The following is a 115,343-nucleotide window of genomic DNA, read 5'->3' as shown; positions in this document are numbered from 1 at the left end:
CGTTGTAGCAATCTGTAATAAAATTAGTTGCTTCTTCTAACAGTTTTTTTGTTGTAATCATAGCGTCCCCTTCTATTCCTGTATAACATTCTCTATTATACATAACATCTTCTACTCGTGCCTAGAAAACACAATGAAAAAGAACACCAAAAAAACGGTGTCCTCTCCCTTATTTCGCAAAAAACATCAAATATATAACCCCAATAATAAAGAACGTTCCGCAACAAGCTAACAATACTTTTGCAAGTTTGTCCATAAACATAGCCGTTTCCCCTTTGCTTGGTTTCCTACTTCAGTTCTACAACTGTAACACCAAGGCCGCCTTCACCCATATCACCATAACGGAAGCTTTTCACACCGCGGTGTTTTTTCAAGTAATCTTGTACACCTTGACGCAATGCTCCAGTTCCTTTTCCGTGAATAATCGAAACGCGTGGATAGCTCGCAAGCTGTGCATCATCTAAATATTTTTCCACACGTGCTAGCGCATCTTCAAAACGTTCGCCGCGAAGATCCAGTTCTAACGAAACGTGATAGTCTCTTCCTTTTACTGCTGTCACTGCTTTTTTCTCAACAGGATTTGGTGTATTAATATATTCCATATCGGACTCTTTCACTTTCATCTTCAAAATTCCGATTTGAACGTTCCATTCGTTGTCACTTACTTTTTTCAGAAGCTGACCTTTTTGACCGAACGTTAATACTTTTACTTCATCGCCTGGTCTTAACACTTGTTTTGGTGCTGTGTTTTTCACTTTTGTTTGTTGTTTTTTCACAAGCTCCGGCGCTGCTCCTGCTAAACGACTTTTCGCTTCAATTAGCTCATGATCTTTAATATCAGCAAGCTTTGCTTTTCGCAATTGACGAAGTTCACGAATAATTCCTTCCGCTTCTTTCTTCGCAGATTCGACTTTTTCTTCGCCTTCTTTTTGTGCTTTTAGTAATCTTTCATCGCGCTCTTCGTTAAATTCAATAATTTGACGCTGCAGTTCTTTATGAAGTTTTTCAGATTGCTTACGAAGCTCTTCTGCTTCATTCCATTCACGCTCAGCGTTCTTTCGGCTTTCTTCAAGCTTAGCGATCATATTTTCTACTTTATTTGATTCCGTACTAATATGACCACGAGCACGATCAATTACACGGTCAGATAACCCAAGACGTTTTGAAATTTCAAAAGCGTTGCTTCGTCCTGGTACACCGATTAACAATTTATACGTTGGGCTTAATGTGTTTACATCAAACTCAACACTTGCATTAATGACTTGGTCACGATTATAGCCGTATGCTTTTAGCTCAGGATAATGCGTCGTTGCAACAACACGTGCGCCGCGATTATACACTTCATCTAAAATTGAAATGGCAAGTGCTGCCCCTTCTTGCGGATCTGTCCCTGCTCCTAATTCATCAAACAATACTAAGCTTTCAAAATCAGCTTGTTCTAAAATATCAACAATGTTTACCATGTGAGATGAGAATGTACTTAAACTTTGCTCAATGGATTGCTCATCACCGATATCGGCAAACACATTTTTAAACACACAAATTTCGGACTCATCTAAAACAGGAATGTGCAGACCAGATTGCGCCATTAAAATACAAATCCCTACCGTTTTTAATGTAACGGTTTTACCGCCTGTATTCGGCCCAGTAATAACGATTGTTGTAAAGTCTTTTCCAAGCACAATATCGTTCGGCACAACAACTTTCGGATCAATAAGCGGATGACGTGCCAAGCGTAAGTTCATATAACGCTCATTGTTCAAAATTGGTTTTGTTGCTTTTAATCGTTTTGCATAGAAAGCTTTTGCGAAAATGAAATCAAGCTCTGCCACAACATCAACGTTCTCTAAAATGATATCAGCCTCAGCTGCTACTTCTTCTGTTAACATCATTAAAATACGTTCTACTTCTTGTTTTTCTTTCACGCGCGCTTCTTGAAGTGCGTTATTCAGTTCTACAATAACTTGCGGTTCAATAAATAACGTTTGACCAGAAGCAGACTGATCATGAACGATACCACCATATACACCGCGGTATTCTTGTTTAACTGGAATTACATAGCGGTCGTTACGAATCGTTACAATTGCATCTGACAACATCTTCTGTGCATTAGAAGAACGCGTCATATTTTCCAGCTTTTCACGAATGCGACTTTCCGCTGTGCGAATTTGCTGGCGAATGCCACGTAGTTTTTCACTCGCGCTATCAACTACTTCTCCGCCGTCGCTAATACAATTTGTAATTTTCTTTTCTAAATCATATAAAGATATAATGCGAGCTACATACGTATCTAAAATTGGTAGTTCCACACCATTTTCAATCATATCTTCAATAAATCGTTTCATCTGGCGGCTGCCATACATCGTACTTGCAATATCTAAAAGTTCATGCGGGCTTAGCATGCTACCAATTTTCGCACGCTTTACATTGGGACGAACATCAAAAATCCCACCGAGCGGCACATGTCCTTTTAAACGGATGACTTTCGCAGCCTCATCTGTTGTTTCCTGCATTTCTACCACTTCTTCGTAATCTGTGCTTGGCACAAGCCCTTTTACTTTATCTCGTCCAAGTGAAGAAGCAACGTGTTCAAGTAATTGTTCTTTTACTTTTTCATATTCTAATACACGCAACGTTCGTTCTAACATAGTTGCACGTCCCCCTTGTGTTACTTATTACGCTTAATATAATTTAATAAACGTTCAATATCCCACGTGTTGATAACTGTATCTTTTTGAATCCAACCTTTGCGCGCAGCTGCAGTGCCAATCTCCATATCCTCTAACATTTCAAGCGTATGAGCATCTGTATTAATGGCGATTTTCACACCCGCATCTTGCGCTTGCTTTAACAGCTTCGCACTTAAGTCTAAACGATTTGGATTTGCATTTAACTCAAGTACAGTATTTGTTTCTTTCGCAAGCTCGATTAATAAATCTGTATCGACATCATAGCCTTCGCGGCGACCAATTAAGCGGCCTGTTGGATGCGCAATCATTGTCACATGATGATTCTCAATTGCGGTGCGAAGACGTTTCATAATCGTTTCGCGATCTTGTGAGAAACTAGAATGAATGGCACCGATGACATAATCAAGCTCTGCTAATATGTCATCATCAAAATCAAGCGTCGCATCTGGTAAAATGTCCATTTCAATACCACGCAAAATGGTTATATCTGGATACTTGTCATTCATACGTTCAATTTCTTTTCCTTGTTCACGAAGGCGCTCTTTCGTTAACCCATTCGCTACTTTTAAGTACTGAGAATGATCAGTAATCGCCATATATTTATAACCGCGAGCACGACATGCTTGTACCATTTCTTCAATAGAAAAAGCACCATCACTCCACGTTGTATGCATATGTAAATCACCTTGAATATGAGAGAACTGAATTAAATTCGGATACTGCTCAATTAGATCGATCTCTTTTCCATCTTCACGCACCTCTGGCGGGATGAATGGCAGTCCAAAGTGTGCAAAAAACGCTTCTTCTGTTTCGAATGTCTGCACTTCTCCCGTTTCTAAGTTTTCAACGCCGTATTCACTAATTTTCTCGCCCTTATCTTTTGCAATTTGGCGCATTCTTACATTATGATCTTTTGAGCCGGTGAAGTGATGCAAAGTAGTAATAAATTCTTCCGGCTTCACAAGACGGAAATCAATAGAAATATCGTACTCATACTGAAGGCGCACGGAAACCTTTGTATCTCCGCTTGCGATAACTTCAATCATATTATCAAACTGTAGTAAATGCTCACGCACCTTTTCTGGTTCTGTTGTTGCAATAATAAAATCCAAATCTTTCACTGTTTCACGAACGCGGCGCAAACTACCCGCACGAGAATAACGAATAATTTCTGGTACATTCGACAATTTCCGCTCTATTTCCCCGGCAATAGGAATCACCATTGCTACCGGAAGTCGTTCTGGACGAGAACCAACTTGAGCGATTGCTTCTAATATTTTCTCTTCCGTTTTCTTACCGAATCCAGCAAGTGCTTGAACTTGATTTTCCTCGCAAGCCTTCTTTAATGTTTCTATATCTACAACGCCAAGTTCTTTATATAACTTTGCGACTTTTTTACCACCCAGACCTGGTAATTTTAAAAGCGGTAATAAGCTGCTCGGTACTTCTTTTTCAAGCTCTGTAAGCACTTCTGATGTTCCAACTTCAATATATTCTGCAATAACGGCTGCAGTTCCTTTTCCGATTCCTTGTATTTTCATAAAATCTTCAATTTCTGAAAGGCTGCGATCATCATTTTCTAACGCTGCTGCCGCTTTACGAAATGCTGATATTTTAAAAGGATTTTCACCTTTTAGTTCCATGAAAAGTGCAATCGTCTCAAGTAGCTTAATCACTTGTTTTTTATTTACTTTCATTCTTCTCCCGCCTTCCCATCATAGAAAAAAACTTCTCTTTCTAAAGAAGAGAAGTTATACCTTGCTGCCTGTTTGCCATAATTCCTTAACTTTTTCAGAAAGAATCGGTGTATCATTTACAATTACTTTGCTTATTGTTGATGTATTAAGCGACGTTTGTACTTGCTCAACTGGAAGTACCGTACCGATCACAATTAATACAAACAATATAATATACACTTCTAAAAAACCTAAAATCGCTCCGCCTAATGCGTTAACCTGTCTTACAACAGGGATTTCTGTAAACATGTTTAAAAGATGTCCAAGCAATGTTAGTGCGATTTTTGTAATAATAAATAATGCGATAAACGCAATGGCTTGGTAGAAAACTGTTTCCATACTATTTGCATTGAGCCAATTCGGCACATTTACTTCTTGCTTAAATGGGTATGGAATAATTTTTTGCAATGCAGGTGCTAAATCTTTGCAATACCAATATGCTACAAGATAGGCAATAATAAAGCTTACTAACTTTACAATCTGCAATACCAGTCCTCTTCTTAAACCAAGAAGACATCCCATAACAAGCAATAAAATAATTATAATATCAACCATGTTATTCCAGTCCTTTTTGTCTCATTCTTTCTTTCAATTTTTCATTTTCTTCTTTTAATTTTATATAATCATGTACGACATTGACTGCTGTCAACACCGCCAATCGGTTTGTGTCAAGCGAAGGATTCTTAGCATTCAGTTCGCGCATTTTATCATCCACAATCGCTGCGACAATGCGTATATGACTTGTACTTTCATCGCCAACAACTGAATATTGTTGACCGTAAATTTCTACATTAATTCGACTTCGATTTCCATTTTGTTGTGACAACTTACTGTCCTCCAATCCCGTACAGAATCCTAAAGATTATCATACCATGAAAAAACATCATATGGAAACAGAAACAACTATTCGATATGATAAAAATATAAATAATGAAAAAGGAGTAACCATTTTGTCAAATTCTATTGTCATTCAAGTAAGTTCTGCAGTTATAATGGACATGAAAACACATTACGCACAAGTAGTGCAGCCAAAAGTTCCTCAAGGCGGTGTCTTCATGGCAAAGGTTCCATCTTGCACAATTACAGCCTATAAATCAGGAAAAGTTATGTTTCAAGGTGGACGTGCGACAGAAGAAGCGAGTCAGTGGCAAGCAAATGCCGCGCCCCCGAAAACTTCTGAAAAGAAAAATGTAAATGACCATTCTTATGCACCGCCAGCTTCCATCAGTGCAATGTCTATTCTCGGTTCAGATGAAGTTGGAACAGGAGACTATTTTGGACCGATGACAGTTGTTGCCGTATACGTCGATGCGACGCAAATTCCATTATTAAAAGAACTAGGCGTCAAGGACTCAAAAAACTTAAACGATACACAAATTTGCGAAATTGCAAAACAACTACTGGCGGTTGTCCCTTACAGCTCTCTTGTTCTGCATAACGAAAAATATAACGAAATGTTTGACAAAGGCTACAATCAAGGACAACTAAAAGCAATGCTTCATAATAAAGCCATTACAAACTTATTGGCTAAGATAGCACCAACGAAACCAGAAGGCATCTTAATTGATCAGTTCACACAGCCGGCTACATATTATAAATATTTAGCCAAACAAAAAAATGTTCAACGCGAAAATGTCTATTTCGCTACAAAAGGCGAAAGCGTACATATCGCCGTTGCAGCAGCTTCCATTCTAGCCCGTTATTCATTCGTAAAACAATTTGATGAACTAAGCAAAAAAGCGGGCATGTCACTTCCGAAAGGTGCCGGGAAACAAGTCGATATTGCGGCGGCAAAATTGATTCAAAGGCTTGGGAAAGAAAGATTACCTGAGTTTGTGAAATTACATTTTGCAAACACGGAAAAAGCGTTTCGATTGTTGAAGAAATAGTTATTTTTCAGTATGGACAGGATACGTATAGACTAAACAAGGAGCTGACCCAAAAGGCACCTATGTGCCTTTTGAAGTCAATCCTTTTTTCCATTTCCACCGAAATATCAACCGTTATTTGCAATATATTGACGCTTCGACAGAATATAAAGACATTCCGATAATATTCAACATACGAGTATTCGAGCCACTGAACTGGACCATACCAAAAAGTGAAAGGAGCTGACTAAAAAGTGGACTTTTTAGTGTCAGCTCCTTTGCTTTTACTACTCTATTTTAAACGTCTCTGCAACTTTTTTTGAGGCTTCTTTTAAATCATAAAATTCAACACGTTCTTTCTCTGGAGTATCCTTATGTCCAATTACAATTTCTCCGTCATCTTCTACCCAAACAAAATATTTCCCAATTGAGCCATCACCATAATCAATAGACATATTGTAATGAATAGCGGATTTAGCTGCTTCATCTAGTGATAATGTTTTAGGCTCATCGCCATTTTCCTCCAACCCAACCTGCTCCAGGGCAGATACAAGCTGTTTCATATCTTTTGCTTTTTTCAATACTTTCGTACCTTTTGTTTTCGTAGATGTTAGCTGAATTTCTTTTATCTCTTTTCCTTGAAACGTAACAACCTCTGCCTCTTGTGATGTTGTTGGAACTACTTTTTCTTGTTTCTCTTTTTCCTTTCCACATGCACTTAAACTGATTAGCATGATCGCTAAGAAACATACCATTCTTTTTTTCACAAATTCAGCTCCTTTCTCTTCCACATAATGTTTCTCCTTATCCCGCATCTCTCCCTGCTCAAAAGAAAAATAAAAAGGTATATCAAACAGCTTAATTGCTGTTGATATACCTTTTTTCCAATCTTAAAACTCCGCAGAGCCTGGTGTTCTTGGGAATGGAATTACGTCACGAATATTCCCCATACCAGTAATGTACATTAAGAAGCGTTCGAAACCTAGACCAAATCCAGCATGTTTTGTACCGCCGTATTTTCTAAGTTCTAAGTACCACCAGTAGTCTTCTTCGTTCATGCCTAGTTCTTTAATTCTATCTACTAAAACATCCATTCTTTCTTCACGTTGACTTCCGCCGATTAATTCGCCGATGCCAGGAACAAGTAAGTCTGTTGCGGCTACTGTTTTGCCATCATCATTTAAGCGCATATAGAATGCTTTAATATCTTTTGGATAGTCTGTTACGAATACAGGACGTTTGAATACTTCTTCTGATAAGTATCTTTCGTGCTCTGTTTGTAAATCAATTCCCCATTCTACTGGGTATTTGAATTCTGCACCTGATTTTTGAAGCACTTCAATTGCTTCTGTGTATGTGATGCGTCCAAAGTCAGAGTTAATTACGTTATTCATGCGCTCTAGAACTGTTTTATCAACAAAGCTGTTGAAGAATTCCATTTCTTCTGGTGCATGCTCTAATACGTATTTCATTGCATACTTCAGCATATCTTCTGTAAGATCCATTACATCTTCTAATTCAGCGAATGCAATCTCAGGTTCAACCATCCAAAACTCAGCAGCGTGGCGAGTTGTGTTTGAGTTTTCAGCGCGGAACGTTGGACCAAATGTGTATACATCGCGGAACGCTAATGCATATGCTTCAGCATTCAATTGTCCACTTACTGTTAAGTTTGTTTCTTTGCCGAAGAAGTCTTTTGAATCGTCTACATTTCCATCTTCACCTTTTGGCACGTTGTTCATATCATGCGTTGTTACACGGAACATTTCACCTGCACCTTCAGTATCACTACCTGTAATAATTGGTGTATGAACATGTACAAAGCCGCGCTCTTGGAAGAATTTATGAAGCGCATAAGCTGCAATTGAACGCACACGGAACGTTGCCGAGAATGCATTCGTTCTTGGACGTAAATGAGCGATTGTACGTAAGTACTCAAACGTGTGACGTTTCTTTTGTAATGGGTAATCAGAATCTGATAATCCCTCGATTTCGATTTTGTCCGCTTTAATTTCAAACGGCTGCTTTGCAGTTGGCGTTGCAATTAGTGTTCCCTCTACTTTAATAGATGAGCTTAATGGAAGCTTCGTAATTTCAGTAAAGTTATCTAATTCTGTATCGAAAACGATTTGAACGCTTTTAAAGAAACTACCATCGTTTAATTCGATAAAACCAAATACTTTTGAATCACGTAAGTTACGGATCCAACCTGATACTTGTACTTTTTGGTCTATATACTTATCAGTTTCTCTATACAGACTTTTTACTAATGTGTTTTCCATATTGAAATTCTCCTTTACATATATTTAAATACAAAAAAACCTTCCATCCATAAAGGGACGAAAGGTTAAACTTCGCGGTACCACCCAATTTGTCATAAAGACCAGCTCTAACTCGTATGTATGATACATACTTTCCGGTTTGTAACAGGCCGGATACCCGTCTAAGTCTACTCTTGAATACACAATTCAATTTCGGTTAGCAACTCCAAGGTGTTCTTCACATATACCGCCTCATCAGGCTCGCACCATCCCTGATTCGCTTTGGATTATAGTATATACTACTTTTCCTTATCATCGTCTTTCTTTTTGTTAAACTAAAATTAATGTACTACATTCCTTTGAAAGATGCAAGTTGTCGTTCTATATAAATACAAATTGAAAAACCTTCATAAAACCACTCTTTTTTTGATGGGCGAGAGCATCTGGCCATGCATAGAAGCGGTCAGGGCTTTTTTCTGCCACATGCAAGGGTTAAAACAAAGAAAAAATAAAGTGCAGATGATTTTGATTGCACTTTATTTTCTAACTAACTCTACTTCTCCAAACTTCTTCATTTGGATCTTCAATGTATTCGCTTTATCATAAGAAGTAATCGGGAAATTAACATGTACAGTCGTTTTATCATTTTCAACATCCATACTATACCCTTTTGATTTATATTCTTTTCCTGTTTCATCTATAACCTTCATATCCATAAAAGTATTTTCATCTTCTACTACTTCATTAACTGAAAATGTTAGGTTGAGAGATGTTGGATTTACCTTTGCAGATACAATATGGATGTTAGATGTTGTTTCTGCTGATCTATACTCAACCGTTGAAGTTGCTTCTTCTTTCGTTTTGTCGCTAATCGGTAAATTCCATATACCATCAATTTCTTTCCGTTCATCATTCTCATAAAAAACCTTAACGCTCTCTATTTCTAACACAGCATCTTTTAATTTGGGAATCAAGCCCTGATTTGACTCCCATATCGCTTCGTATAAAACTTTTCCAGTTTTCCTATCTATATATGGATTATTATCTTCTCCTCCGGATACATATAGTTTGTTACCTTTCAAAGGCTTTGTGTCTGGAATAGACTCCATAATATATTCGCCATCACCATTTTTTAATCGATAGTCAAAAGACACTTCTTTTACCTGTTTCTTGAATATGCTTGTATCCCCAAATACTAATTGAAAGCTAAACCCTAGTTTATTCGCGTCAGCAAAATAACTGTCAAGTATCACTGTGATCCCTTTATCAGTAGCCGTACTATTGCTTTTTTGTGTAAATCCTTCATCAACCGCTCGCTCAATTCCTTTATCATTAAAATGAAATAATTTGTTTATGTTAGCTCGCACATGCTCATTTGTAAAAACACCACCAGCTATCACAAAACAACAAGCCGCTACTGCAAATTTTCTCCACATCACATTTCTTTTCTTTTTCTTTGCCTTCATACGTATTACATCATAGGAATGATCTAAAGACTTTCTAACAATACTAGGTATTTCTTTTTCCTCATGTAACACATGCTGAAATTCTTTTTCAAAGTTACTTTTCATTTACACTCACTCCTTCACCACTGTAATAATGATTACGTAATATTGACTTGGCTCTGGAAAGTCTCGATTTAATCGTTCCTTCCGGTTCTTTTAAAAACACACTCATTTCTTTTATACTAAGCCCAACGATGTAATATAAAACGATCGCCATTTTATAGTCTTTATTCAAACTATTTAGTGCATCTTCCAGTTCTATTTTCAGAAATTCATTTTCATTTTGTTTTTGTTCAATGTGCCCATCTACTAACGTAATTTTTTGCTTTTTGTTTAATATACCGTTACATGTATTGATCAATATTTTACAAATCCATGTATTAAAGTACTCTTCGTTTTTAAGTGTATGTATTTTCTCGTAAGCCACTGTGATTGCTTCTTGCATCGCATCGGCCACATCCTCATCTTTCTGCAACAGTTTACTTGCGACTTTGTACAGCACATCTTCATAGCGCTGCACAAGAGAAACAAATGCTTCTCCATCTCCCTTTTTTGCCTTTTTCACTAAGGCTTCTAACTTCCCCATTTCAGAACCCCCTTGCTAACTAATTTCAATATACGCTTGTTTTCATGTTCTTTACATTCTATTAGATACAAAAAACCAGTATTTGGTTGCATTCATTTTTGCTTTTTATAAAAAAAGAAGCCTATCACTCTTATCGTGAGTGACAAGCCTCTCTCTTACGTAAAATTTCATCGTCGCTAATACACCTATGACACTAGCTCATTTTTTATAATTCATGTTGAAAAACAAGCATCTACAATTTAGAAAACATATCCTACACTATACATCAATAGAAAAGTGAGGAAGCATGATAAGAATCCAAGGCTTTGATATTATCCATTTTAAGTAGACAGTCCAAAGAAAGAGCCATACTGTTTACTTAGGAGGGATTTGTTATGAAGAAAACTTACAAAACCTATAGTGAAGAATTTAAATGGGAAGTTGTTCAACTCTACTTAAAGGGAAGTGGAACTCTAAGAAGCATTGCCGCACAATATGAGATATGGCAACCAAAAGCGAAATATGAGGCCATATGCAAATAGATTCCAATTAAACAGGGTATTAAGAGAATATTGAGTCTTAATACCCTTTGCGTTAATTAGCCACTTGATAAATTCAAATGTTTAAATAGTGTTAAAATTAAGTCATTTTATTTTATTCTTATTTACCATTCGTTTACGTTACAACTTTAGGCACACTACATATTAAATTCTTCGTACTTTTTTGAATTTATAATTGCTATTCTAGAAATTTCATTCATTTTTCCTAAGTGGCTTGTGAAATAATTTCTTGTTCATCAAGTAAGAACTTCAAGCTTGATAAAGAGATTGTTTGGAAATTCTCTTTCGACATACGCTTTCGATAATGCGTAGGTGTTTCTCCAATCACTTTTTTAAATATGCGGCTAAAGACTACTAAACTACGAAAGCCCACCTGATAAGAAATGTTTTCTACCGATTCATTTGTCATTGAAAGTAAATACGTTGCGTGATTAATGCGCACCCTTAAAATCCAGTCCTTCATGCTCATCCCAAAATGATTGTGAAAGACCCGCGAAAGATGGCTTCGATTGACTGCAAGATGATCTGCCACATTACGTACTGTAATCTCCTCTACATAGTGCTCTCCAATATATGTCATCGCTTCAATTGCGAGTCGTGAAAACTTTTGTTTTACTCCTGGTGAGAATTCGCCACCATCTGTAAGTAATAATCTTAAAAACCGATAGGTCAACTCATTCAACTTTAATTCATCTTCTAGTGTACGGTTGGAGCAATTCATACACTCCAAGATAATATCCAAATATTGTTGAATATTAGTTGAAGTAACAGAGTAGTTATCTTCTTTAAAAATCGAATAATGAATAATTTCGTCTGCTACCTTCCCACCAAATGACAGCCACGCATACAACCATGGTTCTTCTGCATCCGAACGATAAAAGGTCGACTCTCCTGGGCGAATGAGAAAAATATTTCCTTTCTTTAATGAATATTTTTTATCTTTTACATGGTACGTTCCTTTTCCATCCAACACGACATGAATAATGTAGCTGTTACGTACAGCTGGTCCAAAAGCATGAAAAGGCAGTGTTTTTGAAAAACCACAAAAATCAAAATAAAGTTCGCTTGAGAAGTAATGCTGTTCTTTTTTAATAAAGATTGCTTGTTCCATGGACTTCTCCCCTCTTCGTGATGACTATAACCTAATCTGCCTTTTGAAGGAAGAAATGCAACAAAAGGTTAAATCAAGGTCACAAAGTGATATAAAACAGAAAACGCTTTCTTGTTAAACTATACTTGAAAAAGAAAAACATAGGAAGGAGATTAATATAGTTCGTTAGTTTTTTATGTTTAATTTTGTAAGCGCTCTTTTATCATTATTAAAATTAAGTGGTAGGAAAAATTACAAAAGAGGAGAATGGAAATGAATGAAAAATTAAAACAACGTGTTTCCTATGCCTTAGGTGCATTTGGTCATGACATATTTTATGCAACTTTGAGCACCTATTTTATGGTCTTTGTTACGAGTGCGATGTTCACTGGGGCTGATAAAGCAACGACTGCAAAAATGATTGGAATTGTTACGAGTTTAGTCGTAGTAATTCGATTGGTAGAAATTATTTTTGATCCGATTATTGGAGGAGTAATTGACAACACAAAAACGAGATTCGGGAAGTTTAAGCCTTGGTTAGTCATTGGTGGTGTAGTTAGTTCTATTTTTCTTGCATTCATATTTACCAATTTCTTTGGTCTGGCAATTCATAATACTACACTGTTCATCATTTTGTTTGCAATTGTTTATATCTTGCTAGATAGTTTTTATTCATTTAAGGATATTGCTTTTTGGTCGATGATTCCAGCGTTAAGCACTGACACTAAGGAACGAGAAAAATTGGCAACATTTGCACGACTTGGTTCATCACTTGGTGCAAATGGGACTACACTAGCAGTTGTACCAATCGTTACCTTCTTTACTTTCTTGATGACTGGTGAACATTCTCAAGGTGCCTCTGGTTGGTTTTGGTTTGGCTTGATTGCTGCTGTTCTTTCTGGTGGAACAGCGATTATTACAGCACTTGGCACAAAAGAAAATGATAGCGTCATTCGTCAGCAACAAGAAAAAGTAGCCTTTAAAGATGTTTTCAAAGCTATTGCTAAAAACGATCAGTTGATGTGGCTAGCACTTTCATATATTGCATATGCGATTGCCAATGTTGCAACTACTGCTGTGTTATTCTTCTTCTTCAAATATATTCTAGGAAATTCAGGTGAGTTCTGGATTGTGGGATTAATTGCAGCTGTATTAGGCTTAATTGCCGTTCCACTTTTCCCAACGCTCACGAAATTAATTTCAAGACGTTTTGTCTATATTGGCGGTATTGTGATGATGCTTCTGGCATATGTATGTTTCATCTTAGCTGGAACAAGTTTACCAATGGTTATTGTGGGATTAGTGCTCTACTACTTCCCTCAGCAGCTGATTTTCCTTTCAGCTTTGATGACGATTACCGACTCAGTTGAATATGGACAATGGAAAAATGGTGTCCGAAACGAAGCTGTAACTTTATCAATTCGTCCATTACTCGATAAACTTGCTGGAGCTTTATCAAACGGAATCGTTGGATTTGTAGCTGTTGCTGCTGGAATGACTGGCAATGCTACAGCAGCAGACATTACTGCACAGGGTGTTTCAACGTTTCACCTTTATGCGTTCTACCTTCCAGCAGCACTCATGATTTTCTCTGCCATCATTTTCGCATGGAAGATCACATTAACAGAGAAAAAACATGCACAAATCGTCAAAGAACTAGAAGCAAAGCTTAATCATGGCGAAAAAGCAACTAAAAAGTTCAATTCTAGTGATTCACTTGCTAAATGAAGAATAGAGGATATCTAAAATGAACATTACAACAAAAGATTTCGGTGCAGGTTATACGATTATCACTATTACCAATCTGAACGGCCTGCAATTGACTGTTTCAGATTTCGGTGCTCGCATTACGAGTTTAAAGGTACCAACAACGAATGGTCTACGTGAGCTCGTACTTGGTTTTGATACGGCAAAGGAATATTTTGAAAAAGATTTATATATTGGTGCCTCAATTGGAAGAGTAGCTGGACGAATTCAAAATGGAACTTTTCAAATTGATGAGGAAATCTATAAAGTACAAATTGATGAGACAACCGGACACACTTTACATGGCGGTACCCCAGGATTTGAAGGAAAAAAGTGGAAATATCAAGTTGTCGATAATAATGATGAGGCCTCAGTGATATTTCACACGGTGAGTCCAGATGGTGAAAATGGTTTTCCAGGGAATCTTGATGTCGAGATACGTTACACGTTAACTAACACGAATGTTTGGAAAGTAGAAACTAGGGCGACAAGTGACAAAGACACCTTGTTTAATCCAACAAATCACGTGTACTTCAATTTAACTGGTGATGTAACGCAACCTGTAAATGAACACACATTATGGGTGGATAGTAATAGATTCGCACCACTTGATCGGAAAAGTATTCCAATTGGTGAAAAGTGGCCTGTAGAAGGAACTGCGTTTGATTTTCGAAAACCAGTTAAACTCAAAGAAACCTTCACTAGTACTTTTGATCAAAAAGAATTAGTGGATGGAATTGATCACCCATTTTTCTTGAACCGACCTGAACTATCACATAGTTCAGTGAAACTCATTAGCCCGGATGAGGTGGTTACAATTGAAGTAGCCACAAAAGAACCAAGTGTCGTCATCTTTACAGCAAATTTTGGTGAGAATACGCCCCTCATGCATGGCAAGCAACTTGCACACCATGGCGGAATTACCTTTGAAACACAGGTTTCCCCGGGTGCTGAACAGCATTCTGATTTTGGAGATATAATTCTTAGGGCGGATTCAACTTATCAAACAACGACAGAATTTCATGTTATTGCTCCATCACGATAAATTGGGATTGAGTTAAGCTAGATTGAATTATTTTCCATAAATAACTATGAAAAAAGGCGAAAACTCCCGTATCGTAATTGTTGTCGAGACAAACCACGAGAGGAGTTTTCGCTTTCTACTCTAAGTTTATCAAAATGATTTTGAATTAATTCGTTCTTCCACGGCGAAATGAAGCCGTGAAATGATGCATCGTGGTCGTGCCTTGTCAGATGTGGAACGGGAATACAACATTCCTTATACTACGTTAGAAACATGGATAGAAAAAATTAAATACTGCTATCAGAATGTATTTAAAATAAATACAAAAGAGAGGTTTATACTTATGGAAAAGAAACGTGAACTAGCTCTAAAATTTGCTGAGGTATTTGGACCTCAAGAAACAACTCAATATTTTTCTCCAGGACGTATTAACTTAATCGGGGAACATACAGACTACAATGGTGGCTATGTATTCCCCGCTTCTATTACTTATGGAACTTACGGAGTAGCTAGACGTCGTGAGGATGATAAAGTATTGGTTTACTCAACGAACTTTGAAGAACTTGGCGTGATTGGCTTCACGTTGAATGAACTAGATTACGATAAAAATGCGAATTGGGCAAATTATGTAAAAGGAGTTATCTTAACACTGAAAGAAGCAGGTCATAAAATAAACTGTGGTTTTGAGTTATTAGTTGAGGGAACGATTCCGAATGGAGCGGGACTTTCAAGTAGTGCTTCACTTGAATTACTTATAGGCGTAGTATTAGAAGACTTGTTCAACTTAGACGTAACGCGACTTGAATTAGTGAAAATGGGTAAAAAAGTTGAAAATGAATTCATTGGTGTAAATTCTGGTATCATGGATCAATTTGCCATTGGATTTGGTGAGAAAGACAAAGCGATTCTCCTTGATACCAATACGTTAGAGTATGAAATGGTTCCAGTGGTTTTGGACGACTATGCTATTGTAATTATGAATACGAATAAACGTCGTGAACTAGCAGATTCAAAATATAATGAGCGCCGTGCTGAATGTGAAGAAGCACTCGCACGTCTCCAAACGAAGTTAGAGATTCATGCACTTGGAGAACTAAGCGAAACAGAATTTGATGCAAATCAAAATCTTATTGGAAATGAAATCCTAATTAAACGCGCGAAGCATGCAGTTTACGAAAATGAACGCACAAAAAGGGCCAAAGCAGCTCTTACTGCAGGTGATTTAGAAGAATTCGGAAAGCTATTGAATGCTTCTCATACATCTTTAAGAGATGATTATGAAGTAACCGGGCTTGAATTAGATACATTGGTGGCCACTGCGCAAAAACAAGAGGGTGTGCTTGGAGCTCGTATGACTGGAGCAGGATTTGGGGGATGCGCCATCGCATTAGTAAAAGAAAATGAAACCCACACTTTTAAAAACAATGTTTATGATGAATATCTCAAAGTTGTGGGATATGCACCTGTCTTTTATGTGGCACACATTGGTAGTGGAACTACAGTGATTGGATGATAAATGAGGTGGAAACGATGAACACATGTCAAGCAATTTATGATTTTACTACACTTGCAATTGAAAATGGAGCCATTGAGGAAAATGACCGAATTTATATGCACAATCAGCTATTACGTTTGATAGGCGAATTGGAAATGGGAGAGATTACCAGTGTAGTCGAAACGGACCCACATGTGTTGTTAGATACGCTTATGGATAAAGCGACGGAAAATCTTATTATCTCTAAAAACCAAGCCAATCGTGATATGTTCGAAGCGCTTTTAATGAATGTGATTACACCACTTCCATCCAAGGTCAATGCGAATTTTCAGGAGGCATATCGCAAAAGTCCTGAACAAGCAACGGATTATTTCTTTGAACTAAGTAAACGCAATGATTATATAAAGACCCGTGCGATTGCAAAAAATCTTCATTATTTAGCAGAATCAAAATATGGTGAACTTGAGATTACTATTAATTTGTCCAAACCAGAGAAAGATCCAAAAGAGATCTTAGCGGCTAGAAATGCACCGAAGGGCAATTATCCAAAATGTTTACTTTGTATTGAAAATGAAGGGTATTTCGGCCATTTGAACCATCCAGGTAGAAGCAATCACCGAATCATTAACATCGAGCTAGATGGAGAGGAATGGGGTTTTCAATATTCACCATATGCATACTTTAATGAACACTCCATCGTATTATCTAAGAAGCATCGACCAATGAAAATTTCTCGTGAGGCATTCTCTCGTTTATTTAGTTTTGTAGAAATCATGCCACATTATTTCATTGGTTCAAATGCGGATTTACCTATTGTAGGAGGATCTATCTTAAGTCATGATCACTATCAATCCGGAAGCCATAACTTTCCAATGGCAAAGGCTAAAGTTCTTAAAACATTTGAACTACCTGACTACCCAAATATTTCTTGCGGTATTGTCAACTGGCCAATGAGTGTGATTCGCCTCTCTTCTTTAAACAAAGAAGAGCTAATTAATGCCAGCACCTACATCCATGAAAGTTGGAAGAACTATTCAGATGAATTCTTACAAATTCGTGCAGAGTCAAAAGATGGCACAAAACATCATACGATTACACCAATTGTACGGCGCCATGAAGAAAAGTATGAAATTGATCTTGTACTGCGTGATAATAATGTGAGTGAAGAATACCCTGATGGAATTTTTCACCCACATCCAGATGTACAGCATATTAAGAAAGAAAATATCGGGCTTATTGAAGTCATGGGCCTTGCGATTCTCCCCCCACGTTTGATTGAGGAGCTTCATAAAGTTGAGCTGTACTTGTTAGATAAAGAAGCCAATGTTCCTGAAATCCATCAAAGATGGGCAGATGAATTAAAAGCCCAGGGCGGCTATACGGAAGAGACCATCCAAAGCTTTCTTCAAACTGAAGTTGCAAAAAAATTTGAACGCGTCTTAGAAGATGCTGGTGTCTATAAGATGAATAAAGATGGTAGAGCAGGGTTTGATCTCTTTATCAAAGAATTACAAAGCACAAATCGAGAGGTGATGACGAAATGACAGTTTTAGTTTTAGGCGGTGCAGGCTATATCGGTTCACATGCCGTCAATCAATTAATCACAAATGGCTATGATGTAGCGGTAATCGATAATCTATTGACCGGGCATATCGAGTCGTTGCATGAAAAAGCGCGTTTTTACAAGGGAGATATACGTGATAAGAAATTCATGTATGAAGTCTTCTCTCAAGAAAAGAATATTGAAGGTGTGATGCATTTTGCAGCATTTTCACTTGTTGGTGAATCAATGGAAGAGCCATTGAAATATTTCAATAACAACGTTTACGGTGCGCAGATTACCTTAGAAGTCATGAGAGAATTCGGCGTGAAATACATTGTCTTTTCTTCAACTGCTGCAACGTTCGGAATTCCAGAAGAGATACCAATTAAGGAAACAACTCCGACAAAGCCAATCAACCCATATGGTCAAAGTAAGTTGATGATGGAACAAATGATGAAATGGCAAAGTGAGGCAAGCGACATGAATTATGTGGCGCTTCGTTACTTTAATGTTGCAGGTGCAAAAGAAGATGGCTCAATTGGAGAAGCCCATAATCATGAAACACATTTAATTCCGATTATTTTACAGGTAGCACTTGGTCAGCGTAATGAGCTCATGATTTATGGGGACGATTATAACACGCCGGATGGAACGAACATCCGCGACTATATCCATGTAGTAGATTTAATCGATGCACATATCAAAGCGCTAGAATATTTAAAAGCTGGCGGAAAATCGGACGTATTTAATCTTGGTTCAGCAGAAGGCTTTTCAAATAAAGAAATACTTAAAGCTTCTCGTGAGGTCACAGGACATCTAATTCCAGCAAAAATCGGCCCGCGTCGCCCAGGTGATCCAGATGTGTTAATTGCATCAAGTGTGAAAGCCAAGGAAATTCTTGGTTGGGAACCAAAATATACTTCTATTAAGGATATTATCGCTACAGCATGGAAATGGCATCAAAGTCATCCAGAAGGGTATTAAAACATTCGAAAAAGAACTGTACTAGAGGAGGTGAAATTTCTAGTGCAGTTTTATTTCCAACCATAATAATTAGTAGTGAAGTTTGTAGAAATTGTAGGGATATGATATCTTAGTTAAATTGCTTTGGTAGCGTCAATAATTTTGTGTGGTAACTTAATTTTACATGAAAAGATGGCTGTTTTTATGTCTTCAATGAACCTTACAGAAGAACTACAATTATTAGAACAGGAATTAAAAAGCAAATATACAAACTTGTATTCTATATCTAATCAAAATACTCCAGATGCTTTCAGCATCTGGAGTATTTTGATTAACTTGATGGCTATGTGCCACAAGGCTGCTTTTTTATTATTTACGCAACTCCGCACCAAATTTCTCTTCTACCGCTGCTAATACACGGCTATGTGCTTCTGTTACTTCTTCATCTGTTAATGTACGTTCTGGATTGAAGTAGTTCATAGAGAATGCAAGTGATTTCTTGCCTTCTTCCATTTTTTCGCCTTCGTATAAGTCGAATAATGTTACTTCTTTTAGAAGTTCTCCGCCTGCTTCGCTAATCGCTTGCTTCATTTCACCAGCTTTTACTTCCTTGGCTACTACAACTGCCATATCACGTGTCATAGATGGGAAACGCGGAATTGCTGAGTAGTAAGTATCTTCTGTATCAGCAGCAAATACTTTTACTAGAGATAATTCGAATACGAATGTATCTTTTACATCTAATTGTTTTTGCGCTTCTGGGTGTAATTGACCGATGAATCCAATTACTTCTCCGTCTAGTAAGATATCGGCTGTACGTCCTGGGTGCATGCCTTCACGTTTTGCAGGAGCATATGTGATGCTGCTTGCAACGCCAAGTACATCGAATAATCCTTCTAATATACCTTTTACAACGAAGAAGTCTACAACTTTCTTCTCACCTTGCCATGCATGGTGAAGAGCAAGACCTGTCATAACGCCAGCAAGATGTTGTTCTTCTTTTGGAAGCTCACCTTTTGCTGTTGGCAAAAAGATAGAACCTACTTCATATAATGCAACACTGTCGTTTTTACGAGCGTTGTTATATGAAACTGCTTCTAGCAATTGTGGTATTAAGCTTAAACGAAGCTGGCTGCGTTCCTCGCTCATTGGAAGTGCAAGATTTACAGGAGCCTTTTCGTTCGGCTCAACCATATATTGTTTCGCTTTATCAGCGCTTGTTAATGAATACGTAATTGCTTCATATAAACCAGCACCTTCTAGGTAGCGACGTACTTTACGACGTTTTGCTTGCGCTACTGTTAATTTACCACGCGTCATTGTTCCAGTTGGTAATGTAACTGGGATATGATCGTATCCGTATAGACGACCTACCTCTTCAACTAAGTCTTCTGCAATTGTAATGTCAGGTCGACGTGCTGGTACGTTTACATGGAATGTTCCTTCTACTTCTGTGAATGGGAACTTCAAGTTTGTAAAAATTGTACCCATTTCACTTGCAGAGATTTCTGTACCTAATACACGATTTACCTTTTCAGTTGTAACTGATACTGTACGTTCTTGTACTTGTAAGTTATCAACTTCTACTACACCTTCAAGCGCTTCGCCACCAGCGTATTTTGCCATTAATGCAGCTGCATGTTGAATTGCTTCGAATGTACGTGTTGGATCGATTCCTTTTTCGAAACGTGCACTTGATTCACTGCGAAGACCTAAGTCTTTTGATGCGCGGCGCACCGTTTGACCTTCGAAGTATGCAGACTCGATTAGAACGTTTACTGTATCGTTATCAACTTCAGATTCAGCTCCGCCCATTACACCAGCAACAGCTAATGCTTTTGTGCCGTTTGTAATCGCAAGGTGATGCGCTTGTAATGTACGTTCTTGATCATCTAATGTTTGAATCTTTTCGCCTTCTTTTGCAAGACGAACAACGATTTCTTTTGAACCTAATTTATCGTAGTCAAACGCATGTAATGGTTGACCGTATTCAATTAAAATGTAGTTTGTAATATCAACTACGTTGCTAATCGGGCGAATGCCAGCTGCCATAAGACGCGTTTGCATCCAGATTGGTGATGGACCAACCTTTACGTTTTTCACCATTTTTGCAATATATAATGGGTTTTGTTCTGTTGCTTCTACACTTACAGAAATATAATCAGATGTTTTTTCTGCCACTTCTTGTAAGTGTGCTGCTGGAAGTTTCACTTCACGGCCGTAAATTGCCGCTACTTCATACGCAACACCTAACATGTTCAAGCAGTCAGCACGGTTCGGTGTTAAACCTAATTCAAGTACTTCATCATGTAAATTTAAGATTTCAAGTGCATCTGCACCAACTTCCACGTCACTTGGGAAAATAAAAATACCTTCTGCATAGTCTTTCGCAACTAATTTGCCGTCAACGCCAAGCTCCTGTAAAGAACAAACCATACCGTGAGAAGCTTCACCACGTAGCTTTGCTTTTTTAATTTTGAAGTTACCAGGAAGAACAGCACCAACTTTTGCAACTGGTACTTTTAAACCTTTTGCAATATTAGAAGCACCGCAAATGATTTGTACTGGCTCTTCTTCACCGATGTCGATTAGACATTTGCTTAATTTATCAGCTTCTGGATGTTTTTCACATTCTAATACGTGACCAACTACAACACCTTTTACACCTTTATTTAATACTTCAATGCCTTCTACTTCAATACCACTTTTCGTGATTTTATCTGCTAATTCTTGTGCCGTTACATCTTGAATATCTATATACTCTTGTAACCAACGATATGATACGAACATATTTATCCTCTCCTTCCCTTACGCTCGTTTGAATTGTTGTAAGAAACGTACATCATTTGTATAGAAATGACGAATGTCATCAACGCCATATTTTAACATCGCGATACGCTCTGCACCCATACCGAATGCGAAACCTTGATATTCTTTTGAATCATAGCCTGCCATTTCAAGTACGTTCGGATGAACCATACCAGCACCTAAAATTTCAATCCAGCCAGTCCCTTTACATGTGCCGCAACCATTTCCGTGACACATCATACAAGAAATATCCATCTCAACAGATGGTTCTGTGAATGGGAAGAAACTTGGACGAAGACGGATTTCACGATCTTCACCAAACATCTTTTTCACAAATACTTGCAGTGTACCTTTTAAGTCACTCATACGAATGTTTTTATCAATTACAAGACCTTCAATTTGCATGAACTGATGTGAATGCGTTGCATCGTCATCATCACGGCGATACACTTTACCAGGGCAAATAATTTTAATCGGGCCTTTTTCTTTATTATTTTCCATTGTTCTTGCTTGCACAGAAGATGTATGTGTACGTAGTAATGTTTCTTCTGTAATGTAGAAAGTGTCTTGCATATCACGCGCTGGGTGATCTTTCGGTAAGTTTAATGCTTCGAAGTTATAGTAGTCTTTCTCTACTTCTGTTCCTTCTGCAACTTCATATCCCATACCGATAAACACATCTTCAATCTGTTCAACAACCGCTGTTAACGGATGGTGACAACCTGTTTCTACAGGGCGACCTGGTAATGTAACATCAATAGTTTCAGATGCTAACTTCGCTTCAATTACTGCTTTTTCTAAGTGGTTAATTTTGTCTTCTAGGCGCGTTTGAATTGCCGCGCGTACTTCATTTACTAACGCTCCCATACGTGGACGCTCTTCTGGAGATAATTTCCCCATGCCGCGTAATACTTCTGTAATTGGGCCTTTTTTTCCTAAATACGCAACGCGTACATCGTTTAAGCCTTTTAGCTCTTTCGCTTCTTCAATCAGCTCTAAAGCTTCTTGCTTTAGCTCTTTTAAACGTGCTTCCATTTGGAACCCTCCTAATGTTAAAAATAAAAAAACCTCGCTCCCTAAAAAGGGACGAGGTAAATTCGCGGTACCACCCTAAATTGACAGAACGAGCCTGCCCACTTAATTCGTTATAACGGCTTGTTAGACCGGAACGCCTTTACATTTACATGGTCCTGGCGTCAACTCCAGAGGTGAATTCACTTCCGTCTACCATAAGAATGCTTTCAGTCCATGACATTCTCTCCCTAAATGGCGATTTTGCAAGCTACTCTTCTCTATCATCGTTTTTTAAACTATTTCACTTTTATTGGATGTTCAAAACGTCCGGTAAAGATAGCTCTCGTATTTCTTCGTTACGTCGCCACTCCGTGTCCTCGTGGCTTCCGTGCCTCGAACTACTCGGCTCTCTTTATCCTCTTTTTTGAACACGTACTTCCACCTATTATAAGAAGTTTTTTAGCGATTCGCAACCGGAGTTTGTAAATAATACGTTAAAATGCCTGCTGCAACCGCAACATTTAATGATTCTGCTCCTCCGTAAATCGGAATGTATAAATTTTGATTACATTTCGCAAGAAGCTCTTGGCGAACGCCATTTCCTTCGTTACCTACAATTAATGCAAAACTTCCCGTCGGTGCTACTTCACCGTATGGAACCCCGTTTTCAAGAGCTGTTCCGTATACAGAAACGTTCTTTTCTGTTAACTTGTCTACCCATTCTTCTAAGTTTCCTTTTACAATCGGTAAATGGAATACAGACCCTTGTGTAGAACGTAATACTTTACTGTTATATACATCGACGCATCCTTCTCCAAGAACAACCGCATCAAGTCCAGCTGCATCTGCTGTACGAATGATTGTTCCTAAGTTACCTGGGTCCTGCAGGCCGTCTAATAGTAGAAACTTTCCATCTGTAAGAGCGATTTCTTTCTCATGTTTCTCACAAACCGCAAATACACCTTGCGTCGTTTCTGTTTCACGTAACAATTTTACAACCGCTTCAGACACAATATACATTTCCACATCAGCAACCACCCAATCTTTCGGAAGGTCTGTCTGCTCTGAGACGATCAGTTCTGTTGCAACTCCTGCTTTTAAAGCTTCCTCTACTAAATGGAATCCTTCTACAAAAAATAACCCTTTTTTATCGCGCTCTTTTTTCGTTTGCAGCTTCTTCCACTGCTTCACACGCGGATTTTGTACTGAATCAATGTTTTTCATTCTATGCATTCCCTCTCTTCTTGTCTTCTCATTATAGCCTATTTTTCATACATATTTACATAAAAAAGAACAAAAACTAACCTCAGTTTCCATTCCTAAAAAGAGGTGAACATGATGAACTTTAATTTACGCGGTGCTGTATTGGCAAACGTATCAGGAAACACGCAAGACCAATTACAAGAAACAATTGTTGATGCAATTCAAAGCGGAGAAGAAAAAATGCTTCCAGGCCTTGGCGTTTTATTTGAAGTCATTTGGAAAAATGCTGATGAAAATGAAAAACATGAGATGTTAGCAACGCTAGAGCAAGGATTAAAGAAATAAGCAAAAGAAAGTCACCTTAGCATAAGAAAGCTAGGGTGACTTTTCTGTTATAAAAAAGACATCAAACTTCCTCTTCTCTTAAATATTTCTACTTTACTAACCCAAGATGATGAAGTAAAATGTTCAAAATATACTTATGTCTATCTATTCGTTTCCATCATACACATCAATGAATAAAAGGAGTGAATGTTTTATGCGCCGTGTCACACTTGAACAAATTTTCAAACATCCTATTACACAAAAATATATAAACCGTTCTGGAATGGTTCACGCAATTGCTGTTGCTTACCATGCGTTTCACTTAGCAAAAAAATATCACGTTTCAGTCGATGCAGCAACAAAAGCTGGTTTTCTTCATGATGTAGGACATTACACATGGTATCGTAATGGGGAATGGGACTATGAATTGTATAAAAAGAATGATATACACGCTATTAAAGGAGCAGAAAGAGCTCATAAATTATTAATCCGATTAGGAGAACACCCAAAACAAGCAAAGGAAATTTCCGTTGCCATTCTCTTACACACTGATTCTTTTCTACTAGAACAAACACTTGAGAGAACACCTCTCCAAAATATTATTAAATGGGCAGACGAAGCAGATGAAGAACCGAGCGGGGCACATCACTACCGAACAATCTCTTATGAAAAAGCACTGCAAGCAATCAAGCGATTAGATCAGATGGTAGATCGTGAATTACAAATCCAACAATCGACATCCTGTGCTCATCTTTCTCCCAATGAAAGAACAGAGCAAATTTGTTGATCCATAACAGGAAAAAAATCACCTTAGTAAATGCTAAGGTGATTTTTACTTTGATTAGAAAATTTCTAACTATTATGTAATATAAAGTTATGGTACATTTTATCCAAATATGTATAATTTTATATATAAACAATAGAGAGGATTCGATATATGCAACATTCTGTACAACTTACATATGATCAAAACCATTCTTTATCATGGGGAAAATTTGTTGGTTCTGTTTTATTTGCTTTTTTTGGGGCACAGATCATAAGCGGTTTATTTATAGGTCTTCCGTTTATGATTTACACTGCAGGCCTTTCCGACAAAAAAACAATCGCCCTATACAGCTCACTTGGAAATACTGGAGGTACTTTATTACAACTGCTCATTTTATTATTGTTTATTTTTAAATACGAACCTATAAAGAAACTATTATTACCTGTTTTAAATTTTCAAGCACTCCAAAAAGTTCGTACATATATATACTTATTTCTTTTCTTCGGACTTAGTATTGCTATTCATATATTTATAATTTCTAAGCTATTTCCTCATGCAACGCAAGAACAAGATTTAGCTTTAAACTTAGAAAATTTAAACCAATATAAAATTCTATTAATTTTAGGAAGTGCGATTTTCGTCCCCATTTTTGAAGAGCTTATTTTCCGCGGAATCATTCTTCAATTTTTCCAGCAACGTTTTCCATTTTGGATAGCAGCAATTGGCTCAAGCTTCATCTTCGGAATCGCCCATATATACTCTCTAGGTGTTATGGTTGGTGCTTTTATGATGGGAATGTTTATGGCCGTATTATGTAAAAAAACGAATTCTATTATTCCAGCTATGTTATTTCATATGATGAATAATACGCTTGCGTTTTTATCTTAAAAACTGAATAAACCAGTTATCACCATCAAAAAGGAGCATAATTTTGCAAACACGCCATTATGGTTGTATAATGGCGTTTCAATTTTTATTTTATTATTATCTCAAACGTTTCCTCATCTAAAGGAGCTTTTGGAACAGTCTATTTCACTTTCATATGTTGAATTATTCAGTAGAATGTACATGGACTCTACTGATTATTAATAGCATCCACGGTGATACATCACTACTATTTTCTTTTATTAATCATCATCTCTAGCATAATCTTATCCATATTCGATGAACCTTCATTTCCTAATCGGCAAAAATTCTCAATTGTTTTATCAACATCTGCTTCGATAAATCCATCTGTAGCAGAGATACACATTCCTTGTGAGGCTAACAGTGCAGATTGTACAGCTGCGCTTGAACAAGTTGCTACTTTCATCGCACATCCTGCCTTTGCTCCGTCACAAATCATCCCTGTTACATTTCCAAGTGTATTTTGGATTGCATACTTTATCTTTTCAATATCTCCACCTAATAAATACGTAATAGCAGCCGATGCACTTGCACCAGCAACTGTTACACCGCAAAGTGCAGACAAACGTCCAAACTGACTTTTAATGTAAATCGCTAATAAATGACTTAACGTAACAGCACGAATTAGCTCTTCTTCCGAAGCATTTAATTTCTCACCTGCAGCTACTACAGGCATCGTTACGGCAATCCCTTGATTACCACTTCCTGAATTAGCCATTACTGGCATTGTCGAACCGGCCATACGTGCATCTGAACCAGCAGCTGCTAATGCCATCGCATGAGTTGTTAAATCATCTGATAGAATTCCTTTCAATACATTTGCCTTTAATGTTTTTCCAACTTGTAAGCCATATTCATTCGACAAACCATCTAGTGCCACATTACGATTCAGTTCAATACTCTTTTTTACAAGTGCCAATTCCTTTACATCTACAGTCGTAACAAATTCATATATTTCTGGAATCGTTAGTTCATCACGTTCTTCTTCAGAAGTGGCAAAGTGTGTATTTCCACATCCATTCTTATAAACAAGCTCCCCATTCACTTCTACTAATGCGATAAATGTGTGATTATCATGAATAATAACCCTTGCATATCCCTCGTCTGTCGTAAATTTCACTTCAATGTATAGCTTTTTAGACGTATCTGCTAATTCTACAGACACTTTCCCCGCTTCTACTAAAGAGATTGCTTGTTCTTCATCTTCTTCTGAGATTCCGGCTAACACTTCTAAATCTTTTTTGCTGTCTCCCGCTAACACCCCTAAAGCAGCAACAAAGTCAATTCCAGTAGCCTTCATTCCTGGTATACCAACCGCCATTGCATTTTTAATGACATTTGTACTTGCAAGTACTTCAATTGACTGTATGTCACCCTTCATATAATCTCTTGCAGTAGCTGCGGCTAACGCAATCGACACTGGTTCTGTACACCCTAAAGCAACGACTAATTCTTTCTCTAACACACGTAACATACTATTCTTGTTCACAAATTGTCCCCCTGTCTTTCAACTACCCATCATGTGAAATGATGAACAAGTTTTCGCAAAAAATTAATTGTTTTCATCTACCTTCGAAAGAAATGTGACGAGCGGATAGTATTGTTGTAATAATATTTCATTCTTCATTACTCCTATACCGCCTGTATTACATTGCGATGATAATTTATTATCGTAATTTAATAGTATTACAATATGTAAGCGATTACAAAGAATTTTTGAACCCCTTTAACATTTTTTTCTATCCCTAGATATTTGCAGTGCAAGCAAACCTTCAAGGAATGGGGGTTTTGTTCTTCGTGTTAGTGGGCGGAATATGCGCATTCAACTATGGCAGAAAAAGAAAGTAAACAGTATCATTCATTTAAAACCGTTCACATAAAAAAAGCAGAGATCATCTCTCTGCTTTTCTGTTTGCCTTATTTCCTGGTTGTAGGAAAAATGATAAGACTAATGCAATGGCCGTTAAGATTGTTGCAATCCAAAATGCATCATTAATGCCGTTAATGACGGATAACTTGGAAACTTGCCCAAATAGCATTTGTGAACTTAATGCATTTCCTGCCTGAGCTGATCCTGTCATGGCAGCAACGCTTTGTCCCATTTGCGATAGTTTGTTTACGATAATCGGATTTGTTGTTGTAATTGCATTTGCGTAATCTGCCATATGATTTGTCATTTGCTGCGTCATAATTGTGATTAAAAGCGCAGTTCCAATGGAGCCCGCAACTTGTCTTGATGTATTTTGCGTTGCTGTTCCATGAGAAATAAGTTTCATTGGCAGAGCATTCATCCCGGCCGTCATGATTGGCATCATAATAAAGGACATCCCAAACGAACGAATAATATAGTCTCTCATAATTTCACTATAAGGTGTGTCTAATGTTAAATGTGTAAATTGATATGTTGCATATGTTGTAAGGATTAATCCAAAAATAGCAAGTGGTCGAATGCCGTATCTATCAAATAATTTCCCGGCAAATGGCCCCATCATTCCCATGATTAAAGATCCTGGCAGAAGGAGTAATCCTGAATCAATCGGTGTAAATCCACGAATGTTTTGTAAATATACAGGAAGCAATATCATCCCGCCATACAATGCCATCGTAACAATTGCATTGATTAAAAGCGTCGAGGTAAATGCAGAATAGCTGAATACACGAAGGTCTAACATTTTGTTGTCAACCGTTAACTGTCTCCAGATGAATAGACTTAGTCCGATGATACCAATTACGATCGCAATGATAACCTCCATACTACTCCAGCCATTATTCCCTGCCTCACTAAAGCCATATAGTAAGCTTCCAAGTCCGATACTAGAAGCAATCACACCAAAAATATCTAGTGTCGCCTTAGCTACAGGCTGTTTGAGCGTAAAATATTTTAGTGCTAATACGATAATAAGTAAACCAATGATAAACATCGCATAGAACATAACATTCCATGTGTAGTTTTGAATAACCCAGCCTGTAAGTGTTGGCCCAATAGCAGGTCCTAAAATCATCGCAATACCAAGCAGTCCCATCGCAGCCCCGCGTTTATGAGGCGGGAAGATTGTCATGAAAATATTCATTCCGACCGGCATTAAAATACCAGCACCAACCGCTTGAACAACACGTCCTGTCATCATCATCGTAAAGCTTCCAGATACCGCACAAATCATTGAACCTGCTGTAAAGAACAGCATAGCCGCTAGAAATAAGCTTCGGTACGTAAACCGCGAGACTAAAAATGCACTAATTGGCACTAATACCCCGTTCACCAGCATAAATCCTGTTGTAAGCCACTGTGCTGTAGATGTTGATACATTAAATTCATTCATTAATGCTGGCAAAGCAACGTTAATTAACGTTTGATTTAAAATCGAAACGAACATTCCAAAAATAAGAACAGCTAAGACAACTTTTACGTTAAATTCAGGAAGCACCGTTTGAGAACGAGACGTTTTCGGTTTCGTATCTTCCGCTTTTTGTTCTTGTTTTGGTTGTTCCTGTTTTGGTTGTTCTTGTTTTTCAATTGTTTCTTCTTCCTTAACTTCTGGTATTTCTTGTTTTCTTACTGCCTCTTTTTTATTATCTGAAACCCCTTGTGCTCGAACTGGTTCTTCTATCCCTTTTCCTTTTTTTCTAAAAACACGATTTACAATAATGAACACGACAATACATAAAAGAGCGTATCCTACAATAAAGATCGAGGACATATTTCATTCCCCCTTACTTATGAATCCGAACTGTGACATTCATGCCTGGGACAATATTTAATGATTTACTATGATCTAATGAAATCTTAACAGGAATAACTTGTGTTACTTTCGTATAGTTCGCTGTTGCGTTGCTAGATGGTAGCATAGAGAATGCATTTGCTGTTGTTAAACCAATTTGTTCTACTTTTCCTGTTAACGTTGTATCAGGATATGCATCAACATATACATCCACGTCTTGCCCTTTTTGAATCTCATCTACGTCTGTTTCTTTAATATTTGCCGTTACCCATAGATCACTCATATTATAGGCATATGCAAGCGGTGTTCCTGGCGCAATATAAGAATCTCGCGTTGCATTTGATTGAACAAGCGTTGCATTTGCTGGAACTGTAATATCTACTTCTTGTGCAGTACCCCCAGCGTTATTCATTACAGAACCTACTTTATCACCAGCATTATAATTTTTTCCTACTTCCGCTTTCCAATCTGTTAATTTCCCTGCAACTGGAGATGCAATAGGTACTACTTTCCCATCAATTTTTGCATTGTCCGTTTTCAAATAATTTGTTGATTGATTGTAATAATAATAGCCGGCAAATCCACCGCCAACTAACACAATCAATGTAACAATATTGATGATAATCATTCTCCGAAATTGACTCATTGTTTCCCTCTCCTTATTTTCAATATCAATTTATTTTCTAATAAGTCCTGCTCTCTTTTTAATTAACAAGGTTGACCATTCATATTATTAAGGACTAATTAAAAAAAGAGCCTTTTTCTGCGCGCAAAACCCTCTCCTTATTTTGTGCTAAGAAAAAGAATATCGTTTATAATTATAAATAATTCATTTCGAGCGACAACCGACAATTTATTTTGAAATGTTGTTTTTCCAACATTTCACTGTATATATGTTGAAAAAGTATAAAAAACCAAGCAAGGAGAACAAAAATGTCTATTAAAAATTCAAATGATCCACGCGTAAAACGAACGAGACAATTAATACAAAATGCTTTTGTCGCTTTAGTTGACGAAAAAGGATTTGAAAATATAACAGTACAACTTATTGCTGAGCGGGCACCTGTCAATCGTGCTACTTTTTATAGTCACTATCATGATAAATATGATTTATTAGATACAAGTATTGAAGAGATGTTGAATACCTTAACAGAAGTAATTAAACCAAAAAAATTTCAAAAAGAAGATTTTCAGCTTACATTCGATTCTCCTCATCCAATCTTTTTTGCCTTGTTTGAACATATCGCCGAAAATGCTACTTTTTATAACGTAATGCTCGGTGAAAAAGCAGCTGGAAATTTTTCTTACAAAATGATGAAAACCATTCAGGCACATTTCGCATTAAGCCTTTCTATTTCACAGCCAAATGATGACGAACTGATGGTTCCACGTGATATTCTTATTAGTTACGTAACCGGCGCGCATGTCGGTATGATTATTTCGTGGTTAAGAAGAGGAATGGTATACACGCCACATTTTATGGCTTTGCAGTTAACACGTTTAATCATTTTAGGATCCCATACCGCCGCCGGGTTAGAAAGACCTTTTTAATAGGAACAAGAAAAAGCGAAAGAGGGCTCCTCCTTCGCTTTTTCTTATATTAATCAAATGTAATGTTATGTACAGCCTTAGTATCAAGACGTTTCACAACTTCTACAATTAACTTCACTGTATTTTCATAGTCATCACGATGCAACATTGCCGCATGGGAATGAATATAGCGAGTTGCAATTGTAATTGCCATCGCTGGAATACCGTCCACAGAAATATGGATTGCTCCTGCATCCGTTCCGCCGCCAGGAAGTGCATCGTATTGATACGGAATATTTAATTCATCTGCTACGCCAACAACGAAGTCACGAAGACCTTTATGTCCAACGATAGATGCATCGTATAAAATAATTTGCGGGCCATCACCCATTTTTCCTTGTGCTTCTTTTTCGCTTACTCCTGGTGTATCACCAGCAATTCCAACATCTACTGCAAATGCGATATCAGGTTGAATATAATGTGCAGATGTTTTCGCTCCGCGAAGACCTACCTCTTCTTGTACAGTTCCAACACCGTATACAATGTTTGGATGTTTTTCATCTTTTAATTGTTTTAAAACATCGATTGCAATTGCGCAGCCAATCCGGTTGTCCCATGCTTTCGCAAGTAACATTTTTTCGTTTTTCATTACTTGGAATTCGAAATATGGTACAACTTGATCTCCTGGGCGTACGCCCCACTCCAGCGCTTCTTCTTTACTAGAAGCACCGATATCAATAAACATATCTTTAATATCAACTGGCTTTTTACGAACTTCAACTGGTAAAATGTGCGGTGGTTTTGAACCAATGACACCCGTTACATCACCTTTGCTCGTAACAATTGTTACGCGCTGCGCTAACATAACTTGTGACCACCAGCCGCCAACCGTTTGAAAACGCAAGAAACCTTTATCATCAATTTGCGTAATCATAAAACCGACTTCATCTAGATGACCGGCTACCATAATTTTTGGTCCATTGCCGTCACCAATTTTTTTCGCAACTAAGCTTCCTAAGTTATCTGTTGATACTTCATCAGCAAACGGTGCGATATATTTCTTCATTACTTCGCGTGGCTCACGTTCATTTCCAGCAATCCCGCGTGCATCTGTTAATTCTTTTAGCATCGTCAATGTCGCATCTAGTTTTGTCATTGGACAAAGTCCTCCTTTTTCTTCATCTCTTCAATTATACAAGAGTGGAGAATAATATTCAAAAAATTCCATCAATACCCTTCTGTTTGACGCTGATGATTCACTTCATTTTTATCTAAGTATGCTTTTTCAATCTCTTCTTGTCCAAAATCAAGTGCTTGCCCTAAACGAAGATAGCTCGTAAACAATTCAATGTAATTTGTAATAGATGGCTGCTCATTAAAACGAATTGCTTTCGCATATACATCTAAGAAAATTTCTACTTGTGTTTTATTTGTTAGTGCACATTTATAAAACAAGAAATTTTTATCAATTCCTAAATCGATTCCAATAGATAAAATAAAATGCAGCCCATCTACGTACTCTTCTAGCACAACCTGACGCTCAGAAGCTGGCTTATTACTCCAATATTTAAAGCAGCGTGTTTCATTTGCAAGTTCACCAATTTCCACAAGAAGCGCTAACATTTTTTCTTTTAATAACTTTTTCGGCTCTAGATTATGTTCTTTCGTAATACGATCATCTAATTCTTTTTGTAATTTAAATAGTTGTAGTAAATCCAAAACGTACTCCTCCTTCAATATCGAATAAATTTACTCGATATTGCTCCATTCTAATGGTAAATATAAGCAAATAACCAAGTTATATTCTTACATTATAACAGTGTCAGTTTCGTGTGGAAAGACAAGATTGGCCAAAGTCAAGTTCCCATGTTACAGCATATTTCATGCAAATAAACATAAAAAGCCAGAGAACCTCTCCGACTTTTTATGTTTATTCTTCTATATTATTGTAACTTTTATTCTCACTTTGTCATATCTAACACAACACGTCCATTAATCTTTCCTTCTTCCATTTCAGCAAATACATCGTTAATTTCATGAAGGTGACGCGTTTCAATAAAAAAATCCTTAGGAACAATGTCCTAAGGATTTATTATCAATTACTTGTTTAAAGCAGTTTTAGCAGCAGTTGCTAATTCAGCGAAAGCTTTTGCGTCATGAACAGCTAGGTCAGCAAGCATTTTGCGGTTTACTTCGATACCAGCAAGCTTAAGACCGTTCATTAAACGGCTGTAAGAAAGACCGTTCATACGAGCAGCTGCGTTAATACGAGTGATCCATAATTTACGGAAGTCACGTTTCTTTTGACGACGGTCACGGAACGCATACATTAAAGATTTCATTACTTGTTGGTTAGCAACTTTGTATAATGTATGTTTAGAACCGTAGTAACCTTTTGCTAATTTAATAATTTTTTTACGACGTTTACGAGTAACCGTACCACCTTTTACTCTTGGCATATTATTTCCCTCCTAGATATCTATCTGAACAAAATATAAATTACATGTTGTCAAGCATTTGACGAATACGTTTGAAGTCACCAGCGCTTACTACACCAGCTTTACGTAATTTACGTTTAGCTTTTGTAGATTTGTTAGCGAATAAGTGGCTTGTGTAAGCGTGAGAACGCTTTAGTTTACCAGATCCTGTTTTTTTGAAACGCTTTGCAGCGCCGCGGTGAGTTTTCTGTTTAGGCATAGTGATTTCCTCCTCTATTTATTACTTATCATTTTTCGGTGCTAAAACTAAGAACATACTGCGTCCTTCCATTTTTGGCTTAGATTCAATTGTACTAACTTCAGCACAAGCTTCAGAGAAGCGATCTAAAACACGTTGACCGATTTCTTTATGAGTAATAGCACGACCTTTAAAGCGAATAGACGCTTTAACTTTGTCGCCTTTCTCCAAGAATTTAATAGCATTGCGAAGTTTTGTGTTAAAGTCATGTTCATCAATTGTTGGACTTAAACGAACTTCTTTCATACTAATGATTTTTTGATTTTTACGCTGCTCTTTTTCTTTCTTTTGTTGCTCAAAGCGGAATTTTCCGTAGTCCATAATACGGCATACTGGTGGTTTCGCATTTGGAGCAACTAATACTAGATCAAGATTTACGTTTGCAGCCATATCTAATGCTTCTTGACGAGACTTAATTCCAAGTTGATCACCATTTGCACCAACTAAACGTACTTCACGTGCACGAATTTGCTCGTTAATCATCATGTCCTTGCTAATAGTAAGCCACCTCCAAGGTTTTATGGGAATACGTTTCGGGAAGGAAGAACCCAAACAAAAAAGTGCGGGCATACGACACCCACACTTATAATATCTCTAGTAAGAAATACTTACCTGTCAACTGCTTTCGCGTCAATCAGGTGAGAAGCGGGTGCTTCTACTTGTTCCACAAATCCGTATTCTATTATCCTTGATGATTTTACCATAGGACGTGATGCATGTCAAGAAGCTCTACTTCTTAAGTAACAACAAAAAATATTGTAACAAACAAAATGAATACATGCAACATTTTTTTATATAAAGCGAACTTTGGTTCTTATTACCAATCAAAAATGCACAAAAAAGCCGCGGACAAGCCGCGACTTTTTCTTATCGTTTTCCTTCAACCTTAATTAGGTCAACGAATGCATCTAATGAGATTGTTTCTGATTTTTGTTCACCGTATTTACGGACGTTTACACCAGTTTCAGCAACTTCATTGTCACCTACTACAAGCATATACGGAATTTTTTGCATTTGTGCCTCACGGATTTTGTAACCAATTTTCTCGTCACGAGTATCCACTTCAACACGAATGCCAGCACGTTGTAATTCTTCTTGTACTTTCTTCGCATAGTCTAAATGTACTTGCGGAGAAACTGGAATTACTTGTACTTGAACCGGCGCTAACCAAGTTGGGAATGCACCTTTGTATTCTTCGATTAAGAAGGAAACAAAACGTTCCATAGTTGATACAACACCGCGGTGAATAACAACTGGACGATGCTGTTTACCGTCTTCACCGATGTAAGTTAATTCAAAGCGTTCTGGAAGTAAGAAGTCTAATTGTATAGTTGAAAGTGTTTCGTCTTTTCCAAGCGCAGTGCGAACTTGTACGTCAAGTTTCGGACCGTAGAATGCCGCTTCACCTTCTGCTTCATAGTACTCAAGACCCATTTCATCCATAGCTTCTTTTAACATTGATTGAGCTTTTTCCCACATTTCATCGTCATCAAAATACTTTTTAGTATCCGCTGGATCACGATAAGATAAACGGAATGAATAATCTTCTAAATCGAAGTCTTTGTATACTTCTAAAGTTAAGTTTACAACGCGTTTGAATTCTTCTTTAATTTGATCTGGACGAACGAAAATGTGCGCATCATTTAAAGTCATCCCGCGTACACGTTGTAATCCAGATAGCGCACCAGACATTTCATAACGATGCATTGTTCCAAGCTCCGCAATACGGATTGGTAATTCACGATAACTGTGGATATCGTTTTTGTACACCATCATATGGTGAGGACAGTTCATTGGACGAAGTACCAATTCCTCATTATCCATTTCCATCGATGGGAACATGCCATCTCGATAGTGATTCCAGTGACCAGAAGTCTCATAAAGCTCTCGGCTTCCTAGTACTGGAGTATATACGTGATCGTATCCTAAGCTTACTTCTTTATCAACAATGTAACGCTCGATAATACGGCGGACTGTTGCACCTTTTGGTAACCAAAGCGGTAAACCTTGTCCTACTTTTTGGCTATTTGTAAATAGTTTTAACTCTTTACCTAATTTACGATGATCACGCTCTTTCGCTTCTTCAAGCATACGTAAGTGCTCATCTAACTCTGCTTTTTTCACGAATGCAGTACCGTAAATACGTTGCAGCATTTTATTATTGCTATCGCCGCGCCAGTAAGCACCAGCAACGCTTAACAATTTAAATACTTTAATTTTCCCTGTAGATGGAAGGTGAACTCCGCGGCAAAGGTCGAAGAATTCGCCTTGTTCATAAATTGAAATAACCGCATCTTCCGGAAGATCGTTAATCAATTCTAATTTTAGCTCGTCGCCAATTTCTTCATAACGACGAAGCGCTTCAGCACGTGGTACTTCATGGCGAGCAATCTCAAGATTTTCATTTACGATTTTTTGCATTTCTTTTTCGATTTTCGAGAAATCTTCAACTGTGATTGCTTCTTCCATATCGATATCGTAATAGAAGCCATTTTCAATTACAGGCCCAATTCCAAGCTTCACATCTTTATATAAACGCTTTAATGCTTGCGCTAATAAGTGAGCTGTTGAGTGGCGTAAAATGTATAGCCCATCTTCAGAATCTAATGTCACGATAGAAATTGCACCATCTTGCTCAATCGGTGTACGTAAGTCTACCATTTCTTCATTTAATTTCCCTGCAATCGCTTTTTTCTTTAAGCCAGGGCTAATAGAAGCAGCAATGTCTTCAGTTGTTGTTCCTTTTGGAAACTCCTTCACAGCTCCGTCTGGAAATGTAATTTTTACTACATCTGCCATCTTTAGTCACTCCTTTTTCATAGTCAAAATAAAAAACACCCATCCCTATAAAAAGGGACGAGTGTTGAATTCGTGGTTCCACCCTTGTTCCAGCTAACACATTGTTAACTGCTCAAGTTCATGATAACGGCACTTGCCGTCAGCAATTACTAGACATTCGTTCACTGCTGAAGTTCAGAGGTGGTAAGTAATAATCTCGTATTAAGAAGCTCACAGCCTAAGGCTTCTCTCTCTGAGAATCGTGGATAACTACTCATGTCCTCATCGTAACATTTTAATGTATTTTCATGTATGTACGTAATTATATGCTCAAAAATTTAGAAAATCAAGGGCGTTCCCTTTATTTTTGAATTTTGTCACATTCTTTTCAAATTCATGAAGCGCATATAACTGCACTCTCTCCTGAAATACATTTTGAATCGTTACAATCATATTATGATCTTGTTCTTTCGCATACAGATGAATTCTTTTAGGCGCGATTGACAGAAGCGGTGCCATAATATTCGGATCAATGTATAGATCTTTTTGAGAGAGTAATTCTTCTTCTATATACTGAACAAGTTTTTCTTGTTTTAAACGTCTTCCCTTTTCATCATAAAAGACACAACTATCATTAAACACGAGATGCAAGCAAGATAAACGTGATTTTCGGCTGCTTACTTGTTGCCGTAATGTTTCTACGAACATTTGATACTCTTGTTCTAACTTATATTCATCTATCGCCATCTCCGCCGTTCGATACAAAAATTCATTGTACTTTCTCAAGCGAAAACGAATGTACGCTTCAAACGAAAACGACATTGTATCATGTATCCATCCTTGTAAAGAAGACAGTACCAATTCTGTCCCTCTTTCCTTCGAAGGTGCATCTACTAATCCTTTTCGTTTCCCTTTTAAAATAGAATGAGCCATATGTAAAATTTGATTTCGTTCTTCTCGCTCTTCATAATAAAATTTATCTTTTAAAATCGCACTTATCCATTCATCTTGTTTCGTATTGATAATATATTGCACAAATACAGGAATAACCACTTGATCAATGTAGCGTGACTCTTGTATTGGTATATGAACAATTACCATTTGTTCGTACAAGTAAATGCTTATTTCTTCATATATATGATCTGTCCTTTTTTTAAGCTCTTTATATACAACAATAGCATCATTTTTTTCTTCGAAGCAGATTTCAATCACTTTTGTCCCCCCTTTTATAATTCTTGCTATTTCCATATATATTAGGGAGATGTACAAAAAATGATACAAGCTAGCATGAATTTTTCATATTCATAAGCTATTTTTATTGTATAATTTAACTATAAAGATTTTAAAAGGAGCGATACACTATGTACGAATATAAATTTGTTAAAATAGAACTAAAATCTAGTCTAATGAAATCCCAGCCAAAAGAAGATTATCAAACGATCATTACAGAACATGCAAAAGAAGGGTGGCGCTTCGTACAAATTTTTGCTCCTAGTACGGTAGGATATGGATCAGCTGCATATTTTGAACTTATTTTCGAACGAAAACAAACGATATAAAGTGAAACTTCCATCAGTGTGGGGTTCTTCATCCCCACTGATGGAAAGCCCGTCCAATCGGGCAAATGCCAGCAGTTATCCCCCCTATCTTCTTTAGAAAAGCGGAAGTGGCTCGCCCAGAATGTGAGGGGGATGGAGCTTCTGACGTAGAGGTGTTTTTTGCCTCATAGGAAGAAGCGAAGCCACCGAACATTCTAGCCACTGGAGCCGGACAGCGTTTTTCTCTCAATCTTGAGGTGAGGGTCTTACTGCACGCGAATAGCGGGATAATAAAAAAAAGAGCAAACTCACTGCTTGCTCTTTACGTATACCTACGGTTTTTTCCGCCAATAGAAATCGGCTTTGCTAAATATTTAATACGCTCCATAATGCGAGCTGCTTTCATTTCTTCTGCTTCTCCGCGCTGTGTATACGTTAAATGATGCTCGAGCTGTTTAAAATCAAAGTTAGATGTGAAAAACGTCGGTAAGTTCTCAAGCATACGGAATTGTAAAATCGCTCCAAGTACATCATCACGCACAAAGCTCGACATCGCTTCCGCTCCAATATCATCTAACATGAGTACTGGCACATGTTTGACGGCATCAATTTTTTCACTAATCGTATTATTTTGCAATGAGCTTTTAATTTCTCGTAAAAATTCCGGCAAATATACGATCATGGAGCTAATTTTACGCTGCGCTAGTTCATTTGCAATCGCTCCTAAAATAAATGTTTTCCCAACACCAAACGGACCATAAAAATATAAAGCTTGCACCTTTTTCCCTTGCTCGTACTCACTTAAAAATTCATTTGCAGCTCGAATTGCCTCAAACCGCTCTCCATCTGACAAATCAAGAGAAGACATAGACGCCTGCAGAATATCTTTTGGCATATAAATGCTCTGAATGAGTTTTTCTTGTTTCTTTCGTTCATCATAAGCCACTTTTCTCACGCAGCAATCGTATTGAATATCAATCATCTTCCCTTGAATAATAAGCTTTGGTTCGTATCCTTGAATCATGTTTTTGCATGACTCTAAGTTCGGACAATCTTTACATCCAACGCTTTGTCCAATGTACTCATATAACTTCACAAGGCTACGTTCAACCATCGACGTTGTTACTTCGCCTTTATGTTCTTCTATAAACGATTTCACACGTGGATGCGCCATTACCTCTTCTTTTAATACTTCATATCTATTCTTAAAATTTTCATTTTGCATTAACTTCGCAAATGTATTTTGAATTGGTTCCATTTCTTCACCTCAAAGGGAGCTCGCCTCTATTAGTTTCGCTTATATTTTTTCAGCTGTTCCTCTAACTTTTTACGCTCTTCTTCTAAATTCCCCTGCTCTTCACTGCGATGGGATGGCTCGCTATCTTCTGTTTGTTCCTTTAACCAATCTGGTACAAGTTCTTTACGAACCGTTTTCTTCGTCGTCTTCCCTTTTTTCTTTGTTTCCGCCCATTCTTGATATTGACGATTTTCCTCTTTCGCAAGCCCCATCGCTTCCGTTACTGTTGTAATTTTTTTACGAGCCCAGTGTCCGGCAATTTTCTCTACATACGATTTCGCTAACTTCATATCAGAACGAAGCATTACATAATAAATAAGTACATTTACAACACCTGGCGTTAGCTTCTGATGCAACATAACATCTTCAATAATTTGCAAATCAGCCTTCGTCGGCTCAGCCCCGCCCGAAATTTCTTTTAATAACTCTCTTGGTGAAATTTCTTCTAGCTGTTTAATGAGCATCTCTTCTTGTGTTGTCGGTTCTTTCTCCTTCATCGTCCGAGCATGCAACGGCTGCGTCCGCTCACTCAATATAGGAAGTGCCTGTCCATTCTCAAATTGGTACCAATCACGCGCACCTTTTCGCAATCGTTCCATATCAATTGTATTATGCTCCGTAACAGCACCAAGAACAATATTTTGCATGGATAACGGATCAATACCATATACGTAAGCTAATATTATCACACATTCACGCATCTGATCCGTGATTGCTTTACGCGGCACAAGCGCTGATAATCCTTCTACAAATAATGAAAAATCAAAGAAATCATTCCAAATTTGAGGTGCATTCCCCTCAGCTCTGCTCGGCATCACAGTCGCGTTTGGTATAAGCAGTTCTTCCTTGGCATGCTCCACTTGACCTGGATTAAAAGAACCAAACACATCATTAAAGGATCGTGTTGCATTTTCATAAGAAGCAAAATCAAATTCTTCTTCTAAGAAATATTGCTTCACTTGATTATATTTCGCCTTACTTAAGCGGTTATATAAAAAAATACTTAATACAATATCATCAAAAAATTGTTTTGGCATAAGTGGTGGCTGTAACTCATAAATAAACATGCGAATATCTTTTTCTTTTTTCACATACACATTTAAAAGTCCAATCGCCTCTAACTTTATACGTTCTTCATAAATATCCGGGAGCTGCATTTGCATTGTTACCATAATAGAATGATGTGTATTTTCTTTTCCAAATAAACGGTCCTGCTCTAACTCGCCCCACAATGTCATATATAGACTAAAAGCTTTACTGCCAATTAGCGGTTGATATAACATTGTCAGCACTTTACGATCATAATTGCTGAGCAGCCCTCTTGCACTTACTTTGTAACGGTCAATTGGCAACAGCTCCATCCATGACTGTCTTTCCATCCTTGCAAATCCTTTCTGTCATTCGTTTTCATGGTTAGTTCCACTTATCTTCTTCGTTTCTCTTTGAATCTCGAGGTGGAGGCCTAACTACCCGCGAATAGCGGGATAAATCTATTTTGATTTTTCAACATATAAATCGCGGCTATGCAGAATACAACATGCCCGCTACTTGCTTGCTCCATTTGTTTGTAAACCTCGCATGTGGCAGGAAAAGGACCTAACCGCTTCTATGCACGGCCAGATGCTCTCGTCCTCCTCTAAAAGAAAGAGGTTTTATGTCGTTTTTTCAATTTGTATTTATATATTAGTGAAAAAAGAGCTAATAGCTTACGCTTCTAGCTCTTTTATTTTCGTTCTTTTTGAAGAATATCTTTCAGCTCTTCAATAAATACGTTCAAATCTTTAAATTGTCGATAAACAGATGCAAAACGCACATATGCAACATCATCAATATCACGAAGCGCTTCCATGACCATTTCACCAATCATATCGCTTTTTACTTCTGACATTCCTAAGTTACGCAATTCCCGTTCTACATGTTGCGTGATTTCCTCTAATTGTTTCAACGTTACAGGTCGCTTTTCACACGCTTTAATTAAACCACGCAAAATTTTCTCTTTGTTAAATTCTTCTCGCGTCCCTTCTTTTTTTACAACAATGAGCGGCGGCTCTTCGACACGTTCAAATGTTGTAAAGCGATTGAGACAACTTTCGCACTCTCTTCTTCTGCGAATGGATCGTCCTTCGTCAACCGGACGTGAATCCAATACTCTCGTACCATTGTGAAAACAGGATGGACAACGCAATCCGTTCACTCCTTTACAATTTAATTTTATCTTAACAAAACTAAAACATTTTAAACAAGAATTTTCTCTTCTATATTATAAGCACTTGATCAAATACACTTATGTATAAACAAATTCCTTCTTATATAATAGATATATAAGTAATACAATATAAAGTGAAACTTCCATCCGAGGGGGTTTTCTTCATCCCCCTCGGATGGTTAGTTGAACCAATCGGGCTTTTACGGGCAGTTATCCCTCACCTATCTCCTTCACTTCTCTCTGAATCTTGAGGCGGGGGTCTTACTGCCCGTTAATGCGGGATAAACTAAAAAGAGGTGTATTATACACCTCTTTACATTTTAAATCAATTATCTTCTTTTTTAAAGAGCTTTTGTCTCTCTTTGCTTAATTTCGAAGCTACCTGTACCGCGAGGAAGTTCAATACTTTCTCTCGTCTTTGCTCCTAATCCTTCAGCGATATACTCCGCAGCAACATTTGGATCAATGCGATCACCACAAGTATATACATCAATACTTGCATAACCATGCTCCGGAAAACTGTGAATTGTTAAGTGAGATTCAGAAATAATTACAACTCCACTTACACCTTGTGGTGCAAACTTATGGAAAGCAACCTCACGTACTTCAGCGCCTGCTCGAAGTGCTGCATCCACAAATAATTTTTCAATATAAGGCATATCATTAAGCTTGTCGAAATCGCAATCCCAAAGTTCCGCGATTACGTGACGACCCATAGTGTCCATAGTATCCATTCTACAGTTCCCCCTTGTTAATTTAATTTAACTGTTCGAATTGAAAACTAATTTGCAATTTGGCTTGCTCCACTACCACGGGGGAAAGTTAGTCCAGAGAGGTCCTAACCCTTTAAGTAGTGACTACCACCTCAGCTCTTAAGTTTACGAATGTTAGTATACTTTGTTTATTTTCATTTTGCAACAACAGTTTTTTTATTTTCCCAACGACACTTTCCCTTTTACTTTTCTAAAAAAAAGGAAAAGATTCAAAATCACAGTATTCATAGCTATTCTAGGTGATTTACATAGAAAATATATGTAATTTTTTTCTATTACAAAAAGAAAAAAAGACAGGCTAACGCCTGCCCTTTTCTCATCTATTAAATATGTTGTACGTTTTCTTGTTTCGCAAATTGATCTACAACAAGCTTTACAAGGTCTACAACACGACGAGAATAACCCCATTCGTTATCGTACCAAGCAAGTACTTTTACTTTTCGCTCACCCATTACCATTGTAGATAAACCATCAATGATTGCAGAATGCGTATTTGTATTAAAATCTATAGAAACAAGCGGCTCATCGCTAAATGCGACAATTCCTTTTAATGCACCGCTCGCAACATTCATAAATGCTTCATTAATCTCTTCCACTGTTACATCGCGTTTTACATCTACAACTAAGTCAACAAGAGATACATTTGGTGTCGGAACGCGAAGTGCCATACCATGAAGTTTTCCATTTAAATGCGGAAGAACTTTTGCTAACGCTTTCGCAGCACCTGTCGTTGTTGGAATGATAGATTGGCCGCATGCACGTGCTCTGCGTAAATCTTTATGTGGATTATCAATATTTTTTTGGTCATTTGTGTATGCATGAACTGTTGTCATTAAACCGTTTTCAATTCCAAACTGCTCATCTAACACCTTTACAACAGGTGCTAAACAGTTTGTTGTGCAAGATGCATTTGAAATAACGATATGTTTTGTAATATCAAGTTGTTCGTCGTTTACACCAACAACAATTGTTACATCTTCATCTTTTCCTGGCGCAGTTAAAATAACGTTTTTCGCACCAGCTTCTACGTGAAGACTTGCTTTTTCTTTGGAGTTAAACTTACCTGTTGCTTCAATCACAACGTCTACTCCCAATTCTTTCCAAGGCAATTCTTTTGGATCGCGGTTGTTTAAAAGGCGAATCATTTTACCATCTACTAATAGATGATCTTCAAACGCTTCTACTGTACCATCAAATTTACCGTGAACTGTATCATATTTAATTAAATGTGCTAACGTTTCAGATGGGTAGCTCGCATTAATTGCTACAATTTCGAATGCGCTTTCTTTTACTGCCTGACGAAACACCATTCTCCCAATACGTCCAAACCCATTAATTGCCACACGAATCATAATATGTTATCCCCCTTGATTGCGTTATACTATTTATCTCAAATCCCAATAATAGTATAACACAAAAAGAGGATATGTCACTAAACAATTTCATCATTTTCAAAATTTTTTATTTAATAATATTCCATTCCTTTAAAATGCTACTTAATTGCGCTTTCGTTTCTTCTATTGTGCCATTATTATTAATCACTTTATCTGCTAATACTATTTTCTCTTGTAGCGGCATTTGGGCAGCAATTCGTGCTTTCGCCTCTTCTTGTGTAAAATTGTTACGTTCCATTAGCCTTGTAATTTGCGTTTCATTGTCCACATAAACGAGTAAAATTTGATCTACAATACTTGTTAATTTACTCTCGAATAAAAGCGGAATATCGAGCACAATCGCTTGCGCATTTTCTCTTATGTATCTATCCTTTTGTGCATTCATTTCGTTTCGTACAGCGGGATGCACAATACCATTTAACAGCAACCGTTTTTCTTCATTGTGGAATACAATGCTACCAAGTTTCGGACGATTTAACTCTTCATTGTCCCCAAGCACTTCTTTTCCAAATGCTTTTACAATTTCGTTATACGCTTCCTTACCAGGCTCCACAACTTCCCTTGCAATAATATCTGCATCAATGACTGGAATGTGAAAACCTTGAAACATTTTTGATACTGTACTTTTTCCACTGGCAATGCCGCCCGTTAATCCAATTACAACTGTCATCATAATCCCCCTTATAATAAAAGACGTGAAACAATCGTTTCACGTCTCTTACATTTTCCAAATTCCAATAATAATAAGTAATACACCTGGTAAAAACGTGAATTTTTGTAGCCATCGCATATTTGATAATACTGTCCCTACTTTCATTCCACTGAACAAAAATAGCGAGCTCATTACCGCAACTAATCCTGCCATCAGTAATGGAGAATATCCAAGTAAAGATGCCCCAATCCCAGCTCCAAATGAATCTAATGAAAGTGCCACACCAAGAAGAAGCGCTTCTATTCCAGAAATGGTTCCAGACTTATCAAAATCAGCAACAGTTGGTTTTCGTAAAATTTGAATGACAAGACCGAGAGACGCAATTTCTAAGTTCCATACTTTTTCTTCTTGCAGCGCATCCTCTTTTTTATCACTTTGAAAAAATTGATACAACACCCATGCACCGATTGCTACCAGAACGAATCCTCCAATTCTTTTCGCCAGCACCGGTGAAAAAATTTGAGCAATCATATGCCCGATTCCCATTGAGAGTATCATCACAACGGCTGAACAAACCCCGATTACAACAATTGATTTCAGTGGAATCCGAACATTCCGAAGCCCGTACGTAAGCCCTACACTACAGCTATCCAAACTTAACGTAAAAGCTAATAAAATAAGAGAAAAATAATGATACATCGATAAGCTCCTTCCCTATACATAGCTTTGCTTATATATATGACAAAAGCCTATCCGATGTTATTGTGAAAAATAAAATGATATTGCTGTCTATAAATCTGTTTACCGCTGTTTCGTTTGTTTAACTTTTCGGCTGACAAGCCGGACAATAATGTGTACCACGCCCGCCAACAACTGTTTTTTCAAGCAAAGTGCCGCACGTTTCACATGGCTCGCCTTTTCTTCCGTATACATAAAGCCGCTCTTGAAATGAACCAACCTTTCCTTGTGAATTCACATACGTACGAATCGTACTTCCACCACGCTCTACTGCTTCCGATAACGTTGCGACGATTTCTTTGTACAACGTTTCAAATTCTTCTTGTGTTAAAGAAGACGCTTCTCGCTCTGGGTGAATACGTGAACGAAATAATACTTCATCTACATATATATTACCAAGACCCACTAAAATACGTTGATCCAGTAAGGCAACCTTTACTTTCCGAGCAGTTTTTTGTAATTTTTCTTGTAAATACATAGGTGTTAACTCAGTTGAAAAAGGTTCCGGCCCTAAATCCGCAAGCGGCATAACTATAAACTCTGTACCTTTTTCAAACAGATGCATCGTACCAAATTTCCGTACATCTTTGTAACGAAGTTCTGTACCATCTGTAAAACGAAAACGGACATGTGTATGCTTATCCACTGTATCCTCACTATCGTGAAGCATATATTTCCCTTCCATTCGTAAATGAGACACAATAACGTAACGGGTTACATATATAAGAAGAAACTTGCCGCGGCGTTTGACCTCTTCGATTGTTTCGCCGCGCAGCATCTCTTTGAAAAGTTCAGCGTCATCTGGTTCTTTCACTAAATTTGGATATGTTACAATCACTTCTTCAATTGTCTTTCCTTTGACGAGCCCTTCTAGCGTTCGCCTTACATTTTCAACCTCTGGTAATTCTGGCATACTATCACTTCCTTACTTTGCGTCATACCACGTTGGACCGTATGAATAATCAACCTTTAATGGAACGGAAAGCTCAATCGCATGCTCCATCACTTCAGGTACAAGTTTCTCTAACTTTTCTACCTCTTCTTGCGGCACTTCAAAAATAAGTTCATCGTGCACTTGCAGTAGAAGACGTGCTTGTAATCCTTCTTCTTCTAATCGATCCGCCATAATAATCATTGCTTTTTTGATAATATCAGCAGCACTTCCTTGAATAGGTGTATTCATTGCAGTCCGCTCTGCAAAGCCACGCACATTAAAATTACGACTCGTAATTTCTGGGATGTAACGACGGCGATTTAGCAATGTAGATACATAGCCTTTTTGTTTCGCCTCTTGCACAATATCACTCATGTACTCTTTGACTCCTGGAAAACTCTCTAAATACTTTTGAATGAAATCTGCTGCTGCTTTTCGCGTAATACCTAGGTTTTGCGATAAACCGTAGTCACTAATTCCATATACAATCCCGAAGTTTACCGCTTTCGCTTGACGTCTCATATTAGACGTTACATCATCCTTTTCAACGCCAAACACATCCATCGCTGTTTTTGTGTGAATATCCATATCATGTTGGAATGCTTCAATTAAACCGTGATCTTTCGAAATATGGGCTAATACACGTAATTCGATTTGAGAATAATCTGCTGCAAACATGACCCAATCTTTTTCTGACGGAATAAACGCTTGACGTATTTTTCTTCCTTCCTCTAAACGAATCGGAATGTTTTGTAAGTTAGGTTCCGTTGAGCTTAAACGACCTGTTTGTGTTAACACTTGGTTAAAGCGCGTATGAATTTTAGACGACTCTGTATACACAACTTTTAATAATCCTTCGATGTACGTAGAATTTAATTTCCCTAACTGACGATAATGCAAGATTTTCGGAATAATTTCATGATGTTCCATTAATTTTTCTAAAACATCAGCCGATGTAGAATAACCTGTTTTTGTCTTCTTAATAACCGGTAAGTTTAAAGTTTCAAATAAGATGACACCAAGCTGCTTCGGTGAGTTAATATTAAATTCTGTTCCTGCCAGCTCATAAATTTCTTCTTCCATTTTCTTTAGCTGCGTAGCCAATTCATCCCCCATCGTGCGGAGACGATTTGCATCAACTGCAACGCCCTTACATTCCATATCTGCTAATACACGGCAAAGCGGCATTTCCAGCTCAGTAAATAATTCGTACTGCTCATTATTTTTCAACTCTTCAATAAACGATTGCTGTACATCATATAACACATGTACTTTTCGTGCTACGTGTTCCGCGACAACCGTCTGCTCTGGTACAGCACGTTTTGCACCTTTTCCATACACTTCTTCATCTGATTGCACAGCATGCATATCTTTCATTTTCGCAACAGCACGGAAATCTTTATCTGTCTCCGCTGGATCAAGTAAGTAAGCTGCAATTAATAAATCAAAGTCAATTCCCTTTATTTCATAGCCTTTCCACTTTAACGAAACAATTGCACGCTTTGCGTCAAATGTATACTTCTTCATCTCTGGATTTGCTAACCAGTTCGTAAAAGCTTCTGATGAAAGAGCAATATCAGCCTTGACAAAGTAACATCCATTTTCGTTTTGAATACCAAACCCTTGAATATCCGCTCCGTGATAATTATCCTCTTGCACTTCTACAATGATTGCACTATCCTGCTGCAACATTTCTTCCGTTACTTCTTCTACAATTTCAAATGAAATATCATCAAGCTCAGCTGCAGGTGTTTCTACAACCGGTGCGCCGAGCTTCGTTAAGAGAGAATGGAACCCTAAGTTCTCGAACACCGGAATTACATCGCTATGTTCATATCCGTTAAAAGCAATATCTTCTAAATGAATTGTAACTGGTGCATCGGTAATAATTGTCGCTAACTCTTTACTCATCAATGCTTGTTCTTTATTTTCTTCAAGCTTCTCTTTTAATTTCTTACCGCTCACTTTGTCTAAGTTTTCATATACAGCCTCTACTGTTTCAAATTGTGTTAACAATTTAATAGCTGTCTTCTCGCCAACACCAGGGACACCTGGGATATTATCTGATTGATCTCCCATTAGTCCTTTCATATCAATAATTTGCTTTGGTGATAAGCTGTATTTTTCAAATAACGTTTCTTTCGTATACTCATCTACTTCTGTAATTCCTTTACGCGGAATACAAACGCGCGTATTGTCTGAAACAAGTTGAAGCAAATCTTTATCTCCTGAAATCACTTTTACTTCAATCCCTTGCTCACTCGCTTCTTTCGCCAATGTTCCCATAATGTCATCCGCTTCGTAGTTCTCTAATTCGTAGCGAGGCACATGAAACGCATCTAACAATTCACGAATGAATGGAAACTGCTCTGATAATTCTGGTGGCGTTTTTTGGCGGCCGCCTTTATATTCACTAAATGTTTTATGACGAAACGTCGTTTTCCCCGCATCAAAAGCAACGAGCATATGCGTTGGTTTTTCTTCTTCTAAAATTCTCATTAACATCATCGTAAAACCATAAATGGCATTTGTATGTATACCTTTATCGTTATTTAAAAGCGGCAATGCAAAGAACGCGCGATACGCAATATTATTTCCATCAACTAAAACAACTTTCTTTTCCAAATGGAACAACCTCCCCGTAAAAAATTAAAACGATTTCTCAATACAATAGAAAAAGCCGTTGTTTTTCTTCTCTCTATATTACCACGACTGAAAGAGAGAAGAAAAACAATGGCTTTCTTTATAACTATATTCAACATAATAATTAAAAACTATTTTGTCATGCAAAAGGGAAGTGACGAGAATAAGCTTCCTTATCCTCGTCCCAAACTACTCCTTGGATGAAGGGGTTTTCATGTATTATAGTAACAGACCTTTATTAATATAAAATGAAGCTATTGTTAATATAATGTAAACATCTATTTCGTATACTTTTGAAGAGTAACAATAAATGTCGTTCCAACCCCAATCTTACTTTCTACAGTAATCATCCCATGATGTGCTTCAACTAAATGTTTCACAATAGATAATCCAAGTCCTGTACCACCCGTATTACGACTGCGCGCTTTATCAACACGGTAAAAACGTTCAAAAATACGAGGAATCTGCCCTTTTTCTATTCCAATACCTGTATCTGACACCTTTATATATACGTTTTGGCTATCATGAGAAAACGTAACAGAAACAGCTCCTCCGGCCGGCGTATATAGAATTGCGTTATTCATCAAGTTAATAAAAACTTGTTTTAACCGCACTGCATCTCCTATGACAGAAATATGATCATTCACATCAACATGCAAACGAATGTCTTTATCTGTTGCTTTATTATTTAGTATCATACCAACTTCTTCTAGCAGCTCTTTTAAATCGACAACACCCATATTTAATTGAAACCCTTGTTGCTCAATTTTCGATAAATCAAGTAAGTCTTCAATTAACGCTTGCATTCGGTCGCTTTCTTTCAAAATAATATGTAAGAAGTGCTCTCGAAACTGCTGGTTTTCCATCGCTCCGTCAAGTAATGTTTCTGAAAATCCTTTAATAGAAGTAATTGGTGTTTTCAGTTCATGCGAAACATTTGCCAAGAAATCTTTACGCATTTGCTCAAGCTTCTTAAGCTCTGTAATATCATGGAAAACAAGGACAATTCCTTTCCATTCATGGTTCGTTCCAATAATAGGAGCACCGTACACTTCAAAATGTTTTCTTTCAATTTCAAGAGGCAACAACATTTGCTTTCGCACTTTAACCTCTGTCATAAAAATTTCTTCCACGAGTTCGACAATTTCTTTATGTATAAATGCCTGATAATATAACCGATGCAAATACTCTTCATCTGTTACATGGAAAATCTCTTTATAAGAGCGGTTAACAAGACTAATATAACCACGGCTATCAATTAAAATCATGCCGCTCCCCATATTTTCAATAAGTGTATGCAACCGATCTTGCTGCATTTCTTGCTCTAATGTCATCTCTTGTAAATTACGTGCTAAAATGTTCATCGCCTTACTAAGCATTCCCGTTTCATCTGAATGTTTTTCATAAGCACGCGCTTTATAGTTCCCTTTTGCCAATTCAATAGCTACTTTTGTAACAGACTCAATCGGCCGAATATATTGTGCTGTAATTTTCATCCCAAGAAATATAACAACGAGACAAGAACTAATAAAGCCAACAATTAACAAGCCCCACATTTTGGGATGTACAGTTTTCAAAGATTCCATAGAAGCGTTAATAATGAGATACCCTTTCTTCCCCTGTGCATCTTGAATAAAAGTCGCATAATAATAAGGGTATTTATCCTTTGTTTCCTTCATCACCACTGTATGCGGTTGTTTTCTTGCTTCATAAAGAAGTTCTTCTATCACTTCTTTATGTAACACAGTCTGCTCTTTTACAGTATCATATTGAACTTGTTTTTGTTCATCTAGAAACGTTACGTATAAACTGAAGTGCTCTTCTAATTTCGAAAATACATTTGGATCCTTTAGAACATGATCAATTCCTTCCACCTCAACGACAGAAGCAATATATTTTGTTTCTTTCTCGATTCTCTCATGGACATGATCAACATAAAATCCTTCAAATACTTTTTCAATCAACATCCCTGTTCCTACAACAATAAGTACAATGAGAGAAATAAACGTAAGGAGAAGCCTTGAGCGAAATTTATTCATCTCCTTTTGGCTCCTCCAATTTATAACCTAATCCGCGGATTGTTTTAATATAAGTTGGTTTTTTTGTGTTTTTTTCGATTTTATCTCGCAAGTGACTAATATGAACATCAACAATACGTGTATCACCAGCAAAGTCATAATTCCACACTGCACTTAGCAGCTGATCGCGAGTTAACACGCGGCCTTTATGTTTCGCTAAATATACGAGTAATTCAAACTCTTTTGGCGTAAGTTCTAACTTATCTCCTTTAAAGTATGCTTCATAAAAATCTGGTAAAATTTTCAACCCAGCAAGTATAATACTATTTTCATCTTCTGCTTCCGGAGCTTGTTCATCATGAATTTTCGTACGGCGCAAAATAGCTTTTACACGCGCAACTACTTCTCTTGGACTAAACGGCTTTGTCATGTAATCATCTGCTCCAAGCTCAAGCCCTAATACTTTATCAAATTCATCGTCTTTTGCAGTTAACATTAAAATAGGAGTCATTATCCGCCCTAGACGCAGTTCTTTACAAACTTCCATGCCATCCATCTTTGGAAGCATTAAATCTAATATAATGAGATCAGGACGCTCTGTCTGTGCCTTATGCAGCGCTGTTTCCCCATCCATCGCTGTTATAACCTCAAACCCTGCTTGCTGCAGATTAAATTCGATTAAAGTTAAAATAAACTCCTCATCGTCTACGACCAAAATTCGATTGCTCATTCTATTCCTCCAAGTTATAGGTTCTAAACCTTCCTCATCCTAATACCCTTCCCCGATATTTCCATCATACTAGAAAACAAAATCCCTCTCAATACAATTGTGCTTTGAAAAATGTGACTTTATTTCCTACTTTACAAGCAGTCTCCTACTGACTGCTGTTTCACTTTATGCTACCCTTATACAAGAAAACGATAAAATACATTTTCCTATATTGTTAAGCAGTGTAGGCTTTGTTTCCAGAAAGGGGTATTTAGATACCGTAAGTCTAAAACTGGTAACGATATTCTACTTATATTTATTGGTTATATATTGATGATGATATTCTTAGCTTATATTGGGGCGACAGACCATAAATAGCGGGATAAACTACTCTTCTTTTCAAGAGTAAAGAGCATCTAGTGGAGTAATCTTGATCCTTTTTCGATATATAGATTGCGGCCATGCAGAAGAGCCCTCACTTGCTTTCTCTCTTTGTTTTACCTTGCATGTGGCAGGAAAGGGCACTGACCGTTTCTACGCATAGCCAGATGCTCTCGTCCTCCGAAAAAGAATGGTTTTATTTCTTTTTTAATTTGGATTTATATAGAATAGAAAGGAGCTTTTATGTTAAAAGCATTTATTATCTTTTTTCTTGCAGGCTTAGCTGAAATTAGCGGCGGTTACCTTATTTGGAAATGGCTGCGCGAAGGCGGTTCTATTGGAATTGGACTCATCGGAGCAGTTATTTTATTTTTATATGGTGTTATCGCTACGTTTCAAGTATTCTCAAGTTTCGGAAGAGTGTATGCAGCTTACGGCGGCGTGTTTATTGTCATGAGTTTGCTGTGGGGCTGGTGGATTGATAAGAAAACTCCCGACTTATTCGACTGGGCTGGGGCCTCCGCTTGTATCATCGGCGTATTTATTATGTTATGGCCGCGTGGGTAAAAAACGAAAGCTGTCCCAAAAGCACTATTTTTAGGACAGCTTCTTTCATTAAAAATTATCCAGTGATCTTTCAAATATCGTCGTTAAATGATGCGGCGGTGCTACTGTTAGTAACCCTTTTATTACTTCTTCTTCCTGTTCATTGTACGCAACCATTTGCATTTCAATGAAATGATCTTCTGGGTAAACGGAAACAACTTCAAAATGAATTTGGAGCGTTGTGTAGTGATATACAGGCTTTACAAATTCGAGTTCTTGTCTTACAACGTGACTTCCTGGACCAGGTAAGTACTTTGTAACTGCAGTTGTAACAATCCCCGTTAACATAATAGTTGGTACAATTGGTTTTTCATACGGAGTTTGGGATGCGTAATCATGCTGAATATATAACGGATTCGAATCATTCGTTAATCCTAAATATAATAACAAATCTTTGTCTTCTATTTTCTCTGTAACGGATAACTTTTCCCCTAATGTAATTTCATCCATTTTACGACCTAATTTGCTTCTTTTCTTTAACATGATACAATCCCTCCGATCGATATTTTCATTATCCTACTCGAAGTGATATATTATACGAATCTTTATAAAGACGAGAGAACATTCGCTACAAGTCTACGTGTTATATTGTAGGATACCTCTTTGTTAACGCTTTCAAATTATTTTACAAAAACATCCTTCTAATAGTGGAAAAAGATTCGGGAACCCCGAATCTTTTTCCTTCTTTTTTATGCAAGAACTTTCATTACACTGCGTATAGATTCTACAGAACGATCTAATCCTTCTTTTTCTTCCGGAAGAAGATCTAATTCAATAATCTTTTCGATTCCGTTACCACCAAGGATAACTGGAACACCTAAGTAAAGATCGCTATAGCCATATTCACCTTCAAGGTATGCAATAGCCGGTAAAACGCGGCGTTGGTCTTTTAAGATCGCCTCAGCCATCTCTACTAAAGAAGCAGCTGGTGCATAGTATGCACTACCGTTTCCTAATAGATTTACAATTTCACCGCCACCTTTGCGAGTGCGTTCAACAATCGCATCTAGGCGTTCTTTCGGAATTAATGTTTCAAGCGGAATACCACCTGCATAAGAATAACGAACAAGCGGCACCATCTCATCACCGTGTCCACCAAGAACAAATCCTGTAATATCTTTCACAGATAGATTTAATTCTTGTGCAATAAATGTACGGAAACGAGCTGTATCTAATACACCAGATTGACCGATAACGCGCTCTTTCGGGAATCCAGCTTCTTTAAATACAGAATATGTCATTGCATCAACTGGATTTGTTAATACAATAATAATTGTATTCGGAGAATATTTCGCAATTTCCTGCGTTACACTTTTCATAATTTTAGAGTTTGTTGCTACTAAATCATCACGGCTCATCCCTGGCTTACGAGCGATACCTGCTGTAATAATTACTACGTCAGAATCAGCTGTATCTGCGTAATCAGATGTGCCAATAATATTAGCATCGAAACCTTGTACAGGGCTTGCTTCTAACATATCTAACGCTTTCCCTTTTGTTGGATTTTCAAGTTGCGGAATGTCCACTAATACAACGTCTGCTAATTCTTTTTGTGCTAATAAGAATGCTGCTGTTGCCCCTGTAAATCCTGCACCGATGACTGAAACTTTTTTGCGTTTGATTGTCATAATTTCTCCCCCACTTTGAATTATGCGTTTTTAATAATTGCTGCGTCCATATTGTTAATAAGGGCATCAGCAAATTCGGAACATTTCACTTCAGTTGCACCTTCCATAAGGCGTGCGAAGTCATATGTTACCACTTTTGAAGCAATCGTTTTTTCTACAGAATTAGTAATTAAATTCGCTGCTTCATTCCATCCTAAATGTTCTAACATCAATACTCCTGAAAGAAGAACTGAAGATGGATTTACTTTATCTAAACCTGCATATTTTGGAGCTGTACCATGTGTCGCTTCAAAAATAGCATGCCCAGTAACATAGTTAATGTTAGCACCCGGTGCAATACCGATGCCTCCAACTTGTGCTGCAAGTGCATCAGAAATATAATCGCCATTTAAGTTCATTGTTGCTACAACGTCGAACTCGCGTGGACGTGTTAAGATTTGTTGTAAGAAAATATCTGCAATTGAATCTTTTACGATGATTTTTCCAACCGCTTCTGCATCTGCCATCGCTTTATTCGCAGCATCTTTTCCTTCTTTCTCAACAATGCGATCATATTCAGCCCAAGTGAATACTTTGTCGCCAAATTCTTGTTCTGCTACTTCATAACCCCAGTTCTTGAAAGCTCCTTCTGTAAATTTCATAATGTTACCTTTATGAACTAATGTAACAGAAGAACGTTTTTCATTAATTGCATATTGAATCGCAGCGCGAACAAGACGCTTTGTACCTTCTTCAGAAATTGGTTTAATACCAAGTCCAGAAGTTTCTGGGAAACGGATTTTCTTTACACCCATTTCATTTTGTAAAAATGCAAGAAGCTTTTGAACCTCTTCAGAACCTTGCGCATATTCAATACCAGCGTAGATATCCTCTGTATTTTCACGGAAAATCACCATATCAGTATCTTCCGGACGCTTAATAGGAGAAGGAACCCCATCAAAATAGCGAACAGGACGTAAACATACGTATAAGTCTAATTCTTGACGAAGTGCTACGTTTAAAGAACGAATTCCGCCACCAACAGGAGTTGTTAACGGTCCTTTAATTGCGATTAAATATTCGCGAATCAATTCTAACGTTTCTTCTGGTAACCACTCACCTGTTTGATTAAATGCTTTTTCCCCTGCAAGCACTTCTTTCCAAACAATTTTCTTCTCGCCATTATATGCTTTTTCAACAGCTGCTTCTAACACACGAGATGCTGCTGCCCAAATATCTGGTCCAATTCCGTCTCCTTCAATAAAAGGAATGATTGGATTGTTAGGTACATTCATAACACCATTCGTTACGGTAATTTTTTCTCCTGTAGTCAATGTGATTACCCCCATGTTTGAAATTTCATATATATGAAACTGAGGGATAAATCCCTCAGTTCAAATCATAATTCAAGTCTAAATATTTCAATCATTATATCTTTGCGAAAAAGTCAGATTAATGAAAGCGCATTATATTCTTTGTCCGATTGGTACATAGCGTTGGTTAATCGGACCAGTATAGTCTGCACGCGGACGGATTAGGCGGTTATTTTCATATTGTTCTAGAATATGAGCTAACCAACCAGACATACGGCTGACTGCAAAGATTGGTGTAAATAGATCATGATCAATTCCTAAGCAGTGGTACACAGATGCAGAATAAAAATCTACATTTGGTGGAAGATGTTTTGCTGAAGTTACAAGCTCTTCAATTTTAATAGACATATTATACCACTTCTCTTGTCCTGTTAGCACGCATAATCGCTTAGACATTTCACGTAAATGTTTTGCACGTGGATCACCATTGCGGTATACACGATGACCAAAGCCCATAATTTTCACTTTATTGTCAAGTGCATTATGAATATATGATTCTACATTTTCTTCTTCGCCAATTTCCATTAGCATCTTCATTACGTTTTCGTTTGCTCCGCCATGAAGTGGTCCCTTTAAAGCACCAATTGCTGCTGTAATACCGGAATATACATCAGAAAGTGTAGCCACACAAACACGTGCTGTGAAAGTAGATGCATTTAATTCATGATCCGCATGAAGTACAAGCGCTTTATCAAACGCTTCAATTTCAACTTCATTTGGCTCACGATCATTTAACATATATATAAAGTTTGCAGCTAATGATAAATCTTTACGAGGCTCGATAACAGGTAACCCCTTGCGAATTCTCGCATATGCTGCAACAAGAGTTGCAACTTGCGCCTGTAATTTAACCGCTTTCAAATAATTAGATGCCTCATCCATTAATTCAGCACTTTCATCATACAATGATAGCATGGAAATTGCTGTACGTAAAACTGACATTGGATGCGCAACAGTTAAATTTGTGTGTTGTAAATATTCCAAAATATCTTTTGGCACTGCCGCATGCTCGGCTAACTGTGTTTTTAATTCCTCTAATTCTACTTCATTTGGAAGTTTGCGATGCCATAATAAATATACAACTTCTTCAAATGTAGCATTTTCAGCTAAATCATCAATATTATATCCCACATAAGTTAATGTATCATCAATAATAGAGCTTACAGATGATGTTGTTGCTACTACCCCTTCTAAACCTCGAATAACAGTCATTATAATCTCTCCTTTTCCTCGAAATTTCTCCCCAACCTAATACTTTTTCTCAATTAAATGTGTGTTCCACTGTTCAAGAAAGTGAATGAGCACCCGTTCACCTCTTAAACAAGTGAAATACACAATGGCACAATCATTACCATTTTTACATCTATCTATCGTCCCACACTATGCAGCATGGGCGTGAGCTTCTCCCCGAACCCCCACGCCTAAAACGACACATAGTGAGGAAATATAATTTCGGAGAGCTTTCCTATAAAAACAGCATAAAACAATATTAACAAAATTATTTCATGTTATTTTTATTTTATCTGGTGTAGGTCTATGCTGTTATGTAACTCGAAGAAGTGCCTTACATACATTATAAACAATTATCTGACTTTTGTGAATGGAAAGAATTCGAAAATTTTATATTAAAATAAATTTTTTTATTTAAACAGCTGTATAATGTTCATCACAGCGTATGCAATTCCTGCTCCAATTAACGGTCCTACCGCCACTCCATTAAATAGTGCTACCGCAAGAATTGTTCCAAACACAAGAGCAGTTGTAATGTGCGGATCGTGTGCTAAAAGTTGTACACCGCCTTTGGCAATAAGCGCCACAGCAATTCCTGAAGCGAGAGCAATCCAAGCATAATAAGATTTTGTCGCCTCTACAAGCTGCTTAAATCCAATTTCTCCTGTTGCAATCGGGACAAGGACCGCAATTGTTATAACGGTAACCCCAAGGTTAATTCCTTTCGTTTGCAAATAAGGGAAAATTTTATCTCCTAAAAACGTCCACTTTAGTAAAAATAGAACACTAACCGCTACTGTTAAAGATTGATTTTTCGCGATAAGTCCAATGACAAGAAGTATGAATAAAAATAAAGTCGACTGACTAATCATGATGTCGCATCCTTTCTGAAAATAATGAAGAGCTCTCAAATATGTCCCCTTTCTGAAATAAAAAGAGGAATTCGCTCTTCAAATAGAGAATCGTTTCCACTTATACCAAAAGTGATTACTTTCCTTTTCTTTCTTATAAGAAAAAGGTAAAATAAAAAAGAAAAAATCTATATTACATCATACCATACCATTTACAGAAGAGGCATGAAGTACCTCATTATTTGATGTATATTTTCAAGCGAATCATTACACAAGCTTCGCTCATACCTAACATTTTTTACAGAGGAGGGAAAACACCTTTGAGTCGAAATTCACTCTACATAGCACTTCGACTTCTCTTTGTTATTGCAGCAACTATACTAGGAGTATACGCGCTGTTGTATATATCAAGTCTTGTCTATCCATTTATTATCGCTTTTGCAATTGCATATTTAATCAATCCAGTTGTAAACTTTCTCGATCAAAAACTACGATTCCCTCGTGCTTTGTCTGTATTTATTAGCCTCGTTCTTGTTTTTGGCGCCATCGTCGGGCTCGTTACGTATCTTGTAACAGAAGCGATTTCCGCAACAACATATTTGTTACAAATCGTACCAGAAAAATTCCCGGCTCTAGTTCAGTATTTACAGGAATTTGCACTTACCAATATTATGCCACTCTACAACGATTTGATTTCTAAGTTTAAGCATCTCGGTGCAACACAACAAAGCACGATTACAACAAACATTCAAAATCTCGGTACAGAAGCAACACAGCAAATGAAATCTATTTTGACAGCCATTATAAGCGGATTAACAAATTTCATTAGCGCTCTTCCAACCACCTTAACTGTTCTCGTATTCGTCTTGTTAGCCACTTTCTTTATTAGCTTTGACTGGCACCGCCTTGCCTGTAAAATCGAAAAGTTATTACCTAATCGATTACACGGTTATGGAAAAACAATTTTTGTGGATTTACGAAAAGCTTTATTTGGATTTGTGAAAGCACAATTTACACTCATATCCATGACGACCATTATCGTTCTAATTGGACTATTAATTTTGCGTGTACCGTACGCAATTACAATCGCCCTTGTTACAGGATTTGTGGATTTACTTCCATACTTAGGAACAGGAGCTGTTTTCGTTCCATGGATTATTTATATATTCTTTACAGGAGATACCGCCTTCGCACTTGGTTTACTTATTTTATATATCGTTGTCATCGTGCAGCGTCAATTAATGGAGCCAAAGGTATTATCATCTAACATTGGACTTGATCCACTGCCAACATTATTTTCTTTATTTATCGGATTTAAACTATTTGGTTTTTTAGGATTAATTATTGGTCCTGTAACACTCGTTTTATTAAATACATTGCATAAAGCAAATGTATTTAAAGATCTTTGGAAGTTTATAAAAGGGTAATAGCTACATCACCTAAAACAAGGAGAAGCCCCTCCTTGTTTTTTTATTTATAAAAACGAATAAAAATACTATATTTTTCTTCGTTTTTCTACAAATGAATAAATATTCATCTGTTTTTTCGACAAAAAATAACGCTTGAAGAGTTTTTCTCTCTCAAGCGTTATTTTTGCACAATAATTGTATTGTTTCGACTTATTTTTCGTTCCATCCATTTGATTATCATATATTTCACTGGTTTTCTCGCTGCTGGAATCAATAAAATTATTCCTACACAATCTGTTATATAGCCAGGTATCATTAGAAGTATACCACCTGCAAAAATACAAATCGCATCCAATACAACATCACCTGGAAGTTCACCTCTACTGAACCGATATTGAATATCTCTCCATACCGCTAACCCTTGTCGCTTTGCTATATATGCTCCAATTATACTTGTTAGCATAATAACACAAAATGTCGGCCATAACCCAATCCATTGACTCGATCCGATTAACATTGTAATTTCTAACGCTGGAATTAAAATAAACAAGAAGAGAAACACTTTCATTCCTCTCACCTCTTTTTCTAAATCTTCTTATTTTCAAATTTTGTAAAAAAAAGAGAAGGATTTACATCCTTCCCCACATATTATTACTTATAGCACTTCCGCATGTCCATTATATACAATTCCACGCGCCGCATCAACTGTTACTTCTTGGCCGCTTTTTAGCGTAGCAGTTGCAGTTGTTACACCAACGATAACTGGAATGCCGATTGATACACCAACAACCGCTGCATGGCTTGTTAATCCGCCTTCTTCTACAACAAGTGCTGCTGCTTTTTCAATCGCAGGAATCATATCTTTATCAGTGCTTACTGTAACAAGAATTGAACCTTCTGTTACGTTTGCTATTGCTTCCTCAGCTGTTTTAGCTACAACAACTTTACCTTTTGCCGTTTTACGACCAATTCCTTGTCCTTTAGCGATTTGTTCGCCAACAACATGAATTTTCATTAAGTTTGTTGTACCAGTTTCAGCAAGCGGTACACCAGCAGTGATTACAACTGTATCACCAAGACCAATCATTTCTGCATCCATAGCTGTTTGAATCGCTGTTTCTAACATTTCATCTGTAGATTTTGCTTTTTCTTCTGCCATATACGCTTGTACACCCCAAGATAGCGCAAGACGACGACATACTTGTTCATTAGATGTTACAGCTACAATCGGAGATTTCGGACGATATTTAGAAATCATTTTTGCAGTATATCCACTTTCTGTAGGAGCTACGATTGCCGCTACATCAAGCGCAAGCGCTGTATGTGCAACAGATTGACTAATTGCATCTGTGATTGAGTAAGATTGCTCTTTAAGACGTTTTTGGAACATATCTTCATATTGCAGTGATTTTTCAACACGAAGTGCAATATTCGCCATCATTTTCACTGCTTCAACTGGATATAAGCCTGCTGCTGTTTCACCAGAAAGCATGATTGCATCTGTACCATCGAAAATAGCGTTTGCTACGTCACTTGCTTCCGCGCGTGTCGGACGAGGGTTACGTTGCATAGAATCTAACATTTGCGTTGCAGTGATAACTGGCTTTCCTAATACGTTACATTTTTTGATTAGACGCTTTTGTACTAACGGTACTTCTTCTGGTGGAATTTCTACCCCCATATCACCGCGGGCTACCATTAAACCGTCAGAAACTTCTAAGATAGAGTCGATATTATCGATACCTTCTTGGTTCTCGATTTTTGGAATAATTTGAATGTATCCTGCGCCGTGTGCTTCTAATAGCTCACGAATTTCTAATACGTCAGATGCTTTACGTACGAAAGAAGCTGCAATAAAGTCAACGCCTTGCTCGATACCGAAGACGATATCTTGAATATCTTTTTCCGTAATACCAGGAAGCTTAATACTTACGTTTGGTACGTTTACACCTTTTTTATTTTTTACCATACCGCTGTTTAACACTTTTGTGCGGATATCGCCATTTGCTTTTTCAATTACTTCTAACTCAATAAGACCGTCATCAATTAGAATGCGAGAACCTGAGTCTACATCGTCATAAAGTCCTGCATAAGTTACAGAGAACTTTTCAGCAGTTCCTAACACTTGCTCTGTAGAAATAACAACTTCTGCACCTGTTTTTAGTTCAGCTTGTCCGTCTACAAAGTCATGTGTACGAATTTCCGGACCTTTTGTATCAAGTAAGATTGCTACCGTTTTACCTGTTTTCTTTGCAGCCTCACGGATCGTTTTAATGCGTAATCCATGCTCCTCATGACTACCATGAGAGAAGTTTAAACGACAAACGTTCATACCTGCTCCGATTAATTGTTCTAACTTCTCAATACTTTCACTAGCGGGACCGATTGTACATACAATTTTAGTTTTGCGCATACCGCACCTCCGAATATTTATGAAAACGTTACCATTAACTTAACATTACAACAATTAGATAGATAATTCTTTTGATAATTGATACATCTCTGCATCAATTTCATGTTTTTTCGCTAATGCTTCAATAATATCATGATCAACAAGTTGGTTATCTTGAATACCTACGCAACGGCCACCTTTTCCTTCTAATAAAAGCTCGACTGCTCTTGCACCAAGACGACTCGCTAACACACGATCCATCGCACTCGGAGATCCTCCGCGTTGTACGTGACCTAATACTGTAACACGCGTATCAAAATTAGTCGCTTCTTCGATTTGTTTACCGATTTCAATCGCGCTGCCAACACCTTCAGCTACAACGATAATACTATGTTTCTTACCGCGTTCACTACCGCGTTTTAGACGAGCGATTACATCTCCCATATCATACTCTGCTTCTGGAATTAAGATTGTTTCTGCACCGTCTGCTAAACCAGCCCATAATGCGATATCACCTGCATGGCGACCCATTACTTCAATTACATATGTACGTTCATGGGATGTAGCTGTATCACGAATTTTATCAATTGCATCGATAACAGTATTTAAAGCTGTATCAAAACCAATTGTGAAATCTGTACCAGGAATATCATTATCGATTGTGCCAGGTACACCAACACATGGGAAACCATGCTCTGTTAATTTCTTCGCACCTTGGTAAGAACCATCCCCACCAATAACAACAAGTCCTTCAATACCAAATTTCTTTAATTGTTCAATCCCTTTTAATTGTCCTTCTAGCTCTTTAAACTCAGGACATCTTGCTGTATATAATTTTGTTCCACCGCGATGAATAATATCGCCTACAGAACCTAATTCTAATTTTTCAATATGACCAGAAATTAATCCTGCGTATCCATGATAGATACCATACACTTCTAAATCATGATATATTGCTTTACGAACAACTGCACGAATAGCAGCGTTCATTCCAGGTGAATCTCCACCACTTGTCAAAACACCAATACGTTTCATTAGTACTCACCTCATAAAGATTATTTGCCTTATAATAAAATAACATGAAGAAATATAAAATTACAATGGAGAAGATGTGTCTTTTCATAAGAAAAACGTGCATTCGCGAGATGGAACGCACGCTTTTTCTATTTTACCCCAATGGAAGCGTTTGAAAACGAAACTTGCCCAATTTTCATATATTTTTTATAGCGATTTTCGATTAGCTGCTCTTTCGAAACACCTTCCAATTGTTGGAATGTTTTTTGCAGAGTACGATTTATATATTCCGCTTGCTTCACTACGTCGCGATGCGCACCGCCGCGAGCTTCTGGAATAATTTCATCAATGACACCTAATTCTTTCAAATTAGCCGCTGTGATTTTCATCGTTTCTGCAGCTTCTTTTGATTTCGTAGCATCTTTCCAAAGAATTGCCGCTGCTCCTTCAGGCGAAATAACCGAATATGTGGAGTTTTCTAGCATGTATACATAATTACCTACACCAAGTCCTAATGCACCGCCACTTCCACCTTCACCAATTACAATACAAATAACAGGTACAGTCAGTCCAGCCATTTCAAATAAATTGCGCGCAATTGCTTCACTTTGTCCACGCTCTTCAGCTGCCTTTCCTGGATATGCACCTTTTGTATCAACAAAACAGATGATTGGGCGATTAAATTTTTCAGCTTGCTTCATAAGGCGCAGCGCTTTGCGATACCCTTCTGGATGAGGCATTCCGAAATTACGGCGAATATTTTCTTTCGTATCTTTCCCGCGCTGATGACCAATTACTGTAACAGGCATCCCGTTATATTTCGCAATCCCGCCGACAATTGCTGCATCATCGCCAAATAATCGATCTCCGTGACACTCAAAAAAATCAGTAAATAAGTGCTGGATGTAATCCAGCGTTGTCGGTCTTTCCGCATGACGCGCAATTTGAACACGGTCCCACACTTTCATGTTACCGTATATTTCTTCTTCTAAATGCTCTAATTTGCCTTCCAAGATACGAATCTCTTCACTGAAGTCCATCTGACTGTTTTTCGTATACTCTTTTAACTCGCTAATTTTATTTCTTAGCTCAACAACTGGTTTTTCGAATTCTAATTCTGCCATGACACCACTTCCTCCCCTTGATGAACTTCTAAAATCTTACGGAGCGTGTCTCTCATATCATTGCGATGCACAACTGCATCTAATTGTCCGTGTTCTAATAAAAACTCTGCCGTTTGGAAATCCTCTGGCAATTTCTCACGAACCGTCTGTTCAATTACACGACGACCGGCAAACCCAATTAATGCACCAGGTTCTGCTAGATTGTAATCACCAAGTGAAGCAAAGCTCGCAGAAACTCCGCCTGTCGTTGGGTGTGTCATAATTGAAATGAATAAACCACCTGCATTGCTATGTTTTTTTAAAGCTATACTTGTCTTCGCCATTTGCATTAAGCTTAAAATACCCTCTTGCATACGAGCTCCGCCTGATGCAGTAAAAATAAGAAACGGCGCTTTCATTTCATATGCTTTTTCAACAGCACGCGCAATTTTTTCACCTACAACAGAGCCCATGCTTCCCATTCGAAACCTTGAATCCATAACCGCAACAACAACAAGCATATCCTCGATCGTTCCTTCTCCTGTCACAACCGCTTCATTTAATCCGGTTTTTTTACGATCACTCTCAAGTTTCTCCTCGTAGCCAGGGAATTGAAGCGGGTTTGCCGAAATCATTTCTTTGTCATATTCACGAAATGAATTTTCATCTAACAAACTTTCAAGACGTTCCCATGCATTCATCGGGTGATGATAGCCACAGTTAACACATACTTTTAAATTTTTCAGAAGTTCTTTCGTATACATGATTTTTTTGCATTTCGGACATTTTGTCATGACACCGTCCGGTACATCTTTTCGTACCTGCTCTGAAGGAATTGCAGCATACTTTTTCTTCTTTAGGAATAAATCTCGTAGCAAAGTTTGACCCTCCTTTAGGTGATAAAAGAGCTAAGGTTAACGAGTAAGAAAATGGGGCTAACACCTAAATCAATTGGTGTTAGCCTTATTTTCTCAATTTGCCTTATAACTCGTCTCTTTACGTTTAACTTTAAACGTTATCTTGTAGAATTTGTGTCGGAACGTGTCATGGTTATTTCGACAAATTTTGTATAAAATTACAAATGAAACTGTATATTTCCCATTATTGCCTCATAAAGCTCTAATGCTGTTTGTTCTTGTTTATTCTGTAATGCTATATATAGCTTTTCATGTAACTCGCGCGCGTTTAAATGAACATCACAAGAAAGCGTCGAAGCGTAGTCATGTACAATCATCCAAACACGATACATTAAATAATTATCAACTTGTTCTACAAGCGTTTTTAAAAAAGTTTGATGAAATACTGCGATAGATGATTGTTCATCGGAAAAAATTTCATGAAATGCTTCCAAACAGTTCCCTGTCTGTGTTTGACATAAAACACGAATCGCATCTTTTTCAAGCAATTCTTTCATTTGTAACAAATCTCGCCGCGTCTTTTCATCTTGTAATAAGAACGGTGCAATTAATTGCACCAGACCGTTTTCATAAAAGTTTCGAATGAACGTCCCTTCACCGCGCCGCGTTTCAATTAGACCTACCAGTTCTAACGACCTGAGCGCTTCACGAACAGATGAGCGTCCGACATGTAAACGTGCACTTAGCTCACGTTCAGACGGTAGGCGGTCGCCCGCCTTCAATCCATCCTCTTGTATGATAAACCGAATTTTTTTCACTATTTCTAGATATACTTTTGTTTGTGATGATGTCAATGAACATTCCTCGCTTATTCTTTGCCGATAATCGCTAGATTTCTCGTTCTTTCAGCTACTTCCTTCGGATCAACTTGACGGCGAGCAACACCTGTTTCCATTGCAGCTTTTGCAACATACGCTGCTACTTGTGGTGCTACGCGTACATCGAATGGAGCTGGAATAATATAATCAGCACTTAACTCTTCTTCTGATACAAGTTCAGCAATAGCTTGTACTGCTGCCACTTTCATCTCTTCGTTAATTTGCGTTGCATGTACATCAAGAGCACCACGGAAAATACCAGGGAAAGCTAATACGTTGTTTACTTGGTTTGGGAAATCTGAGCGTCCCGTACCTACAACTGCTGCTCCAGCTGCTTTTGCCATATCTGGCATAATTTCTGGATTTGGATTCGCCATCGCAAAGATAATTGCATCTTGGTTCATAGTACGAACCATTTCTTCCGTTAATGCACCTTCTACAGATACACCGATGAACACATCTGCACCTTGAATCACTTCTGCTAATGAACCTTCTACACGATTTTTATTCGTGTATTTTGCCACTTCATTTTTCACAGCGTTCATACCGACAGAGCGCCCTTCAAAAATCGCGCCTTTCGTATCGCACATAATAATATCGCGTACACCGTAACGATATAAAAGTTTAATAATTGCAATACCTGCTGCCCCAGCACCATTTGCAACAACTTTAATATCAGACATTTTCTTTCCAACTAGCTTTAATGCATTCACAAGACCCGCTACTGTTACAATTGCTGTTCCGTGTTGGTCATCGTGGAATACAGGAATATTTGTTTCTTTTTTCAAACGCTCTTCAATAATAAAGCAATTTGGTGCTGCAATATCTTCTAAGTTTACGCCGCCAAAAGTTGGCTCCATTAATTTTACAGTTTCAACAATTTTATCTACATCATTTGTATTTAAAGCAATTGGAAATGCATCTACACCAGCAAAACTCTTAAATAATACAGCTTTACCTTCCATAACAGGAAGTGATGCTTCCGGTCCAATATTTCCAAGACCTAATACAGCCGTTCCATCTGTTACAACTGCTACCATATTGCCCTTCATTGTATATTCGTATACCTTGCTCTTATCGTCATAAATAACCTTACATGGTTCTGCAACCCCTGGAGAATACGCAAGACTTAAATCTTTTGCATTTTCTACCTTTACTTTTGATACTGTTTCTAGTTTTCCTTGATGCACTCTATGCATGTGAAGTGCTTCTTCACGAAGTGTTGACAAACGATCCACTCTCCTCATATTTTCTTGCTGCATAACGTTATTCATTCTCCAAGGTGGTCTGACCACGAACGCTATTACTACTATAATCGAAATAGTAGGAAATTGTCCATTATATTTTTACAACGACATTTTCCTTTCCGACTATCTCATAAAGCGCTTGTAAACATTCTTCACTTGGATGAATGGATAAGCTACGAGATAATTGTACCATCTTATGCTCTTTTTCATAATAAATTAGTACTTTCGCAAAACCTGAATAGTTAAACAATATTTTTGTGACATTGTTTAACAGCCTTTTTTCATACTGTGATGGTATTTTCACGTAAATAGAAGCGTCTTTCATTTCTTCATAAGTATCCATTTTCTCTAACGGGTACAAGCCATTTACAATCCATTGCAGCTTATTATTTCGCTGTTCAATTGTTCCTTCTATTAAAACAATTTCTCCTTCTTGTAACCGCTCTTTAAAATGGATATATGTTTCCGGAAATACAACTCCTTCCATTTCGTGATTTTGATCACAAAACGTGATAAACGCCATCTTCTGTAATTTTTTCGTCCGAATTATTTTTATATTTGTCAAATATACAATTACCCGTTGTACTTTTCTTCGCTGCTTCATCGCACCTGCAAGTGTTGGGATTTCCAATTCCTTACCAAGCTTTGCGTACTGTGCGGTTGGATAACTTGTTAAGTAAAAGCCTAGCGCTTCTTTTTCTTTATTTAATTGCTGGATAAAAGATAGCTCTGCCTCTTGTGCATACTCCGATTTCGGTACAAGCTCCTCACCAATTTCCCGCGCTAAGCTCGCATATTCTAACGCACCTTTAATACTGTTAAATAAGGCTGAACGCGAAACGTTAAAATCATCAAAACAACCGGCCCAAATCATCGTTTCTAAATTACGCTCTGTCACAAATTTCGCTGGCATGCGCAAACAAAACTCAAATAAATCTTGAAATGGCTTTTTATTTCTTTCTTCAATTAAAGCATTTACTGTCGCCATCCCTACATTGCGGATCGCAAGTAAACTATATCGAATTGTATTTCCTTCTACTTGAAACTCATAACTGCTCTTATGAAGAGACGGCGGTAAAACGCGGAACCCTTTCCGCTTCGTTTCCCGAACATATTGTACAATCTTCTCTTCATTTCCAATTGCACTTGATAATAATGCTGTCATAAACTGAAGCGGATAATTCGCTTTTAAATAAGCAAGCTGATATCCAATCATACTATAAGCAACTGCATGACTTCTGTTGAAGCCGTAATTGGCAAATCGAACAATTAAATCATAAATTTGCTGGGCAGTTTCTTCATCATATCCATTTTGCAAGCACCCTTTCACGAAGTGCGTACGCTCTTCGTCTAAAATATCACGATTTTTCTTACTTACGGCGCGGCGTAATAAGTCAGCCTCACCAAGAGAAAATCCTGCTAAACGAGAGGCAATTTGCATAATTTGTTCTTGATAAACGATAACTCCATACGTATTTTCTAAAATTGGTTTCAAATCAGGATGCAAATAATGAATGGTACGTTTCCCATGCTTGGAATCAATAAAAACTGGGATTTGCTCCATCGGTCCTGGGCGATATAATGCGTTAACCGCAACGATATCTTCAAATTCATTCGGCTTTAACGAACGCAGAACATTCCGCATTCCGCTTGATTCAAGCTGAAAAATCCCTGTCGTATCTCCTCGTCCAAGCAGTGCAAATGTGTTGGCATCTTGAAGAGGCAATTTCCGTATATCTAAACTTTTCCCTGTTGTCTTTACAATAAATATGCGAATATTTTCAAGCAATGTTAAATTACGCAGACCAAGAAAGTCCATTTTTAATAGACCCAGTTCTTCTAATACTTCTGCTGGGTATTGTGTGACATATACATCATCATGGCCGCCTTGAATGGCAACACTATTTGTAAGCGGCTCTTCACTCATAATCACTCCGGCTGCATGAATAGACGTATGACGCGGCAAACCTTCTACACGCTTTGCAATATCAAATACCCTTTGAAAAATTAGATTACTTTGTAAATAACTTTGTAATGATGGCGATTCTGTGTAAGCTTCTTCTAATGTAATCCCAACTTTAGACGGAATATGTTTTGAAAAAATATCAATTTCATTTGGCGGCAGTCCCATTACTCTTGCAATATCACGAATTGCCGCTTTTGCTGCAAGTGTTCCAAACGTTACAATTTGAGCCACGCGCAGTTCTCCGTACTTATTTTTCACATAACGAATCATTTCATCGCGGCGAATATCTGGAAAATCAATATCGATATCAGGAAGTGTAACGCGCTCTGGATTTAAGAAACGTTCAAATAGTAAATTGTATTGAATTGGGTCAATGTCTGTAATTTCGAGCACATAAGATACAAGTGACCCAGCTGCCGAACCACGGCCTGGTCCTGTTAAAATGCGCTGCTCGTGAGCGTATTTCATAAAGTCCCATACAATAAGAAAATAATCACTAAATCCCATCCGAGAAATAGTATGCAGCTCATGATTTAAACGCACTTTATGCACATCGGTCACCGCCACATATCGCTTCTTCAACCCTTCTTCACAAAGGCGACGTAAAAATTGATCGGATGATTCATTTGTTGGTACTGGAAACTGCGGCAATTGATTTGTATGAAACGGAATTTCTACATGACAACGCTCAGCAATACGGAATGTGTTTTGAATCGCTTCTGGTATAGAAGCAAATAACGCCTCCATTTCAGAAGCTGATTTCATATAATATTGATCAGTCTGCAAACGCGGCCTTTCCGAATCGGTCATTTTCGTCCCGCTATGAACCGATAATAAACATTCCTGTACAATTGCATCGCTTTGTTTTACATAACGAATATCATTTGTCGCCACAAGTGGAATCTCAAGCTGCTTCGCAAATGGTAGAAGCTCTTCTTGAAGCAACAATTCCTCTTGAATGGCATGGTGCTGCACGCTTATATAAAAGCTAACAAATATATTTTTATACATCTTTGCTACTTCCTCAGCAGCCTCATGTTTTCCTTGCAATAAAAGCGTTTCAATTTCCCCATCTTTTCCTGGAGAAATCGCAATTAATCCCCCTGCATAATGCGCAAGCCATTTTTTAGGAATACCATCTTTTGACTTTGTCATAATGCTGCTAGAAATTTTAAGTAAATTCCGATAACCAGTTTCGTTTTCAGCTAGTAAAACAAGCGGATACGACTGATCCTCTTCTTCATTCCATATGGAAGCTGTTAAACCGATAACCGGCTGAATCCCCGCTTTTTTACAAGCTTTATAAAACGGAATAACACCATACATCACATTTTCATCTGTAATTGCTAATGCCGAAAATCCAAGTTCTTTCGCTTGATAAACAAGCTCATCTATTTTACAAGCACTTTTCAATAAACTATAAACGGTTTGACATTGTAAATGCACAAACTTCACTTTTATACCCTCTCTTTACCTATTTGACTACTTCCTATTATACGTGAAATCAAAACATACTTCTCCTTCTTTGTCCATATACATACAGTGAAACTTTAATCAGTGGGGAGTTTCCTTCATCCCCACTGATTATTAGTTGAACCAATCGGGCTTTTACGGGCAGTTTATCTCCTACCTAACTTCTTTGCTTTCGCTGAATTTTAAGGTGGGAGTATTACTGCACGTTAATGCGGGATGAAAAAGAAAGGAGAATGATGATGGAAGTGAACCAAAGCTTTTTCTCTCTTCTCATTACAAGCTATTTTATTGCTCTTGGTGTTATGATTGGCGGTTCATTAATTGGCGGAATCGGTGCTTTTTTAGTAGGAAAACCACCGCTCACAATGATTACACAATTTGCAGAGAATTTACGAATTTGGGCTCTCGTCGCTGCCATTGGCGGAACTTTCGATACATTTTATAGCTTTGAACGCAGCTTTTTTGGAGGAGATACAAAAGATATTGTGAAACAAATTCTCCTTATTTTCTTTGCCACGGGCGGTATGCAAACTGGATTTACGATTATTAAATGGATTACACAGGATCACGTATGAAAGTCCCAAGTTCACTCTCTAATCGCTGGAAATTATTTTTAGGCGGTGCGGCGGTTGGTGGTATTTTAAGTTGGATTATTTTTTTGTACATATATGGCGTGTTTCAAGAAGAGCAAACTAAAACACTTGAAACACAAGAAGCACAAATAGAAAAACTAACCGAAGATTTACGTGTACTCACGGAAGATCAAAAAAAAGAAAATGAAAAAAACAAAAAACTGTTAACCATTCAAGAAATTGAAATTGAGATTGCAAATTACGAAAAATACAATTTAGACACGCTAACAGTGGAAACATTACAAACTTCCATTCGCGATGATCTCCGTCACTTGCTTACCCAAAACATTCAAAGCGTCGCAAACAATAAAGAACTACTAAAGAAGGTTATTGAAAATAAAGTATATAAATATTACGACCGTGTCTATCGATTTGAAATCGAAACTGTTTCATTTGATACCATACTGGAAATTAGCGTCAAAATAAAACAAGAAAGGTAGAGCTCCCTCTACCTTTCTTCTTATTTACATAATTCACGTAAGTCTGCAAAAATACGATCTGCTTCTTCCCAAGAAAAAGCTTTTGCTCCCGACGCCATCGGATGCCCACCGCCGTTATATCGCATTGCTAACGTATTAATAACCGGACCTTTTGAACGAAGGCGAACACGAATCACATCTTCTTCCTCTAAGAATAAAACCCACGCTTTTAATCCTTCAATATTTCCAAGAGCTCCAACAACTCCTGAAGCCTGATTCGGAAGCACATCAAATTGCTCTAATACTTCTTTTGTTAGCTTAACGTATGCTGCGCCTTCTTCAGTCATCGTAAAGTTTTGTAGGATATAACCATTTAAGCGTGCAATGCGCTCATTCGTTTTATACATTTCATCATATAATGCTGGGAATTCAACGCCCATTCCTACAAGCTCAGATGCATAACGAAGTGTTTTAGCAGATGTGCTTGGGAATAAGAAACGTCCTGTATCACCAACTATACCAGCTAAAATAAGACGTGCCGCTTCTTTTGATAACGTTAATCCTTTATCCTTACCGTATAAGTAAAATTCATAAATCAGTTCACTTGTAGAACTAGATGTTGTATCTACCCAAACAATATCACCGTATGGATCTTCATTCGGATGATGGTCAATTTTAATTAACTGCTTTCCTTTTGTATAACGCTGATCGCAAACACGCTCTTGGTTTGCTGTATCACAAACAATGACAAGTGCCTCTTCATACGTAGCATCATCAATTTCATCCATTACGCGTAAGTACGCTAAAGATGGTTCATTGTATCCTACCATATAAATCTTTTTCTCTGGGAATGACTCTTGCAGCATCGTACCAAGTCCGCACTGTGAACCTAATGCATCTGGATCTGGACGAACGTGGCGATGGATAATAATTGTATCAAATTGCTTAATTGCTCCTAAAATTTTCTCATGCATATGTAAAATCTCCTTTTCGGCCAATTTATTCCTATTATAGCTCAAAACACTTCATACAGGTGGAGAATTGAATTACAATAGAGAAAGAACATACAAATAGATGGGGGATTAAGGTCATGCCAGTATTAGTCTTTTGTATTATCGTTACATTTATGTTGTATCTCTTCTACAAAACAAAATATTTTCGCACAAACCGTTCTATGGAGAAAGGATGGCTTGCTGGAAAATCAGCAATTGCACTCGGGTTATTTGTTGCATTATTTGGCGCAAATCAATTTTTTTTAGATGTTTCAACGGCTCGTATTATCGTTGGCGTTTTATTTATAATCGTTGGCGGAGCTAGTATTTATAATGGCATTCGCCAATATAAACATTTCTTACCACTTGCGATTGAAGAGGCAGAGCAGTTACAAAAATAATGAGGTGAGATGAAATGAACACCTTTCTAAACGATTTTTTCAACCGTATTCAATATGAAAAGCAAGATGTAACTTTTGAAGATATTTGTGCGTTGCAATCTCAATTTGCGAAGCATATACCATTTGAAAATATGAGCATTATCAAAAAAGAAAACATTGATCTTACCTTTGAAGATTTAAAAAGAAAGATTATAGACAACCGGCGCGGCGGTGTTTGCTATGAACTGAATCCTTTATTTTACTACGCTTTAAAAGAACTAGGATTTGACGTTCATTTAATTGGAGGAACTGTTTTTAGCAATGAAGAAAATCGGCTTATCCAAACACACTTTGCAACGATTCTGCATCATAACGGGCAGCGGTACTTAATCGATGTTGGTTTCGGTTCCCATCACGCTCTGCAACCGCTTCCGTTTACTGGGGAAACAGTAACTTCTTCAACAGGTGAATACCGCATTCAAAAGAAAAAAACAACTTTCGGAGAATACGCATTTGAAAAATATCAAGACGGGAAGTTAGAAATTGGCTACGACTTCTTCACATCGCCAATTGATGAAACAGCTTTACAGAACGCACAACAAATCATTACCCACCATGAACAATCACCATTTAATAAATCTCCACTCCTTGCAAAACGAACAGACGATGGTCACATTACGCTAACAGACAAAACGTATACGGTAACAAAAGGAAAACAGAAATCTAAACAAACGATTGATAGGCAAACTTTTCAAGCACTTGCTTTACGTGAATTTGGCATTGCGGTTGAATAGGAGTCATTCCTTTATCTAATAACTGTAGTTTTTCTGTAAGATTCATTGAAGACATAAAAAACGGTCATCCTCTCATGCGGTATTCATGAAGGGATGACCATTTTTTATTTTCAAATTGAAATCCTGTGTATAAGTTTCCCTATTATTTCATTATTGAAAACAAGTTAATTCACCATAAAAATGGTACTAAAAAAATGTAAGTGATAAAATAAAGTGAAACTTTAATCAGCCCTCACCAATCGGGCGCATGCTAGCAGTTTATCTCCCACCTAACTTCTTAAGAAAAACGGAAGTGGCTCGTTCAGAATGTGAGGGGGATGGAGCTTCTGACGTAGAGGTTTTTTTACCTCGTAGGAAGAAGCGAAGCCACCGAACATTCTAGCCACTGGAGCTGGACAATGCTTCTCTCTGAATCTTGAAATGGGGGTCTTACTGCCCACGAATAGCGGGATAAAATTGAATTGATTAAGAAAGAGAGTGAACGTAGTGAGAATTGGATTTTTTGACTCTGGCATTGGTGGAATTACTGTACTTCATCAAGCATTAAAAGTCTTACCAAATGAAGATTATATTTTTTATGCTGATACTTTACATGTTCCATATGGTGAAAAACAAAAAGAAGAAGTAAAGCAATATATTTTTAATGCCGTTGATTTTATCGCTAATCAAGATGTGAAAGCATTAGTCATTGCTTGCAATACGGCAACCAGTATTGCCGTGGAAGACTTACGTAAAAAATATGATTTTCCCATCTTAGGAATTGAGCCTGCTGTAAAACCAGCTGTTCAAAAAAGTGAAGAAAAACGAAAAAAAGTTTTAGTGTTAGCAACTAAACTGACTCTTCAAGAGGAAAAGTTTCAAAATTTAGTAAAAAGTATAGATAATCATGATATTGTTGAAAGTCTACCTCTTCCTGGCCTTGTGGAATTTGCTGAGGAATTCGAATTTAGTGAAGAGAGAGTTTTACCCTATTTAAGACAGCAATTAGCTTTATTCGATTTAAAACAGTATGGAACGGTCGTTCTCGGTTGTACTCATTTTCCATATTTTAAATCTATTCTAAAGAAGCTTTTTTCCGAAGACATAGACATTATTGATGGAAGTGTTGGAACCGCTAAAAATTTAAAGAGAATTCTCAAGGAAAATAACCAAATTAACAATGGGACAGGAGATATTTCATTTTTTCAATCTGGTTATAAAGTTGAAGATGAAGATACTTTATCTAATTATAAAAAATTATTAGGAATATTAGATAAGGAACTCTCATTCACAAAATAATTTTATACTAGCAAATAACATTTGCTCGCCACCTTTTTCTTCCATTAACGGACAGAACAGAAAATTCAGATATTTATTTATATAAGAAAAGCCGCCCTTTCTGGCAGCTTTTCCTTCTTAACGGTCAATCAATTGAACCATAAGTAATGCTTTTCCAACAACACTACTTTCGTAACGTACTTCTACTTCGACCTTTCCAAATTTACGCCCGATTTCTAGTACTTTCGGATGGACGGATACAATGTTGTCAATTTGAACCGGTTTTACAAAGTAAATGGTTAAGTTTTCAACAATTACATCACCTTTTTTCAACGCGCGTAGTACACGATTGGTCGCTTCCGTCACAATTGTTGTAAATACACCGTACGACAAAGTTCCAATCGAATTTGTCATTTGCGGAGTAACAGAAAAATGATATGCGTGATCTTGTTTTGCTTCTTTCTGATTCATAAATTGATTCGTTACAATATCATCAATCGTTTCTCCGACTTGCGGCTGCCGATGAATCATTTGGAGTGCTTGCAGCACATCTTGACGACTAATAATCCCTTGCAATGTATTACTATCGTCAACAACAGGAAGAAGTTCAATTCCTTCCCACACCATCATACGTGCCGCTGCTGCAACAGACATTTTTCCGTTTACAGTAATCGGCTGTTTTGTCATTACTTTTTCAATTGGTGTTTCTTTTGCTACACCAACCATATCTTTAGACGTTACAATACCTAGCACTTTATTTGCTTCATCTACAATCGGATAACGGCCATGCATCGTTTCTTCATTATACTTATGCCATCTTTCTGCTGTATCATTTGGCTGTAAACATACCGTCTCTTCAATTGGTGTTAAAATATCTTCAACAAGAACAATTTCTTTTTTTATAAGCTGATCATAAATAGCACGGTTAATAAGCGTGGCTACTGTAAATGTATCATAGCTGCTTGAAATAATCGGCAGCTTTAACTCATCTGCTAATTTCTTCACATGCTCTTCTGTATCAAATCCACCTGTAATGAGTACAGCCGCTCCTTCTTCAAGTGCTAATTGATGTGCTTGTGTACGGTTTCCGATAATAAGTAAATTCCCGGCTTCTGTATAGCGCATCATCGCTTCTAGTTTCATTGCCCCAATTACAAATTTATTTAACGTTTTATGTAAACCTTCTCTCCCGCCAAGTACTTGGCCATCAACTATGTTAACAACTTCCGCAAATGTTAGCTTTTCGATATTTTCTTTCTTTTTTTGCTCAATACGAATTGTCCCGACCCGTTCAATTGTACTTACATACCCTTTATTTTCCGCATCTTTAATCGCACGATACGCTGTTCCTTCACTCACGCCGAGCTCTTTTGCAATTTGGCGCACAGAAATTTTATGCCCAATTGGCAAACTGTTGATATACTCCAAAATTTGGTTGTGTTTCGTAGCCAAATAATTTCACCATACTTTCTTTTCCCTAAATTCTTCATGCGTTGTATTTTTAGTATACTATATTTCCAAAACTGTTACACTTCATGTTCTATATCTGTACTATTTTTTTTATAACAAATCCATACAAGTTTCTTACAATAATGTAATTTCCTTGTCACCTCATTCGATGGTTTGTTTCATTTCCTTATCGTACAATGAAAACAAGAAATAAGAGAAAAGGAGCGATATGATATGAAAAAAGCTTTAAACATAATCAGTGCGGTATTGTTAGCATTCGTGGATGGAAAGAAAGTAGCGATAGCTTTAAACGAAGCAGCAGAAATAGAAACAGGCACACCACAATCTAAAATTGATATAACAAATAAAACATTTACATTATACCCTTCTCACATATGAAAACCTTCACTTTGCCTTACAAAATGAAGGTTTCTTTTTTTACAATTCAATACCTTCCCCAGCTTCTAACACTTTGCCTACACTGCTGGTTAGTTTCTCTACAAATTGATACGGATCTTGTTCGATAACTGGGAATGTATTATAGTGCATTGGCACAACAACTTTTGCTCCGATCCATTCTGCTGCTAACACGGCATCTTCTGGTCCCATTGTAAAGTTATCCCCAATTGGTAAAAATGCTAAATCGATATTATTAAGAGAACCGATTAACTTCATATCAGAAAATAAAGCTGTATCTCCCGCATGATACACTGTTTTTTCTTCTGCGGTAAATAAAATCCCGGCTGGCATTCCTGTATATGTAATTGTCTGATTTTCTTCATCAATATAACTAGACCCATGGAATGCTTGTGTAAATTTCACTTTTCCAAAATCAAACACATGCGAACCACCGATATGCATCGGATGTGTATTCACTCCTTGCCATCCTAAAAATGTTGCTAGTTCAAATGGTGCTACAACAACTGCATTATGTTTCTTCGCTAGTGCTACTGTATCTCCAACATGATCGCCATGACCATGAGAAAGAATAATCGCATCCACTGTTATATCTTCTACTTTTAAATCTGTTTTCGGATTTCCTGTAATAAATGGATCAATTAAAATAACCTTTCCATTCGTTTCAATCTTTACAACTGAATGACCGTGATAAGATACTTCCATCTATTTACTCCTCCTTTGTTTATCCCGCATTAACGGGCAGTAAGACCCCCACCTCAAGATTGAGAAAGAAGCAAAAAAGATAGGTGGGGGATAACTGCCCGTAAAAGCCCGATTAGTTCAACTAACCATCAGTGGGGGATGAAAAAAAAACACTGATGGAAGTTTCACTTTATATTCCTCCTCTTATTCTACACGATTTCACAATTTCCTGTCTTTTCAAACATCGATTCGCTTGTCATAACACTTTCACTCGATGTAAAGTTATACATGTAATCAAAATTTCGGAGGTGCAAATCTATGAATACTAGATTAGAAAAATTAACAGAGTGGCTCCAAGAACAAAATACAGAAGCTGCATTCTTAACTTCTACACCGAGCGTCTTCTATATGACGAACTTCCACTGTGAACCGCACGAAAGACTACTTGGTCTATTTGTATTCCAAGAAAAAGAACCAATGTTAATTTGTCCAAAAATGGAAGAAGGACACGCGAAAAGCGCTGGCTGGAATCATGAAATTATTGGATATACAGATACAGACAACCCATGGGATATGATTGCAAAAGCAATTGAAGCACGTGGCATTGATGCAGGTGCAGTAGCAATTGAAAAAGAACACTTAAATGTAGAACGCTACGAGCACTTATCACAATTATTCCCAAAAGCAACTTTCAGATCAGCCGAAGAAAAAGTACGTGAACTTCGCTTAATTAAAGACGAAAAAGAGCTTGCGATTTTACGCGAAGCTGCTGCTATGGCTGATTATGCAGTTGAAATTGGGGTAAATGCCATTCAAGAGAATCGCAGTGAACTTGAAGTACTCGCAACAATTGAGCATGAATTAAAGAAAAAAGGCATTCATAAAATGTCCTTTGACACAATGGTACTAACAGGTGCAAACTCTGCGCTTCCACACGGCGTACCAGGTGCAAATAAAATGCAGCGCGGTGATTTCGTCCTATTTGATTTAGGTGTAATTATCGACGGTTATTGCTCTGATATTACACGTACAGTTGCATTTGGCGAAATTTCAGACGAACAAAAACGCATTTATGAAACTGTATTAAAAGGTCAATTAAATGCTATTGAATCATGTAAACCAGGCGCAACATTTAGTGAAATCGACCGTGCTGCTCGTTCTATAATCGCAGATGCTGGCTACGGCGACTTCTTCCCGCACCGCCTTGGTCACGGACTTGGCATTAGCGTTCACGAATATCCAGACGTAAAAGAAGGTAACAATTCGCCATTGCGAGAAGGAATGGTCTTCACAATTGAACCAGGTATTTACGTGCCAAATGTAGGCGGCGTTCGTATTGAAGATGATGTTTACGTAACGAAAGATGGCGTAGAAATTTTAACGAAGTTCCCGAAAGAATTGCAGTTTGTAAAATAAAGTGAACCTTCCATCAGTGAGGGTTTTCTTCATCCCCCACTGATAGTTAGTTGAGCCAAGCGGGATAAATATAATGCAAAGAAGGTACTTTAGAAAGTACCTTCTTTTTTATGCTTTCTTATATGTACATCGTTTATCTACATCACTGAAAAACACTTCTAACTTGTCCCCATCTCTTTTCATTTGCTGTTTTGAAGTAAAGGAATTCCCATAATCAAGAATATATGAATCTCCTTTATTCTCTTGTTTATATGTCCCTTTATATTTATCTTGTTCTTTCTGGTTATTTGTATACATCTCTACCAAATGATGAATAACTTCCTTTTTCTCTTCCTTTTTTGTAACTGTTTCAAACTTATAATATACCGGGCATTGATTTTGTTTACTTTGAGACAATTCCCATGTCCCGTCTACCCCATTCTTTCCACACGCACTTAACATAGCCGTGCATGCAACAGTAAATACGAATTTAAAAAACGTCCTGCCCATTCTCTTTTCTCTCATTTTATATGTCATCCTTAATTATGAATATTATTTATTGAAATTAGTAACATCAATTCCATATTATACCACAAAAGTTTTTCCTTAATTAATAATTCCCCTAAAATTCTCTCTAAATTAGTATTTATACGAATCCATTTTTAAAATTTCCTGACATATAAGTCGCTGCTATGAAGAATACAACACGACATGTACTCGCTCTCTCCTTTTGTTTTAAATCTTGCATGTGGCAGAAAAAGGCACTGACCACTTCTATGCACAGCCAGATGCTCTCGTTCCCCCCTAAAAGAAAGGGGGTTCTTATGTCGTTTTTTTAACTTGTATTTATACTACTTAATTACATATTGAGTATACGAAAGGTGAGACCTATATATTTTCTTGTAAGCTTGGAAGAATTCTTTTCACACTCAATTCTTTATACCTATTCCACGATAACTGTATCGGCCTCTAAATTTTCAAAACAAAGATTTACCGTGCGCTTTAATGCTCTCGTTCTATGAATTGTACCAGCTGGAATTAAGATCGAATCGTTTGGCTTTAAAATAGCTGTCTCCTTATCTTGAAAATCAATAAGTAGCTCTCCCTCAAGTACTATAAATAACTCATCTGAATTGGAATGATAGTGCCAGTCATATTCCCCTGTAAACACCGCAATCCGCAAACAGTGATTATTTACATTCGAAACAACGAAATTTTTATGATTTTCTGTGATATTTTTCGTAATCTCTAATAAATTAATTTTTTCCAGGTTTATTTCTTTTGTTAATTTATTCTTCATATTTATCACTCCATTATTCAAGTAGTATATTACAATTTCTTCTAATTTCATCATATCAAATCTTTGTCTAATTTAGTGAGGTAAAATTCTAAAAAATCAAACTAATGAATTGACCAAAAAGTTAACTCGTGTTAATTTATTAATATAAGTTAACTTTTAGCAACAAGGGGTATATTATGAACAAAAAAATTCCACTACGGGAAATCAAAAAAGCCCGAACAAAAATCAAGCTATTTCACACGGCATTAGACATCATTGGAGAGAAATCATTTCGAGAAGTATACGTAGAAGAATTATGTGATCAAGTAGAAATTTCGAAGGTTACATTTTTTAAAATGTTCTCTCGAAAAGAAGACATTCTTATTTATTTTATGAGGTTATGGTTAACAAATTGTATGTTGGAACTACAAGAAACGAACAAAAAAGGAATGGCTGCACTTCGCTATATGTTTGAAGCAGTTTCAGAGTATGCAAAAGAAAAACCTGGACTGATGCTGAGCTTAATTGCCTTTCTCTCAGAAGAAAAAATGCATCCCTGTATGCCTCATTTAACCGATGCAGAGATTCACCTATTATATCCAGAAAAAGAAGAACAAGTGCGAAAGCTCATTCCAAATTTAAATGAATTATTTGCAAACTGCGTAGAAGAAGGAAAAGTCGCAGGAGAAATTACGCTTAATATGGACACCTCACAGATTGTGAGACTATTACACTCTATTTTTTACGGCGCCTATTTAACAGCTCATGTCTTTCAAACTCAACATGTAATGGACATGTACGATCTTCATTTAAGTATATTAAATCCATAATAAAAGAGGGATAAATGATGAAACCTGTAATACATGGACGTTATACTGCACAGATGGACGATTCCTTTGTAGTATTTGTAATCGGTATGCGCATTAATAAACTATTCGCTGTTTCGAAATGGTTCCCAGTGGCCGGAGCAATGAGTGGCATGCTAAAAGAGTTATATAAAAATAAAGAATTCGGTTTTCTCGGTACAGAGTCTTTCTTCAACGGTCGCACCATTTTACAAATTCAATATTGGAAGTCATTTGAAGCCCTTGAACATTATGCACGCCATGCATCCTTACATGTAGAAGCATGGAAAAATTTCAATCTAAAAGCTTCCAAAACTAAAACAGTTGGTATTTTTCATGAAACATATGTGATTGAGAAAGGCCAATATGAAAGTGTATATGTAAATATGCCGCGTTTTGGGTTAGTAAAAGCAGGAGAATCTATTCCTGTAAACAGGAAACACGAAACTGCACGAGCACGTATGAAACCATAATAAAAGCGACTACCCAACAGGTAGTCGCTTTACAGTCTTTCTTATGATAAAGCAGGTGCTTTTTTAAGAAGTTCTTTTGCATCTGCATATTGTAAACCATGTGCTTCTGCAACTGCTTCAAATGTTACGTAGCCATCTAATGTATTAATCCCTTTTAATAAGGCAGTATTATCTAAGCAAGCTTTTTTGTAGCCTTTGTTTGCGATTTGTACTGCATATGGTACTGTTACGTTAGTTAACGCAAGTGTTGATGTACGTGGAACCGCACCAGGCATGTTTGCAACTGCGTAATGAACAACGCCATGTTTTTCGTAAGTTGGGTTGTCATGTGTTGTAATGCGGTCAGTTGTTTCAAAAATACCACCTTGATCAATTGCAATGTCAACTATAACAGAACCTGGCTCCATAGATTTAATCATTTCTTCTGTTACAAGTTTTGGCGCTTTTGCACCTGGAATTAATACTGCACCGATAACAAGGTCAGATTCTTTTACAGCTTCTGCGATGTTATATGGGTTAGACATTAATGTTGCTACTTGGTTGCCGAAGATATCGTCTAATTGACGAAGACGATCTGGACTTAAGTCGATAATTGTTACATCCGCACCTAGACCAACGGCAATTTTCGCTGCGTTCGTACCAGCTTGACCACCGCCGATAATTGTTACTTTGCCGCGTTTTACTCCCGGAACGCCAGCAAGTAAAATACCTTTACCGCCTTTATTTTTTTCAAGGAACTGTGCACCAATTTGCGCAGCCATACGGCCTGCTACTTCGCTCATAGGTGCAAGTAATGGTAAAGAACGGTTGTCTAATTGAACTGTTTCATAAGCGATACCAACCACTTTGTTGTCAATTAATGCTTTTGTTAATTCTGGTTCTGGAGCTAAGTGTAAGTAAGTGAATAAAATTAAACCTTCGCGGAAATAGCCGTATTCACTTGGGATTGGCTCTTTTACTTTCATAACCATCTCTTGATTCCAAGCCTCTTGCGCTGCTTCTACAATTGTTGCTCCTGCCTCGACATACGCTTCATCTGTAAATCCAGATCCTAAACCAGCACCTTTTTGAACAAAAACCTCATGACCGTTTTGCACTAAATGAACAACACCCGCTGGCGTCATTGCTACACGATTTTCATTGTTTTTAATTTCTGTCGGTACACCGATACGCATTGAAAATCCCCCCTTGAAATTATAAAAATTACCCCTAAATAATTATTGCATTTATACTTTCAGAAAACGCTTTCCGTTCTCTTATATTTTATCATAAATTCTCATTTTTCGACAAAGAGGATACGAGTTGTCCGATAGAATTTGTCTAATTTTGACGATATCGATGAATGACATCAACTGCTCCAGTTACTTCTATAATGGTTCCCGTAATCATATCCGAATCTTCCTCACATAAAAAAGAAATTGTACGAGCGATATCTTCCCCTGTACCAGAACGTCCAATTGGTGTACGAGAATCAGATAATGTACGCGCCTTAGCAATTGTTGCTTCTTTCATATCACCAATAATATCACCGGGACATATCATATTTGATGTAATCCCATATTCAGCTTCTTCATAAGCAATTGTTTTTGTAAGTGAAACTAGTCCGACTTTTGCAGCTGCAAAAGCAGAACGATATACCCATCCCGGCGCGCTATCCGCTCCTTGAAATCCATAATTCACAATACGACCAAATTTTTGCTGACGCATAATAGGAACAACAAGCTTTAATAAATGAAATACGGCCGTTAAATTACCATGAATCATTTCATTCCATTCATCATCTTTATATTCAACTAACTTTTTACGCTCGAATACGTATGGACCTGCATTATTAATAAGAAAGTCAATGCGGCCAAAACGATCCATCGCTTTTGTTACTACTGTATGTAAATCCTCTTGTTTCGTTACATCCGCTTGCACAAATTGTATACGATGTGCAAGATGTTTATATTGCCGCTTTAACATTTCCATCGCTTGTACATCACTGCGATATGTTACTGTTACCGAATATCCTTTATGTAATAAACTCTCTGTTACCTTCTTCCCTAAACCTTTTGTACCGGCTGTAATGAGCGCATGTCTCACAAACATAAGCCTCCTTTTTTCTTGCTATAATTCATATGTAACAACTTCTTCATACAATTACAACTAAAATGTTTGAAACAGAGTTTTCGAAATTCTGTAACGTTTCTGTCAAACTATTTTCCATAATTTCCTTTATAATAAAGATGTAAAGAGTTATAACGCTTATAGAATGAGGAGGAATTGTTCATGAATACTACATATACAAATATTTTAATTGCAGTCGACGGCTCTAAGGAAGCTGAAAAAGCATTTAAAAAAGCAATTCAAGTAGCAAAACGTAACAATGCTACATTAACAATCGCCCATATCGTTGACGTTAAAGCTTATTCTGCGGTAGAAGCATATAGCCGCGCAATTGCAGAACGCGCAAATTTATTTGCAGAAGATTTATTAGAAGACTACAAAAAGACTGCACTAGAAGCAGGTGTTACAAAAGTAGAAACTGTATTAGAGTTTGGGAATCCAAAATCAAAAATCTCAAAAGATATTGCTCCAAAGCATAAAGTAGATTTAATTATGTGCGGTGCAACTGGTTTAAACGCAGTAGAACGTTTCTTAATCGGCAGCGTCTCTGAACATATTATTCGCTATGCGAAGTGCGATGTCCTTGTTGTTCGCGGTGATGAAGAGCAAGGGGAAATTTAATAAAGCAGCACCAAGCCTTTATTTAATAGGCTTGGTGTTTTTTATTTCCTTCTAAATAAAATTATTCTCTAAGGTTATGCTAAGAAAAAAGAAATGAGGGCGACTGCATGGAAAGTAATGAACGTATTATACTTGATTTAAACGGACAAGAAATCGACATGGTAGAAACAATTTGTGCCCACTTCAAAGAAAAACATGGTGTAGAGTTAAGCCACGGTGCACTGTTTCGCGATTTAATGGACATAGAATATATTCGCATTACAGAAGGAAAGCATAAATACGAGCAAGAAAAAATATAGCCAAAAGGTTGCTTGCATTGTACAAGCAACCTTTCTCTTTATGCATACATTATATATATGTCCAAGCATGAAGGTGTGATTTTTTTGAATAATGAAAAGAAAAAAAACAGCAAAACCAAAGTCAAAAACAAACGCACTACTCCGCTTATAAACTTATGTATCTTTACTCTTCCCGGCTGTAATGTAACAGAAAAAGAAATTAAGCAGCAAGTTGATTTAGCAACAAAAATATGGAAGATACAATTTGTTATTACTAGCATCACAATGCTGAAAGATTTTTCTGTTCGAACGAATGATACCTCATTTCGAACAAAGCAAAGTAAAAATATAAAACGATTATTTAACGAAAGGAAATATCTCTTTCCAAATCCAAATAGTATTTCAATCTTTTATACAAGTGCAAGACACCTCTCAAATAATACAACGGGACGATCGTTCTCTTCCCTTATGACAAAAAGCCGTTTTAATCATATTATCCTCACAAAATCTTCATTAGAAAATACACTTGCGCATGAACTCGGACATATTTTATTCTACTCTCATCGAAAACTACAAGGAAAAAATCCAGATGCAAACTCTTATCGAACGCATAGTCTAGATTCTAAAAATATTATGTTTGGAACTGCCACAACCCGTAAATGGAAGACAACATCTCTACAAAGAACGAAAGCATTAGAGAGTACATTAATTAAATATATGTAACAATTATGAAGACCCCCGTGAAATATTACATGTTCACGGGGGTTTCTACTCGCTCCTTCGCTATTTGAAGTGCTTGCCTAATTTGTTCGAACCCTGTACCGCCTGCACTGTTTCTTCTTTTTACTGCGGCGGACGGCGAAAGTACTTCGTATAAATCCTTCTCAAATAATGGGCTCATCTCTTGATAAGTTGCTAACGGTAGATCAAGTAAATATACACCTTCGTTAATGCAAAGAAGGACAAGCTTTCCTACAATTTCATGTGCCTGACGAAACGGTAAACCTTTACTCGCTAAATAATCTGCTATCTCAGTCGCATTTGAAAAATCTTGCGTGACAGCTTTCGCCATATTGTCTTTTTTCACCGTCATCGTCTCAAGCATACCGGCCATTACATGTAAACACCCTTTTACTGTATTGACTGTATCAAACATGCCTTCTTTATCCTCTTGCAGATCTTTATTGTAAGCAAGCGGCAATCCTTTCATAACTGTTAATAAGCTAAACAAGTTGCCATATACTCTTCCTGTTTTCCCGCGAATGAGCTCTGCCATATCCGGATTTTTCTTTTGCGGCATAATGCTGCTGCCCGTTGCATAACTATCGCTCATTTCAATAAATTGAAATTCCTGACTGCTCCATAAAATCAGTTCTTCACAAAAACGTGATAAATGCATCATTAATATAGAAGCATTACTTAAAAATTCAAGAATAAAATCACGGTCGCTTACTGCGTCTAAACTGTTCTCATATATCCCATCAAACCCAAGTAGCTGTGCACTATATTCACGATCAATCGGAAATGTTGTCCCAGCAAGTGCCCCGGCTCCGAGCGGAGAAATGTTAATGCGCCCTAGTGAATCTATAAAACGATTTCCATCGCGTTCTAACATCCAAAAATATGCAAGAAGATGATGTGCAAAAGAAATCGGTTGTGCACGCTGTAAATGCGTATATCCTGGCATAATTGTTTCAATATGTTTTTCTGCTTGCGCTGTAAGTACAGTCTGCACTTGCTTAACTGCCTTGATAATATGCTGCACTTCATTTCGCAAATACAAATGCATGTCGGTTGCTACTTGATCATTACGGCTTCTTCCTGTATGCAGCTTACCGCCAACTTCACCAATATGCTGAATTAACATTTTTTCAATGTTCAAATGAATATCCTCTGCTTCAACAGAAAACGTAAGTTCCTGCTTCTTTGCTTTTTCAAGTAAATACTGAAGACCGTTTTTAATTTTTTCTCCTTCTTCCACTGTCACGATGCCACATTTCACAAGCATCGTAACATGCGCAATGCTTCCTTCTATATCTTCTACTGCTAATTGTTGGTCGAAGGAGATCGAGGCTCCAAACTCCTCAACCCACTGTTCAGCCTGCTCTGTAAAACGACCGCCCCAAAGTTTACTCATGCCTCCACCTTCTTTTGATTCACTTGGCTATATACTTTTGTTGGTAAACCAAATAATGAAATGAAGCCAACAGCTGCATCGTGATTAAATTCATCTTCTACTGTATATGTTGCTAATTTTTCATCGTATAGAGAATAATCCGATTTACGTCCTTCCACAATTGCATGTCCTTTAAATAGTTTTACACGTACTGTACCTGTCACATGTTTTTGCGTTTCTTGTAAAAAGGCAGCAAGGGCATCTTTTAAAGGCGAGAACCATAAGCCGTTATAAATTAACTCTGTTAATTTTTGTTCAATCATCGGTTTAAAATGCGCTACTTCTTTTACAAGTGTTAAATCTTCTAATTCCTTATGTGCAGTAATTAACGTCATCGCTGCTGGGCATTCATACACTTCACGTGACTTAATACCGACAAGACGATTTTCTACATGATCAATGCGGCCAATCCCATGCTTACCAGCAAGAGAATTTAGCGTTTTAATTAACTCAGCTAGGGAATACGATACACCATTTAATGTTGTTGGTACCCCTGCTTCAAACCCAATTTCTACAAATTCAGGTTTGTTTGGTGTATTCTCCAGTGCTAACGTCATTTCATATGCCTCTTCTGGCGGCGCTGCCCATGGATCTTCCAAAACTCCACACTCATTGCTTCGTCCCCATAAATTTTGATCAATTGAAAACGGGCTGTCTAAGTTAATCGGAATTGGCACATCGTTTTCTTTTGCATACGCAATTTCCTCTTCACGTGACCATTTCCATTCACGTACCGGTGCAATCACTTCTAAATACGGATTTAACGCTTGAATAGAAACTTCAAAGCGTACTTGGTCGTTTCCTTTTCCAGTACATCCATGTGCAACTGCACTTGCTCCTTCCATCTCTGCGATTTCTACCAACTTCTTCGCAATTAACGGACGAGATAATGCGGATACAAGTGGATATTTCCCTTCATATAACGTGTGAGCTTGCAGTGCTTTTAATGCATATTCATTCGCAAATTCTTCTTGCACGTCAATCATATAAGATTGAATAGCTCCAACGGATAATGCCTTTTCTTTCACAAATTCTAAATCTTTCCCTTCGCCTAAATCTAAACAAAGTGCAATAACATTGTATCCTTTTTCTTGCAACCACTTAATCGCAACGGAAGTATCAAGACCTCCGGAATATGCTAATACAACTTTCTTATTCTCCATTTTACATCCCCCTAAAAAGAATATTTATTCATCATTATTAATATTAATTCATAATTTATCATCTTTTAAAAAATGGCGCAAGGGATATTTACAAATATTTTTCAAACAATTTCATCGAAGTTCGTTCTCTTTTTCGATACAATAGAAACAGAAAATGGAGGGAAGAGGCATGAAACAATATTTCATATATAATGAACATCTAGGAATTGAAATACCTGATTTACAAGAAGAATGGAAAGAGATTCCTACAGCTGTACAGCATGCCATTTTATTAAAGTGGGAACAAATTCGCGGAAAAATACCTGATCGGATTCAAGAACTTGAACATATCATTAATACGAAACAACATAAATTAAATAACGAAGAAAACTTTGAGCTTTCCTGTAAACTGAATACAGAAATTGCCGATCTTGCTTCCATCATTAACGACCTTTGGCTTTGGTATCGTCTTACTCAAAATGTCTCTGAAGGAAAGGCGCATCAGTAAAGAAGAAATGGTTTTTTTCTTATTTGGAGTTTACATGCTTAATTCTTAAATACAATTTCTTTCATAGGAGATTTCATATACTTTGGAATGCAAGGGCTGCCAGTAAAAGTGGGAGGATGTATCTGATATACTTTCATGGAAGCAAAGAATGATTTCCAGTTTTAGTGCACCTTCTTCATAACCGCTTACTCCACTTGCGCTGGCAGATTCATATGATCTTGTTACTTCATAAGGTGAAACTTCCGTCAGTGGGGGTTTTACTGCCCACGAATAGCGGGATAAACTTTATTTTAAACGCTTCTCTAGACGCATTTACAAACTCTCCAAATAAAAAATTTTCATCAGTGGACCTCTACCGATGAAAATTCCCCAACAATCAAACTATTATGGACTTCTCTTTTTATCACAATAATTCGCAAGCGCTTTCAAACATAGGTAATAAAAAAGAAAGCTTGTTCCAACTAAGGTGAATGTATATTGTTATTCGTATTTTTCTTTGCAGAAATAGAAAATATACTTTCTTGATAAGTAATACTTTCCATCAAACGATAGACTAAATCATCTAACTCTTGGCTACATACAACTACCTTCTCATGATTAAATCCGTACATTCTTACAAGTCCAATTAGTTCCTCTCTTTTTTCCTCTATGCTTACTTGTATATCTACTATTTTCATACGAATCTCTCCAGTCATCGCTAATATGACTTGAATTATAGGGAATATTCCCTTTAAAATGAATATTATGTAATTAATTAAAGTACATTTTTCATAACCAAAAACTTTCGACAGCAAATATTAGTTTATTACACCATTTCCCCTCATATTTACAAAGTGTGTAGGTTTTTCTTTGCCCATTCTCAGTTTCCAACAACATACATTTCCCAAAAGTATGATATAATAGTATAAAATCTTTCACAGAAAGGATTTAGATATCATGATCGCTCGAAGGAGCATGTGGCATCGAAAAGACGAATCTTACACGTAGCGTATTTTTTGCTTAGATACTTTATCTAGCGAAAAAAATACGAAAGTGGGGAAATTATGATTGCCCGAAGGATAATTTGGCAACAAAAAGACTCTTCTTACACATAGCGTTTTGTTTAGGTTGTGTGACACTTACTAAACAAAACCTAGAAGAGAATAGGATTGCTAAATAAAAAATCCTACTCTAAGTTTTGTTTAGTCTATTTTAGGCCTAAACTAAAACGAAAGTAGGGAGAATTGATGGACGAGAGGATTATTCGTTATTTCTTCAGTGATATATAGCGTAGTTAGACGTATGTAAACTAACTGCTGCTATATAGGCGTAGTTAGTTTATGAAAAATAGAAAACTACTAACTACGGAGAGAAGGAATAACGATGGAGAACATCCAAAGTCGACGAATTATTAAAGAAATTTTCATGGTTTTACTTGGTTCATTTATTTTAGCTACCGCGCTATATCACATTCATTTTCAAAACCACTTAACTGAAGGTGGCTTTGTCGGAATCGCACTGTTTTTACAAAATTTTGTTGATATTTCACCATCCATTTCAACGGTTTTAATGGATATTCCAGTCATTTTACTATGCGCTACATTTTTAGGTAAAAAAATGGTCGGCTATTCATTTATCGGTTCGATTTCATTCGGAGTATTTTATTCTTTAATGGAAAATTATTCTCCGTTCACGGTTGATTTATCTAATCATTTATTTGTAGCTGCAGTAGTAGGCGGAGCTTTAGCTGGAGTTGGACTTGGTTTTATTTTACGATTCGGCGGTGCAACAGGCGGAGATGACATTTTAACAATTGTATTAAGCAAAAAAACACGCTTTACGGTTGGGCAAATTTTCTTCGTTTTTGACGCAATTGTCATTGCACTTTCACTATATTATTTAACATGGACTGAGATTGCCTTTACGATTCTTTCCCTTGCTGTGCAGGCGAAAGCACTAGATTTAATCTATTATCCAGCAGAGGAAAAGAAAACCGTGGCAATTCCATTATCAAAACAACATGCAACAAATTAGAAGCGAAAGGCAGCTGCCTTTCGCTTTTTATACTTTTTGGCGTAAATAACGCATTTGATAAAATCGATTCGCAAATTCTGTTACGCTCCGCGTTAACCGGTAATTCGCCGTTGATCCAACCGCAATCCCAAGTACTGGTACACCTTGAAACAACTTGCGGCGCAGTGAATAAATAATGAATGTTTTCAAAATTTGTTTTAGCATCACTTGGACAGATGCTGGATTTAACACTTCTTCTTCTCCCTCATAAAAAAATGGAGCCGGTTCTTCTTGTTCTAACTCTTGCAGCAAATTGTACCAAGCATACTGCTGCAAATGCGCTGGCAATATAGCTGCATGAAACACTTTTAACGCTAACATCATTTCATACGGTTTATTCACATCATGACCAAATGATGTAGCAATCAGTTGTACGGCTTTCACATTTAAAGCAATCAGTACTGGGAAATCTGCACTTAATAATAAAAAGCCGCCAATTCCAGTTACTCCTCCTTGCACGAAAGAATATAAACGATGACGAGCTGTTTGTTGTTCTGCTATGTATGTTAATTGATGAATGGATAGTTCTCTCATTTCTTCAATATGTTCAATAGAATCATCAAACACACGCGCCGCCCCCAAAATTCTTCCGCGTACATCAAGCTGCGACTGCGAGCTTTGTATGAACGCATGTAAATGAAAAAGCCATCCATCTGCTTTTGAAAAAAATTCATTTCGTTTCTTCTCTGGCAATTTCGAAAATGTACGATTTACCCATTTATCAAACATTTGCTGAAAATCCGTTGATTCGTGTTGCACTAGTTGCTGCTCCCAGCTTTTTAGATCATGTAAAATTCGTTCCTCGCTCTTTGACAACATACAAACATCCCCTTGAATTATTTTTCTACACTGTAATATATTTGCTGCGAGAGGCCGTACGCCCTGTTTTTTTCTGAAAAATATGTTATTTTCAAATAAGTCGCAATAAAAAAGGGAGGTATGTTATGTATCCGCGTGCAAAAGCATTAGGCATTATTAAACACAATGATTGCATCCTTGTTGAAGAATATAAAGGAAAACATGAAACTGGTGAGGGATATTATTATCGACCACTTGGAGGAACAATTGAACTTGGGGAATACGGGGCGCAAACTGTTATCCGAGAATTTGAAGAAGAACTTAGCGTTACTGTAGAAATCAGTACATACTTAGGCTGTTTAGAAAACATTTTTCAAATAGACAATACAATTGGCCATGAAATAGTCCAATTGTATTCTGCTCATTTTTCAAACAAAGAACTTTATAAACAGAATCGATTCACCATAACAGAAGGAGATCACATCTCTTATGGTGTATGGATCCCGATTGAAACATTTTTACAAGGTGAAAAAACATTATACCCAAACGGATTAACGGAACTACTTTCAAAAAAATAATAGAAAAAAGACGGGAATCATCCCGTCTTTTTATCATATATTAACCAATATTTCCAAGACGTACTACGTCACGAGCAATCATAACTTCTTCGTCTGTTGGAATTACGATTACTTTTACTGGAGAGTGAGGGAAGCTAATGAATGCTTCTTCACCGCGGATATTGTTGCGTTTTGGATCGAAGTATACGCCCATAAACTCAAGACCTTCTAATACACGCTCACGAATTAATGCACTGTTCTCACCAATACCAGCTGTAAAGATGATTGCGTCTACACCTTTCATACGAGCTGCATAAGAACCGATGTATTTATGAATGCGGCCTATAAATATTTCTAATGCTACTTCTGCACGGTGATTTCCTTCTTCTTCAGCTTGCTCAATATCACGTAAGTCACTTGAGAATCCAGAAAGACCTAACATACCACTTTTCTTATTTAATACGTTAAGAACTTCATCTACATTTTGTCCTGTTTTCTTCATAATATATGGAATTAACGCAGGATCAAGGTTACCAGAACGTGTACCCATTGTTACACCAGCAAGTGGAGTGAAGCCCATAGACGTATCAATTGATTTTCCGCCTTCAACAGCTGCGATACTTGCACCGTTACCTAAGTGACAAGAAAGTAAACGTAAGCTTTCAAGTGGACGGCCTAATAATTCAGCTGCACGTTGCGTTACATATTTATGAGAAGTACCGTGGAATCCGTATTTACGGATGCCGTATTTTTCATAGTATTCATAAGGTAAGCTATATAAGAAAGATTCTTCTGGCATTGTTTGATGGAATGCTGTATCGAACACCGCTACTGAAGGTACGTTCGGAAGAACTTCTTGGAACGCTTTAATACCAATAACGTGTGCTGGATTATGAAGTGGTGCTAACTCACTTAAAGCATCGATTTCTGCTAGTACTTTATCGTCAATTAGAGCAGAATCTGCGAATTTTTCACCGCCGTGTACAACACGATGACCAATACCGCTAATCTCATCAAGAGATTTAATAATACCTGTTGCAGTTAATTTGTTTAAAAGCATATTAACCGCAACGCCATGGTCTGCGATATTTGTTACTTCTGTTTGTTTTTCGCCGTTTACAGTAATTGTAAATATGCTATCTTCTAATCCGATACGTTCTACTAAACCTTTTGTTAATACTGTTTCACTTGGCATTTCGAATAATTGAAACTTTAAGGAAGAGCTTCCTGCATTAATCGCGATGATTTTTGACATCTAGTCTTTCGCCCCTTTTTCTCTAGCTGTGTGGAATCCCTCCACAAACCGCTCAATTTTATGTCTTCAATTTTTCTCAGATAACAGAACCGTTTCACTGATAAAAATTTAATACTCACGATTTTAATTTAAACATCGTACGACATATATTTCAAGTGAAAAAATTGTAACACAACAGATTTTTTTATATTACAGATTGAAAGTTTTCAATTTCGTCACCTATATATATTACTGAATTTTGTAAACAATATAAAACTGTACTATATATACGTGTATATCTGTTATACATGTACCCGTTTTAGTTTTTCTCAGCAAACCAACCATTAATTTGCTGCATAATGTTCTCCATCGCTTGCATATTAGAGAATTTCGGTAATTCTACTAATAGCGCTTGTTTTGGCATGTTTACGTTTTGCCCTTTCTTTTGGAGAACAAATATACTTTTTGCATTTTTTTCATTCTTAAACATGGAAACAGGTAACTGAAGTAATCCTTGCACAAAACATGTTTCTTTAATAAATGCATGAAGCTTTGGTGCTTGGTCGCTTTCAAAAATGAAGTTTGGCACTAAGAAAAATAAATAACCACCTTCTTTTGTATGTTTGACACTTTGTTCGATAAAAAGATGATGTGCATAAGACATACCTTCGTCTGCTTTTAACGTATATTCACTTGCACCGATTTCATTTGGATAATAGCCGATTGGTAAATCACACACAACTGCATCAACTGGATCAATATAAAGAGACGCTAGTCCATCTTGATTAAAGAACTCGACCGCTTGTTTTTGTAAATTCGCATTGACTAATGCAAGTTTAACAAGCAAGTCATCCACATCTACTCCAAAGCCACTCATCGTTGTACCTTCTAGGCGACCATTGAAGATTGTCGTTAATAAATTTCCTGTTCCAACTGCAGGATCTAGTACAGTTATTTCCTCTTGATCCTTCATAAATTTATGGAATAAATAACTCATAAACATCCCAACTGCATCAGGCGTCATTTCATGATTTGCTTGTACGCCTTCTTTCATCCCTTTTAAGATGGCAAGTTGAAACGCTTTGCGAATTTCTTCGCCTTTATAGTTTTCTTCATTAAACTTGCTATATTCACGCTCTAATCGTTCAATTGTTGGTTGTTCTAAGCCTTCTTGTAAAATTGTTCCTTCAAATAAATTATCACCTGTTTCTACAAGTGCTTCTAAATACGTTATATCTAATTCTTTACGTAAAATTACGGCAGAAGAATCAAAAATAGAAAATAATGTTTCTACTGTTGAACTCACGAAAATTCCTCCTTCAAACTAAAATACACATAACTTATATCATACCATATTCTTAATTCTTTTCATTCTTATTGAATCGACAATATATAAATACAAATAAAAAATCACTTTTTTAGGTGGACGAGAGCATCTGGTCATGCATAGAAAGCGGTTAGACCCCTTTCCTGCCACGTGCAATATGAAAACAAAGGTAGAAAACGAGTGCCGATCACTTTTTATTTTGCATAGCAGTGACTTATATGTAAAAAAATCAAAATGGATTTATATGTCGACACTTCTACAATATACGGCATGAAATGTAGAGAATTTACTGTCAAAAAAAAACGACCCCTTGATAAGAGATCGCCTTGTGTTACCTACATTATTTTGCGGCTTTTGCTGCTTCTAATGCTGCTTCGTAATTCGGATGGCTTGTACCTTCGCTTACGTATTCTACGTAAACAATTTTGTCGTTGCTATCTACTACGAATACTGCACGTGCAAGTAAACGAAGTTCTTTCATTACAACACCGTATGCCTCACCAAAAGAAAGGTCGCGGTGATCAGAAAGCGTTACAACGTTTTCTAAACCGTTAGCTGCACACCAGCGCTTTTGAGCAAATGGTAAATCAACGCTAATTGTTAATACTTTTGCGTTTTCAATGCTAGCTGCATCTTCGTTGAAACGACGAGTTTGTGCATCACATACACCTGTATCAATAGATGGTACAACACTAATCAATTTCACTGCGCCTTTATATGTTTCTAAAGTTACCGGAGATAAATCATTCGCTAACACTTGGAAGTTTGGTGCTTGGTCGCCTACTTTAACTTCTGTGCCAACTAAAGTGATTGGGTTTCCTTTAAACGTTACGTTTGCCATTTGAAAATCCTCCCTTTTCTAAAAAACAAAATATGTACAGTGTTAATGATAGTCATAATGCCCTTAAAATACAAATGAAACTAACTCAATTTATATAATTTTTTCAACAAAAAAGCCTATTTAAATTTATCCATATTCCCTGTCCTCGCTTTATTATTGCTCCTGTTGTTGTAAAAGCGCCTGTATATCTTCCACACTAATTGTATATTTCCGTTCTTCCATTCGCTCTTCTATTGGCAAGGTAGCGATACGATAATCTAAATTTTTCATTGCCTGTTCAATAATCTTACGAGCCAAACCTGCATTCCCATATGTTTTATCGCGATTTTCATACAGATAAGTAAAATATTCAACAAGCATGTGTCTTGCTTCAGTTGACATACTATACAGCTTTTTAGTCATATAATAATTTGCAATTTGAATCATTTCTTCTGGTGTATAATCTTCAAATACAAGGCGGCGATCAAAGCGACGACGAAGGCCTTTATTGCTATCAAGGAACTCTTCCATCTCATCTTCATATCCAGCAACTAATACGATAAACTCTCCGCGTTTATCTTCCATTTGTTTTAGCAATAATTCCACAGCTATATGTCCAGAATCCTTGCTCCCCTTATTCGTCAGTGTATATGCCTCATCAATAAACAGTGTGCCTCCCATTGCTTTTTGTAATACACTCGCTGTTTTCTCTTCCGTTCCCCCTTGATATTTATCAACCAATTCTTTTCGATCTACTTCCACACAATCTCCGCGCTCTAAAATTCCTAATGCCTCATACACCTTTGCAATAATTCGCGCAACCTCTGTTTTTCCTGTTCCTGGATTACCAATTAATGAAATATGCATGGAAAGTTCTCTTATATCCTTACCTTCTTCTCGATAATAAGAAACAAGCTGGATTAATCTTTCAATTTCTTTTTTCACCTTTGTTAAACCGATTAAACTATTCAAACGGTCCATTTGTTCTTGTAGTAATTTCTCATTAATTGGAACAGCCACTTTTCTTGCGCCTCTTTGTTGGAATGCTTTTTCAACATCCTCCAAACGAATTGTCGTCAATACTTCTTTGTTCTTCCATTCACTTCTTGGTAATGTACTAATTCGGTTTGCTTGCAATGTAATCCATTTATCTACTTGTTCCCGAACCATACGCGCGTTTCCAAAATGTTCATCCCGCTTTCTATACAGCCATACAAATTGTTCATATACATAATTTTCCGCTTCTTCTGTTAAGCGGTACTTCTTATCATCTAACAAGCGATTTCCAATTTCCATCAATTCATCTGGTGTATAATCTTCGAATTTCATATAAGATACAAAACGGCTTTTCAAACCTGGATTAGAAGCAATAAATCGGTCCATTTCTTTTTCATAACCAGCAACGATACATAAAAATTCTCCGCGATGATTTTCAAGAGCTGCTAATAAAACTTCAATAACTTGTCTCCCAAAATCACGTGCACCATCTTCAATACTCAACGAATATGCTTCATCAATAAACAAAACCCCACCCATTGCTTCATCAATACGCTGTTTTGTTTTCTCTTCAGAATGACCAATATACGCTCCGACCAAGTCTTCACGCTTTACTTCAACAACATGCCCTTTTTCAAGCAATCCAAGTGATTTATATACTTTCCCTAGCAAACGAGCAATCGTTGTTTTTCCCGTCCCTGGATTCCCATAAAAAACGGTATGTTTTGGTTTAATATCTCCCCCGGAGTCAAGACCTGCTTCTTTTCGATAACGAGTAATTTCTACAAGGTTAATTAAGTGTTTAATTTGTTCCTTAATACTGTTCATTCCAACAAAACGTTCTAACTCCGTCATTATATCGTTCGATTCTATAATTTCCTGCTGTTCTTGTACCTCTTCCACATCCTGTTTTTCTTCTTTTGATTCTTCAGTGGATTGTACTTTCTGACGCGTTACCTCTACATACGTTTTACAATTTTCTAATGTAGCTGAACGATCATCAGTAATTTGATAAGCCGTTTTTTCTATATCAAAACACTTGATATCCTTTAAAATAATTTGACTTTCAGAAGCAATCTTAACGCCCATAAAAGCATCATAAATGTTACACTTTTGAACAGTACCTTTTACATGTGAATTGATTTCAATTGCTGATGATTCATCTACTTGAGACATTTCACATTGTTCTATCCAAAATTCACTTTCTTTTCCCACTAAAAATATTGGATTCTTACAATGATTAAAACTACTTTTCTTTACATCAAATTGACTTTCTTCACTATATATCATCGGATATTCAAATTGAGAAATACTCCCATTTATAAAAACAACATTACTATTATTTTTAATATTAAGTGCATTTCCACCACAATTTTCAATTTGAATTTTCTCGATTACAGCTTGTCCCTGATTTAGCCAGACAGCTGTTTCTCGGCAATCATATATATCACACTCTATTATTTTTGAATTGCTACCACTTACGACTCCAACCCCTCTTAAAGAGTTATACATTTTATTTCGTTGGAGCAATACTTCGCTTTCCTCATAAATTTCTACGCAATCTTCATTGAAATCTGATATATTACAATCTTCAATGGAAACAACGCTATTCTTATTAATATTCACAGCCGTATATTGTCCTTTATACAATTCACTCTTTGTAAGTGTTAGATAACTCTCCTCTATCCCAATCATTGAATAGTTATCACTAAAAAAATTAAATATTTCACATCCCTCTATTGTCAACTGACTGTTTTCTATAAAATTAAAAGCATTATTATTCCCCTCATATAATTTACAATTTATTAATTTCAAATTACTTTGTACCCCTTGAATCATTGCATAGGATTCATTTTGAAATTGACAGACTTCACATTCTTCCATGATGCAACCACTGTTATTTTCTAAATAGATTGCATCTCTAGTACCCTTATAAATTTTACATTTTTTAAACTCCGGAATACCTTGGTTAACATATATAGTAGAATATTTTTCATTTGAAAATTGATATATTTCACATTCTTCAAAAAGGCCGCCGCCATTTTGATAAAATGATATTCCGTTCGCTTCACCATCATGAAATTTACACCTTCTAAACATTGGTCTACCAGTAACTACTGCTACAATTTGCTTTTTAAAATTAAACGCTTCACACTCTTCAATAAAAGGTCGACTTTCTTCTTGAATATAAAAAGCAGATGATTCTCCATCATACATTTTACAAAATCTAATGCTAGGCTCTGACCTCACAATTTGAAAGGCGTGGCCTTCTGTTTTATAAATTTCACAATTTTCTATTACCGCTTTACTTCCTTCACTTATATAATAAGCATTATTTGCAGTATAACTAATTTTACATTTCTTCCATGTAGGTTGACTCGTTTCTATCCAAATCGCTGGATATTCTTCACCTAATAAATTAAATATTTCACATTCCTCAATTAATCCTGCACTCTGCTCTTTAAAAGTTACGGCATTTGTGTTCCCATCAAACATTTTGCAACCCTTCATAGCTGGCTGACTCTCACGAATATATATCATTGTATTTTTAAACTTGAATATCTCACAATTTTCTATTATCGGTTTACTTCCCTTTTCTATGTAGATAGCATGATTTTGTCCATCATGTATTTTACACTTCTTTATGGTAGGAGCACTATTAGATATATACAGAATGACACCTTGTATATCAAACAAGTCACAGTTTTCTATAAATGGGTTACCATTATTTTTCATAAAAACAGCATCGCTCGCACTATTATAAATGCGGCAATTTTTTATAATCGGATTACTATTACTGATAAATAAGGATGGATACTTTTCTCCCTTCATTCCATGTATTTCACAATCTTCTATTGTCCCTTGACTTCCCTCTCCAAAGTTGATTGCATTTGTATACCCACCAGTTATTTGACAGAATTGCATATACAATATCCCTTGTTGGTGCACCCATACACCTGAACCATTTTGTGGATAAATATCGCAGTCTTGTATTTGTATTGTTCCAGAAGAACATTTTATTAAAGCTGTATCATCTTGTCCAAGCTGACGAATTTGAATTCCTTTTATAAATGTTTTACTCCCATTCTCAATTAAAAAAGCTGTTTGAAACGTTTCAATTACAGTATCACTCTTATCACCTTCACTAATTATGTTAATATCTTTATCAATATGGATATTTTCTCGATACACACCAGGCTTTACTACTATTGTTGTACCTGGTGAAACACCCTTTACGGCATCCGCAATTGTTTTATACCTTGAAAAAAAGGATTTCGAAACTGTAACTTCATTCATACACCGGACCTCCCCTTCCACAATAATCCATATTTTACATTATACATAAATATAAAATTGAAAAGAATTAATTTTCGGAATTTAAGAAAAGTTATGTTCTATCCTATAAGGGGTCTTACTGCCCGCAAATAGCGGGATAAATCTAAAGAAGATGATTTCTGTTAATACAGAAATCATCTTCTTCATGTGGCATCATTTTTTAACGCCCTTTACAAAAGGTACATTTCATTTTCTATATTTCATACTCTGGCTGTTCATCCTTTTGTTTGTTCATCATTTCTTTCACTTTATCAACTGCCTGAGGTGCTAATTCCATTATTTTATCAAGTATATGCGTCTGTTTATCTAAATGAAGTACTTTCACACCTTCACTATTTACAATAAGAAAAGCAACCGGGTTAATGGAAACACCGCCGCCGCTACCACCGCCAAATGGATGATGATTATTATTTTCAAGTTTCCCAAATTCACTACCACCTGCCGCAAAGCCAAATCCTACTTTAGAAACTGTTAAGATAACACTTCCATCAGGTGACTGAATGGGATCACCGATGATTGTATTTACATCAATCATATGATTTAAATGCTGCATCGCTGTTGTCATTAATCCTTGAATTGGATGTTCCATATAATCCCCCCTATATTTTTTGCTGCATCGCATGATCTGTCGGAATAACTCCTTGCTTCTTCAAAAATATAAACAACCGAATTACTGCCTTAACTGCACGATATATGCGAAATGAAGCCGTTAATTCACAATGGGATGCCACAGTTTTCCCTTGAAAAATTGGAGTAATTTCAAGCTGCGGCGCACCAATAATTTCTACATATTGACCGGCAGCGCCAACAATGATTCCTTTTACCGACCATACATAACCTGTAATAACTCCAGTACTCGCTGCATCACCTGTTCCAATTTGCGAATACCATCTCCAATTATTGATTTTCACTTTTTGAAGAAAATCTTTAAACATAGTATGGATTTCTTGCAGCCTTTTTATAATCTCAGCTATACTGTCAAGCCATGCCACAAATTTATCCTCGGTTCCGCCTTCCTCTTCTGCTTTTTCAATTTTTTGCTCTGTTTTCCTTTGCTGCTTTTCAATCCGTTCTAGCACATCAAACGTATAATGAATCATCCATATTTTCACTTCAAGCAAACATTGTTTTTCTGTTTCTGTATATAACAAACTAATTTTTAGCGATAATTTCGATAATAAAATAAGTAAGACCAACAAAATAAGTATTCCAATTCCAATCACAAGCCACTTCATCGTACCATCCTTTCATTCCGTATTCATTATCGACACGGCATAAAAAAAATAAACAAAATTGAAAATATAGATTTTTCTAAAAACAGAAGGGTTTTTCATATTTTTATCGAAATATACTATTTGAACATATTATTTACTGCATGGAGGAATACAAAATGGAAAATCGTCGCAATTTATTTTTCTTTTACGGTGATGATAAAGCAACGCTTATCGAAAAAATGAAACCAGTATACGACATTTTAAAAGAAAACGGATTTACAATATTAGACCATCCACAGCACGCAAATGCTATTGTTAGTGTTGGCGACGATGGTACATTTTTACAGGCTGTTAACAAAACAGGATTTCGTGAGGATTGTTTATACGCAGGAGTTTCGGCAACAGATGATATTTCCTTTTACTGTGACTTCCACATCGACCATGTGGATAGCGCCCTTCAAGAAATCACAAAAAATGAAATTGAAGTAAGAAGATATCCAACAATTCAAGTAACTGTCGATCATGACACATCTTTTCATTGCCTAAATGAATTCTCACTGCGCTCTAGCGTGATTAAAACATTTGTGTTAGATGTGTACATCGATGATTTATATTTTGAAACATTCAGAGGGGATGGTTTAGTCGTTTCTACCCCAACAGGAAGCACTGCATATAATAAATCACTAAGCGGAGCTGTCGTGGATCCATTAATTCCATGTTTCCAAGTAAGTGAGCTTGCTTCTTTAAATAACAATACGTACCGGACCCTTGGTTCTCCATTCATCTTAAGCAACGATCGTACGTTAACATTAAAATTAACTCATAATGACAAAGACTACCCTGTCATGGGTATGGATAACGAAGCACTTAGTATTAAACAAGTGGAAAAAGCAGTTGTACGTTTAAGCGATAAGCAAATCAAAACAGTGAAACTAAAAAACAATTCGTTCTGGGAAAAAGTACAAAGAACATTTTTATAAAGTGAAACTTCCTTTTGGAGTGTTCTTCTCCAAAAGGTTAGTTGAACCAATCGGGCTTTTACGGACAGTTTTCTTCCCTGCTCTTCTCCAGCCTTTACTGCCCACGAATAGCGGGATAAGAAATAAAGGCGGCATGTGCCGCCTTTATTTCTTATATACAACTTCACCATCCACAACTGTCATCATAACGTTTATCTCTTTTATTTCCTCTTCCTTCACATGAAATATATCTCTATCTAATATAGTAAAATCCGCCTCATACCCCCCTGCAATTTTCCCGCGGCTCTCTTCTTTTCCAATCGCATATGCACTTCCTGTTGTGAACAGTGAAACAGCTTCAAATACTGTTAACCTTTCTTCCGGCACGTAACAGTTTTCATCCACAAAGCTCTTTCTTGTTACGGCGCTGTATATACTTAAAAGCGGATTGACCTGCTCGATTGGTGCATCCGAACCACCTGCGCAGTGTAAACCAGCAGAAAGAAGTGTTTTCCATGCATATGCATATCGAAGCCTTCGCTCCCCTAGCTTTTCAATAACAGATGGAAAGTCAGAGGAAACGAAGACAGGTTGAATATCTAAAATTGCCGGAAGCTTCTTCATGCGCCGGATTAATTCCTCACGCGCAAGCTGACAGTGAATAATCCGATCACGCTGCCCTGCCTTTGGCGGATGCATTTCAAGCGCATCAATTACATATTCAAGCGATAAATCACCAATTGTATGAATTGCGACGGGCATATAGAATTCTCTTGCTTGTTTTACGAGTTCCGCAAGTTCTTTATGAGAAAAAATAGCAACGCCATTCGTTTCCTTTGCATCTTCATATGGTTCACTAAGCAGCGCTGTTCGTCCGCCAAAGGAACCGTCTGAAAAAATTTTCATTGCCCCAAACTCAATATAGTGTGTATTCTCATATTGCTCACGTTCGTGCGCTACTTCATGATGAACAAGAAGATGCGCTTTAAACGGCAAATTTCGAATCACTTCTGTAAAGGCACTGTATGTTTTTTGAAAACTACCATAGTAATTTAAATCTTCTGTATGACCGCCAACTAGTCCGTATTGCCAACAATCTTGAATTGCTGTTTGCAGCGCCTTCGTTAAATAAGCTGCATCGATGTCCGGTAGAATAGGGGCGATTAAATCTTGCGCTTGTTCATACAATAAGCCTGTGAATTCACCATGTTGATCGCGTCCAATTTTTCCGCCTTTTGGGTCTTTTCTACCTTGCATAATTTCAGCTTTCTCAAAAATATAAGAGTTCACCAACGTTACATGACGGCAAACGCGTTTTAATAAAATAGGATGATGGCGTGACAAATCATCTAGATCCCGTTTATGTACATCTTTTCGGTCTGTAAAATTATTTTCATTCCAGCCCTCACCAATAATCCATTCTCCTTGCTTCGTTGTTTTCACTCGCTCAGCAACAAGGCTTAATACTTCCTGATAAGATGTGCATGCTGATAAATCTAAGCGAAGTAATCGCTCCCCGTGTCCAATAAGATGCATATGGCTATCGACAAAACCAGGAAGCATTGTTTTTTCTTCTAAATCAACGAACTGCTTCGGATGATAACGAGCTTCTAACTCTTCTTTCGCTCCAACCTCAACAATTGTACCGTTTTCTACATAAACCGCTTCTACGACTCCTCCTTCTTCTTCCATCGTATAAATCTTTCCGCCGTGCCAAAGTTCTCCCATTTTCTTTCCCCCTAAACTTTAACCTTATAACAACCTAATTATCTTAATTTTCTTATAACACCATTATAAAACAACCCCTCCCATTAAACAAAAAACCCAATTCTATCCGGATAGAATTGGGCAGAGTGAAATGTACAACATTACTTTGAAGCCAATTCCATTTCACGTTTTCGCAGCTCCACGCGGCGGATTTTACCGGAAATTGTTTTTGGCAGTTCTTTTACAAATTCAATTTTACGCGGGTATTTATAAGGCGCCGTTAATTCTTTCACATGCTCTTGCAAGAGCGGAATCAACGTACTGTCATGCTCATCTACATTTTCCTTTAACACGATAAAGGCTTTTACGATGCTTCCTCTTATTTCATCTGGACTAGCCACAACAGCACACTCTCTGATGTATGGATGTTTAACAAGTGCGTCCTCCACCTCAAACGGTCCAATTGTGTAGCCCGAGCTAATAATAATATCGTCGCCTCGCCCTTCAAACCAGAAGTAGCCATCTTCATCTTTTTTGGCTTGATCACCTGTAATGTAATAATCACCGCGAAATTGCATAGCCGTGCGCTCCGAGTCTTTATAGTACTGTTTAAATAATGCTGGTGTTTTCACGTGCACTGCAATATCCCCTACTTCTCCTGGAAGAACTGGCTGACCATCTTCATCCACAATATCAACTTGATTGCCTGGCGTCGGTTTCCCCATGGAACCAGGCTTTATTTCCATTCCTTTTAACACGCCAACAAGTAATGTATTTTCTGTTTGACCATATCCATCACGAACCGTTACATGAAAATAATTTCGAAATGTATCAATAACCTCTCTGTTCAATGGCTCTCCTGCTGAAACCGCACTATGCAAGGAAGAGAGGTCATATCGCTGTAAGTTCTCCACTTTCGCCATTAAACGATATTCGGTCGGCGTGCAGCACAGTACATTTACTTTATTATCACTTAATAATTGTAAATATGTTTCTGGATCAAATTTCCCGTGATATACAAATCCCGTTGCACCTGAACCGAGCGTTGCAAGAAATGGACTCCACACCCACTTTTGCCATCCTGGACTTGCTGTTGCCCATACAACATCATTCTCTTCGATTGCTAACCAATTTGCAGCGCTCGTACGAAGATGAGCATATGCCCAAGCATGGGTATGTACAACGCCCTTTGGATTACCCGTCGTTCCAGATGTATACGATAAGAAAACCATATCATCACACTTTGTCTCTGCCATTTCTAATACAGCACTCTCTGCTTTAAGCGCTTCCCCTATATTGCTCCAGCCTTCTAACGGTTTTTCGCTTAATACAAATTTATGAAGGGAATGCACTGCCTCGATTCCGTCGAATTGTCCTACATACGGTTCATAACTCACAATCGCTTTTACCTCTCCGTGCTCGATTCGGTATTCAATATCTTTTTTGCGCAGCATTTCTGAACTTGGAATGACAACAAATCCCACTTTAATTGCAGCAATATACGTCATATATGTTTCAATGAGACGCGGCATCATAATAAGAAGCTTGTCCCCTTTTTGCAGGCCACTTTTTATAAAAGCGTTTCCAATTTTATTTGCTCCTTCTAACAATTCCCCATATGTAACTTCCCTTTTATTCCCTTGATCATCTTGCCAAATAAGCGCAAGCCTATTTGGCTCACATGCATAACGCTCCATCTCTTCGACTAAATTATACATCGGCGGCGCTAATAACTCTTCCCGGTTCATACTCTTCCCCCTTTATTATGTCCATCCTCCTTTTAATAATAAAGAATTTTCTGTAAATTTAAAACTATCTTCTTTTGACAAATTGTTTTATATTTTGACCAGTTGGCTACAATAGTAGATGTTTTCTCTTATTTTTTGACATAAAACAACAAAAAGAAAGAGCGGGGAATCCCACTCTTTCTAAGCCATTGTATATAGTTGTTATCGTTGGAAACCGCCTAATTGTTGTTCAGCCATTGCAACTAAACGTTTTGTGATTTCACCACCAACAGATCCGTTAGCACGAGATGTTGAATCTGGTCCAAGTTGTACACCAAACTCTTGAGCGATTTCGTATTTCATTTGATCTAAAGCTGCTTCTGCTCCAGAAACTGCTAATTTATTTGTGTTTGCCATATGGTATCACCTCCTTGTGAGTATAGAGTGTGATAAACCATACAGCTTCATACATATCTTTTAATGGTAATTTATGGTTTTAAAATAAATCTTCAAATTTTTCTTCTTCTGCTACTTCTACTGTTTGCAATACCATCTTTTCTGTATTTGCAACAGCGGATTCAATAAGCGGTGTAAAATCATAGTATGATTCAAATTTATTCGCTTTTTCACGCTTCGGTTTTGTTGTTGGACTTGCTGGCGTAAAGACTGTACAGCAATCTTCATACGGACGAATTGAAATGTCATACGTACCGATTTCGTTTGCAATTTTAATAATTTCTAGCTTATCCATTGCAATAAGCGGACGGATAATTGGATAATTTGTCACTTCGTTAATCGTATGCATACTATCTAACGTTTGACTCGCTACTTGGCCAAGACTTTCACCTGTCGCAAGAGCAAGCGCGTTACGCTCTTCTGCAATACGCTCTGCAATACGCATCATCATACGGCGCATAATTGTCATTGAATAGCTAGATGGAATTTCTTTATTAATTGTTTTTTGAACTTCTGTAAACGGTACAAGATGAAGTGTCACACGTTTACAATACTTCGTTAGCTCCTGCGTTAAATCAATTACTTTCTGCTTTGCACGCTCACTTGTAAATGGAGGGCTATGAAAATGAATAGCTTCCACAGCTACGCCGCGCTTCATTGTTAAGTAAGCTGCAACTGGGCTATCAATACCACCAGAAAGAAGAAGCATTACTTTTCCGCCAACACCAACTGGAAGACCGCCAGCTCCCATGCGCTCATCACACATAATATAGCTATAACCGCTTCGAATTTCAACGCGGATATTTACATCTGGATTATGAACATCTACTGTAATATCCTCTGTATTTTGTAAAATATACCCGCCGATTTCTGGAAGAAGCTCCATCGTTTGCATCGGGAAGTGTTTGTAAGAACGGTGAACTGTAATTTTAAATGTTTTCACATCACGCTTTACTTGTAAAAAAGCAGCAAGTGCACCTTTTTTAATTTCTTCTAAATCTGTTGGTACTTTCATTGCTAAGTTAAACTTGTGAATCCCAAACACATCTTGTAATTTTTCAGCAACCGCTTCATGATCTTCACCATTTAATTGAATATACATGCGGTCATGCGTCGCATCAATTTTTAAGTTTGTAAATTTCTTCAACTTATGTTTCACATTATCTTTTAACGTGCTCACAAACTTAGAACGATTCTTTCCTTTTGTTGTCATTTCGCCGTAGCGAACTAAAATATATTCGTATGTCATCATCTTTCCTTACCTCATCACTTCATATAATTTTGGCAATGTTTCTTTTATAATTCCTTCAAATTGTTTTACTTCTTCCAGCGTATTTTCCGCAGTTAAACTGATACGAATCGCACTTTCTGCTACTGTATGCGGCAAACCCATCGCTAGTAAAACGTGGCTTACTTCGTTTGCTCTTGACGAACAAGCAGACTTTGTTGACACATACACACCACGTTCTTCCAAAGCATGCACAACAACTTCTGGCTTTAATCCCACAAATGATACGTTTAAAATATGCGGTGCCGTATGTTCTTTCGGTGTATTAATTGTAACATCCTTCATGCCCTTAAACATACGAATGATTTCTTCTTTTAACGTTCGAAGATGCCTCATATTTTCTGACTGTTTTTCTAAAGTCATTCGCAAAGCTTTTATCATCGCAACAATTCCTGGCAAGTTTTCTGTACCAGAACGGTAACGCAATTCTTGTCCACCACCTGATAAAACCGGGTCGAGCCTTACACCATCACGAACATATAGAAGTCCTGTTCCTTTTACACTATGGAACTTATGTCCCGAAATCGTGCAAAGGTCAATATGATTTTCATACAAATCAAGCGGTACCTTTCCAATTCCTTGCACATGATCGACATGAAATCGTACTTTCGGATAGTTCGCTAACAACTTCCCAACTTCATCAACAGGCTGAATCGCTCCTGTTTCGTTATTGACGTGAATCATGGAAACAAGAATGGTATCATCTCGAAGAGCACGTTTTACATCTTCTACTGATACAACACCATTTTCATTTACCGGCAAATATGTAACGTCAAAACCAAGATTTTCTAGTTGTTTATATGCTTCAAACACAGAAGCGTGTTCAATGTTTGTTGTAATCATATGCTTACCACGGGAGCGATTTCTCATCGCAATCCCCTTAATTGCAAGGTTATTTCCTTCTGTTCCTCCAGACGTAAAGACAATTTCTGAAGGCTTTACACGAAGAAGCTGAGCTGCAATCGTACGTGATTGCGTTAATAAACGCTCTGATTCTCCTCCAAGGGAATGGATAGAAGAAGGATTTCCAAAATATTTTCCTGCAACTGTCACATAGGATTGCAAGGCTTCCGGGTACGGCTTTGTCGTCGCACTATTATCAAAGTAAATCATCGTTATTCCCCTTTCACCGATATTGAAATCCCATAAAGTGAAACTTCCATCAGTGACGCTTTTCCCACTGATGGTTAGTTGAACCAATCGGGCCTTTACGGGCAGTTTATCTCCCACCTAGCTTCTTTGTTTTCACCGCATTTTTAGGTGGGAGTATTACTGCCCGTTAATGCGGGATAAAGTGAAACTTCCTTGCTTTACGAGAAAGATCCTCGTAGCGGGATAATCATATCATAAATTCATGTATTTCCGCTAAGCTTGCTCATAGTTTCCGTTATTAAAGCGGAAGTATGTCTACTTTTAACGAAAAAACGTCCCATATTCCGCTATTCATTATATCAATATTACATGATAATGCATATAAAAGTTATTTGAACAAAAACAAACCCCTTAATCAATTAAGGAGTTTGTTCTAAGTCAACAAATTCAGCAATCTTTTGGACAATACCTGGTTCAATTTGCTCTAATACAGAAGCTGCTTGTTCTAAAGCAGCATCATATTCATATTCACGGAATAATTGCTCTGCGTTATCTAAGCTTTTCGCCAACATTTCATCATCGCTGCGGTAACGATTACCATACTGAATTAATTTTTCTACTAAATATGCTTGTTCAATTAACTCCTGTGTTGCTTCGTAAACACCATTTACAATAGCTACCGTTTCTTCTAGTGTACGATTTACCGCACCCATATCAAGCGGCTTTAATTCTAGGTGCTCATACACACTTTGTATCGCATGTTGTCCATTTTGCAAGTCAGCCACAACATGATTTGGCAACCCAGGTAAATTCGACTTTTGCATCATGCGCTTTGCTTCCATCATCGTATGACGCATTTCCTTTAACGCCTCACGCGCTTCAAACTCATCTTTACGCATCGTTTGCAACATGTCTTTGTACTCAGCATGAAGTACTTTTAATGTTTCACATTGCTCATAAATTTCTTCTAACTCTTCTCTAATCACAGAAAATGCGATATCTTGCTCTGCAATACGAAGTTGCAACACTTCAAAACGCTTCATTAAGATGTGCATCTGTTTCTCAATCACTTTTTGAGATTCAATATCTTTTTCCTGTAATTGATAGCTTTGCTTCACAAATTGTGTTTCTGCTTTCGTTTCCAGCGCTTGCTCTCGAATTGTTTCTAAATCTTCGTACACAGTTACCGTCTGCTGTTCAACATAATGTTTGGCTCTTACTTCTAATTCTAATTGTTCATATAATGTATCAAGATGCCCTTTTAAGACTTCCACTTTTTCTTGTGCTTCCACTACGTGTAAAGATTCTAAATCGGCAAGGCATGTTTGCAGTTGTTTGTTCATCTCTCTTACTTCTTTTGGGATTTCTAAATGATTTAATACATAGCCTTGTTTTTTCATATCGTCGTGACCTTGTGATAAATCTTCTAATTGCACTGGTAATGTCGCTTGACATTCTACTAATAGCTCTGGTACTTCATGCACAATTACTTCCAAATGTGTTAGTCCTTCTTCTAAACTCCCCACAATTTCACGTGCTTTTAAGTAATCTCCATTTTGTGTTGCTTCTTCAAACGTTTGAAATTTCTTTGACTCTACATCAAGTAGCCCTTCAATCTTCTTCTCGGCTGAACCGAACATATGGCGATGAGCAAGCACACTCTTTTTCAAATTGCGATATGTATCACGCAACTGCTCAATTTCCGAATTGTTTTTTTCATAACTTTCCAATAATTCTTGTAGTTCATTTAAAATATCCATAATCCGATAATCTGCTTCATCTAAACTGCTTCTGGATTCATTAATTGTATGTTTTGCTTTTCGGAAGGAAAATTGCGCGGCAAATTTTTGAGCGCTTTCTAATTCTTTTTCTGCTTTCGGAAGAATATTAGCAACAATTTCATCCCATTCGTTGCGCCATTTTCCAAACAGCTCTTCTGTTTGTCCGGTCATCTTTAACTCTTTCACCCGTTTCAGTTCATCCGCTACAGGTTTATCCTTAATTTCTTTCTTCCATTGCTCTAGTGCTTCGATATCTTTATATAAACGATTTCTCATCACAAGCTCTACGATAAGAAAGAGCAAGATAGCACTCACGATGATGATAACGATCGTTAAGATTGAATCCATTCAAAAGCCTCCTATTTATCTGTTTTTTGTCCGTTCCGTTTTTTAAAATGGAAGGCGTTATGTAAGAAAAGGGAAATCCCCCATATTTAACAACTAGCAATGTATTAATCATACCATGTAATTATGTGTTTTTGGCCTAGTTTTTCGAAAAATTTCATGAAAGAATTTACTACTTCCAAGTCGATCCCGTACACACCTCCAACCCAAAATTATAATTACGAAAAGTCTGTATTTTTTCAAAAACAATAACCACTATATAAGGATTTAAAAATAAGATACTCATTCATGAAAAGCAAATAAAAACAGCTTATTCCCATACATATTGGCAACAAGCTGTTTTACGTTTTTTTGTTTTCTTCATACATACGCCGCCCTCGGCAGAGGATATTGTAAATGCTCTGTACAAAGTGCTTGCTCCATCCACTTCTCTACTTCCCTCATATACATTTCGATAAAAAAGATTTCTGACGGAAAGGAATGCAGCACTTCTGATATATATTGCGGATATAAATACGGCATACTAATCATTCCCTTTAACTGCGTCATAAACATCGCGAATGATACATTTTGAAATTCTTTGTTTTCTTGCCCTTGTCTAATGAGTTGCTCTATATAGTATCTCTCTTTTGAAAAGTAAATCGTCATAATTTCGCGGATTAACGTGCTATCTAACGAAAGTTCTCTGTAAAAAAAACGAGTAAGTTCTCTTCGCTCAAATTGATATTGTAAAATATTTCTCACCATCTGAAATAATACTTCTTTTGAAGACAAAAAATTCCGCTGTTCAAATGTCATTTCAATAGTGCGTAAGTAGCCCTCTAAAAAGTCTGACACCAACTGTTCCAGTAAGCCTTGTTTCCCGGCAAAATAATACGAGATATTTGCAACATTGACATCTGCTTGTTTCGCTATATCACGCACTGATGTACCATTATAGCCTTTCGCATAAAACAGTGAAATTGCCGCATCAATAATCTTCTGTCTCGCCTGTGTCACACACTCACTCCCTTTCATCCCGCTATTCGCGGGCAGTAAGACCCCCAACTGATAGAAGTTTTACTTTATCGAACAGCTCCCTTTTAACAAGCAGAAAAGGCACGATTAATTGAACTTGATGTAAATTTCTTGACTTTTAAGACAAATTCCTTTAATTTTCTATCGACAAAGTCTTGCGAATTATAGCTTATTTTGCAATAACTTTACATTTACCTACAGAAAGGGCGGCGTTTCCATGTTTACAGCAGAAGGATATACAGGTACACGTGAAGAGCAATACAGAGCAGTAATTAAACAACTCGATGCTTTATTAACAGGTGAATCAAATGTAGTAGCTAACTTAGCAAATGCATCTGCTTTACTCAATGTGTTTTTACAAGATATTAACTGGGTAGGTTTTTATGTAACAGAAGGAAATCAGCTTGTACTTGGTCCATTCCAAGGATTACCAGCTTGTGTTCGCATTCCATTTGGCCGCGGTGTATGCGGCACAGCAGCAGAAACGAAAACAACACAACTTGTCGCTGATGTTCACAAGTTCCCTGGACATATCACCTGCGATGCAGCCTCTAATTCAGAAATTGTTATACCGCTTATCAAAAACGATGAAGTCATCGGCGTACTAGACATCGATAGTCCAACTAAAGGGCGCTTCGATGAAATAGATCAAACATATTTAGAGAAATTTGTCGCAACTTTATTGAAACATATATAATGCAAAGGAGCTGACTTAGGGTCAGCTCTTTTTAGTGCGTTTGGAGCGTCGAGCATCGTTGAAGGGTCTTTATATCGTGTCGAATCGCCGATATATTCTAAGAAACGGTCGATATATTGAATAGACAGCATTTTTCTTACGATAAAGCTGTTTTTTCTTTTTGCAGTGCGTGCGCTAAGTCCCTTACAATATCTTCCCAGGACTCAAGCCCTGCAGATAAGCGTAATAAATTATCAGAAATCCCCATCTGCTCACGAACATGTTTTGGAATCACCGCATGTGTCATCGTTGCTGGATGCTGAATTAACGTTTCTGTATCACCAAGACTCACTGCAATTGCAATTAATTTTAAGTTGTCCATTACAGCTTGCGCTTCCATTTTCCCACCCTTTACTGTAAACGACAGCACACCGCCTCCGCGCTTCATTTGTTTATTTGCAAGCATTCCTTCTGGATACCAAACATCTTCTACTAGTTCATGATTTCGAAGAAAGGCAGCAATTTTTTCGGCATTGTCAGAATGGCGATCCATTCGAACTGCTAATGTTTTTAAACCTCGTAAAAGTAACCATGCATCAAACGGTGCCATAATCCCGCCAACATCTTTACGAATAGGACGAATTTTTTCGGCAAGCTCCTTCGTTTTACAAATTGTAACACCGGCCACAACATCACCATGACCGCCAATATATTTTGTCGCACTGTGCAAGACGATATCACAACCTACTGTAAGTGGTCTTTGCAAGTACGGTGAACAAAATGTATTATCAACAATAACGAGCAGTCCATGCTGCTTTGCTACTTTAACGACAAGTTCTAAATCAATTAATTTCATCGTTGGATTAATCGGTGTTTCTACAAAAATGATTTTTGTATTCGGCCCAATACTACTTTTAATCTCCTCTTCTGTTTCCATTTCGCATAATGTATGCGTAATTGCAAATTTCTCTTCTAACACTTCTAAAAAGCCATACGTACAACCGTATAAGCCATTCGAACAAATAATATGATCTCCTGCTTTTAAAAAGGCCAAAAGTGTTCCTGAAATAGCTGCCATACCGGAGCCAAACGCAAGTGCCGCTTCTCCTTCTTCTAATGCTGCCATTCTTTCCTCAAATAACTCAACTGTCGGATTGCCAAGTCTAGAATAAATATAAGCTGAATCATATCCAGCAAAGCTTTCTTCTCCTTGCTGCGCTGTTTCAAATGTATACGTAGATGTTTGGAATAACGGCGGTGTTAAACTTCCTTTATGCTGTGCTGCATCATACCCATGATGAATTAACGTCGTTTCGATATGTTTCTTTTTCATACAAACATCCCCCTTATATTTCATCTTATGTAAGCGTTTTCTTTCTGTTGCTATCCATTCCATGAGTGTTTATAAAATTCCTTCTTGCACTTTTCCAAAATTTAAATGTATAAAATGAAATTTGATGTTCTTGACTCCCTCCTAATAAGCAGATATAATAGCCTTTGTGTAAAATAAAAAGGCAGCCTTGTAATGTGAGTTTATTGTTTGTATTTTGTTCCTCACAATGAGGTGTATCGTGTAACTCCCTGCTGCTGGAGCGAGGATACATGAAAATGAAATACGCATAAATGTCAATTACGTCTGTTTTTATTTTACAAAAATAAAAACATTTTAAAGGAGGAGTCATTCATGGCTCGTTATACAGGTCCATCTTGGAAACTTTCTCGTCGTCTTGGAATCTCTCTAAGCGGCACAGGTAAAGAATTAGAAAAACGCCCTTACGCACCAGGTCCACACGGTCCTAACCAACGTAAGAAACTTTCTGAATACGGTTTACAATTACAAGAAAAACAAAAACTTCGTCACATGTACGGCATGACTGAGCGTCAATTCCGTCGCACATTTGACCAAGCTGGTAAAATGATGGGTAAACACGGTGAAAACTTCATGATCCTTCTTGAAGCTCGCCTTGACAACCTAGTTTACCGCATGGGCTTAGCTCGCACTCGTCGCGCTGCTCGTCAATTAGTAAACCACGGTCACATCATGGTAGATGGCGCTCGCGTAGATATCCCATCTTACCGCGTTAAACCAGGCCAAACTATCAGCGTTCGCGAAAAATCTCTAAACCTAGCTGTAGTTAAAGAAGCTATCGAAGTTAACAACTTCGTACCTGAGTACTTAACTTTCGATGCTGACAAATTAGAAGCTACTTTCACTCGCTTACCAGAGCGCGCTGAGTTAGCTGCTGAAATCAACGAAGCGTTAATCGTAGAGTTCTACTCTCGTTAATCTCGATGCTCTGCAAAGAGTAGTATTAAAAGTCTTAGAAATCTTGTTAAATCAAGGTTTCTGGGCTTTTTTTATTTCATTTAATAACGCAGGATAAAGCATAAAAAAGAATGCAATTGGGGCCAGTTTGGGGCCACAATAAAAAAGGCTGGCGTGTGTATAGTAATGGGTAAGTGTAAACAAAATAAGAAAATGAATTAGCATATTTTAATTATCTTTATCATCCATCTCTCTTTTCCTCTACCCTAATTTTTTTAGCCTCCCTCTCCGCTTTTTCCGTCGCCAATATACGAGGTACCGAAGTTCTCATAAAAAATTCCGCCATTTTTAATGCTGTTTCCTCACTTGGTGGATTATCCAATATTGTACGTTTTTTACGTTCCATTAATATCTCACCCTTTCACTCATGATTTTTTACCTCTTTTCTTTTTATTTCCTTTGTAAGTAAGTGTGGTACATAGTTGACCATCTTTCATAAAAGTTTTACTTTCATAATTCGACAAAAATTCTTCATCAATTGATGATTCTACTTCTTCACCATATACCCAATATCCAGCACGAAGTAGAAAGTCAGAAAAACCTTCTGGAATCGGTAATTCATAACCATCTAAAGTTATTTTAGTGACTTCAATTCCTTCTCTGATTATCATTTAATCACCCTTTCATTTTGAATATGGATAAATTCCCCTCTATTTGTATTAATACCTTTTTTAAAAAACTTGTGAAAGTATAAAAGAGGGACTATTCATCATTGAGCACACCCTCTACATACTTCTTACAAGAATCAAATTATCTTCAAATACGAAATGTTTTTTCTTTCACGGTAAATATTCATTTCCAAAATTAACCACTTCAAATGCTGATAATGGTAAAATATCCTATATAACAACATTTTATTATGGCAGTAAATTTATTAGGAGGCGAGAAAATGGCAGTAACAATGCAAGAAGCTTACTCCACCATTTTGAACGAAAAGGTTTCAGCACAAGAAGTAGATAAACCTGCAAATGAACACTTAAAAAAAGGGTTAGAATGTGAAAGCTGTAGAATATCCGTGGCACATCGTACAAGACATCCAAGAAATGAAAGAGAAATTCCTGCACTTTTTTACCGAAAAGGAGGCGAAAACCACAAAGAATTCTGCTCATATAATACAATCGGCCGGATCAATATGATAGCACGCGATTCAGATAATGACATTTTAAAAAGCATAACAGACAAAACTTTTTCCTTTCGCCTAACAATGATTCATGAGCCTTTAGAAGAATTGGGAAAACAAGATACAAAACAAGGGAAAGACCAAAACAAAACACTGAATCAGAAGGATAGAAATTATCACTCTAGAGGAAAACTAAACTCATACTTATCAACTATGAAAAAGATAATTGAGTTACGTAACATCTTGGAAAAACAGAACGAACTAAACTCTATTATTGAAATTGAAATGCATGGAAGAAAAATAAAATGGAATGATTTTTATTACGAACCCCACCGTTATATACAATCGTTCAATTACATCAAAAAACTAGAATGGAAAAACAGACATCCTATTTGCATAGAGGGCATCGTAGACAGTGTGCGGTATATAGAAATGTCAGGTAAATATGCTATAAACCTTCGTTGGGGAAAAAAAGGTATTAATAGCAAGGGAATAGAACAAATTCCTTCACCATCTATTTTTTTCGATGCTGGAACACTTTCACCA

At 37.2% G+C, this 115,343-nt stretch carries 106 protein-coding genes, 1 pseudogene and 4 other annotated features (2 of these 111 only partly in view); of the genes and pseudogenes, 33 read left to right on the top strand and 74 right to left on the bottom strand.

Going from position 1 to position 115,343, the window contains the following annotated elements:
• The 5 genes from WAZ07_RS01585 to zapA all read right to left on the bottom strand — a co-directional run.
• Window positions 1-61, bottom strand: the 5' portion of a protein-coding gene (locus WAZ07_RS01585) for a nitric oxide synthase oxygenase (protein ID WP_336471051.1). Its footprint begins 1,016 nt before the window's first position; only the first 61 of its 1,077 coding nucleotides appear in the window; the start codon lies at window positions 59-61; its stop codon lies beyond the left edge, outside the window.
• Between the two features lie 226 nt (window positions 62-287).
• Window positions 288-2,648, bottom strand: coding sequence for an endonuclease MutS2 (locus WAZ07_RS01580; protein WP_336471050.1), 2,361 nt, complete (start codon window positions 2,646-2,648; stop codon window positions 288-290).
• Window positions 2,649-2,668: 20 nt separating this feature from the next.
• Complete coding sequence (gene polX / locus WAZ07_RS01575; RefSeq protein ID WP_336471049.1) at window positions 2,669-4,387, bottom strand: DNA polymerase/3'-5' exonuclease PolX; 1,719 nt, start codon at window positions 4,385-4,387, stop codon at window positions 2,669-2,671.
• A gap of 54 nt (window positions 4,388-4,441) precedes the next feature.
• Window positions 4,442-4,981, bottom strand: a complete 540-nt coding sequence (locus WAZ07_RS01570) for a CvpA family protein (RefSeq protein WP_090916461.1) — start codon at window positions 4,979-4,981, stop codon at window positions 4,442-4,444.
• A 1-nt stretch (window position 4,982) separates the two neighbouring features.
• Window positions 4,983-5,252, bottom strand: coding sequence for a cell division protein ZapA (zapA, locus tag WAZ07_RS01565; RefSeq protein WP_139207680.1), 270 nt, complete (start codon window positions 5,250-5,252; stop codon window positions 4,983-4,985).
• Window positions 5,253-5,376: 124 nt separating this feature from the next.
• Between zapA and rnhC the strand changes: the two genes are divergently transcribed.
• Window positions 5,377-6,315 (top strand): ribonuclease HIII, encoded by a 939-nt coding sequence (gene rnhC, locus WAZ07_RS01560; protein WP_336471409.1) that lies wholly within the window; start codon window positions 5,377-5,379, stop codon window positions 6,313-6,315.
• Between the two features lie 266 nt (window positions 6,316-6,581).
• On the opposite strand, the gene WAZ07_RS01555 is transcribed toward rnhC, so the two are convergent.
• The 4 genes from WAZ07_RS01555 to WAZ07_RS01540 form a co-directional block, all read right to left on the bottom strand.
• Window positions 6,582-7,085 (bottom strand): hypothetical protein, encoded by a 504-nt coding sequence (locus tag WAZ07_RS01555; RefSeq protein ID WP_336471048.1) that lies wholly within the window; start codon window positions 7,083-7,085, stop codon window positions 6,582-6,584.
• Window positions 7,086-7,184: 99 nt separating this feature from the next.
• Complete coding sequence (gene asnS / locus WAZ07_RS01550) at window positions 7,185-8,576, bottom strand: asparagine--tRNA ligase (protein ID WP_336471047.1); 1,392 nt, start codon at window positions 8,574-8,576, stop codon at window positions 7,185-7,187.
• Between the two features lie 50 nt (window positions 8,577-8,626).
• Window positions 8,627-8,880 (bottom strand) — a binding site (T-box leader).
• 211 nt (window positions 8,881-9,091) lie between these two features.
• Window positions 9,092-10,126 (bottom strand): DUF4179 domain-containing protein, encoded by a 1,035-nt coding sequence (locus WAZ07_RS01545; RefSeq protein WP_336471046.1) that lies wholly within the window; start codon window positions 10,124-10,126, stop codon window positions 9,092-9,094.
• Window positions 10,116-10,646, bottom strand: coding sequence for a sigma-70 family RNA polymerase sigma factor (locus tag WAZ07_RS01540; RefSeq protein ID WP_336471045.1), 531 nt, complete (start codon window positions 10,644-10,646; stop codon window positions 10,116-10,118). The genes WAZ07_RS01545 and WAZ07_RS01540 overlap by 11 nt, the downstream gene beginning before the upstream one ends.
• A gap of 374 nt (window positions 10,647-11,020) precedes the next feature.
• Here WAZ07_RS01540 and WAZ07_RS01535 point away from each other — a divergent pair, with 374 nt between their 5' ends.
• A complete protein-coding gene (locus WAZ07_RS01535; RefSeq protein ID WP_336471044.1) occupies window positions 11,021-11,167 on the top strand; it encodes a transposase in 147 nt (48 codons plus the stop codon).
• A 223-nt stretch (window positions 11,168-11,390) separates the two neighbouring features.
• Here WAZ07_RS01535 and WAZ07_RS01530 read toward each other — a convergent pair whose 3' ends face one another.
• Window positions 11,391-12,296, bottom strand: coding sequence for an AraC family transcriptional regulator (locus WAZ07_RS01530; protein ID WP_336471043.1), 906 nt, complete (start codon window positions 12,294-12,296; stop codon window positions 11,391-11,393).
• Between the two features lie 246 nt (window positions 12,297-12,542).
• Here WAZ07_RS01530 and WAZ07_RS01525 point away from each other — a divergent pair, with 246 nt between their 5' ends.
• The 5 genes from WAZ07_RS01525 to galE all read left to right on the top strand — a co-directional run bounded on the left by WAZ07_RS01525 (window position 12,543) and on the right by galE (window position 19,067).
• Window positions 12,543-14,003, top strand: a complete 1,461-nt coding sequence (locus tag WAZ07_RS01525) for a glycoside-pentoside-hexuronide (GPH):cation symporter (RefSeq protein ID WP_336471042.1) — start codon at window positions 12,543-12,545, stop codon at window positions 14,001-14,003.
• A gap of 19 nt (window positions 14,004-14,022) precedes the next feature.
• Window positions 14,023-15,066 (top strand): galactose-1-epimerase, encoded by a 1,044-nt coding sequence (locus tag WAZ07_RS01520; RefSeq protein WP_336471041.1) that lies wholly within the window; start codon window positions 14,023-14,025, stop codon window positions 15,064-15,066.
• Window positions 15,067-15,388: 322 nt separating this feature from the next.
• A complete protein-coding gene (locus WAZ07_RS01515; protein WP_336471408.1) occupies window positions 15,389-16,558 on the top strand; it encodes a galactokinase in 1,170 nt (389 codons plus the stop codon).
• On the top strand, window positions 16,555-18,084 hold the full coding sequence (gene galT / locus WAZ07_RS01510) for a UDP-glucose--hexose-1-phosphate uridylyltransferase (RefSeq protein WP_336471040.1): 1,530 nt from the start codon (window positions 16,555-16,557) through the stop codon (window positions 18,082-18,084). The genes WAZ07_RS01515 and galT overlap by 4 nt, the downstream gene beginning before the upstream one ends.
• The gene (galE, locus tag WAZ07_RS01505) at window positions 18,081-19,067 is read left to right on the top strand and encodes a UDP-glucose 4-epimerase GalE (protein WP_336471039.1); all 987 of its coding nucleotides are present in this window, start codon (window positions 18,081-18,083) and stop codon (window positions 19,065-19,067) included. The genes galT and galE overlap by 4 nt, the downstream gene beginning before the upstream one ends.
• A 348-nt stretch (window positions 19,068-19,415) precedes the next feature.
• Here the strand turns inward: galE and pheT are convergent, their stop codons facing one another.
• The 3 genes from pheT to WAZ07_RS01490 form a co-directional block, all read right to left on the bottom strand.
• Window positions 19,416-21,836, bottom strand: coding sequence for a phenylalanine--tRNA ligase subunit beta (gene pheT, locus WAZ07_RS01500; protein ID WP_336471038.1), 2,421 nt, complete (start codon window positions 21,834-21,836; stop codon window positions 19,416-19,418).
• 18 nt (window positions 21,837-21,854) lie between these two features.
• Window positions 21,855-22,889: a phenylalanine--tRNA ligase subunit alpha gene (gene pheS / locus WAZ07_RS01495; protein WP_090916448.1), complete on the bottom strand. Its 1,035-nt coding sequence runs from the start codon at window positions 22,887-22,889 to the stop codon at window positions 21,855-21,857.
• Between the two features lie 44 nt (window positions 22,890-22,933).
• Window positions 22,934-23,162: a binding site (T-box leader), on the bottom strand.
• A gap of 165 nt (window positions 23,163-23,327) precedes the next feature.
• Entirely contained in the window at window positions 23,328-24,092 is a 765-nt protein-coding gene (locus WAZ07_RS01490) for a TrmH family RNA methyltransferase (protein WP_336471037.1), read from the bottom strand.
• A 114-nt stretch (window positions 24,093-24,206) separates the two neighbouring features.
• Here WAZ07_RS01490 and sspI point away from each other — a divergent pair, with 114 nt between their 5' ends.
• From sspI to WAZ07_RS01475, 3 genes are all read left to right on the top strand, one after another.
• Window positions 24,207-24,416, top strand: a complete 210-nt coding sequence (gene sspI / locus WAZ07_RS01485; RefSeq protein WP_090916444.1) for a small acid-soluble spore protein SspI — start codon at window positions 24,207-24,209, stop codon at window positions 24,414-24,416.
• Window positions 24,417-24,609: 193 nt separating this feature from the next.
• The gene (locus WAZ07_RS01480) at window positions 24,610-25,182 is read left to right on the top strand and encodes an HD domain-containing protein (protein ID WP_336471036.1); all 573 of its coding nucleotides are present in this window, start codon (window positions 24,610-24,612) and stop codon (window positions 25,180-25,182) included.
• 150 nt (window positions 25,183-25,332) lie between these two features.
• Window positions 25,333-26,049, top strand: a complete 717-nt coding sequence (locus WAZ07_RS01475; RefSeq protein ID WP_336471035.1) for a CPBP family intramembrane glutamic endopeptidase — start codon at window positions 25,333-25,335, stop codon at window positions 26,047-26,049.
• A 226-nt stretch (window positions 26,050-26,275) separates the two neighbouring features.
• Here the strand turns inward: WAZ07_RS01475 and WAZ07_RS01470 are convergent, their stop codons facing one another.
• From WAZ07_RS01470 to WAZ07_RS01460, 3 genes are all read right to left on the bottom strand, one after another.
• A complete protein-coding gene (locus tag WAZ07_RS01470; protein ID WP_336471034.1) occupies window positions 26,276-27,556 on the bottom strand; it encodes an L-cysteine desulfidase family protein in 1,281 nt (426 codons plus the stop codon).
• Window positions 27,557-27,959: 403 nt separating this feature from the next.
• Window positions 27,960-29,765, bottom strand: coding sequence for a DHA2 family efflux MFS transporter permease subunit (locus WAZ07_RS01465; protein ID WP_336471033.1), 1,806 nt, complete (start codon window positions 29,763-29,765; stop codon window positions 27,960-27,962).
• Between the two features lie 13 nt (window positions 29,766-29,778).
• The gene (locus tag WAZ07_RS01460; protein WP_336471032.1) at window positions 29,779-30,432 is read right to left on the bottom strand and encodes an HlyD family secretion protein; all 654 of its coding nucleotides are present in this window, start codon (window positions 30,430-30,432) and stop codon (window positions 29,779-29,781) included.
• Between the two features lie 287 nt (window positions 30,433-30,719).
• On the opposite strand from WAZ07_RS01460, the gene WAZ07_RS01455 reads away from it, so the two are divergent.
• A complete protein-coding gene (locus WAZ07_RS01455; RefSeq protein ID WP_336471031.1) occupies window positions 30,720-31,337 on the top strand; it encodes a TetR/AcrR family transcriptional regulator in 618 nt (205 codons plus the stop codon).
• 49 nt (window positions 31,338-31,386) lie between these two features.
• Here WAZ07_RS01455 and WAZ07_RS01450 read toward each other — a convergent pair whose 3' ends face one another.
• The 7 genes from WAZ07_RS01450 to ytxC all read right to left on the bottom strand — a co-directional run bounded on the left by WAZ07_RS01450 (window position 31,387) and on the right by ytxC (window position 38,042).
• Complete coding sequence (locus WAZ07_RS01450) at window positions 31,387-32,472, bottom strand: M42 family metallopeptidase (RefSeq protein ID WP_090916432.1); 1,086 nt, start codon at window positions 32,470-32,472, stop codon at window positions 31,387-31,389.
• A gap of 71 nt (window positions 32,473-32,543) precedes the next feature.
• Complete coding sequence (locus tag WAZ07_RS01445; RefSeq protein ID WP_090916430.1) at window positions 32,544-33,035, bottom strand: dUTP diphosphatase; 492 nt, start codon at window positions 33,033-33,035, stop codon at window positions 32,544-32,546.
• 380 nt (window positions 33,036-33,415) lie between these two features.
• Window positions 33,416-33,775 (bottom strand): 50S ribosomal protein L20, encoded by a 360-nt coding sequence (gene rplT / locus WAZ07_RS01440; protein WP_090916428.1) that lies wholly within the window; start codon window positions 33,773-33,775, stop codon window positions 33,416-33,418.
• Between the two features lie 40 nt (window positions 33,776-33,815).
• Window positions 33,816-34,013 carry a 50S ribosomal protein L35 gene (rpmI, locus tag WAZ07_RS01435; protein WP_020060080.1) on the bottom strand — a complete coding sequence of 66 codons (198 nt, stop codon included), beginning with the start codon at window positions 34,011-34,013 and terminating at the stop codon, window positions 33,816-33,818.
• A gap of 21 nt (window positions 34,014-34,034) precedes the next feature.
• On the bottom strand, window positions 34,035-34,538 hold the full coding sequence (infC, locus tag WAZ07_RS01430; protein ID WP_020060081.1) for a translation initiation factor IF-3: 504 nt from the start codon (window positions 34,536-34,538) through the stop codon (window positions 34,035-34,037).
• A gap of 62 nt (window positions 34,539-34,600) precedes the next feature.
• Window positions 34,601-34,719, bottom strand: a sequence feature (ribosomal protein L20 leader region).
• Between the two features lie 200 nt (window positions 34,720-34,919).
• Window positions 34,920-36,851, bottom strand: a complete 1,932-nt coding sequence (gene thrS, locus WAZ07_RS01425) for a threonine--tRNA ligase (protein ID WP_336471030.1) — start codon at window positions 36,849-36,851, stop codon at window positions 34,920-34,922.
• Between the two features lie 50 nt (window positions 36,852-36,901).
• Window positions 36,902-37,128, bottom strand: a binding site (T-box leader).
• 32 nt (window positions 37,129-37,160) lie between these two features.
• A complete protein-coding gene (ytxC, locus tag WAZ07_RS01420) occupies window positions 37,161-38,042 on the bottom strand; it encodes a putative sporulation protein YtxC (protein WP_336471029.1) in 882 nt (293 codons plus the stop codon).
• Between the two features lie 149 nt (window positions 38,043-38,191).
• On the opposite strand from ytxC, the gene WAZ07_RS01415 reads away from it, so the two are divergent.
• Entirely contained in the window at window positions 38,192-38,389 is a 198-nt protein-coding gene (locus WAZ07_RS01415; protein WP_336471028.1) for a DUF4177 domain-containing protein, read from the top strand.
• A 301-nt stretch (window positions 38,390-38,690) separates the two neighbouring features.
• Here WAZ07_RS01415 and dnaI read toward each other — a convergent pair whose 3' ends face one another.
• The 11 genes from dnaI to WAZ07_RS01360 all read right to left on the bottom strand — a co-directional run bounded on the left by dnaI (window position 38,691) and on the right by WAZ07_RS01360 (window position 51,753).
• Complete coding sequence (dnaI, locus tag WAZ07_RS01410) at window positions 38,691-39,626, bottom strand: primosomal protein DnaI (RefSeq protein WP_090916419.1); 936 nt, start codon at window positions 39,624-39,626, stop codon at window positions 38,691-38,693.
• Window positions 39,627-39,655: 29 nt separating this feature from the next.
• Complete coding sequence (locus WAZ07_RS01405) at window positions 39,656-41,044, bottom strand: replication initiation and membrane attachment family protein (RefSeq protein WP_336471027.1); 1,389 nt, start codon at window positions 41,042-41,044, stop codon at window positions 39,656-39,658.
• A gap of 344 nt (window positions 41,045-41,388) precedes the next feature.
• A complete protein-coding gene (gene nrdR / locus WAZ07_RS01400; RefSeq protein ID WP_090916416.1) occupies window positions 41,389-41,850 on the bottom strand; it encodes a transcriptional regulator NrdR in 462 nt (153 codons plus the stop codon).
• Window positions 41,851-42,212: 362 nt separating this feature from the next.
• Window positions 42,213-42,596 carry an adenosylmethionine decarboxylase gene (gene speD, locus WAZ07_RS01395; RefSeq protein ID WP_170857660.1) on the bottom strand — a complete coding sequence of 128 codons (384 nt, stop codon included), beginning with the start codon at window positions 42,594-42,596 and terminating at the stop codon, window positions 42,213-42,215.
• A gap of 371 nt (window positions 42,597-42,967) precedes the next feature.
• Window positions 42,968-43,996 carry a glyceraldehyde-3-phosphate dehydrogenase gene (locus tag WAZ07_RS01390; RefSeq protein ID WP_336471026.1) on the bottom strand — a complete coding sequence of 343 codons (1,029 nt, stop codon included), beginning with the start codon at window positions 43,994-43,996 and terminating at the stop codon, window positions 42,968-42,970.
• Between the two features lie 109 nt (window positions 43,997-44,105).
• Window positions 44,106-44,708 carry a dephospho-CoA kinase gene (gene coaE, locus WAZ07_RS01385; RefSeq protein ID WP_336471407.1) on the bottom strand — a complete coding sequence of 201 codons (603 nt, stop codon included), beginning with the start codon at window positions 44,706-44,708 and terminating at the stop codon, window positions 44,106-44,108.
• Window positions 44,709-44,756: 48 nt separating this feature from the next.
• Entirely contained in the window at window positions 44,757-45,389 is a 633-nt protein-coding gene (gene ytaF / locus WAZ07_RS01380) for a sporulation membrane protein YtaF (RefSeq protein WP_336471025.1), read from the bottom strand.
• Between the two features lie 121 nt (window positions 45,390-45,510).
• On the bottom strand, window positions 45,511-46,341 hold the full coding sequence (gene mutM, locus WAZ07_RS01375) for a DNA-formamidopyrimidine glycosylase (RefSeq protein WP_336471024.1): 831 nt from the start codon (window positions 46,339-46,341) through the stop codon (window positions 45,511-45,513).
• Window positions 46,342-46,353: 12 nt separating this feature from the next.
• Window positions 46,354-48,987 (bottom strand): DNA polymerase I, encoded by a 2,634-nt coding sequence (gene polA / locus WAZ07_RS01370; protein ID WP_336471023.1) that lies wholly within the window; start codon window positions 48,985-48,987, stop codon window positions 46,354-46,356.
• Between the two features lie 296 nt (window positions 48,988-49,283).
• Window positions 49,284-51,044 carry a two-component system histidine kinase PnpS gene (gene pnpS, locus WAZ07_RS01365; protein ID WP_336471022.1) on the bottom strand — a complete coding sequence of 587 codons (1,761 nt, stop codon included), beginning with the start codon at window positions 51,042-51,044 and terminating at the stop codon, window positions 49,284-49,286.
• The gene (locus tag WAZ07_RS01360; protein WP_090916402.1) at window positions 51,037-51,753 is read right to left on the bottom strand and encodes a response regulator transcription factor; all 717 of its coding nucleotides are present in this window, start codon (window positions 51,751-51,753) and stop codon (window positions 51,037-51,039) included. The genes pnpS and WAZ07_RS01360 overlap by 8 nt, the downstream gene beginning before the upstream one ends.
• A 603-nt stretch (window positions 51,754-52,356) precedes the next feature.
• Here WAZ07_RS01360 and WAZ07_RS01355 point away from each other — a divergent pair.
• Window positions 52,357-52,680 (top strand): YnfA family protein, encoded by a 324-nt coding sequence (locus WAZ07_RS01355; RefSeq protein ID WP_336471021.1) that lies wholly within the window; start codon window positions 52,357-52,359, stop codon window positions 52,678-52,680.
• 48 nt (window positions 52,681-52,728) lie between these two features.
• On the opposite strand, the gene WAZ07_RS01350 is transcribed toward WAZ07_RS01355, so the two are convergent.
• From WAZ07_RS01350 to WAZ07_RS01330, 5 genes are all read right to left on the bottom strand, one after another.
• Window positions 52,729-53,202, bottom strand: a complete 474-nt coding sequence (locus WAZ07_RS01350) for a MaoC family dehydratase (protein ID WP_090916398.1) — start codon at window positions 53,200-53,202, stop codon at window positions 52,729-52,731.
• A gap of 206 nt (window positions 53,203-53,408) precedes the next feature.
• Window positions 53,409-54,347: a malate dehydrogenase gene (gene mdh, locus WAZ07_RS01345; protein WP_336471020.1), complete on the bottom strand. Its 939-nt coding sequence runs from the start codon at window positions 54,345-54,347 to the stop codon at window positions 53,409-53,411.
• A gap of 20 nt (window positions 54,348-54,367) precedes the next feature.
• Window positions 54,368-55,660, bottom strand: a complete 1,293-nt coding sequence (gene icd / locus WAZ07_RS01340) for an NADP-dependent isocitrate dehydrogenase (protein ID WP_336471019.1) — start codon at window positions 55,658-55,660, stop codon at window positions 54,368-54,370.
• A 132-nt stretch (window positions 55,661-55,792) separates the two neighbouring features.
• Complete coding sequence (gene citZ / locus WAZ07_RS01335; RefSeq protein ID WP_336471018.1) at window positions 55,793-56,911, bottom strand: citrate synthase; 1,119 nt, start codon at window positions 56,909-56,911, stop codon at window positions 55,793-55,795.
• A gap of 428 nt (window positions 56,912-57,339) precedes the next feature.
• Window positions 57,340-57,801 (bottom strand): DUF441 domain-containing protein, encoded by a 462-nt coding sequence (locus tag WAZ07_RS01330; protein WP_090916390.1) that lies wholly within the window; start codon window positions 57,799-57,801, stop codon window positions 57,340-57,342.
• A 299-nt stretch (window positions 57,802-58,100) separates the two neighbouring features.
• Between WAZ07_RS01330 and ytvI the strand changes: the two genes are divergently transcribed.
• Window positions 58,101-59,207, top strand: coding sequence for a sporulation integral membrane protein YtvI (ytvI, locus tag WAZ07_RS01325; RefSeq protein ID WP_090916388.1), 1,107 nt, complete (start codon window positions 58,101-58,103; stop codon window positions 59,205-59,207).
• Window positions 59,208-59,367: 160 nt separating this feature from the next.
• On the opposite strand, the gene WAZ07_RS01320 is transcribed toward ytvI, so the two are convergent.
• The 8 genes from WAZ07_RS01320 to dnaE form a co-directional block, all read right to left on the bottom strand.
• The gene (locus WAZ07_RS01320; protein ID WP_336471017.1) at window positions 59,368-59,757 is read right to left on the bottom strand and encodes an FxsA family protein; all 390 of its coding nucleotides are present in this window, start codon (window positions 59,755-59,757) and stop codon (window positions 59,368-59,370) included.
• An 87-nt stretch (window positions 59,758-59,844) separates the two neighbouring features.
• The gene (gene pyk, locus WAZ07_RS01315) at window positions 59,845-61,602 is read right to left on the bottom strand and encodes a pyruvate kinase (protein WP_336471016.1); all 1,758 of its coding nucleotides are present in this window, start codon (window positions 61,600-61,602) and stop codon (window positions 59,845-59,847) included.
• A gap of 54 nt (window positions 61,603-61,656) precedes the next feature.
• Complete coding sequence (gene pfkA, locus WAZ07_RS01310; protein ID WP_090916382.1) at window positions 61,657-62,616, bottom strand: 6-phosphofructokinase; 960 nt, start codon at window positions 62,614-62,616, stop codon at window positions 61,657-61,659.
• 128 nt (window positions 62,617-62,744) lie between these two features.
• Complete coding sequence (gene accA / locus WAZ07_RS01305; protein WP_336471015.1) at window positions 62,745-63,719, bottom strand: acetyl-CoA carboxylase carboxyl transferase subunit alpha; 975 nt, start codon at window positions 63,717-63,719, stop codon at window positions 62,745-62,747.
• Entirely contained in the window at window positions 63,707-64,576 is an 870-nt protein-coding gene (accD, locus tag WAZ07_RS01300; RefSeq protein ID WP_090916378.1) for an acetyl-CoA carboxylase, carboxyltransferase subunit beta, read from the bottom strand. The genes accA and accD overlap by 13 nt, the downstream gene beginning before the upstream one ends.
• 197 nt (window positions 64,577-64,773) lie before the next feature.
• Entirely contained in the window at window positions 64,774-65,409 is a 636-nt protein-coding gene (locus WAZ07_RS01295; protein ID WP_336471014.1) for a FadR/GntR family transcriptional regulator, read from the bottom strand.
• A gap of 14 nt (window positions 65,410-65,423) precedes the next feature.
• On the bottom strand, window positions 65,424-66,680 hold the full coding sequence (ystJ, locus tag WAZ07_RS01290) for an NADP-dependent malic enzyme (protein WP_170857661.1): 1,257 nt from the start codon (window positions 66,678-66,680) through the stop codon (window positions 65,424-65,426).
• 91 nt (window positions 66,681-66,771) lie between these two features.
• Window positions 66,772-70,101, bottom strand: a complete 3,330-nt coding sequence (dnaE, locus tag WAZ07_RS01285; protein WP_336471013.1) for a DNA polymerase III subunit alpha — start codon at window positions 70,099-70,101, stop codon at window positions 66,772-66,774.
• 251 nt (window positions 70,102-70,352) lie between these two features.
• On the opposite strand from dnaE, the gene ytrH reads away from it, so the two are divergent.
• On the top strand, window positions 70,353-70,694 hold the full coding sequence (gene ytrH / locus WAZ07_RS01280) for a sporulation membrane protein YtrH (RefSeq protein ID WP_081625685.1): 342 nt from the start codon (window positions 70,353-70,355) through the stop codon (window positions 70,692-70,694).
• Window positions 70,691-71,191, top strand: a complete 501-nt coding sequence (ytrI, locus tag WAZ07_RS01275) for a sporulation membrane protein YtrI (RefSeq protein WP_020062411.1) — start codon at window positions 70,691-70,693, stop codon at window positions 71,189-71,191. Before ytrH ends, ytrI begins: the two co-directional genes overlap by 4 nt.
• A 20-nt stretch (window positions 71,192-71,211) precedes the next feature.
• On the opposite strand, the gene WAZ07_RS01270 is transcribed toward ytrI, so the two are convergent.
• Window positions 71,212-72,144: a DHH family phosphoesterase gene (locus WAZ07_RS01270; protein WP_336471012.1), complete on the bottom strand. Its 933-nt coding sequence runs from the start codon at window positions 72,142-72,144 to the stop codon at window positions 71,212-71,214.
• A gap of 116 nt (window positions 72,145-72,260) precedes the next feature.
• Between WAZ07_RS01270 and WAZ07_RS01265 the strand changes: the two genes are divergently transcribed.
• From WAZ07_RS01265 to murI, 3 genes are all read left to right on the top strand, one after another.
• Window positions 72,261-72,563, top strand: coding sequence for a YtpI family protein (locus WAZ07_RS01265; protein ID WP_336471011.1), 303 nt, complete (start codon window positions 72,261-72,263; stop codon window positions 72,561-72,563).
• A 14-nt stretch (window positions 72,564-72,577) separates the two neighbouring features.
• Window positions 72,578-73,336 (top strand): arylamine N-acetyltransferase family protein, encoded by a 759-nt coding sequence (locus WAZ07_RS01260; RefSeq protein WP_336471010.1) that lies wholly within the window; start codon window positions 72,578-72,580, stop codon window positions 73,334-73,336.
• Between the two features lie 486 nt (window positions 73,337-73,822).
• The gene (murI, locus tag WAZ07_RS01255) at window positions 73,823-74,614 is read left to right on the top strand and encodes a glutamate racemase (RefSeq protein ID WP_336471009.1); all 792 of its coding nucleotides are present in this window, start codon (window positions 73,823-73,825) and stop codon (window positions 74,612-74,614) included.
• A 117-nt stretch (window positions 74,615-74,731) separates the two neighbouring features.
• On the opposite strand, the gene WAZ07_RS01250 is transcribed toward murI, so the two are convergent.
• Window positions 74,732-76,045, bottom strand: a complete 1,314-nt coding sequence (locus tag WAZ07_RS01250; RefSeq protein ID WP_336471008.1) for a DRTGG domain-containing protein — start codon at window positions 76,043-76,045, stop codon at window positions 74,732-74,734.
• A 231-nt stretch (window positions 76,046-76,276) separates the two neighbouring features.
• Here WAZ07_RS01250 and WAZ07_RS01245 point away from each other — a divergent pair, with 231 nt between their 5' ends.
• The gene (locus WAZ07_RS01245; protein WP_336471428.1) at window positions 76,277-76,441 is read left to right on the top strand and encodes a hypothetical protein; all 165 of its coding nucleotides are present in this window, start codon (window positions 76,277-76,279) and stop codon (window positions 76,439-76,441) included.
• A gap of 39 nt (window positions 76,442-76,480) precedes the next feature.
• Here the strand turns inward: WAZ07_RS01245 and WAZ07_RS01240 are convergent, their stop codons facing one another.
• A complete protein-coding gene (locus WAZ07_RS01240) occupies window positions 76,481-77,164 on the bottom strand; it encodes a metal-dependent hydrolase (protein WP_336471007.1) in 684 nt (227 codons plus the stop codon).
• Window positions 77,165-77,461: 297 nt separating this feature from the next.
• On the opposite strand from WAZ07_RS01240, the gene pepQ reads away from it, so the two are divergent.
• Window positions 77,462-78,559: a Xaa-Pro dipeptidase gene (pepQ, locus tag WAZ07_RS01235; protein WP_336471006.1), complete on the top strand. Its 1,098-nt coding sequence runs from the start codon at window positions 77,462-77,464 to the stop codon at window positions 78,557-78,559.
• Between the two features lie 108 nt (window positions 78,560-78,667).
• Here pepQ and WAZ07_RS01230 read toward each other — a convergent pair whose 3' ends face one another.
• Together WAZ07_RS01230 and WAZ07_RS01225 are read right to left on the bottom strand one after the other, a co-directional pair.
• Entirely contained in the window at window positions 78,668-79,063 is a 396-nt protein-coding gene (locus WAZ07_RS01230) for a hypothetical protein (protein ID WP_396548935.1), read from the bottom strand.
• 418 nt (window positions 79,064-79,481) lie between these two features.
• A complete protein-coding gene (locus WAZ07_RS01225) occupies window positions 79,482-79,808 on the bottom strand; it encodes a cupin domain-containing protein (RefSeq protein WP_336471405.1) in 327 nt (108 codons plus the stop codon).
• A 206-nt stretch (window positions 79,809-80,014) separates the two neighbouring features.
• Between WAZ07_RS01225 and WAZ07_RS01220 the strand changes: the two genes are divergently transcribed.
• Both WAZ07_RS01220 and WAZ07_RS01215 read left to right on the top strand, forming a co-directional pair.
• The gene (locus WAZ07_RS01220) at window positions 80,015-80,647 is read left to right on the top strand and encodes a TetR/AcrR family transcriptional regulator (RefSeq protein ID WP_336471005.1); all 633 of its coding nucleotides are present in this window, start codon (window positions 80,015-80,017) and stop codon (window positions 80,645-80,647) included.
• 17 nt (window positions 80,648-80,664) lie between these two features.
• Window positions 80,665-81,135: a DUF4188 domain-containing protein gene (locus WAZ07_RS01215; RefSeq protein ID WP_336471404.1), complete on the top strand. Its 471-nt coding sequence runs from the start codon at window positions 80,665-80,667 to the stop codon at window positions 81,133-81,135.
• A gap of 41 nt (window positions 81,136-81,176) precedes the next feature.
• On the opposite strand, the gene ald is transcribed toward WAZ07_RS01215, so the two are convergent.
• Both ald and WAZ07_RS01205 read right to left on the bottom strand, forming a co-directional pair.
• Complete coding sequence (ald, locus tag WAZ07_RS01210; RefSeq protein ID WP_336471004.1) at window positions 81,177-82,310, bottom strand: alanine dehydrogenase; 1,134 nt, start codon at window positions 82,308-82,310, stop codon at window positions 81,177-81,179.
• Window positions 82,311-82,455: 145 nt separating this feature from the next.
• Window positions 82,456-83,255: pseudogene (locus WAZ07_RS01205) on the bottom strand (SDR family oxidoreductase).
• Window positions 83,256-83,406: 151 nt separating this feature from the next.
• On the opposite strand from WAZ07_RS01205, the gene WAZ07_RS01200 reads away from it, so the two are divergent.
• The 3 genes from WAZ07_RS01200 to WAZ07_RS01190 all read left to right on the top strand — a co-directional run bounded on the left by WAZ07_RS01200 (window position 83,407) and on the right by WAZ07_RS01190 (window position 84,866).
• Window positions 83,407-83,865, top strand: coding sequence for a universal stress protein (locus WAZ07_RS01200; RefSeq protein WP_090916348.1), 459 nt, complete (start codon window positions 83,407-83,409; stop codon window positions 83,863-83,865).
• Between the two features lie 107 nt (window positions 83,866-83,972).
• Entirely contained in the window at window positions 83,973-84,164 is a 192-nt protein-coding gene (locus WAZ07_RS01195; protein ID WP_090916346.1) for a ProA domain protein, read from the top strand.
• Between the two features lie 84 nt (window positions 84,165-84,248).
• A complete protein-coding gene (locus WAZ07_RS01190; RefSeq protein ID WP_336471003.1) occupies window positions 84,249-84,866 on the top strand; it encodes a hypothetical protein in 618 nt (205 codons plus the stop codon).
• 25 nt (window positions 84,867-84,891) lie between these two features.
• Here WAZ07_RS01190 and argH read toward each other — a convergent pair whose 3' ends face one another.
• Both argH and WAZ07_RS01180 read right to left on the bottom strand, forming a co-directional pair.
• Window positions 84,892-86,280, bottom strand: a complete 1,389-nt coding sequence (argH, locus tag WAZ07_RS01185) for an argininosuccinate lyase (protein WP_090916342.1) — start codon at window positions 86,278-86,280, stop codon at window positions 84,892-84,894.
• The gene (locus WAZ07_RS01180; protein WP_090916340.1) at window positions 86,277-87,482 is read right to left on the bottom strand and encodes an argininosuccinate synthase; all 1,206 of its coding nucleotides are present in this window, start codon (window positions 87,480-87,482) and stop codon (window positions 86,277-86,279) included. The genes argH and WAZ07_RS01180 overlap by 4 nt, the downstream gene beginning before the upstream one ends.
• Window positions 87,483-87,651: 169 nt before the next feature.
• Between WAZ07_RS01180 and WAZ07_RS01175 the strand changes: the two genes are divergently transcribed.
• Window positions 87,652-87,969 (top strand): radical SAM protein, encoded by a 318-nt coding sequence (locus tag WAZ07_RS01175; protein WP_336471002.1) that lies wholly within the window; start codon window positions 87,652-87,654, stop codon window positions 87,967-87,969.
• Window positions 87,970-88,430: 461 nt separating this feature from the next.
• Here WAZ07_RS01175 and WAZ07_RS01170 read toward each other — a convergent pair whose 3' ends face one another.
• Entirely contained in the window at window positions 88,431-88,646 is a 216-nt protein-coding gene (locus WAZ07_RS01170; RefSeq protein WP_090918181.1) for an aspartyl-phosphate phosphatase Spo0E family protein, read from the bottom strand.
• A gap of 685 nt (window positions 88,647-89,331) precedes the next feature.
• Here WAZ07_RS01170 and WAZ07_RS01165 point away from each other — a divergent pair.
• On the top strand, window positions 89,332-89,982 hold the full coding sequence (locus WAZ07_RS01165) for a YitT family protein (RefSeq protein ID WP_090918183.1): 651 nt from the start codon (window positions 89,332-89,334) through the stop codon (window positions 89,980-89,982).
• 27 nt (window positions 89,983-90,009) lie between these two features.
• On the opposite strand, the gene WAZ07_RS01160 is transcribed toward WAZ07_RS01165, so the two are convergent.
• On the bottom strand, window positions 90,010-90,840 hold the full coding sequence (locus WAZ07_RS01160) for an EcsC family protein (protein WP_336471001.1): 831 nt from the start codon (window positions 90,838-90,840) through the stop codon (window positions 90,010-90,012).
• 125 nt (window positions 90,841-90,965) lie between these two features.
• Here WAZ07_RS01160 and WAZ07_RS01155 point away from each other — a divergent pair, with 125 nt between their 5' ends.
• Window positions 90,966-91,397, top strand: a complete 432-nt coding sequence (locus tag WAZ07_RS01155; RefSeq protein ID WP_336471000.1) for an NUDIX hydrolase — start codon at window positions 90,966-90,968, stop codon at window positions 91,395-91,397.
• Window positions 91,398-91,437: 40 nt separating this feature from the next.
• On the opposite strand, the gene WAZ07_RS01150 is transcribed toward WAZ07_RS01155, so the two are convergent.
• From WAZ07_RS01150 to WAZ07_RS01125, 6 genes are all read right to left on the bottom strand, one after another.
• Window positions 91,438-92,631: an acetate kinase gene (locus WAZ07_RS01150; RefSeq protein WP_336470999.1), complete on the bottom strand. Its 1,194-nt coding sequence runs from the start codon at window positions 92,629-92,631 to the stop codon at window positions 91,438-91,440.
• Between the two features lie 298 nt (window positions 92,632-92,929).
• On the bottom strand, window positions 92,930-93,916 hold the full coding sequence (locus tag WAZ07_RS01145; RefSeq protein ID WP_336470998.1) for a class I SAM-dependent methyltransferase: 987 nt from the start codon (window positions 93,914-93,916) through the stop codon (window positions 92,930-92,932).
• Between the two features lie 361 nt (window positions 93,917-94,277).
• Window positions 94,278-94,778, bottom strand: coding sequence for a thiol peroxidase (gene tpx / locus WAZ07_RS01140; RefSeq protein ID WP_336470997.1), 501 nt, complete (start codon window positions 94,776-94,778; stop codon window positions 94,278-94,280).
• Window positions 94,779-94,931: 153 nt separating this feature from the next.
• A complete protein-coding gene (locus WAZ07_RS01135; RefSeq protein WP_336470996.1) occupies window positions 94,932-99,050 on the bottom strand; it encodes a right-handed parallel beta-helix repeat-containing protein in 4,119 nt (1,372 codons plus the stop codon).
• A 232-nt stretch (window positions 99,051-99,282) separates the two neighbouring features.
• On the bottom strand, window positions 99,283-99,678 hold the full coding sequence (gene ytfJ / locus WAZ07_RS01130; protein ID WP_336470995.1) for a GerW family sporulation protein: 396 nt from the start codon (window positions 99,676-99,678) through the stop codon (window positions 99,283-99,285).
• A 10-nt stretch (window positions 99,679-99,688) separates the two neighbouring features.
• Complete coding sequence (locus WAZ07_RS01125) at window positions 99,689-100,324, bottom strand: DUF2953 domain-containing protein (RefSeq protein ID WP_336470994.1); 636 nt, start codon at window positions 100,322-100,324, stop codon at window positions 99,689-99,691.
• Between the two features lie 155 nt (window positions 100,325-100,479).
• Between WAZ07_RS01125 and WAZ07_RS01120 the strand changes: the two genes are divergently transcribed.
• A complete protein-coding gene (locus tag WAZ07_RS01120; RefSeq protein ID WP_090918200.1) occupies window positions 100,480-101,283 on the top strand; it encodes an NAD kinase in 804 nt (267 codons plus the stop codon).
• A 144-nt stretch (window positions 101,284-101,427) separates the two neighbouring features.
• Here the strand turns inward: WAZ07_RS01120 and WAZ07_RS01115 are convergent, their stop codons facing one another.
• The 7 genes from WAZ07_RS01115 to refZ all read right to left on the bottom strand — a co-directional run bounded on the left by WAZ07_RS01115 (window position 101,428) and on the right by refZ (window position 110,657).
• Window positions 101,428-102,990, bottom strand: a complete 1,563-nt coding sequence (locus WAZ07_RS01115; RefSeq protein ID WP_336470993.1) for an amidohydrolase — start codon at window positions 102,988-102,990, stop codon at window positions 101,428-101,430.
• Window positions 102,991-103,130: 140 nt separating this feature from the next.
• Window positions 103,131-104,717 carry an acyl-CoA synthetase MbcS gene (mbcS, locus tag WAZ07_RS01110; RefSeq protein WP_336470992.1) on the bottom strand — a complete coding sequence of 529 codons (1,587 nt, stop codon included), beginning with the start codon at window positions 104,715-104,717 and terminating at the stop codon, window positions 103,131-103,133.
• Between the two features lie 201 nt (window positions 104,718-104,918).
• Window positions 104,919-105,113 (bottom strand): alpha/beta-type small acid-soluble spore protein, encoded by a 195-nt coding sequence (locus WAZ07_RS01105; protein ID WP_336470991.1) that lies wholly within the window; start codon window positions 105,111-105,113, stop codon window positions 104,919-104,921.
• Between the two features lie 79 nt (window positions 105,114-105,192).
• On the bottom strand, window positions 105,193-106,404 hold the full coding sequence (gene thiI, locus WAZ07_RS01100; protein ID WP_090918208.1) for a tRNA uracil 4-sulfurtransferase ThiI: 1,212 nt from the start codon (window positions 106,402-106,404) through the stop codon (window positions 105,193-105,195).
• Window positions 106,405-106,410: 6 nt separating this feature from the next.
• Window positions 106,411-107,553 (bottom strand): cysteine desulfurase family protein, encoded by a 1,143-nt coding sequence (locus WAZ07_RS01095; protein WP_336470990.1) that lies wholly within the window; start codon window positions 107,551-107,553, stop codon window positions 106,411-106,413.
• A 398-nt stretch (window positions 107,554-107,951) separates the two neighbouring features.
• The gene (gene ezrA, locus WAZ07_RS01090) at window positions 107,952-109,661 is read right to left on the bottom strand and encodes a septation ring formation regulator EzrA (protein WP_336470989.1); all 1,710 of its coding nucleotides are present in this window, start codon (window positions 109,659-109,661) and stop codon (window positions 107,952-107,954) included.
• A gap of 357 nt (window positions 109,662-110,018) precedes the next feature.
• On the bottom strand, window positions 110,019-110,657 hold the full coding sequence (refZ, locus tag WAZ07_RS01085; RefSeq protein WP_090918214.1) for a forespore capture DNA-binding protein RefZ: 639 nt from the start codon (window positions 110,655-110,657) through the stop codon (window positions 110,019-110,021).
• Window positions 110,658-110,892: 235 nt separating this feature from the next.
• Here refZ and WAZ07_RS01080 point away from each other — a divergent pair, with 235 nt between their 5' ends.
• Window positions 110,893-111,372 carry a GAF domain-containing protein gene (locus WAZ07_RS01080; RefSeq protein WP_336470988.1) on the top strand — a complete coding sequence of 160 codons (480 nt, stop codon included), beginning with the start codon at window positions 110,893-110,895 and terminating at the stop codon, window positions 111,370-111,372.
• Window positions 111,373-111,508: 136 nt separating this feature from the next.
• On the opposite strand, the gene megL is transcribed toward WAZ07_RS01080, so the two are convergent.
• Window positions 111,509-112,684, bottom strand: a complete 1,176-nt coding sequence (gene megL / locus WAZ07_RS01075) for a methionine gamma-lyase (protein WP_090918218.1) — start codon at window positions 112,682-112,684, stop codon at window positions 111,509-111,511.
• A 351-nt stretch (window positions 112,685-113,035) separates the two neighbouring features.
• Here megL and rpsD point away from each other — a divergent pair, with 351 nt between their 5' ends.
• Window positions 113,036-113,638 carry a 30S ribosomal protein S4 gene (rpsD, locus tag WAZ07_RS01070; protein ID WP_090918220.1) on the top strand — a complete coding sequence of 201 codons (603 nt, stop codon included), beginning with the start codon at window positions 113,036-113,038 and terminating at the stop codon, window positions 113,636-113,638.
• A 220-nt stretch (window positions 113,639-113,858) separates the two neighbouring features.
• Here the strand turns inward: rpsD and WAZ07_RS01065 are convergent, their stop codons facing one another.
• Window positions 113,859-114,023: a hypothetical protein gene (locus WAZ07_RS01065; protein ID WP_336470987.1), complete on the bottom strand. Its 165-nt coding sequence runs from the start codon at window positions 114,021-114,023 to the stop codon at window positions 113,859-113,861.
• Between the two features lie 19 nt (window positions 114,024-114,042).
• A complete protein-coding gene (locus WAZ07_RS01060; protein ID WP_336470986.1) occupies window positions 114,043-114,288 on the bottom strand; it encodes a hypothetical protein in 246 nt (81 codons plus the stop codon).
• Window positions 114,289-114,566: 278 nt separating this feature from the next.
• Here WAZ07_RS01060 and WAZ07_RS01055 point away from each other — a divergent pair, with 278 nt between their 5' ends.
• A protein-coding gene (locus WAZ07_RS01055) for a hypothetical protein (RefSeq protein WP_336470985.1) crosses the window boundary here: on the top strand, window positions 114,567-115,343 show its 5' portion. 138 nt of this gene lie beyond the right edge of the window; only the first 777 of its 915 coding nucleotides appear in the window; the start codon lies at window positions 114,567-114,569; its stop codon lies beyond the right edge, outside the window.

It is taken from the genome of Bacillus bruguierae, from assembly GCF_037104725.1.
GTDB classification, from domain to species: Bacteria; Bacillota; Bacilli; order Bacillales; family Bacillaceae_G; genus Bacillus_A; species Bacillus_A bruguierae.
Note: the sequence above shows the minus strand (reverse complement) of the source record. Positions and strands in the feature narration are given on the sequence as shown.

What these genes read in the sequence shown, in the direction of transcription:
- infC (WP_020060081.1), bottom strand. Translation starts at nt 34,538, where the DNA reads ATGATGATTAACGAGCAAATTCGTGCACGTGAAGTACGTTTAGTTGGT.
- WAZ07_RS01520 (WP_336471041.1), top strand. Translation starts at nt 14,023, where the DNA reads ATGAACATTACAACAAAAGATTTCGGTGCAGGTTATACGATTATCACT.
- WAZ07_RS01455 (WP_336471031.1), top strand. Translation starts at nt 30,720, where the DNA reads ATGTCTATTAAAAATTCAAATGATCCACGCGTAAAACGAACGAGACAA.
- thrS (WP_336471030.1), bottom strand. Translation starts at nt 36,851, where the DNA reads ATGGCAGATGTAGTAAAAATTACATTTCCAGACGGAGCTGTGAAGGAG.
- WAZ07_RS01320 (WP_336471017.1), bottom strand. Translation starts at nt 59,757, where the DNA reads ATGAAAGTGTTTCTCTTCTTGTTTATTTTAATTCCAGCGTTAGAAATT.
- WAZ07_RS01545 (WP_336471046.1), bottom strand. Translation starts at nt 10,126, where the DNA reads ATGAAAAGTAACTTTGAAAAAGAATTTCAGCATGTGTTACATGAGGAA.
- WAZ07_RS01450 (WP_090916432.1), bottom strand. Translation starts at nt 32,472, where the DNA reads ATGACAAAACTAGATGCGACATTGACGATGCTAAAAGAATTAACAGAT.
- ezrA (WP_336470989.1), bottom strand. Translation starts at nt 109,661, where the DNA reads ATGGATTCAATCTTAACGATCGTTATCATCATCGTGAGTGCTATCTTG.
- WAZ07_RS01350 (WP_090916398.1), bottom strand. Translation starts at nt 53,202, where the DNA reads ATGTTAAAGAAAAGAAGCAAATTAGGTCGTAAAATGGATGAAATTACA.
- speD (WP_170857660.1), bottom strand. Translation starts at nt 42,596, where the DNA reads ATGGACACTATGGGTCGTCACGTAATCGCGGAACTTTGGGATTGCGAT.
- WAZ07_RS01180 (WP_090916340.1), bottom strand. Translation starts at nt 87,482, where the DNA reads ATGGAGAATAAGAAAGTTGTATTAGCATATTCCGGAGGTCTTGATACT.
- pnpS (WP_336471022.1), bottom strand. Translation starts at nt 51,044, where the DNA reads ATGAATAAATTTCGCTCAAGGCTTCTCCTTACGTTTATTTCTCTCATT.
- WAZ07_RS01270 (WP_336471012.1), bottom strand. Translation starts at nt 72,144, where the DNA reads ATGCATGAGAAAATTTTAGGAGCAATTAAGCAATTTGATACAATTATT.
- dnaI (WP_090916419.1), bottom strand. Translation starts at nt 39,626, where the DNA reads ATGGAACCAATTCAAAATACATTTGCGAAGTTAATGCAAAATGAAAAT.
- galT (WP_336471040.1), top strand. Translation starts at nt 16,555, where the DNA reads ATGATAAATGAGGTGGAAACGATGAACACATGTCAAGCAATTTATGAT.
- WAZ07_RS01065 (WP_336470987.1), bottom strand. Translation starts at nt 114,023, where the DNA reads ATGGAACGTAAAAAACGTACAATATTGGATAATCCACCAAGTGAGGAA.
- ytrH (WP_081625685.1), top strand. Translation starts at nt 70,353, where the DNA reads ATGATGATGGAAGTGAACCAAAGCTTTTTCTCTCTTCTCATTACAAGC.
- WAZ07_RS01580 (WP_336471050.1), bottom strand. Translation starts at nt 2,648, where the DNA reads ATGTTAGAACGAACGTTGCGTGTATTAGAATATGAAAAAGTAAAAGAA.
- WAZ07_RS01170 (WP_090918181.1), bottom strand. Translation starts at nt 88,646, where the DNA reads ATGAAAATAGTAGATATACAAGTAAGCATAGAGGAAAAAAGAGAGGAA.
- mdh (WP_336471020.1), bottom strand. Translation starts at nt 54,347, where the DNA reads ATGACAATCAAACGCAAAAAAGTTTCAGTCATCGGTGCAGGATTTACA.
- asnS (WP_336471047.1), bottom strand. Translation starts at nt 8,576, where the DNA reads ATGGAAAACACATTAGTAAAAAGTCTGTATAGAGAAACTGATAAGTAT.
- WAZ07_RS01360 (WP_090916402.1), bottom strand. Translation starts at nt 51,753, where the DNA reads ATGAGCAATCGAATTTTGGTCGTAGACGATGAGGAGTTTATTTTAACT.
- WAZ07_RS01135 (WP_336470996.1), bottom strand. Translation starts at nt 99,050, where the DNA reads ATGAATGAAGTTACAGTTTCGAAATCCTTTTTTTCAAGGTATAAAACA.
- WAZ07_RS01530 (WP_336471043.1), bottom strand. Translation starts at nt 12,296, where the DNA reads ATGGAACAAGCAATCTTTATTAAAAAAGAACAGCATTACTTCTCAAGC.
- WAZ07_RS01475 (WP_336471035.1), top strand. Translation starts at nt 25,333, where the DNA reads ATGCAACATTCTGTACAACTTACATATGATCAAAACCATTCTTTATCA.
- ystJ (WP_170857661.1), bottom strand. Translation starts at nt 66,680, where the DNA reads ATGAGGAGAGTGGATCGTTTGTCAACACTTCGTGAAGAAGCACTTCAC.
- coaE (WP_336471407.1), bottom strand. Translation starts at nt 44,708, where the DNA reads ATGACAGTTGTAATTGGATTAACGGGCGGCATTGCCAGTGGAAAAAGT.
- WAZ07_RS01240 (WP_336471007.1), bottom strand. Translation starts at nt 77,164, where the DNA reads ATGGAAGTATCTTATCACGGTCATTCAGTTGTAAAGATTGAAACGAAT.
- WAZ07_RS01465 (WP_336471033.1), bottom strand. Translation starts at nt 29,765, where the DNA reads ATGTCCTCGATCTTTATTGTAGGATACGCTCTTTTATGTATTGTCGTG.
- WAZ07_RS01220 (WP_336471005.1), top strand. Translation starts at nt 80,015, where the DNA reads ATGAACAAAAAAATTCCACTACGGGAAATCAAAAAAGCCCGAACAAAA.
- WAZ07_RS01330 (WP_090916390.1), bottom strand. Translation starts at nt 57,801, where the DNA reads ATGATTAGTCAGTCGACTTTATTTTTATTCATACTTCTTGTCATTGGA.
- rplT (WP_090916428.1), bottom strand. Translation starts at nt 33,775, where the DNA reads ATGCCAAGAGTAAAAGGTGGTACGGTTACTCGTAAACGTCGTAAAAAA.
- WAZ07_RS01260 (WP_336471010.1), top strand. Translation starts at nt 72,578, where the DNA reads ATGAACACCTTTCTAAACGATTTTTTCAACCGTATTCAATATGAAAAG.
- WAZ07_RS01355 (WP_336471021.1), top strand. Translation starts at nt 52,357, where the DNA reads ATGTTAAAAGCATTTATTATCTTTTTTCTTGCAGGCTTAGCTGAAATT.
- tpx (WP_336470997.1), bottom strand. Translation starts at nt 94,778, where the DNA reads ATGGCAAACGTAACGTTTAAAGGAAACCCAATCACTTTAGTTGGCACA.
- WAZ07_RS01245 (WP_336471428.1), top strand. Translation starts at nt 76,277, where the DNA reads ATGAAAAAAGCTTTAAACATAATCAGTGCGGTATTGTTAGCATTCGTG.
- WAZ07_RS01460 (WP_336471032.1), bottom strand. Translation starts at nt 30,432, where the DNA reads ATGAGTCAATTTCGGAGAATGATTATCATCAATATTGTTACATTGATT.
- pyk (WP_336471016.1), bottom strand. Translation starts at nt 61,602, where the DNA reads ATGCGCAAAACTAAAATTGTATGTACAATCGGTCCCGCTAGTGAAAGT.
- citZ (WP_336471018.1), bottom strand. Translation starts at nt 56,911, where the DNA reads ATGACTGTTATTCGAGGTTTAGAAGGGGTAGTAGCAACAACATCATCT.
- WAZ07_RS01265 (WP_336471011.1), top strand. Translation starts at nt 72,261, where the DNA reads ATGCCAGTATTAGTCTTTTGTATTATCGTTACATTTATGTTGTATCTC.
- WAZ07_RS01230 (WP_396548935.1), bottom strand. Translation starts at nt 79,063, where the DNA reads ATGAGAGAAAAGAGAATGGGCAGGACGTTTTTTAAATTCGTATTTACT.
- WAZ07_RS01150 (WP_336470999.1), bottom strand. Translation starts at nt 92,631, where the DNA reads ATGTCAAAAATCATCGCGATTAATGCAGGAAGCTCTTCCTTAAAGTTT.
- WAZ07_RS01125 (WP_336470994.1), bottom strand. Translation starts at nt 100,324, where the DNA reads ATGAAGTGGCTTGTGATTGGAATTGGAATACTTATTTTGTTGGTCTTA.
- pheS (WP_090916448.1), bottom strand. Translation starts at nt 22,889, where the DNA reads ATGGAAGCACGTTTAAAAGAGCTAAAGCAAGAAGCTTTAGAGCTGATT.
- WAZ07_RS01570 (WP_090916461.1), bottom strand. Translation starts at nt 4,981, where the DNA reads ATGGTTGATATTATAATTATTTTATTGCTTGTTATGGGATGTCTTCTT.
- WAZ07_RS01390 (WP_336471026.1), bottom strand. Translation starts at nt 43,996, where the DNA reads ATGATTCGTGTGGCAATTAATGGGTTTGGACGTATTGGGAGAATGGTG.
- WAZ07_RS01490 (WP_336471037.1), bottom strand. Translation starts at nt 24,092, where the DNA reads ATGAAAAACATTGATTCAGTACAAAATCCGCGTGTGAAGCAGTGGAAG.
- ytaF (WP_336471025.1), bottom strand. Translation starts at nt 45,389, where the DNA reads ATGTATCATTATTTTTCTCTTATTTTATTAGCTTTTACGTTAAGTTTG.
- WAZ07_RS01195 (WP_090916346.1), top strand. Translation starts at nt 83,973, where the DNA reads ATGGAAAGTAATGAACGTATTATACTTGATTTAAACGGACAAGAAATC.
- WAZ07_RS01415 (WP_336471028.1), top strand. Translation starts at nt 38,192, where the DNA reads ATGTACGAATATAAATTTGTTAAAATAGAACTAAAATCTAGTCTAATG.
- mbcS (WP_336470992.1), bottom strand. Translation starts at nt 104,717, where the DNA reads ATGAACCGGGAAGAGTTATTAGCGCCGCCGATGTATAATTTAGTCGAA.
- pepQ (WP_336471006.1), top strand. Translation starts at nt 77,462, where the DNA reads ATGAATACTAGATTAGAAAAATTAACAGAGTGGCTCCAAGAACAAAAT.
- pheT (WP_336471038.1), bottom strand. Translation starts at nt 21,836, where the DNA reads ATGTTCGTATCATATCGTTGGTTACAAGAGTATATAGATATTCAAGAT.
- WAZ07_RS01160 (WP_336471001.1), bottom strand. Translation starts at nt 90,840, where the DNA reads ATGTTGTCAAAGAGCGAGGAACGAATTTTACATGATCTAAAAAGCTGG.
- argH (WP_090916342.1), bottom strand. Translation starts at nt 86,280, where the DNA reads ATGAGTAAACTTTGGGGCGGTCGTTTTACAGAGCAGGCTGAACAGTGG.
- mutM (WP_336471024.1), bottom strand. Translation starts at nt 46,341, where the DNA reads ATGCCAGAATTACCAGAGGTTGAAAATGTAAGGCGAACGCTAGAAGGG.
- rpmI (WP_020060080.1), bottom strand. Translation starts at nt 34,013, where the DNA reads ATGCCTAAACAGAAAACTCACCGCGGCGCTGCAAAGCGTTTCAAAAAA.
- WAZ07_RS01175 (WP_336471002.1), top strand. Translation starts at nt 87,652, where the DNA reads ATGAAACAATATTTCATATATAATGAACATCTAGGAATTGAAATACCT.
- WAZ07_RS01215 (WP_336471404.1), top strand. Translation starts at nt 80,665, where the DNA reads ATGAAACCTGTAATACATGGACGTTATACTGCACAGATGGACGATTCC.
- WAZ07_RS01115 (WP_336470993.1), bottom strand. Translation starts at nt 102,990, where the DNA reads ATGGGAGAACTTTGGCACGGCGGAAAGATTTATACGATGGAAGAAGAA.
- ald (WP_336471004.1), bottom strand. Translation starts at nt 82,310, where the DNA reads ATGCGTATCGGTGTACCGACAGAAATTAAAAACAATGAAAATCGTGTA.
- galE (WP_336471039.1), top strand. Translation starts at nt 18,081, where the DNA reads ATGACAGTTTTAGTTTTAGGCGGTGCAGGCTATATCGGTTCACATGCC.
- WAZ07_RS01525 (WP_336471042.1), top strand. Translation starts at nt 12,543, where the DNA reads ATGGAAATGAATGAAAAATTAAAACAACGTGTTTCCTATGCCTTAGGT.
- WAZ07_RS01540 (WP_336471045.1), bottom strand. Translation starts at nt 10,646, where the DNA reads ATGGGGAAGTTAGAAGCCTTAGTGAAAAAGGCAAAAAAGGGAGATGGA.
- WAZ07_RS01165 (WP_090918183.1), top strand. Translation starts at nt 89,332, where the DNA reads ATGGAGAACATCCAAAGTCGACGAATTATTAAAGAAATTTTCATGGTT.
- WAZ07_RS01060 (WP_336470986.1), bottom strand. Translation starts at nt 114,288, where the DNA reads ATGATAATCAGAGAAGGAATTGAAGTCACTAAAATAACTTTAGATGGT.
- ytrI (WP_020062411.1), top strand. Translation starts at nt 70,691, where the DNA reads ATGAAAGTCCCAAGTTCACTCTCTAATCGCTGGAAATTATTTTTAGGC.
- WAZ07_RS01095 (WP_336470990.1), bottom strand. Translation starts at nt 107,553, where the DNA reads ATGATTTACTTTGATAATAGTGCGACGACAAAGCCGTACCCGGAAGCC.
- WAZ07_RS01105 (WP_336470991.1), bottom strand. Translation starts at nt 105,113, where the DNA reads ATGGCAAACACAAATAAATTAGCAGTTTCTGGAGCAGAAGCAGCTTTA.
- WAZ07_RS01080 (WP_336470988.1), top strand. Translation starts at nt 110,893, where the DNA reads ATGTTTACAGCAGAAGGATATACAGGTACACGTGAAGAGCAATACAGA.
- WAZ07_RS01155 (WP_336471000.1), top strand. Translation starts at nt 90,966, where the DNA reads ATGTATCCGCGTGCAAAAGCATTAGGCATTATTAAACACAATGATTGC.
- sspI (WP_090916444.1), top strand. Translation starts at nt 24,207, where the DNA reads ATGAACTTTAATTTACGCGGTGCTGTATTGGCAAACGTATCAGGAAAC.
- WAZ07_RS01120 (WP_090918200.1), top strand. Translation starts at nt 100,480, where the DNA reads ATGGAAAATCGTCGCAATTTATTTTTCTTTTACGGTGATGATAAAGCA.
- ytfJ (WP_336470995.1), bottom strand. Translation starts at nt 99,678, where the DNA reads ATGGAACATCCAATTCAAGGATTAATGACAACAGCGATGCAGCATTTA.
- WAZ07_RS01200 (WP_090916348.1), top strand. Translation starts at nt 83,407, where the DNA reads ATGAATACTACATATACAAATATTTTAATTGCAGTCGACGGCTCTAAG.
- WAZ07_RS01535 (WP_336471044.1), top strand. Translation starts at nt 11,021, where the DNA reads ATGAAGAAAACTTACAAAACCTATAGTGAAGAATTTAAATGGGAAGTT.
- rpsD (WP_090918220.1), top strand. Translation starts at nt 113,036, where the DNA reads ATGGCTCGTTATACAGGTCCATCTTGGAAACTTTCTCGTCGTCTTGGA.
- WAZ07_RS01405 (WP_336471027.1), bottom strand. Translation starts at nt 41,044, where the DNA reads ATGGAAAGACAGTCATGGATGGAGCTGTTGCCAATTGACCGTTACAAA.
- megL (WP_090918218.1), bottom strand. Translation starts at nt 112,684, where the DNA reads ATGAAAAAGAAACATATCGAAACGACGTTAATTCATCATGGGTATGAT.
- WAZ07_RS01480 (WP_336471036.1), top strand. Translation starts at nt 24,610, where the DNA reads ATGCGCCGTGTCACACTTGAACAAATTTTCAAACATCCTATTACACAA.
- polX (WP_336471049.1), bottom strand. Translation starts at nt 4,387, where the DNA reads ATGAAAGTAAATAAAAAACAAGTGATTAAGCTACTTGAGACGATTGCA.
- WAZ07_RS01515 (WP_336471408.1), top strand. Translation starts at nt 15,389, where the DNA reads ATGGAAAAGAAACGTGAACTAGCTCTAAAATTTGCTGAGGTATTTGGA.
- thiI (WP_090918208.1), bottom strand. Translation starts at nt 106,404, where the DNA reads ATGATGACATACGAATATATTTTAGTTCGCTACGGCGAAATGACAACA.
- pfkA (WP_090916382.1), bottom strand. Translation starts at nt 62,616, where the DNA reads ATGAAACGTATTGGTGTTTTGACAAGTGGTGGAGATTCACCTGGAATG.
- accA (WP_336471015.1), bottom strand. Translation starts at nt 63,719, where the DNA reads ATGGCAGAATTAGAATTCGAAAAACCAGTTGTTGAGCTAAGAAATAAA.